The sequence below is a fragment of the Dethiosulfovibrio russensis genome (genome assembly GCF_021568855.1).
Lineage (GTDB): Bacteria > Synergistota > Synergistia > Synergistales > Dethiosulfovibrionaceae > Dethiosulfovibrio > Dethiosulfovibrio russensis.
This window is the reverse complement of record NZ_JAKGUG010000001.1, coordinates 229,402-344,744: the sequence shown is the minus strand read 5'-3', so window position 1 is coordinate 344,744 and position 115,343 is coordinate 229,402. Positions and strand designations below refer to the sequence as shown.

At 53.7% G+C, this 115,343-nt stretch carries 119 protein-coding genes and 1 tRNA gene (2 of these 120 only partly in view); 7 read left to right on the top strand and 113 right to left on the bottom strand.

Annotation, left to right across the window (positions count from 1 at the left end; genetic code table 11):
• Window positions 1–2,408, bottom strand: partial view of a leucine--tRNA ligase gene (gene leuS / locus L2W48_RS01750; RefSeq protein WP_236098002.1) — the 5' portion only. 100 nt of this gene lie to the left of the window's left edge; 2,408 of the gene's 2,508 nt are visible here — the first part of the coding sequence; it begins with the start codon at window positions 2,406–2,408; its stop codon lies beyond the left edge, outside the window.
• Between the two features lie 66 nt (window positions 2,409–2,474).
• Window positions 2,475–3,821 carry a DNA repair protein RadA gene (gene radA / locus L2W48_RS01745; protein ID WP_005661819.1) on the bottom strand — a complete coding sequence of 449 codons (1,347 nt, stop codon included), beginning with the start codon at window positions 3,819–3,821 and terminating at the stop codon, window positions 2,475–2,477.
• A 142-nt stretch (window positions 3,822–3,963) separates the two neighbouring features.
• Here radA and L2W48_RS01740 point away from each other — a divergent pair, with 142 nt between their 5' ends.
• Genes L2W48_RS01740 through hisIE form a run of 7 tightly spaced genes read left to right on the top strand, consistent with a single transcriptional unit; the run spans window position 3,964 to window position 9,086 of the window.
• Window positions 3,964–5,190, top strand: a complete 1,227-nt coding sequence (locus L2W48_RS01740) for an ATP phosphoribosyltransferase regulatory subunit (protein ID WP_236098001.1) — start codon at window positions 3,964–3,966, stop codon at window positions 5,188–5,190.
• Window positions 5,184–5,828, top strand: coding sequence for an ATP phosphoribosyltransferase (gene hisG / locus L2W48_RS01735; RefSeq protein ID WP_236098000.1), 645 nt, complete (start codon window positions 5,184–5,186; stop codon window positions 5,826–5,828). Before L2W48_RS01740 ends, hisG begins: the two co-directional genes overlap by 7 nt.
• Window positions 5,825–6,394, top strand: coding sequence for an imidazoleglycerol-phosphate dehydratase (locus L2W48_RS01730; protein ID WP_236097998.1), 570 nt, complete (start codon window positions 5,825–5,827; stop codon window positions 6,392–6,394). Before hisG ends, L2W48_RS01730 begins: the two co-directional genes overlap by 4 nt.
• Complete coding sequence (hisH, locus tag L2W48_RS01725) at window positions 6,391–6,993, top strand: imidazole glycerol phosphate synthase subunit HisH (protein ID WP_236097995.1); 603 nt, start codon at window positions 6,391–6,393, stop codon at window positions 6,991–6,993. The genes L2W48_RS01730 and hisH overlap by 4 nt, the downstream gene beginning before the upstream one ends.
• Window positions 6,990–7,709 carry a 1-(5-phosphoribosyl)-5-[(5-phosphoribosylamino)methylideneamino]imidazole-4-carboxamide isomerase gene (locus L2W48_RS01720; protein WP_236097993.1) on the top strand — a complete coding sequence of 240 codons (720 nt, stop codon included), beginning with the start codon at window positions 6,990–6,992 and terminating at the stop codon, window positions 7,707–7,709. Before hisH ends, L2W48_RS01720 begins: the two co-directional genes overlap by 4 nt.
• On the top strand, window positions 7,703–8,455 hold the full coding sequence (hisF, locus tag L2W48_RS01715) for an imidazole glycerol phosphate synthase subunit HisF (protein ID WP_236097991.1): 753 nt from the start codon (window positions 7,703–7,705) through the stop codon (window positions 8,453–8,455). The genes L2W48_RS01720 and hisF overlap by 7 nt, the downstream gene beginning before the upstream one ends.
• Before the next feature lie 13 nt (window positions 8,456–8,468).
• A complete protein-coding gene (hisIE, locus tag L2W48_RS01710; protein ID WP_236097989.1) occupies window positions 8,469–9,086 on the top strand; it encodes a bifunctional phosphoribosyl-AMP cyclohydrolase/phosphoribosyl-ATP diphosphatase HisIE in 618 nt (205 codons plus the stop codon).
• 45 nt (window positions 9,087–9,131) lie between these two features.
• Here the strand turns inward: hisIE and L2W48_RS01705 are convergent, their stop codons facing one another.
• The 111 genes from L2W48_RS01705 to murJ form a co-directional block, all read right to left on the bottom strand.
• Window positions 9,132–10,247, bottom strand: coding sequence for a type 1 periplasmic-binding domain-containing protein (locus L2W48_RS01705; RefSeq protein ID WP_236116492.1), 1,116 nt, complete (start codon window positions 10,245–10,247; stop codon window positions 9,132–9,134).
• 80 nt (window positions 10,248–10,327) lie between these two features.
• Entirely contained in the window at window positions 10,328–10,825 is a 498-nt protein-coding gene (locus L2W48_RS01700) for an adenosine-specific kinase (RefSeq protein ID WP_005661804.1), read from the bottom strand.
• On the bottom strand, window positions 10,818–11,624 hold the full coding sequence (locus L2W48_RS01695) for an HAD-IIB family hydrolase (protein ID WP_236116491.1): 807 nt from the start codon (window positions 11,622–11,624) through the stop codon (window positions 10,818–10,820). The genes L2W48_RS01700 and L2W48_RS01695 overlap by 8 nt, the downstream gene beginning before the upstream one ends.
• Before the next feature lie 56 nt (window positions 11,625–11,680).
• Window positions 11,681–12,121, bottom strand: coding sequence for an OmpH/Skp family outer membrane protein (locus tag L2W48_RS01690; protein WP_236097984.1), 441 nt, complete (start codon window positions 12,119–12,121; stop codon window positions 11,681–11,683).
• Between the two features lie 91 nt (window positions 12,122–12,212).
• Window positions 12,213–12,809 (bottom strand): DUF8042 domain-containing protein, encoded by a 597-nt coding sequence (locus tag L2W48_RS01685; RefSeq protein ID WP_236097982.1) that lies wholly within the window; start codon window positions 12,807–12,809, stop codon window positions 12,213–12,215.
• An 81-nt stretch (window positions 12,810–12,890) separates the two neighbouring features.
• Window positions 12,891–14,015 carry a UDP-4-amino-4,6-dideoxy-N-acetyl-beta-L-altrosamine transaminase gene (gene pseC / locus L2W48_RS01680; protein ID WP_236097980.1) on the bottom strand — a complete coding sequence of 375 codons (1,125 nt, stop codon included), beginning with the start codon at window positions 14,013–14,015 and terminating at the stop codon, window positions 12,891–12,893.
• Between the two features lie 29 nt (window positions 14,016–14,044).
• A complete protein-coding gene (locus tag L2W48_RS01675) occupies window positions 14,045–15,001 on the bottom strand; it encodes a hypothetical protein (RefSeq protein ID WP_236097979.1) in 957 nt (318 codons plus the stop codon).
• On the bottom strand, window positions 14,998–15,759 hold the full coding sequence (locus L2W48_RS01670) for a formyltransferase family protein (protein ID WP_236114832.1): 762 nt from the start codon (window positions 15,757–15,759) through the stop codon (window positions 14,998–15,000). Before L2W48_RS01670 ends, L2W48_RS01675 begins: the two co-directional genes overlap by 4 nt.
• Entirely contained in the window at window positions 15,759–17,516 is a 1,758-nt protein-coding gene (pseF, locus tag L2W48_RS01665) for a pseudaminic acid cytidylyltransferase (protein WP_236097977.1), read from the bottom strand. Before pseF ends, L2W48_RS01670 begins: the two co-directional genes overlap by 1 nt.
• An 8-nt stretch (window positions 17,517–17,524) precedes the next feature.
• Window positions 17,525–18,526, bottom strand: coding sequence for a UDP-N-acetylglucosamine 4,6-dehydratase (inverting) (gene pseB / locus L2W48_RS01660; protein ID WP_236097971.1), 1,002 nt, complete (start codon window positions 18,524–18,526; stop codon window positions 17,525–17,527).
• A gap of 98 nt (window positions 18,527–18,624) precedes the next feature.
• Window positions 18,625–18,942 carry a flagellar protein FlaG gene (locus L2W48_RS01655; protein WP_329606898.1) on the bottom strand — a complete coding sequence of 106 codons (318 nt, stop codon included), beginning with the start codon at window positions 18,940–18,942 and terminating at the stop codon, window positions 18,625–18,627.
• A 132-nt stretch (window positions 18,943–19,074) separates the two neighbouring features.
• Entirely contained in the window at window positions 19,075–21,414 is a 2,340-nt protein-coding gene (locus L2W48_RS01650) for a flagellin N-terminal helical domain-containing protein (RefSeq protein WP_236097967.1), read from the bottom strand.
• Window positions 21,415–21,502: 88 nt separating this feature from the next.
• Window positions 21,503–24,172 carry a motility associated factor glycosyltransferase family protein gene (locus L2W48_RS01645; protein WP_236097966.1) on the bottom strand — a complete coding sequence of 890 codons (2,670 nt, stop codon included), beginning with the start codon at window positions 24,170–24,172 and terminating at the stop codon, window positions 21,503–21,505.
• Between the two features lie 62 nt (window positions 24,173–24,234).
• Entirely contained in the window at window positions 24,235–24,489 is a 255-nt protein-coding gene (gene csrA, locus L2W48_RS01640) for a carbon storage regulator CsrA (protein WP_236097965.1), read from the bottom strand.
• Between the two features lie 10 nt (window positions 24,490–24,499).
• Window positions 24,500–24,937, bottom strand: a complete 438-nt coding sequence (gene fliW / locus L2W48_RS01635) for a flagellar assembly protein FliW (RefSeq protein WP_236097964.1) — start codon at window positions 24,935–24,937, stop codon at window positions 24,500–24,502.
• Between the two features lie 17 nt (window positions 24,938–24,954).
• Window positions 24,955–28,047, bottom strand: a complete 3,093-nt coding sequence (flgL, locus tag L2W48_RS01630) for a flagellar hook-associated protein FlgL (protein WP_236097963.1) — start codon at window positions 28,045–28,047, stop codon at window positions 24,955–24,957.
• A 12-nt stretch (window positions 28,048–28,059) separates the two neighbouring features.
• Complete coding sequence (flgK, locus tag L2W48_RS01625) at window positions 28,060–30,630, bottom strand: flagellar hook-associated protein FlgK (protein ID WP_236097962.1); 2,571 nt, start codon at window positions 30,628–30,630, stop codon at window positions 28,060–28,062.
• 11 nt (window positions 30,631–30,641) lie between these two features.
• A complete protein-coding gene (flgN, locus tag L2W48_RS01620; RefSeq protein WP_236097960.1) occupies window positions 30,642–31,085 on the bottom strand; it encodes a flagellar export chaperone FlgN in 444 nt (147 codons plus the stop codon).
• Window position 31,086: 1 nt separating this feature from the next.
• The gene (locus L2W48_RS01615; protein WP_236097959.1) at window positions 31,087–31,377 is read right to left on the bottom strand and encodes a flagellar biosynthesis anti-sigma factor FlgM; all 291 of its coding nucleotides are present in this window, start codon (window positions 31,375–31,377) and stop codon (window positions 31,087–31,089) included.
• An 85-nt stretch (window positions 31,378–31,462) separates the two neighbouring features.
• Window positions 31,463–31,849 (bottom strand): hypothetical protein, encoded by a 387-nt coding sequence (locus L2W48_RS01610; RefSeq protein ID WP_236097955.1) that lies wholly within the window; start codon window positions 31,847–31,849, stop codon window positions 31,463–31,465.
• Complete coding sequence (locus tag L2W48_RS13075) at window positions 31,840–32,535, bottom strand: ComF family protein (protein ID WP_236114826.1); 696 nt, start codon at window positions 32,533–32,535, stop codon at window positions 31,840–31,842. Before L2W48_RS13075 ends, L2W48_RS01610 begins: the two co-directional genes overlap by 10 nt.
• Entirely contained in the window at window positions 32,514–32,933 is a 420-nt protein-coding gene (locus L2W48_RS01600) for a GNAT family N-acetyltransferase (RefSeq protein ID WP_005661771.1), read from the bottom strand. The genes L2W48_RS13075 and L2W48_RS01600 overlap by 22 nt, the downstream gene beginning before the upstream one ends.
• A gap of 5 nt (window positions 32,934–32,938) precedes the next feature.
• Window positions 32,939–34,093, bottom strand: coding sequence for a DUF3084 domain-containing protein (locus L2W48_RS01595; protein ID WP_236097952.1), 1,155 nt, complete (start codon window positions 34,091–34,093; stop codon window positions 32,939–32,941).
• Complete coding sequence (locus L2W48_RS01590; protein WP_236097951.1) at window positions 34,090–34,530, bottom strand: YkgJ family cysteine cluster protein; 441 nt, start codon at window positions 34,528–34,530, stop codon at window positions 34,090–34,092. Before L2W48_RS01590 ends, L2W48_RS01595 begins: the two co-directional genes overlap by 4 nt.
• Window positions 34,527–34,838, bottom strand: coding sequence for a hypothetical protein (locus L2W48_RS01585; protein WP_005661767.1), 312 nt, complete (start codon window positions 34,836–34,838; stop codon window positions 34,527–34,529). Before L2W48_RS01585 ends, L2W48_RS01590 begins: the two co-directional genes overlap by 4 nt.
• 13 nt (window positions 34,839–34,851) lie before the next feature.
• Window positions 34,852–35,961 carry a flagellar basal body P-ring protein FlgI gene (locus L2W48_RS01580; RefSeq protein ID WP_236097950.1) on the bottom strand — a complete coding sequence of 370 codons (1,110 nt, stop codon included), beginning with the start codon at window positions 35,959–35,961 and terminating at the stop codon, window positions 34,852–34,854.
• Between the two features lie 15 nt (window positions 35,962–35,976).
• Window positions 35,977–36,552 carry a flagellar basal body L-ring protein FlgH gene (locus L2W48_RS01575; RefSeq protein ID WP_236097946.1) on the bottom strand — a complete coding sequence of 192 codons (576 nt, stop codon included), beginning with the start codon at window positions 36,550–36,552 and terminating at the stop codon, window positions 35,977–35,979.
• Window positions 36,549–37,463 carry a flagellar basal body P-ring formation chaperone FlgA gene (gene flgA, locus L2W48_RS01570; protein ID WP_236097943.1) on the bottom strand — a complete coding sequence of 305 codons (915 nt, stop codon included), beginning with the start codon at window positions 37,461–37,463 and terminating at the stop codon, window positions 36,549–36,551. The genes L2W48_RS01575 and flgA overlap by 4 nt, the downstream gene beginning before the upstream one ends.
• Before the next feature lie 17 nt (window positions 37,464–37,480).
• Window positions 37,481–38,269, bottom strand: coding sequence for a flagellar basal-body rod protein FlgG (flgG, locus tag L2W48_RS01565; protein WP_236097942.1), 789 nt, complete (start codon window positions 38,267–38,269; stop codon window positions 37,481–37,483).
• Between the two features lie 12 nt (window positions 38,270–38,281).
• On the bottom strand, window positions 38,282–39,070 hold the full coding sequence (locus tag L2W48_RS13070) for a flagellar hook-basal body protein (RefSeq protein ID WP_236097939.1): 789 nt from the start codon (window positions 39,068–39,070) through the stop codon (window positions 38,282–38,284).
• Between the two features lie 15 nt (window positions 39,071–39,085).
• Window positions 39,086–40,138 carry a rod shape-determining protein gene (locus L2W48_RS01555; protein ID WP_005661760.1) on the bottom strand — a complete coding sequence of 351 codons (1,053 nt, stop codon included), beginning with the start codon at window positions 40,136–40,138 and terminating at the stop codon, window positions 39,086–39,088.
• Between the two features lie 64 nt (window positions 40,139–40,202).
• A complete protein-coding gene (gene truA / locus L2W48_RS01550) occupies window positions 40,203–40,946 on the bottom strand; it encodes a tRNA pseudouridine(38-40) synthase TruA (RefSeq protein ID WP_236097938.1) in 744 nt (247 codons plus the stop codon).
• Window positions 40,943–41,755, bottom strand: coding sequence for an energy-coupling factor transporter transmembrane component T family protein (locus tag L2W48_RS01545; protein ID WP_236097934.1), 813 nt, complete (start codon window positions 41,753–41,755; stop codon window positions 40,943–40,945). Before L2W48_RS01545 ends, truA begins: the two co-directional genes overlap by 4 nt.
• Window positions 41,756–41,760: 5 nt before the next feature.
• Window positions 41,761–42,591, bottom strand: a complete 831-nt coding sequence (locus L2W48_RS01540) for an ATP-binding cassette domain-containing protein (RefSeq protein ID WP_236097933.1) — start codon at window positions 42,589–42,591, stop codon at window positions 41,761–41,763.
• Window positions 42,582–43,406, bottom strand: coding sequence for an energy-coupling factor transporter ATPase (locus L2W48_RS01535; RefSeq protein ID WP_236097931.1), 825 nt, complete (start codon window positions 43,404–43,406; stop codon window positions 42,582–42,584). Before L2W48_RS01535 ends, L2W48_RS01540 begins: the two co-directional genes overlap by 10 nt.
• A gap of 3 nt (window positions 43,407–43,409) precedes the next feature.
• Window positions 43,410–43,760, bottom strand: coding sequence for a 50S ribosomal protein L17 (gene rplQ / locus L2W48_RS01530; RefSeq protein ID WP_005661750.1), 351 nt, complete (start codon window positions 43,758–43,760; stop codon window positions 43,410–43,412).
• Window positions 43,757–44,821 carry a DNA-directed RNA polymerase subunit alpha gene (locus L2W48_RS01525; RefSeq protein WP_005661748.1) on the bottom strand — a complete coding sequence of 355 codons (1,065 nt, stop codon included), beginning with the start codon at window positions 44,819–44,821 and terminating at the stop codon, window positions 43,757–43,759. The genes rplQ and L2W48_RS01525 overlap by 4 nt, the downstream gene beginning before the upstream one ends.
• Before the next feature lie 48 nt (window positions 44,822–44,869).
• Window positions 44,870–45,262, bottom strand: coding sequence for a 30S ribosomal protein S11 (gene rpsK, locus L2W48_RS01520; RefSeq protein ID WP_005661746.1), 393 nt, complete (start codon window positions 45,260–45,262; stop codon window positions 44,870–44,872).
• Between the two features lie 26 nt (window positions 45,263–45,288).
• Complete coding sequence (gene rpsM, locus L2W48_RS01515) at window positions 45,289–45,657, bottom strand: 30S ribosomal protein S13 (RefSeq protein WP_005661744.1); 369 nt, start codon at window positions 45,655–45,657, stop codon at window positions 45,289–45,291.
• A 4-nt stretch (window positions 45,658–45,661) separates the two neighbouring features.
• Window positions 45,662–45,787 carry a 50S ribosomal protein L36 gene (gene rpmJ / locus L2W48_RS01510; protein ID WP_005661742.1) on the bottom strand — a complete coding sequence of 42 codons (126 nt, stop codon included), beginning with the start codon at window positions 45,785–45,787 and terminating at the stop codon, window positions 45,662–45,664.
• 61 nt (window positions 45,788–45,848) lie between these two features.
• Window positions 45,849–46,070, bottom strand: a complete 222-nt coding sequence (infA, locus tag L2W48_RS01505; protein ID WP_005661740.1) for a translation initiation factor IF-1 — start codon at window positions 46,068–46,070, stop codon at window positions 45,849–45,851.
• Between the two features lie 12 nt (window positions 46,071–46,082).
• The gene (gene map / locus L2W48_RS01500; RefSeq protein WP_236097927.1) at window positions 46,083–46,856 is read right to left on the bottom strand and encodes a type I methionyl aminopeptidase; all 774 of its coding nucleotides are present in this window, start codon (window positions 46,854–46,856) and stop codon (window positions 46,083–46,085) included.
• Entirely contained in the window at window positions 46,856–47,500 is a 645-nt protein-coding gene (locus tag L2W48_RS01495) for an adenylate kinase (RefSeq protein WP_236097924.1), read from the bottom strand. Before L2W48_RS01495 ends, map begins: the two co-directional genes overlap by 1 nt.
• Window positions 47,501–47,511: 11 nt before the next feature.
• Window positions 47,512–48,807, bottom strand: a complete 1,296-nt coding sequence (gene secY, locus L2W48_RS01490) for a preprotein translocase subunit SecY (protein WP_236097922.1) — start codon at window positions 48,805–48,807, stop codon at window positions 47,512–47,514.
• Between the two features lies 1 nt (window position 48,808).
• Complete coding sequence (gene rplO, locus L2W48_RS01485) at window positions 48,809–49,255, bottom strand: 50S ribosomal protein L15 (protein WP_236097921.1); 447 nt, start codon at window positions 49,253–49,255, stop codon at window positions 48,809–48,811.
• A 13-nt stretch (window positions 49,256–49,268) separates the two neighbouring features.
• A complete protein-coding gene (gene rpmD / locus L2W48_RS01480) occupies window positions 49,269–49,454 on the bottom strand; it encodes a 50S ribosomal protein L30 (protein WP_005661731.1) in 186 nt (61 codons plus the stop codon).
• A gap of 14 nt (window positions 49,455–49,468) precedes the next feature.
• Complete coding sequence (rpsE, locus tag L2W48_RS01475; RefSeq protein WP_005661729.1) at window positions 49,469–49,969, bottom strand: 30S ribosomal protein S5; 501 nt, start codon at window positions 49,967–49,969, stop codon at window positions 49,469–49,471.
• A gap of 12 nt (window positions 49,970–49,981) precedes the next feature.
• Entirely contained in the window at window positions 49,982–50,350 is a 369-nt protein-coding gene (gene rplR / locus L2W48_RS01470; RefSeq protein ID WP_005661727.1) for a 50S ribosomal protein L18, read from the bottom strand.
• 13 nt (window positions 50,351–50,363) lie between these two features.
• The gene (gene rplF, locus L2W48_RS01465; protein WP_005661725.1) at window positions 50,364–50,903 is read right to left on the bottom strand and encodes a 50S ribosomal protein L6; all 540 of its coding nucleotides are present in this window, start codon (window positions 50,901–50,903) and stop codon (window positions 50,364–50,366) included.
• A 15-nt stretch (window positions 50,904–50,918) separates the two neighbouring features.
• Complete coding sequence (rpsH, locus tag L2W48_RS01460) at window positions 50,919–51,323, bottom strand: 30S ribosomal protein S8 (RefSeq protein WP_005661723.1); 405 nt, start codon at window positions 51,321–51,323, stop codon at window positions 50,919–50,921.
• Between the two features lie 24 nt (window positions 51,324–51,347).
• On the bottom strand, window positions 51,348–51,533 hold the full coding sequence (locus L2W48_RS01455; RefSeq protein ID WP_005661721.1) for a type Z 30S ribosomal protein S14: 186 nt from the start codon (window positions 51,531–51,533) through the stop codon (window positions 51,348–51,350).
• 18 nt (window positions 51,534–51,551) lie between these two features.
• On the bottom strand, window positions 51,552–52,094 hold the full coding sequence (gene rplE, locus L2W48_RS01450; RefSeq protein WP_005661718.1) for a 50S ribosomal protein L5: 543 nt from the start codon (window positions 52,092–52,094) through the stop codon (window positions 51,552–51,554).
• A 16-nt stretch (window positions 52,095–52,110) separates the two neighbouring features.
• Window positions 52,111–52,437, bottom strand: a complete 327-nt coding sequence (gene rplX, locus L2W48_RS01445) for a 50S ribosomal protein L24 (RefSeq protein WP_005661716.1) — start codon at window positions 52,435–52,437, stop codon at window positions 52,111–52,113.
• 13 nt (window positions 52,438–52,450) lie between these two features.
• Window positions 52,451–52,819: a 50S ribosomal protein L14 gene (gene rplN, locus L2W48_RS01440; RefSeq protein WP_005661714.1), complete on the bottom strand. Its 369-nt coding sequence runs from the start codon at window positions 52,817–52,819 to the stop codon at window positions 52,451–52,453.
• A 3-nt stretch (window positions 52,820–52,822) separates the two neighbouring features.
• Window positions 52,823–53,122 carry a 30S ribosomal protein S17 gene (gene rpsQ / locus L2W48_RS01435; RefSeq protein WP_005661711.1) on the bottom strand — a complete coding sequence of 100 codons (300 nt, stop codon included), beginning with the start codon at window positions 53,120–53,122 and terminating at the stop codon, window positions 52,823–52,825.
• A 6-nt stretch (window positions 53,123–53,128) separates the two neighbouring features.
• A complete protein-coding gene (rpmC, locus tag L2W48_RS01430) occupies window positions 53,129–53,341 on the bottom strand; it encodes a 50S ribosomal protein L29 (RefSeq protein ID WP_005661709.1) in 213 nt (70 codons plus the stop codon).
• Window positions 53,342–53,344: 3 nt separating this feature from the next.
• The gene (gene rplP / locus L2W48_RS01425) at window positions 53,345–53,767 is read right to left on the bottom strand and encodes a 50S ribosomal protein L16 (protein WP_005661707.1); all 423 of its coding nucleotides are present in this window, start codon (window positions 53,765–53,767) and stop codon (window positions 53,345–53,347) included.
• Window positions 53,767–54,450 carry a 30S ribosomal protein S3 gene (gene rpsC, locus L2W48_RS01420; RefSeq protein WP_005661706.1) on the bottom strand — a complete coding sequence of 228 codons (684 nt, stop codon included), beginning with the start codon at window positions 54,448–54,450 and terminating at the stop codon, window positions 53,767–53,769. Before rpsC ends, rplP begins: the two co-directional genes overlap by 1 nt.
• Window positions 54,451–54,462: 12 nt before the next feature.
• On the bottom strand, window positions 54,463–54,795 hold the full coding sequence (gene rplV / locus L2W48_RS01415; RefSeq protein WP_005661705.1) for a 50S ribosomal protein L22: 333 nt from the start codon (window positions 54,793–54,795) through the stop codon (window positions 54,463–54,465).
• A 14-nt stretch (window positions 54,796–54,809) separates the two neighbouring features.
• Entirely contained in the window at window positions 54,810–55,091 is a 282-nt protein-coding gene (rpsS, locus tag L2W48_RS01410) for a 30S ribosomal protein S19 (protein WP_005661704.1), read from the bottom strand.
• An 18-nt stretch (window positions 55,092–55,109) separates the two neighbouring features.
• Window positions 55,110–55,937, bottom strand: coding sequence for a 50S ribosomal protein L2 (gene rplB, locus L2W48_RS01405; protein ID WP_005661703.1), 828 nt, complete (start codon window positions 55,935–55,937; stop codon window positions 55,110–55,112).
• A gap of 21 nt (window positions 55,938–55,958) precedes the next feature.
• A complete protein-coding gene (rplW, locus tag L2W48_RS01400) occupies window positions 55,959–56,255 on the bottom strand; it encodes a 50S ribosomal protein L23 (protein ID WP_005661701.1) in 297 nt (98 codons plus the stop codon).
• Window positions 56,255–56,875, bottom strand: coding sequence for a 50S ribosomal protein L4 (rplD, locus tag L2W48_RS01395; RefSeq protein ID WP_005661699.1), 621 nt, complete (start codon window positions 56,873–56,875; stop codon window positions 56,255–56,257). Before rplD ends, rplW begins: the two co-directional genes overlap by 1 nt.
• 27 nt (window positions 56,876–56,902) lie before the next feature.
• Window positions 56,903–57,529 carry a 50S ribosomal protein L3 gene (rplC, locus tag L2W48_RS01390; RefSeq protein WP_236097919.1) on the bottom strand — a complete coding sequence of 209 codons (627 nt, stop codon included), beginning with the start codon at window positions 57,527–57,529 and terminating at the stop codon, window positions 56,903–56,905.
• 31 nt (window positions 57,530–57,560) lie between these two features.
• Entirely contained in the window at window positions 57,561–57,866 is a 306-nt protein-coding gene (gene rpsJ, locus L2W48_RS01385; RefSeq protein ID WP_236097918.1) for a 30S ribosomal protein S10, read from the bottom strand.
• A 15-nt stretch (window positions 57,867–57,881) separates the two neighbouring features.
• On the bottom strand, window positions 57,882–59,081 hold the full coding sequence (gene tuf, locus L2W48_RS01380) for an elongation factor Tu (protein ID WP_236097916.1): 1,200 nt from the start codon (window positions 59,079–59,081) through the stop codon (window positions 57,882–57,884).
• 24 nt (window positions 59,082–59,105) lie between these two features.
• Window positions 59,106–61,172, bottom strand: coding sequence for an elongation factor G (gene fusA / locus L2W48_RS01375; RefSeq protein WP_236097914.1), 2,067 nt, complete (start codon window positions 61,170–61,172; stop codon window positions 59,106–59,108).
• Between the two features lie 50 nt (window positions 61,173–61,222).
• Window positions 61,223–61,693 (bottom strand): 30S ribosomal protein S7, encoded by a 471-nt coding sequence (rpsG, locus tag L2W48_RS01370; RefSeq protein ID WP_236097912.1) that lies wholly within the window; start codon window positions 61,691–61,693, stop codon window positions 61,223–61,225.
• Window positions 61,694–61,714: 21 nt separating this feature from the next.
• The gene (gene rpsL, locus L2W48_RS01365; RefSeq protein WP_005661688.1) at window positions 61,715–62,089 is read right to left on the bottom strand and encodes a 30S ribosomal protein S12; all 375 of its coding nucleotides are present in this window, start codon (window positions 62,087–62,089) and stop codon (window positions 61,715–61,717) included.
• 36 nt (window positions 62,090–62,125) lie between these two features.
• Window positions 62,126–62,383: a ribosomal L7Ae/L30e/S12e/Gadd45 family protein gene (locus L2W48_RS01360; RefSeq protein WP_236097910.1), complete on the bottom strand. Its 258-nt coding sequence runs from the start codon at window positions 62,381–62,383 to the stop codon at window positions 62,126–62,128.
• 106 nt (window positions 62,384–62,489) lie between these two features.
• Complete coding sequence (gene rpoC, locus L2W48_RS01355) at window positions 62,490–67,472, bottom strand: DNA-directed RNA polymerase subunit beta' (RefSeq protein WP_236097909.1); 4,983 nt, start codon at window positions 67,470–67,472, stop codon at window positions 62,490–62,492.
• A gap of 2 nt (window positions 67,473–67,474) precedes the next feature.
• Window positions 67,475–71,230: a DNA-directed RNA polymerase subunit beta gene (gene rpoB / locus L2W48_RS01350; protein ID WP_236097908.1), complete on the bottom strand. Its 3,756-nt coding sequence runs from the start codon at window positions 71,228–71,230 to the stop codon at window positions 67,475–67,477.
• Window positions 71,231–71,382: 152 nt separating this feature from the next.
• A tRNA-Leu gene (locus L2W48_RS01345) sits at window positions 71,383–71,469 on the bottom strand.
• An 80-nt stretch (window positions 71,470–71,549) separates the two neighbouring features.
• On the bottom strand, window positions 71,550–72,518 hold the full coding sequence (locus L2W48_RS01340) for an L-threonylcarbamoyladenylate synthase (RefSeq protein ID WP_236097907.1): 969 nt from the start codon (window positions 72,516–72,518) through the stop codon (window positions 71,550–71,552).
• Window positions 72,515–73,633: a tRNA guanosine(34) transglycosylase Tgt gene (gene tgt, locus L2W48_RS01335; protein WP_236097906.1), complete on the bottom strand. Its 1,119-nt coding sequence runs from the start codon at window positions 73,631–73,633 to the stop codon at window positions 72,515–72,517. Before tgt ends, L2W48_RS01340 begins: the two co-directional genes overlap by 4 nt.
• A complete protein-coding gene (locus tag L2W48_RS01330; protein WP_236097903.1) occupies window positions 73,633–74,418 on the bottom strand; it encodes a TatD family hydrolase in 786 nt (261 codons plus the stop codon). The genes tgt and L2W48_RS01330 overlap by 1 nt, the downstream gene beginning before the upstream one ends.
• Before the next feature lie 14 nt (window positions 74,419–74,432).
• The gene (gene metG, locus L2W48_RS01325) at window positions 74,433–76,373 is read right to left on the bottom strand and encodes a methionine--tRNA ligase (protein ID WP_236097901.1); all 1,941 of its coding nucleotides are present in this window, start codon (window positions 76,371–76,373) and stop codon (window positions 74,433–74,435) included.
• A 32-nt stretch (window positions 76,374–76,405) separates the two neighbouring features.
• The gene (gene rsmI / locus L2W48_RS01320; protein WP_236097900.1) at window positions 76,406–77,230 is read right to left on the bottom strand and encodes a 16S rRNA (cytidine(1402)-2'-O)-methyltransferase; all 825 of its coding nucleotides are present in this window, start codon (window positions 77,228–77,230) and stop codon (window positions 76,406–76,408) included.
• Window positions 77,221–77,967, bottom strand: coding sequence for a tRNA1(Val) (adenine(37)-N6)-methyltransferase (locus tag L2W48_RS01315; protein WP_236097898.1), 747 nt, complete (start codon window positions 77,965–77,967; stop codon window positions 77,221–77,223). The genes rsmI and L2W48_RS01315 overlap by 10 nt, the downstream gene beginning before the upstream one ends.
• Window positions 77,964–81,371 carry a chromosome segregation protein SMC gene (gene smc / locus L2W48_RS01310; RefSeq protein WP_236097896.1) on the bottom strand — a complete coding sequence of 1,136 codons (3,408 nt, stop codon included), beginning with the start codon at window positions 81,369–81,371 and terminating at the stop codon, window positions 77,964–77,966. Before smc ends, L2W48_RS01315 begins: the two co-directional genes overlap by 4 nt.
• A complete protein-coding gene (locus tag L2W48_RS01305) occupies window positions 81,346–82,848 on the bottom strand; it encodes an Rne/Rng family ribonuclease (protein WP_236097894.1) in 1,503 nt (500 codons plus the stop codon). Before L2W48_RS01305 ends, smc begins: the two co-directional genes overlap by 26 nt.
• Window positions 82,849–82,852: 4 nt before the next feature.
• Window positions 82,853–83,494 (bottom strand): TIGR03936 family radical SAM-associated protein, encoded by a 642-nt coding sequence (locus L2W48_RS01300; protein WP_236097892.1) that lies wholly within the window; start codon window positions 83,492–83,494, stop codon window positions 82,853–82,855.
• The gene (locus tag L2W48_RS01295; RefSeq protein ID WP_236097891.1) at window positions 83,481–85,313 is read right to left on the bottom strand and encodes a TIGR03960 family B12-binding radical SAM protein; all 1,833 of its coding nucleotides are present in this window, start codon (window positions 85,311–85,313) and stop codon (window positions 83,481–83,483) included. The genes L2W48_RS01300 and L2W48_RS01295 overlap by 14 nt, the downstream gene beginning before the upstream one ends.
• 35 nt (window positions 85,314–85,348) lie before the next feature.
• On the bottom strand, window positions 85,349–86,473 hold the full coding sequence (gene rodA, locus L2W48_RS01290) for a rod shape-determining protein RodA (protein WP_236097889.1): 1,125 nt from the start codon (window positions 86,471–86,473) through the stop codon (window positions 85,349–85,351).
• Window positions 86,466–86,741 carry a cell division topological specificity factor MinE gene (gene minE, locus L2W48_RS01285; RefSeq protein ID WP_236097887.1) on the bottom strand — a complete coding sequence of 92 codons (276 nt, stop codon included), beginning with the start codon at window positions 86,739–86,741 and terminating at the stop codon, window positions 86,466–86,468. The genes rodA and minE overlap by 8 nt, the downstream gene beginning before the upstream one ends.
• Before the next feature lie 12 nt (window positions 86,742–86,753).
• Entirely contained in the window at window positions 86,754–87,557 is an 804-nt protein-coding gene (gene minD / locus L2W48_RS01280) for a septum site-determining protein MinD (RefSeq protein ID WP_236097883.1), read from the bottom strand.
• A gap of 43 nt (window positions 87,558–87,600) precedes the next feature.
• On the bottom strand, window positions 87,601–88,275 hold the full coding sequence (gene minC, locus L2W48_RS01275; RefSeq protein ID WP_236097882.1) for a septum site-determining protein MinC: 675 nt from the start codon (window positions 88,273–88,275) through the stop codon (window positions 87,601–87,603).
• Complete coding sequence (mrdA, locus tag L2W48_RS01270; RefSeq protein WP_236097880.1) at window positions 88,253–90,025, bottom strand: penicillin-binding protein 2; 1,773 nt, start codon at window positions 90,023–90,025, stop codon at window positions 88,253–88,255. Before mrdA ends, minC begins: the two co-directional genes overlap by 23 nt.
• Window positions 90,018–90,482, bottom strand: coding sequence for a hypothetical protein (locus L2W48_RS01265; protein WP_236097879.1), 465 nt, complete (start codon window positions 90,480–90,482; stop codon window positions 90,018–90,020). Before L2W48_RS01265 ends, mrdA begins: the two co-directional genes overlap by 8 nt.
• Window positions 90,479–91,261 carry a rod shape-determining protein MreC gene (locus L2W48_RS01260; RefSeq protein ID WP_236097877.1) on the bottom strand — a complete coding sequence of 261 codons (783 nt, stop codon included), beginning with the start codon at window positions 91,259–91,261 and terminating at the stop codon, window positions 90,479–90,481. Before L2W48_RS01260 ends, L2W48_RS01265 begins: the two co-directional genes overlap by 4 nt.
• Before the next feature lie 20 nt (window positions 91,262–91,281).
• On the bottom strand, window positions 91,282–92,331 hold the full coding sequence (locus tag L2W48_RS01255; RefSeq protein ID WP_236097875.1) for a rod shape-determining protein: 1,050 nt from the start codon (window positions 92,329–92,331) through the stop codon (window positions 91,282–91,284).
• A gap of 32 nt (window positions 92,332–92,363) precedes the next feature.
• Window positions 92,364–93,008 carry a JAB domain-containing protein gene (locus L2W48_RS01250; RefSeq protein ID WP_236097867.1) on the bottom strand — a complete coding sequence of 215 codons (645 nt, stop codon included), beginning with the start codon at window positions 93,006–93,008 and terminating at the stop codon, window positions 92,364–92,366.
• Window positions 93,005–93,631: an MBL fold metallo-hydrolase gene (locus L2W48_RS01245; protein ID WP_236097863.1), complete on the bottom strand. Its 627-nt coding sequence runs from the start codon at window positions 93,629–93,631 to the stop codon at window positions 93,005–93,007. Before L2W48_RS01245 ends, L2W48_RS01250 begins: the two co-directional genes overlap by 4 nt.
• A gap of 1 nt (window position 93,632) precedes the next feature.
• Complete coding sequence (gene dtd, locus L2W48_RS01240; RefSeq protein WP_236097862.1) at window positions 93,633–94,082, bottom strand: D-aminoacyl-tRNA deacylase; 450 nt, start codon at window positions 94,080–94,082, stop codon at window positions 93,633–93,635.
• A 6-nt stretch (window positions 94,083–94,088) separates the two neighbouring features.
• Entirely contained in the window at window positions 94,089–96,350 is a 2,262-nt protein-coding gene (locus tag L2W48_RS01235; protein ID WP_407928676.1) for a RelA/SpoT family protein, read from the bottom strand.
• A gap of 29 nt (window positions 96,351–96,379) precedes the next feature.
• Window positions 96,380–98,029 (bottom strand): single-stranded-DNA-specific exonuclease RecJ, encoded by a 1,650-nt coding sequence (locus L2W48_RS01230; RefSeq protein WP_236097860.1) that lies wholly within the window; start codon window positions 98,027–98,029, stop codon window positions 96,380–96,382.
• 114 nt (window positions 98,030–98,143) lie between these two features.
• Complete coding sequence (gene secF, locus L2W48_RS01225; RefSeq protein WP_236097859.1) at window positions 98,144–99,022, bottom strand: protein translocase subunit SecF; 879 nt, start codon at window positions 99,020–99,022, stop codon at window positions 98,144–98,146.
• 16 nt (window positions 99,023–99,038) lie between these two features.
• The gene (secD, locus tag L2W48_RS01220) at window positions 99,039–100,433 is read right to left on the bottom strand and encodes a protein translocase subunit SecD (protein WP_236097858.1); all 1,395 of its coding nucleotides are present in this window, start codon (window positions 100,431–100,433) and stop codon (window positions 99,039–99,041) included.
• Window positions 100,434–100,526: 93 nt separating this feature from the next.
• A complete protein-coding gene (gene yajC, locus L2W48_RS01215) occupies window positions 100,527–100,904 on the bottom strand; it encodes a preprotein translocase subunit YajC (RefSeq protein ID WP_236097857.1) in 378 nt (125 codons plus the stop codon).
• A 72-nt stretch (window positions 100,905–100,976) separates the two neighbouring features.
• Window positions 100,977–101,612, bottom strand: a complete 636-nt coding sequence (locus L2W48_RS01210; RefSeq protein ID WP_236097855.1) for a redox-sensing transcriptional repressor Rex — start codon at window positions 101,610–101,612, stop codon at window positions 100,977–100,979.
• A 34-nt stretch (window positions 101,613–101,646) separates the two neighbouring features.
• Window positions 101,647–102,936, bottom strand: coding sequence for a phosphopyruvate hydratase (gene eno, locus L2W48_RS01205; RefSeq protein WP_236097853.1), 1,290 nt, complete (start codon window positions 102,934–102,936; stop codon window positions 101,647–101,649).
• A 31-nt stretch (window positions 102,937–102,967) separates the two neighbouring features.
• Window positions 102,968–103,255: an RNA-binding S4 domain-containing protein gene (locus tag L2W48_RS01200; RefSeq protein ID WP_236097852.1), complete on the bottom strand. Its 288-nt coding sequence runs from the start codon at window positions 103,253–103,255 to the stop codon at window positions 102,968–102,970.
• A gap of 15 nt (window positions 103,256–103,270) precedes the next feature.
• Window positions 103,271–104,416 carry an RNA polymerase sigma factor RpoD gene (gene rpoD / locus L2W48_RS01195; RefSeq protein WP_236097850.1) on the bottom strand — a complete coding sequence of 382 codons (1,146 nt, stop codon included), beginning with the start codon at window positions 104,414–104,416 and terminating at the stop codon, window positions 103,271–103,273.
• 26 nt (window positions 104,417–104,442) lie between these two features.
• Complete coding sequence (gene dnaG, locus L2W48_RS01190) at window positions 104,443–106,188, bottom strand: DNA primase (RefSeq protein WP_236097847.1); 1,746 nt, start codon at window positions 106,186–106,188, stop codon at window positions 104,443–104,445.
• Between the two features lie 109 nt (window positions 106,189–106,297).
• On the bottom strand, window positions 106,298–108,256 hold the full coding sequence (locus L2W48_RS01185; protein WP_005661623.1) for a sodium-translocating pyrophosphatase: 1,959 nt from the start codon (window positions 108,254–108,256) through the stop codon (window positions 106,298–106,300).
• 129 nt (window positions 108,257–108,385) lie between these two features.
• On the bottom strand, window positions 108,386–109,918 hold the full coding sequence (gene guaA, locus L2W48_RS01180) for a glutamine-hydrolyzing GMP synthase (protein ID WP_236097845.1): 1,533 nt from the start codon (window positions 109,916–109,918) through the stop codon (window positions 108,386–108,388).
• 158 nt (window positions 109,919–110,076) lie between these two features.
• Window positions 110,077–111,714: a chaperonin GroEL gene (gene groL, locus L2W48_RS01175; protein ID WP_236097843.1), complete on the bottom strand. Its 1,638-nt coding sequence runs from the start codon at window positions 111,712–111,714 to the stop codon at window positions 110,077–110,079.
• A gap of 59 nt (window positions 111,715–111,773) precedes the next feature.
• Window positions 111,774–112,064 carry a co-chaperone GroES gene (groES, locus tag L2W48_RS01170; protein ID WP_236097841.1) on the bottom strand — a complete coding sequence of 97 codons (291 nt, stop codon included), beginning with the start codon at window positions 112,062–112,064 and terminating at the stop codon, window positions 111,774–111,776.
• A gap of 181 nt (window positions 112,065–112,245) precedes the next feature.
• Entirely contained in the window at window positions 112,246–113,256 is a 1,011-nt protein-coding gene (gene tsaD / locus L2W48_RS01165) for a tRNA (adenosine(37)-N6)-threonylcarbamoyltransferase complex transferase subunit TsaD (protein ID WP_236097839.1), read from the bottom strand.
• Between the two features lie 177 nt (window positions 113,257–113,433).
• The gene (locus L2W48_RS01160) at window positions 113,434–113,958 is read right to left on the bottom strand and encodes a hypothetical protein (protein WP_236116490.1); all 525 of its coding nucleotides are present in this window, start codon (window positions 113,956–113,958) and stop codon (window positions 113,434–113,436) included.
• Between the two features lies 1 nt (window position 113,959).
• A protein-coding gene (murJ, locus tag L2W48_RS01155) for a murein biosynthesis integral membrane protein MurJ (protein ID WP_236097837.1) crosses the window boundary here: on the bottom strand, window positions 113,960–115,343 show its 3' portion. Its footprint extends 203 nt past the window's final position; 1,384 of the gene's 1,587 nt are visible here — the last part of the coding sequence; its start codon lies off the right edge, out of view — the gene reads right to left on this strand; the stop codon is at window positions 113,960–113,962.

The following is a 115,343-nucleotide window of genomic DNA, read 5'->3' as shown; positions in this document are numbered from 1 at the left end:
GCCTTTCTCAACTCGTCCTCGGACACATCGGAGGACACCTGTATCTTCTCCCGGACCTTTCCGTTTACCTGAATCGCCACGGTTATCTCCGGCTCCTTGACCAGCTCGGGATCGTAGGACGGCCACGGCTGAAGGGAGGCACAGGGCTTATGGCCGAGACGCTCCCATAGCTCCTCCGCCATATGGGGAGCGTAGGGACATAGACACAGAACGAAGGGCTCCATTAGGGATCTATAGGCCGCTTCTGCCTTGAAACACTCGTTCACGAACACCATCATCTGAGCTATGGCGGTGTTGAAATTCAGAGAGTCGGTATCGGAGGACACCTTGGCTATGGTCTGATGGAGAACCCTGGTAAGCTCCACAGGAGGCTCGTCGTCCACCAAAGGCCTGTCCATCAGCCTCCACAATCTGTCGAGGAAACGGTGAACCCCTATGAGTCCCTGGGTGGACCAGGGTTTGGACATCTGAAGGGGCCCCATGAACATCTCGTACATCCTCATGGAATCGGCTCCGTAGTTCTCTATTATGTCGTCCGGATTGATGACGTTCTTCAGGGACTTGGACATCTTGGCCACGACCCTCTCGAGTGGCTCGCCGGTATCCTTCTCCACGAAAGTGTCCGGACCGGTCTCCTCGACCTCGTCGGTCGGCACCAGAGACTTGTCCTTTCTCTGATAGGCGAAGGAGGTTATCATCCCCTGGTTGACCAGCCTCTGGAAAGGCTCATCGGTGTTAACCACCCCGAGATCGAAGAGAACCTTGTGCCAGAAGCGAGCGTAGAGCAGATGGAGAACAGCGTGCTCCGCTCCTCCGACATAGAGGTCCACCGGCATCCAGTAATCCACCTTGTCCCGCCCCACGAACTCGGACTCGTTGTCCGGGTCGAGATAGCGAAGGTAATACCAGCAGGAGCCGGCCCACTGGGGCATGGTGTTGGTCTCCCTCTTGGCAGGCCCTCCGCAGCAGGGACAGGTCGTGTTCACCCAGGAGTCTATAGCGGCCAGAGGAGACTCGCCAGTCCCGGTAGGAGCGTAGCTCTCCACCTCGGGAAGCACCAGAGGCAGCTGATCCTCCGGCACCGGCACAACCCCGCACTTCTCGCAGTGAACCAGGGGAATGGGCTCTCCCCAGTAACGCTGTCTGGAGAAGACCCAGTCTCTCAGCTTATAGTTCGTCGTCTTCTCGCCGCGCCCCTTATCCTCAAGCCAGGATCTCATGGACGAGATGGCCTCTTCCTTGCCCATGCCGTCCAGGAAATCGGAGTTTACGTGCAGTCCGTCCCCGGTGTAGGCCTCGACGGAGACATCCCCTCCCTGAAGCACCTCGACTATAGGCAGGTCGAACTTGACGGCGAACTCCCAGTCCCTCTGATCGTGGGCGGGAACGGCCATTATGGCCCCGGTGCCGTAGGAGATGAGGATATAGTCCGATATCCACACGGGGATCTTCTTGCCGTTCACCGGGTTTACGGCGTACCCTCCGGTGAAGACGCCGGTTTTGTCCTTGCTGAGCTCGGTACGCTCAAGATCGGACTTCAGGGAGGCCTGACGGATGTAGTCCTCCACCGCACCTCTATGTTCTTCGGTGGTTATCTCTGCCACCAAAGGATGCTCCGGAGCCAACACCATATAGGTAGCACCGAAAAGCGTGTCGGGCCTGGTCGTGTAGACTACCAGCTCGCCCTTTCCGTCCTCCAGAGGGAAGGATACATTGGCGCCGGTACTCTTTCCGATCCAGTTTCTCTGCATGGCCTTGATGGCCTCGGGCCACTCCACCTTGTCGATATCCTGGAGAAGCCTCTCGGCATAGGCTGTTATCCTGAGGATCCACTGCCTCAGGTTTCGCCTCTCAACCTGGGCTCCGCATCTCTCGCATCGCCCCTCCTTTACCTCCTCGTTGGCAAGACCGGTCTGACAGGAGGGACACCAGTTGATCGGGGTCTCAGCCTCGTAGGCCAGCCCCTTTTCGAAAAGCTTCAGGAATATCCACTGAGTCCAGCGGTAGTAATCCGACTTGTGGGTGGAGACCTCCCTGTCCCAGTCGTAGGAGAATCCCAACGACTTTATCTGCTCTCTGAAGCGCTCTATGTTCCTCTCGGTCGTCACGACCGGGTGGGTTCCGGTCTTTATGGCGTAGTTCTCCGCCGGAAGGCCGAAAGAATCGAATCCCATGGGATGCAAAACGGCGTAGCCCTTCATCCTCAGGAAACGACAGTATATATCCGTGGCTGTGTAGCCCTCGGGATGGCCGACGTGTAGCCCCGCCCCGGAGGGATAGGGAAACATATCCAGTACATAACGACGCTTATCCCGGGGAATCGCGGGGTCCTCCTCGGCCTTGAAGGTCTTGTTCTCCTCCCAATAGGCCTGCCATTTGCTCTCGATGGATCGAAAATCGTAATCCATAGCCAGTTCGTCCTCCTCCAGGTTCTATCTGAACTCGCCGATTATACCTACAAAATCGACTTATCGCTAGTTCAGCCCTAATCGGGCCATGGCCTCAGCCAGAGACCTGACCGCCATCACATCCATCCCCCTAGGGGCTTCCTCCTTCTCCCTGGCGCTGACCACGGCGCTTCTGAATCCCAGCCGGGCAGCCTCCCTTAGCCTCTGTCCGGTCCGGCCGACCGGCCTTATCTCGCCTACCAGACCGACCTCTCCCAAGAGACAGCAGTCCGACGGAAGAGCCCTGTCCATGGCGGAAGACGCCAAAGAGAGAGCCAGGGCCAGATCGGCCCCGGGATCCCTAAGGTCCATCCCTCCCGCCACGTTTACGTAGACGTCCAATCCGGAGGAAGTTAAACCGCATCTTTTCTGAAGCACCGCCAGCAGCAAATGGAGCTTGTTAACCGAAGTACCCCTGGCGGTCCGTCTGGGATAGGCGAAACTGGTCGATGCGGCAAGAGCCTGAACCTCTGCGACCAAGGCTCGGCTTCCCTCCATCACCACGGTGAGAGCCACTCCCGGAACCGACTGATCACCTCTATCCCAATAAAGGCCGCTGGGATCGTCAACCGGATTCAACCCCCTCTCGCCCATCTGGAAAAGTCCGACCTCGTCTGTCCCTCCGTATCTGTTCTTGGTGGCCCTCAAGGTCCTGTAGGGAGACCCGTCGTCTCCCGAGAATAAAAGGACCGTATCCACCATATGCTCCAGCAACATGGGCCCGGCTATGCGGCCCTCCTTGGTTATATGGCCGACCAGCACCATCGGAATCCCCTTGGACTTGGCCGTGTCTATACACCTCTGAGCCGTGGCCCTGACCTGGCTCGGAGTGCCGGGCCAGCCTCCCTCTCCGGGATCCTTCATGGCCTGAACGCTGTCTATCACCACTAGACCGTGATCGTTCAGGGACCCCAGAGCCATCTCTACGTCGGCTATGCAAAGCAGCTCCAGTCCCTCCGAGTCGGCCCCCAGCCTGGATGCCCTCAAAGCCACCTGGGAAGCGGACTCCTCCCCCGAGACGTACAGCACCTTGGAGCCCGATCTGGCCAGGTTCCCGCAGACCTGCAACAACAAAGTGGACTTCCCGATACCGGGCTGTCCACCGAGGAGGACGACTCCGCCCTCGACCCAGCCTCCTCCCATAACCCGGTCCAGCTCCCCTATCCCCGAGGGCAGCCGCTTCGGGGGCTTCAGCCCCAGTATAGACCGGGGAGAAAGGGGGGACGATCCGCTCTTTCTGCCCTCAGTCGAGACCGACAGAACCTCGGCCTCGACGGTCCCCCACTCTCCGCAGCCGGGACAGCGTCCCATGGGAGACAGGCTGACGTAGCCGCACTCGGAACAGACGTATCTTACCTCGTTCTTCTTCGCCATAAGAAACAGCCTCCGTTTCGACCTTCACCGGATCATTGTACCGTCACAGGCCTGTCCTGACCACTTTACAGGACGACCTCACGATGGTATGATCCCGCACGACACCATACTATCGCTTTAGCATGATAAAGGAGAGATCCCAATGACATCTTCGAGATCGATGAGACGGTTACCGGCAGGGTGCAGAAGCACCGGAGGACGCATGGCCATAGCCATGGAGAGATGCCGACATCGATTCATAAGCCTCTTCAACCGACACGGATACCGCCTCTTCTGGTCTTCCGGGCTCCAGTTGCTGGAGACCTCCTGGGATCTTCTTCCTCGAACCATAAGGGAGAGCCTTCTGGTACTGACCTCTCCCATGGGAGAGCCCTGCTGTCTTCGTTCCGACATCACCCTGGCGGCGGTGAACTATCTGGCGAACCATTACTCCCCTCAGGAACGGCCTCTCAGGATGTGCTACGCCGATCGTCTCTACAGAAACCCCGCTCCAGGCGGGGACCTGGAGAAATTTCAGATCGGAGCCGAGCTGCTCGGATGGGAGGGAGAGGGTGCCGACGTGGAGATCCTCTCCCTTCTTTTGGAGGGACTGGACTCTCTGGGGCTGATCGACGGAAAGCTCGTTCTGAGCGACGTCACCCTAGTGGACAACGCCATGGAGAAACTGGACGAGGAGCTTAAATCCGACCTGCTGAAGGCCCTTCAGGAAGGATCATACAGAACCTACTTTAAACTTCTGTCCGGATGCCGATCCAAGGAAAACAGGCTTCTGGAGGCCCTTCCGGAGCTGAAGGGAGGCCCGGAGGTGCTGGACGAGGCCAGAAAACTGACAGGAGCAGAGTCCCTTCGATCCCTGGACAACATCAGTGAGATCCTCGGAAGGATGGGAAAATCGGACAGAATAGCCTTCGACCTGGGATCGATCAGAGAGCTGGACTACTACAGCGGACCGGTCTTCGACGTCTACTCCCCCGAATCGGGAAAATCTCTGGGAGGCGGAGGACGATACGACAGCCTGTTAGGCTCCTACGGCCTCAGCGGCCAGGCCATAGGCTTCGGACTCGATCTGGAGGAACTGGCCAGACACTCGATCTACAGGAACCCGGAACCGATAGTGGCCATCAAAGGAGGAGGAACACCGCCGGACCTGGTCCTGTCCAGATGCTCCGCCTTCCACGACGCAGGGCTCACCACCGAGATAACCTGGAGCCACGACGGAAACTCGGGAATGGCCCGAGCCAAAGCCAAGGGATACTCCTGGTGGTACGATCCGGAAAACGACACAGTGACCGATATATCCAGGGAAGGCGGAAATACGGCGAGCCTGGAGGTCTGGTTTCGAAACAGAGAGGAGAAAGGCTCATGCTGACCATAGCCCTGCCGACGGGACGAGTTATGAAAGAAGCGATAGAACTTTTGAGGGAAGCCGGGCTCCCGTCGAAAAAACTGAGCAACCCCGGCAGAGAACTGGTGATAGAGGAAGATAGAATACGCTATATCCTGGCAAAGCCCATGGACGTTCCCCTCTACGTCGACAGAGGCGTGGCGGACCTCGCCCTGGTGGGAAGCGACGTGATGTGGGAATCGGGGGCCAGACTGGTGGAGCTTCTGGACACGGGAATGGGTCGATGCTCCCTCCAGGTGGCGGGACCTCCCGAGCTCGGCGAGAGGTTTCGCTGCCACCGATCGGAGCTCATGTGGCTCAGAGTCGCCAGCAAGTACCCAAAGATAGCCGACGACCACTTCTCAAGAAGAGGCGTCCAGGTGGAGATAGTCCATCTGAACGGATCTATAGAGTTGGCACCTATGCTCGGAATGACCGACTGCATACTGGATATCGTCCAGACCGGCACTACATTAAAGGCAAACGGCCTGGTCACCTTGGAAAAGGTAGCTCCCGTATCCCTCCGGCTGGTGGCCAGCAGGAAAAGCGCCTCCCTCGGATGGAACGGTATAAAGCCGGTGCTGGAGAACATGAAGGGACTGGTAGGGGAGGTGGTGGCGTGATAACCCTTAACAGGAAAACCAAGGAGACTTCGATATGTCTGTCGCTGGACATCTCTCCCGAGGATAAGTCCAGCGAGATAGATACGGGATGCGGCTTCATGGACCACATGCTGACACTTATGGCCTTCCACGGCGATATGAGCCTTAAAATATCCGCCAAGGGAGACGACGTCGACGACCACCATCTGACGGAGGACCTCGCTATAGTCCTGGGTTCAGCCATGCTTCAATCTCTAGAGGGACGCAAATACGAAAGATACGGCTGGTGCGCCCTGCCGATGGACGGATCTCTGGCGCTGGTGGCGGTGGACCTGAGCGGCAGAGGGAGCCTCACCATGGAAGCCCCTTTTCCCACGGAAAAATGCGGCACCTTCGACCTGGAACTGATACCGGAGTTCTGGAGAGCCTTCTCTAGAGAGGCCAGAGCCACTGTGCACGTAAAGGCCCTGGCGGTGGACAACTCGCATCACCTCGCGGAGGCCATCTTCAAAGGTGCGGGACGTGCCCTTGGCCAAGCTCTTGCCGAATCTAGGGGGCTCAACTCCACCAAGGGAATGCTCCTATGAGACAGATAGGCATAGTGGAATACGGCGCCGGGAACCTGGGCAACGTGATGAGGGCCCTTAAAAGGCTCGGCAGATCCGGCGTACTGCTCCATTCCCCCGACGAGATCCCCGAATCCGTATCCACCATCGTTCTGCCCGGAGTCGGGGCTTTCGGACCGGCGATGGATTCTCTGAGAAAAAAAGGCTGGGACCGGGCCCTTATCGAATGGGCCGATAGAGAAAAGCCCCTTCTCGGAATATGTCTCGGAATGCAGCTCTTCGCCGAAGGAAGCGACGAAAACGGGAGCCACCGAGGGCTTGGACTCATAGAGGGAAAATCGGAAAAACTGGACATGACCCCTCTACCCCACATGGGATGGAACGACATATCCACGGAAGACCCCATACTAAAGCCCTTCGACGGCAGCTACCTTTACTTCGTCCACAGCTACGGCCTTAAAAACTCGAAGGACCGGGCAGCCACGACCGAGGCGGGAAAAGTCGCCTTCGTCTCCGCCGTAAGGAAAGGCTCCGTCATGGGGCTTCAGTTTCACCCGGAACGAAGCGGCGACGTAGGACACGCCATGCTGGACCGAATACTGGAGGAACTAGGCCGATGAATAAAATAGAGATATTCCCAGCCATAGACCTATACAGCCGAAAGGTCGTCAGATTGACCGGAGGAGACTTCGAAAAGATAAAGGAATACGGAGACGACCCGGTGGAAACAGCCCTATCCTTCGCAGAGGCGGGAGCCCGCTGGATACACCTTATAGATCTGGAGGGAGCGGAAAAAGGCTCTCCGGTCCACCTGAAAGAGCTGGAAAAGGTGGCAGCCTCCACCGGCCTGCCGGTTCAATACGGAGGGGGACTGAGAACGGAGGAGGACGTAGCCCTGGCCCTCTCCTCCGGAGCGAAAAGGGTATACCTGGGAAGCCTGCTGTTCAAGGGATCGCCGAGGACCCTGTGGAAAAGGTTCGGCAACTCCATCGTGCCATCGGTAGACGTCAAAAACGGAACCGTGGCGCTATCCGGATGGACCGAGGTAACCCAACTCCCTCCGGAGGAGGCTATAACGGAACTCCTCCGGATCGGCTACTCCACTTTTCTGGTCACGTCGGTATCCAGAGACGGCACCGCCTCCGGACCGGACCTGAAGCTATACGAAAATCTGACTAAAACGAACGGACACATCCTGGCGGCGGGTGGAATAAGGGACAAAAAAGACCTGTCCGACCTGTCGAAAATCGGAGTATCCGGAGCCGTACTCGGCAAAAGCATCTACGAAGGCACGATAGATCTCCGAGAGGCCGTCGAGGAGTTCGGGATATGCTGACAAAGAGGATAATACCCTGCCTGGACGTCAAGAACGGACGGGTGGTAAAGGGAATAAACTTCGTAAACCTGAAGGACGCCGGAGATCCGGCGGAGCTGGCGGAGCTCTACTCCTCCGAGGGAGCGGACGAGCTTGTCCTGCTGGACATAAGCGCCTCGGAAGAAAGAAGGGCCACCATGGCCGAATGGGTAAAAGCCGTGGCGGATCGCCTGACCATACCCTTCACCGTCGGGGGAGGAATCTCCTCGGCGGAACAGGCCAGAGAGATAATAGCCCTCGGAGCGGATAAGATCTCCCTGAACACCGCCGCGGTAAAAGACCCCTCTCTGATAGAGAGATGTTCGAGACTGCTGGGAAGCCAGGCCGTGGTGGTGGCGGTGGACGTCAAGAGGGAAAACGACCGCTGGACCGTCTACATACAGGGAGGCGCGAAAAAAACCGACCTGGACGGACTGGAATGGATAGAAAAAGTCCAGAAACTGGGCTGCGGCGAGATACTCCTGACATCGATGGACGGAGATGGAACGGAGGCGGGCTACGACCTCGAGCTTCTGAGACGGGTATCCCTGGAAACCACCGTCCCGGTGATAGCCTCGGGAGGAGCGGGAAAGGAAGAACACATACTTCAGGCATTTCGAGCCGGAGCGGACGCAGCACTGGCAGCGTCCATCTTCCACTACGGCAAGCTGAGAATAGGACAGGTAAAAGACTACCTCGCCGGGGCGAAAATCCCGGTCAGGATATGAGAGGACGGTGCAGATGAAACCGGAAGACATAAAATATGGCTCCGACGGCCTGGTGCCGGTGGTGATACAGGACGCCGACAGCGGAGAGGTCCTCATGCTGGCCTACGGAAACGAGGAGTCAATGAGGCTGACCCTGGAGAGAGGCGAGATGGTATTCTACAGTCGATCCAGAAAAGAGATATGGCACAAGGGGATGACAAGCGGCAACAGGCTGCCTCTGGCGTCGTTGCAGATAGACTGCGACTGCGACGCAGTCCTTGCCAGAGTGCGTCCCACGGGACCGGCGTGCCACACAGGAGAGACCAGCTGCTTCTATCGCTTCATCCATGGGAACGACGACGACTCTCCCGTATTTCTGGGCCGTCTGTGGGCTTACCTGAAGAAGAGATCCCAGGACTCGACGGAGGAAAGCTACACGGCCAGACTGATCGCCGGGCCCAAGAGCCGGGTCGCCCAGAAGATAGGCGAGGAAGGGGTGGAGACCGCTCTGGCGATAGCCACCGAGGACAGGGGACAGACCATCTACGAGGCGGCGGACCTGGTCTACCACCTGCTGGTTGGGCTATTGGCCTCGGACCTGTCTCCGGGAGAGATATGGAGAGAACTGAAAAAAAGACACAGAGCGAGATAGATAAAAGGGGCGGCCATTCTGCCGCCCCTTTTATCTATCTCGCTCTCAACGTTCGTCTTTAGGAGTTCCGAAGTAATAACCGGCTCCGGACTCGGAAAGGGACAATATCTCGTCCTGAATCCATTTTCCTTTTTTTGCCCTTATGACCGCCACCTTCTTCACAGAAGGACGATGGGTAACGGGGTTTATCTCCAAGTTCTCCGATCCTAGAGGAATTCCCTTAGTAGACGCCATTACCTTGGACAGGTGCTCGGGATCGGCCTTCTGTGCGTCTTTCAGCCCCTGAAATACCCACTGACAGCAGGCGTAGGCCTTGGCAGCCAGAGGGCTGTCCGGAACCCGAACCCTGGTGGCATCCCAGACGTCGGTCTTGAGGGTCTTGATAGCTTTGTCGAGCCTAAGGGGCAGATCCTGATCGGCGATCATTATCCCCTCCAAACCGACGATACCGTCCAAAGAGGCACCACCGGACCAGACCGGAACGGATCCGTCCAGCACCCTCAACTGCCGGTAGAACTCCCTGGCGGCCATGTCTGTCATCCAGACCACTACCATGTCGGATCCGAAGCCCAGCATCTCCTGAGCCATCATGGAAAACGAATCGGTGCCTCCTCCGGCAACCCAGAAAACCTGAGAATTGAGCCCTCCCTCTCTCAGGCCTCTCGAAACGGCTCTGGCTCCTCTGGAAAGAGACTGGGCCAGACGATCGGATAAAAGCCCCACCTCGCTCGCGGGAGGAAGGATGGAGACGGCTGTCTCGACAGCGGCCCTTGTAACGTAGGAATCGTGAAGGTCAAGTGAAAAAAGTCCTGCCTTTACGACCTCCTTTTCGTCCCTCAAAACTGTGGAGGAATCGTCCGCCAAAAGCAACACCGGATCTCCCTGTCGCCACGAATCGGCCAGCACACGGTTGACCCTCTCGTCGGCGAAGGAGATCACCGCCAGAAAACCCTCTTTTCTCCAACGGACCATGTCGGAGGAATCGAACACGTCGCCCGACTCCAGGCGGAAGAATACATCGTGTTCCTTTATCCCCTCGATACTGTCGTTGACAAGCCCTTGAGCGTACTCCACCACGGGAGCCACAGACCGGCCGGAAGGGCTGTCCCAACCGTCGGAAGGCGGTATCACCGCGATCGGCCAGGCCCACCCCTCCTCCACCGAGCGGGGAACCTCGGCCTCCGCCTAGGACAGGGCCGTCAGCAAAAGGAGAAAAAGAGCCACTCCAAAGCTTCGGAAGCTCACCTTTTGTATCCTATGATATCTTTGAGGAGGCTTTTTCTGGCCGCTACATCCTCCTCGGACTCGACTCCCTTGGGAACGAAGCCGTCCACCACGCCTACAACCCCTCTGCCCTGCTCCGTCTCCGCGACCAAAACCTGAATCGGATTCGCCGTGGCGGCGAAAATCCGGCAAACCTCCTGACACCCTTTTATACGGTCCAACACGTTTATGGGATAGCCGTTTCTCAAAAGCACGACGAAACTATGACCAGCAGCGATCTTTCCGGCGTTCTCAACCGCCGTCTCGACCAGGTCGGGAGCATTGCCATCCTTTCGAATGAGACAATCTCCCGAGGCCTCGCAGAAGGCTACGCCGAATTCCAGCGAAGGCGACGAGGTCACAAGAGCCTCGTAAAGGTCCTCTACGGTCTTTATGAAATGGCTCTGCCCCAACACTATGTTGCAGTTCTCCGGAATGACCATATCCTCGACGCACCATCTCGAAATCTCAGCCATTTACGTACTCCTCCTTCTCGATCTTTAAAAGCCGATCCACAAGGACATCTGCGCCGCCCATCTCTGGACATGGAACTGTCCAGGAAGCGAGAGCCAGAAGATCCCCGGGAGCGGAGGAAATCGCCACAGGGACATCTGCCCTGCGCAACAACTCCATGTCGTTTTCGTTATCCCCTACGGCGACGACTATATCGTACTCCACATCCACCATGTCCAGCAACCTTTTCAGAGCGCTTCCCTTGTTCACCCCGAAAGGCAAAACGTCGACGAATCCGTTTCCGGCCAATACGACCTCGGCCCTTCCGCCGAGAGCCGATTTGAGCATCTCGGAGATGCCCCTGCCTTCCGACCGGGAGCGATCGTGAAACATGACCCTGAAAACCCTTCCGAGATCGGCCTCGGGACCGGCAAGAGACGGAGAGTAAGGAACGCCGACGGACTCGAAAAACTCTATGGTTCCGAGGTCCTGAGGCCTACAGAAGACCAGCTCGTCCCCCATAGCCTGAACCTCGACCCCCTGCTCCCAGCCGAGACGAAGGACCTCCGTCACAAGATCACGATCCATCTGGGCCTCCCAGTACACCTGGCCTCGTCTATCCATTATCCTGGCCCCATCGTATAGAATCGACGGGAGCTCCGCCCCGACCGCCAGGATATGTGGCAAGGCGGAACCGAGAATCCTTCCGCTGGCCACGGAGATATCCCAACCGTCGGACCTCAGCCTTTCCAAGGCCAAAACGGTGGTGGAAGACATACTGCCCTTGCCGTCCAGTAGCGTTCCGTCCAGATCCGTTACCAACAGACGACGAAAAGGCCCCGCCGAACGGGGGGGCCCCGAAAAATCCATCCCCTCTATCACTGGGAAAGGTTCATCTTCTTGAGCTGCTGGATGACGTCCTCGGTGAGGTCCACACCGCCGTAGAAAACCTGCGCCTTGTCCAAAACGACGGTTATGCCCTTGGCCTTGGCCACAGTCCTTATGGCGAGGTTGATCTCCTTGAAGAGAGGAGCCATGAGCTTCTGCTCCTCGATGGCGGCCTCCTGCTTCTTGGTAGCGTAGATCTCGGCCTTTTTCTTGTTGTCCGAGGCCTTCTCTATAGCGGACTTGGCCTCGTTCTGCTTGGAATCCAGAACGGCCTGTACTCTCTTAGTTACCTGCTCGAACTTGGGATGCTGAAAAAGAATTTTCTGAGGCTCGATCACCCCGATCTTCTCTGCCGCTATAGCGACGGAAGAAAAGACCAAAGCGAAAAGAACTCCAAGAGCTACCAACCTGACAGACTTAACCATACCCATAAAAAAACCTCCTCAAAGCTATTACATCTCTCTCGTTGCGTAAGAATTCTACCCCGTCCTTCAGGACAAGTCCACGGTAAAAACGCCTATATCACTGTCTGCGTCCCGTAACCTGTCCCTCCAACGCGGCGATAGTGTTTTGTACTACGTCGATTAGAGGAGGTATTTCCTCTCTGAACACAAAGGCAGGAGCAAACAACTTACCGGCCTCGAAGGAATCGACCACCGACTCCATCTTTTCAGCCACCTTCTGACGGGCATCCTGAAAATCTCCGAAGATACCCTCGTCGGGGGTGCAGCCGAGAAGAGACGTACACCTGCCGACGGCGGTAAGCAGCCAATCCATCCCCTCCATGACCTGAACCGACAGATTCATGGCCTGTTCGACCTTCTCAGATTCCAACAAATCCGCCACGGAAAGGGCACCTTTTCGAACGTTGACGACGTATTCTCCGGCGGTTCCCAACGTCTGGACGACCAGCTCTCTCACGTCCATGGAGACGAACTCCACCGAGGTTCCCCCCTCGAGAGAGACGAAGGCCTCGGGAGACATCTCCACGCCATCCACGGCCACGGAGGCTATCACCCGGTTTTGATCGGTTAAAATAGACGATATTCTCTCGTAAACCTGAACGTTGCCATCTTCATCTAGGGTCAAGGGGACCCCGTCGAGCACGATCTTCTCCATGAGACACCTCTTTCGATCTTTGAAAAGGCCCGCAAGCCTTAAGAAAACCACTTTATCATTATACCAGCAGTCGAACCGTTGCTACGGATTTTTCAACATATCCTCGATTTTCCTCATAACCAACCCCTGGTCCGACTCGGAGAGCCCCACATATACGGGGAGGGAAATCTCCATGGAATAAAACCTCTCGGCAACGGGAAAATCTCCGATTTTATAGCCGAAACTCTTTCTATAATAAGGGTGAAGGTGAACCGGAGGATAGTGTACCTGGACCCATATGCCCTCATCCCTTAGATCCAAAAAGAGCTTTTTCCTGATATCCGCTGGAACCCTGAAGGCGTAGAGATGGTATCCATGACCGGGATGCCCGGCCGGTATCACCGCCCCTGGAAGCTCGGCGAGTACCTCGTCGTATCGTCCGGCCACCGCCCTGCGATAGGAGACGAAGTCGTCCAGTTTCTCAAGCTGGCTCAACCCCAGAGCGCACTGAAGATCGGTAAGCCTGTAGTTGTAGCCCAGATCGATCATCTCGTTGGACCAAGGTCCATCGGCGTTCTCCATCTCGTCGGGATCCTTGGTTATTCCGTGGGAGCGGAAAAGCCTGAGCTTTCGGGCCAGCTCTTCGTCGTTAGTGACGACCGCTCCTCCCTCCCCGGTGGTTATATGCTTTACGGGATGAAAGCTGAAAACCGTCATATCCGCTTCCTGCCCCACCATAAAGCCATCTCTACTAGCGCCCAAGGCATGGCAGCCATCCTCCACGACGAGAGCCCCTACGGAACGGGCCATCTCCATAAAGGGACTCAACTTCACCGGATAGCCGCTGTAGCTTATCGGGGCTATAACCTTCGTCCTGTGAGACAGCTTTTCCATGGCCTTTTCGGGATCGAGACATCCGGTTCTCTCGTCTATATCGGCGAAAACCGGAACCCCTCCCTGATAAAGAGCCGAGTTGGAGGTGGCGGCAAAGGTCATGGGAGACGTAATAACCTCGTCTCCCTTCTCCACTCCGGCGGCGAACATTGCTCCGTGCAATGCGGAGGTGCCGTTGCTGAAGGTAACGGCGTATCTACACCCGACCTTGGCCGCCAGGGCCTTTTCGAAGGACTCCACAGTGGGGCCCTGGGTCAGCCAGTCTCCTCTGAGAACCGAGCAGACAGCCTCTATATCCTTTTCGTCTATATATTGATGCCCATAGGGGATCATGAAAACACCGCCGCTTTCTTCTCAAGTTTTTATCGAACCATGGAGAGTATGGCACTGGCCACCCTCTTTGCTCCGTCGGTGGGCACGCAACCGGCAGGAGGGGGGAAGGCCTTTTCTATGGCACTGTGCAGGATTTCGGGGGATATGTCTTTCCACCACCCCAGATCGATACCCCAGCCAAGTTCGGACAGGGCCCGTCCTATCCCTCTCTGGTTTTCCGCCACCTGAAACACCACCACAGGCTTGCCGAGTGCCATCGCCTCGTAACAGGTCACGCTGGAGGTACAGACCACCGAGGAGGCCCTGGCCATCAGCCCGTCGAAATCGGAGGGAGCCCTCATCAGGGTCAATCCGTCCTTCTTATCAGCTATCCGAGACACCTTATCAAAATAGTCGTCCGGCACCATAGGACCCAACACAGCTACCATAGGAGGCCACGAGATATCGTACCATGTCACGACATCCGCCGTAACACCGGCCATATCCGAGGCACCGGCCAGAAAAAGTACGAATCCTTCATCGCTGGGAGTCAGTTTCGCAAAAGAAGGACGAAGAGGACAGTATGAAGGGCCAAGAAGCTTGACGGCCTCTCTACCATAGGGAATATCCGTCACCCCAAGGTTATAGTTGATCACGATAGAAGCCCATCGATCCACAGGAATGTTACGATAGTCATCCAAAACGACCAGGATGCAGTTATCGCCCAGGAACCTTAAAAGTTCCTCCGAAAAGCGATAGCCATCAACCAGAAGAATATCGCTCTTTTGAATGGGATTGTCGGCGTTCAACACCGTGGAGATTGCATCCACGGTAAAATCCACGATGCCTGAAAAATCCTCTTCTTTCCTCATGAAGGGAGACGCCTCAACCGGAACTATCCAACGAACCGGCTGACCCATTCTGTCTATCTCATAAGCGATGGACCGACAACGGCTTATGTGTCCTCCTCCGACGGAAGGACCGCCGTCGGCCAGGATATAGATCATTCGAGGTCATCCTCCGGGGACAAGACGATATCCACAAAAACCTTTCGTCCGTTTTCATCCAAAAAATAAGCGTTTTTGTAAGGAGGGAAAGTCAAGGCCCTCACACGATCTATAAACCCTTTAAAAGAATCGACGCTATCCAAGTTGATTAGCTTGACCTCTTCGAAATCTCTAAGGCAATGAAAGGAGCCCGGGGAATCAGGCAAAAAAGACTTCAGACTCTCTCTTTCGTGAAGTAGGTCTGCAATGTACTGGATCATTTCTTCAGATTTACTGACCAACCTAAAATAAAGCGTATATCCCGTATCCCAAGAAAAAACATCGACTCTCTCCGCTTTCAGGATCTCTCCTCCGTCGAGTTTCTCCGAAATCCTGTGTAAAGTCACCCCTGCAGGAGTTCCTTCTATGATCGACCACACGTTGGGGTTACTCCCTCTATTCCATGGAAGATAACCGATATGGAGATTCCAGGCATCCCTAAACAAAGCTAGATCTCGGTTATTAAACAAATAGCCAAAATTGATCGAAAGAAGGATCAAAGAAGAAAGATCTACACCGTAATCATCTTCAAGCGTTTTAAGGTCACTTCCCCAATAAACACAAGGCACATCGGGAAAAACGGACCTTATCTCATCCTGCATTTTACCTTTTCCTAGGGGATGCAACAATAATAGCTCGGGAACGCAGTTATAATCCCTTAAATTCAATGCACAACGGTAACCGTTTTCGTTATTGGAAGCATATATAAAAGGGATCATTAAATCATTTCCCAGGTGATCCACTGGTCTCTTTCTATGTCGATCTCGGCGGTTCTTCCCACCAATATATCAGAGTGTTTGGGAGCGATACCAAGTCCAGGTCTTTTACAGGTCAACATACCCTCCGTTATGGTCTCTCCCGCTTTTATATCCCTAGATGCATGGAGGCTTCTCCTGGCCTTTTGATAGAACTCCATCTCCTCCTGGGAAGGTCCCAGTTTGCGACCGTCCCCCATGGCCGATTCGACTTCCCTTATCTGCCTGACCAATTCCCTTAGTTCGTCGGGCTCTATGGCGAAGGGATGGTCCGGCCCCTCCATTGATCTGTCCAAGGTGAAGTGTTTCTCCACAACAGACGCTCCCATTGCTACGGCAGCAACGGATATATGTACACCCGGCGTGTGGTCCGATAACCCCACCAGGGTTCCGAAAGCCCTACGTATGGTCTCCATGCTTTTCAGATTCATTATATGAGGAGGAGCAGGATAGACGGAGGCACACTGAAGAAAGACTATATTCTCGTTACCGGCCTCCACACAGGCTCTATAGGCGTCCTCTATCTCCTCCATGTCGGCCAGACCGGTAGAGATTATCATCGGCTTGCCCTTGGAGGCGCAATATCTTACTAGATCCAGATCTACCAGTTCAAAGGATGCTATTTTGAAGAATTCGCTGACTTTGTTCAGTTCGTCCACCGCCTCGTGGTCGAAGGGGGTGGCGAAAAAAAGTATGTTTTTTTTATTGCAGTAGTCGGCAAGCTTGGGAAGCCATTCCCTGGGAGTCTCTATCTCCGATATGAGGGTATGGAGGTCCTTGTCGTATCCGGAGTGACGAGGTGTCTTTTTGGAATAAAGACTGTCCGCCGAGTAGATCTGAAATTTTACGGCGTCCGCACCGGCCTCGACTGCTGCGTCTATATGCCGCAACGCCAGATCGTAGGAACGATTGTGGTTAGCACCTACCTCGGCAATTATAAAGCAGGGGTGCTTTTCGCCTACAGGTCTTCCTGCCATGAGAATAGAGTCCGTCATGGAAGAACCTCCTTTTTTTATAAACTTACTCTTCGTTTTTTTCTCTATCATACGGAATATCTGCTCGGCCCTTTTCCAGTCGTCCAACGTGTCTATGTCTTGAACTCTCCAGGACGGCAATATGACAGGCCTGGCGTTTCGGCTGAAGAAGAGGGGGCCCTCTTCGGACATCTCCGATACGTTCAGCCAGTAGAACTGCCCCGCATCGTGGTAGGCCTCCGGCAGATCCTGCGATCTCGAGGACTGGTATTCCGGCCAGATCATCTCCACATGGCCGTCCTCGGAGAGCTTCAATCCGCGGTATATGGGATATTCGAAAGGGGTTACGGAAAAAGAGGATGCCGTTCCCTCTTCACAGACTTTTTCATACCCCTTTATTATATCCTCTACCTGTACGAACGGGGCCGTGGCGTATATACAGCATATATGGGTGACGATGTCCCCTCGTTTTTCATGCCATTCCAGGCAGTGACGGACAACCGCATCGGTTCCTGTATGGTCGTCCGACAGTCTTTCCGGACGGATAAAGGGAACTTCGGCACCGTAGGAACGAGCTACGTCGGCTATTTTTTCGTCGTCCGTCGAGACTATCACCTTGTCGAAAAGACCTGTTTTCACAGCAGCCTCTATGGAGTAAGCCATTATCGGTTTGCCCAAAAATGGTCGTATATTTTTACCCGGTATTCTCTTGCTTCCCCCTCTGGCGGGGATCAGGGCTATTATCATTTTACACTCTATCTTGCACAGTTACGCTCTATCATTTGCGCTATTTCTTTGACCGTAAGGAACCATTCGTTTTCTCCAGAGCTATACACGAAATTCTCAGCTACTGGTTTGCCGGTCTCTCCCAGTTCGTTTCTTTGGAAATCCCTGTGAGACTGAAAGGTAAGCGACGGCGTTATGACGAAGTGGTCTTTGAACTCGAGGACATTTCTGGCGTCGTCCAGAGGACACATAATTTCGTGGAGTTTTTCACCCGGCCTAATTCCGACTTTTTTCTGAGGCGTTTTCGGAGCTATGGCTGTGGCGATGTCCACCACCTTGGCCGATGGGATTTTAGGTACGAAGAGCTCCCCTCCCTGCATACGCAGAAAGGCTTTCACCACGAAGTCCACTCCCTGAGGGAGAGTTATCCAAAAACGGGTCATGCCGTCGTGGGTTATCGGTATTTCGGGAGCGTTTTTCTCGACTAGCTTTCTGAAAAAAGGTATTACCGATCCTCTGGATCCCATTACGTTGCCGTAACGAACGACGGAAAATCGGGTTCTTCCTTCTCCTACGAGATTGTTGGCAGCGGTGAAGAGTTTATCCGAGCAGAGTTTCGTCGCTCCGTAGAGGTTTATGGGGTTGGCCGCTTTGTCCGTCGATAGGGCTACCACTCTGTCCACGTCGTTGGCTATGGCCGCCTGTATGACGTTGTATGCTCCGTCCACGTTCGTCTTTATGCATTCCATGGGGTTGTATTCGGCGGCAGGGACCTGCTTCAAGGCGGCGGCATGAACGACGAAGTCGATCCCTTTCATAGCCATGGAGAGACGGTCACCGTCGCGGACATCTCCGATGAAATATCTCATGCACGGGGCATCGTAAACCTGCTGCATTTCGTACTGTTTGAATTCGTCTCTGGAATATACGACTATTCGCTTGGGGTTCCATCCCTTCAACAGTCTGCCGATAAAGGCCTTTCCGAAAGAACCGGTTCCTCCGGTTATAAGTATCGATCTATCGTTAAACATAAAGACACACCCTTCATCGGACATTGGTCCGGATAAAAGTCAAAAGAGGCCGCCGCACCTCTGGCGGAAGCCTCTCAATACCGTCGATTCTCCGATCGTCACGCTTCCACGTCGATCAAAGCTCCGAACATCTCCTGTACGTGCTCTATGAAGTTGATAACGCTGTCAGGTGGTATTTTCCTTATGACTTTTTCCTCCGATCCGTCCTTTTCAAGTACCTCGACCTGAAATTCATTGGCCTCTTCCCTGAAACGGAAACGGATCTGTCTGTCGAAAGCCTGAGCCACCTCTTCGGCTTTCGCCAAAGAATGCTTTATCTCTTCTTTTCCAGGACGGGGAAACTCATCCGACCTCTGTACGGAGGCGACCCTATCTTTTACATCTACCTGACGCCCTACTAAACTTCCATCGGACACGACGTACCTCGATGAGGGAGAAGATGACGGAACAAGGTTTTCTACCGTCACTTGTCATGCCCCCTTTCGGGTTTTAAAAAAGAGGCGGGAGGGAGCTCCCTCCCGCCTCTTTAGCCGAGTCGTCTAGTTCAATTAACGGAGCAGCGACAGGACGTTCTGTGGCAGCTGGTTGGCCTGAGCCAACATGTTGGTTCCAGCCTGGGAAAGGATGTTGAGCTTGGTGAAGTTCATCATTTCCTTGGCCATGTCGAGATCGCGGATACGGCTCTCGGCGGAGGTCAGGTTCTGGCTGGCAACGGTCAGGTTGTTGATGGTGTGATCCAACCTGTTCTGGTAGGCACCCAAAGCGCTTCTCTGGGTAGACACGCTGTCGATAGCATTGTCGATAACGGTGATGGAACGAGCGGCGGACTCTCTGTCAGTGACGACTATGGAGTCGACGCCGAGAGCTCTGGCTCCCATGTCGCCCATACTTATGCCCATGTCCTCCTTCTCGTTGGCTCCGATCTGGAAGACGGTGCTGTTATCGGCAAGGTGGACGGTGGTCTCATATACGTCGGAATCTCTTGTGAGCAGGAATCCGCGAGCAGCATCGGACCAGGCCACATCGATATTGGCCATAGCGTCGAACTCTACATCGACGTTCTCGTGAACCACGCCGCGAAGCATGTTACCGGTGATCTTGACGGCGGAAGCGACGGTGTTTCCGTTATGGGCATCCTGGACGCTCACGCGGAACTCGTTTTCCGACGAATCCTGGATGACGTTGAGGCTGAGAGCGTTTATTACGTCCTCGTCACCGGCGAAAGCCAGCTCTCCGCCTTTGCCGGAAACGGCGCTACGGATAACCATCGTGCCCTGGACGGACTCGGGAGTGGATGCTACGACATCGTCCTCTCCCACGAAGGAGACGAACATATCGGCGTCGGCTCCGACATACTTGGACTGTCCGAGATCGAAGGCTATAGCGTCGTTGAGTTTCTTGGCCACGTCGTTCAACGTGTCTGTGGAGTTGAGAGTAACGCTGGCCTTCGAACCGTCTCCCTGGGTTATGGTTATATCCTGGGGATCGTCGAGAAGGAACCGACCGTTAGCGTCCCAGAATTTGTCCAAATCCCTCAGGGACACATCACCCTCTGCTACCTGCCCTACGTAGGCGGCGGTGAAACTGGCCAGAGCAGCGGTGTCTCCGAAGGAAGTATAGGCCGTCGTATTCTCGTTGAAACCTATACGGATATCGGACTGGAAGACCTGACCGTTCTGGGTGTTCAGGTAGAAAGTCCTGAAGTGGACATCGTTGTTCTGAAGAGCGGTAAGCTGCACGCCAAAACCACGATCTTGAGCCAGAGCGGCAGCGGCGGTGGACCAGTTTCCTGCAGCGGCCCAGGTGGAGTTGATAGAGGCACTGACGTTTATGGATGCATCAACGTTAGCAGCACCGGATCCGGCCAGATGCATCACATAACGTCCACCCACCTGGAATGCAGTAATATCCGCTATAGCAAGAGCAGCGGTACCCATATCGAAACCCAGCCCTGTATAGGCAGTCTTGGAGGCCGTAGTAAGGGTAAGGTTTTCGTCCCTGTGGTTGGTGACTGTTCCACCGGCAGACATGACGTAGGATTCTGCCCTGACCACGACAGTGTTGGATGCGGTGTTCACAGACAACACTTCGTACATTATGCTTGCACCAGCAGCGGCAGTAGCATAACCGGTACCGGCGCTTATGGCACCGAAGTTATACTTCTGGCTGGCAGTACCTATTATATCTGTTGGGGTAGTAACGGTCACATTGTAATCCCCGGCGGGAAGGCTATCTATGGACACGCTGCGTGCACCGGCCTCGGTGTTGAGCCCGACGTTCATTGCCACGTTCTCGTGCTTGATTGTGAACACGTCGCTCTTCTGAATCTCCGACTCTCCGGGATTGGCGCTGATGGAGATCTTGTAGTTGCCTTCTGCAGCCGACTTCTGACCGAACTGGTCGACAGTGCGAAGGCTTCCCCTTATAAAGGCCTTCGTCTCCAGCTTATCGGAGGACCAAAGGGCTGAGGCGCTTCCGTCGAGAAGCTTTTTCTTGTTGAACTGGGTGGTGGTGGAGATGCGATCGATCTCCTCGGACAGCTGGTCCACCTCGTCCTGAATGTACTTACGATCCTGGTTGGTAAGGGTATCGTTTGCCGACTGGACGGAGAGCTCTCTCATTCTCTGAAGGATGGAGTGGGTCTCGTTGAGGGCTCCCTCGGCGGTCTGGATCATGGAAATGCCGTCCTGAGAGTTGCTTACGGCCTGGTCCAGACCGTTGATCTGGGCACGCATCTTCTCGCTGATGGCGAGACCTGCGGCGTCGTCGGCGGCAGAGTTGATCCTAAGACCGGTAGACAGCTTGTTGATCGACTTCTGAAGGTTGCTATTGGTCGCGTTAAGCGAGTTATAAGCGAAAAGTGCAGGTACGTTATGATAGACTCTCATCTTGTAACCTCCTTGTTTGATAGGTAGGCTTCCTTGCCTACGGGATAAGAAACGCCTATTACTGAACTTGAGAAGTCCGGTTTACCCCTCAACTATCACCTCCTGTCTCGTCTTTTTTTTCGGACATATACTCCCAAACCTTGAGGTCCTGAGAAAAAAACTCCATCAAATTTATAGGAACCGATACTCCCAGTTCTCTGAAGATACCGGGGTTTTTCCCAAGCGATTCGCATATATGCCGTGAGGTATCCGCTATCAAGGGATCCTGAGCTTCCAGGCAATCCAAAGACGTCTTCACCAGCCATTCCAGGAGAGGGGCGCAACCACCTGGACGTTCGCTATGATAATCCTCAATTATCTCGAGAACCATATTCATCGTCCCCACCAGATCCCCTTCGTTCAAGAGTCTGTCAGCGTCCAACCGTTTGGTTTCGAAACCGATAGGATCGGATATCAGTCGGAAAGAGGCGATGTCCTCCAGGTAAGTCCTCAAGCCGACCATGACATCGTCGATCAGTCTCTCTATATCTCTATCGTCGGGGTCGTATCTCCTGGCGTTGTCAAGCAGCATCTTGGCAAGCCTGTATTTAGGCACGAAACACAGATCGTGAGTAGAGACTATCTTGGCGTAATCCTTTAGAAACTGTACCATGACACTGTTTTCCAGTCTAAGTCCCTGAAGTTCCAGAGCCACCGACTCCATCAGATAAGAGGCCTCCTCGGCCCGTCCTTGACCGTGAAGGACAAGGGCACATTTCCACCGATCGTCAAGAGACCAACCCTGTGTTACCGGATCGCTCCGAGACAGCGTCAAATTGAAGGAGATCATCTCCGAACCTGAAACATCGATAAGATCATGATCCTCACCTAACAGGCTCTCTAAGGTCGTGTTTCTCGACTCTTCTAATACATCCTCATCGGAGGGGAAGCCCTTCAAAAAGGCGGAGACGTATTCCAGCCATTGTTTTATATATCTGGCACAGATCCTATGTGCCTTGAACATCTCCCGATGTATAGTCTCCCATTCCCTTATCTGAGGGACGGACTCGAGCCATCTAGTTCTGGCTATATCCATACCGGAGAGGTTGGCGTAACTCTGACCGATAAAGGCCAACACCGGGTTTATCCCGTTTAGTTTATCCAGTCTCTCGGACATTTCCGACGCTATCTCACGCCGTTTTTTAGGGGCTAGTCCCGCAGATATGGCTCTGTCGACCATCTTTTCCAATTCGTCGACCTCCGAAAGAGTCCATGTTATACCAGAAAGCCCGAAATCTATTTTATCCTGGATTTTAGAGATAGACTCTTTGTCGATAGACCTTGGATGTTCCGATACGACAGAACCAGGAGTTTCTTCCATGGGAGAAGAGGAAGCGACAAAAAGATCCATGAACTCCTGAAGAGGACGAACATCCGTACCTCTTATAAGGGCTCCCCCTTCGGTACAATCGTGAACTCTTAACTTCATATCCGGTATCAGGTTTTCGAAAACCTGAAGGAACAGGAACCATATGTGATGGGTCTTTACAGTTCCCCCTAGAGCACCGGGGATCTCCAGATAGTCCTTCTGTCCCCTCTCTTTTTCCAGAGACTGAGCGGAAGAAGCCGCAGTGGAGCCAGCATGGGAACTTCCGTCATCTCCGAAGGCAAGATCCTGACCTATCAGAGCGACGTCCTCGGCTCCCAAGATCTGAGCGAGGACGAGAGCCATGTGAGCGACGGACATACCGGACCTCATTATGCTGCCCCCCAGCAGCTCGCCTAAAAACCAACGGTCGACAGGCACCTCCACCTTTCCGACCACGATTTTAGGGCCGGGCCAACGACCCTGAATTTGAGGCGGAGAAACGCCTTGACTGACTAGGAGTATTTCACTGCATTCTTTCTCCCAATTCTCCATCAAGTAACGGAAATAATTCGTATAGGTATGAACGGGACGCTCTAACGTCACTACAGCATGAGGGTGAATGCCCTCTTCCAATAGACGTCGCAGGGCGGTGTCCGCAGAGATAATAACGCAGCGATCCTCCATGCTTTTTAGAAGGTGAATATTTTTTTCCAAAGAAGGTCCTGAAGCGACGCAGATACATGGCCTTTTCTCGAAACGATCGGCCAGAAGACTTATGGGAGGACTTTTCAGTATCCAAGGTGCGTTCAGAGCTATCTGTCTAACCCCGATAAGAGTGTCCTCCGGAGAATTGCCTAAAATGTCTATGTGGGTTCTGACCTCCTTGGCGAAGGAACGCCAAAGCTCCGAAAAGGTATCGTAAAAAACCTCTAGCTCCCCTTTGTTTTCAATCGTCTTGCCTTCTATGACGACGAAAGCTCCGAGAGGACGTATATTCACACCGATGGTCTCTCTGACCAAAGGCGTCTCTGGAGTGGCCAGAAATGAAAGGTGGCACCCTGCGGGTATCGCTCTATATACCGAAGTAATGCCCAGGGTCATTATCAAAAGATCCAGGTTAGGCTCGAAGACAACGACGCTCAATGTACCAACAGGCAAACCCCAGAGAACATGAAATAGACTGGGAGGATATCCCACTCCCATAACGAAAAAAAGAGCGTGTTTTTCCTTGTCTCTTTCGGTAGGACGGGCAGTTGAAACGTCAAAAAAAGGCTCGATCTCCCCTTCCGTAGGAAGACGCACCCACTTTCCCTTCGGACTGTGAGATACGTCAAAAGAGGGGATACCTCTATCGGAGAGACGTTCTTCGAGAAGAGAGGCCAAAAGAGGCTGTCTCGCTCTGAGTTCCACAAGGTTTTTCTCCCAAACTGCGTGATCAAAGGATACCATCACAAACTCCCCTCACAAGACGTCTATTCTTTTTCCCGTTTTTTATTCAAAAGCAACTCGCCTATTCTCAAAACATCTCTGTTACCCTCTTTTTCCACCTCTGCAGCTAATCGGTTTTGAGCCTTTATATCCTCTAAAACCTCGGAGCGCCATATGGAGATATCGGTAGGAGCGTCTATGCCGAGTTTAAGGGTGTCGCCTTTTATTTCTAATACCGTTACTACGATCCTGTCGTCTATGACTATCGAATCTCCAGGTCGTCTCGATAAAACCAACATCGATTCTATCCTACTCTTTCGTGGAAGGAGAAAAAAGAGGATGCCTCACATCATAATCCTCGTTCAGAGCTATGACCTGCATGCCCAATCTCTTCTCTCCGTTTATCAGTATCGGAGCTTTCAGATTTACAGTGGAATCATGAACATCTCCCCTGGAAAGGGATAAGACCACCACCACCGTTAATTTCTCCAGCTTTTCCGTCCCAAGATCCGCTAAGACCGATTTGGAAATATTGGCGTCATAATCGATGAAGAAGGACCTAGGATGTGCTATAGGAAGAGCCACGTCTTCCTCTACGGAATGAAGCCACTTAACAGGAGAGTCTTCATCGCCTACAATCAGCCATTCATGGAGGTGTTCGAATCCCGGTATCCCTTTCGGAAAAAAGAAAAGGTCTTTCTCCTCGTAAGAAACATCTTTAACTCTTGAAGAGGCAAGTTTTTTCATAAATATCTCCCTTAAGCCTAACTCAGAAAGTCCACCAGCGTAGGCTGGATTATCCTGGCTATGGTGGCAAGTCCGGCCTGATAGACCGACTGGGCCGACATGTATTCCATGGCCATCTTGGCCAGATCGGTGTCGCTTATGGAGCTGTACAGCTCGGTGTAGTTGCCGTTGTTCTGGGTCAGCCTACTGGAGCTGCCCTCATATCGTTTGACCAGGGCACCCTCCTCTGTACGGCACTTGAGAAGGGAGTCTATCTCGTTATCTATGTCGCCTAGGAGCGTAGTTATTGCCTCGCTGTCCTGCCCCTTGACCGCGTCTATGAGATCCTCCATCATTCCGAAAAAATCGGTCTGGCGATAGTCGGCCCCGGTTCGTCTCGTTACAACCTGACCGTAGGGGCCCGTTCCTCCGTGATCAGGGCTGGTGATGGTAGCGGCCCCGAAAAAGTCGTTAGCCAGATCTCCCGATACGGTTATCTCGTACCCCTTGGGAGATGTCAGAATGACGTGATCGTCTCCGGCCTGGTCGGTGTATAGCTGGGCCTCTACGTCCTGTCCCTGAAAACGGGCGTTTATGAGGTCCACCACCGAGGTCATCTCGTCGTGGCTCAGATCTCCGCTTCCGTCGGCATCGAGCTCTCTGAGGTCCATCGTGTGCTCGTATCCGTCCACCGATATCGTGAGGGTGTTCGTGGTGTCGTCGACGACAACCGGACCGGCAGGCAGAGCGGCCCCCCTGATCGCCGTATCTATGCCAAAGGCTGCCGCCGCACCGGGACCACCTGCCGTCATGGCGGCCGGTTCCAGGTCGTAGACGTTGACGGCGGAGCCGTCTTTTGCCGATATAGAGAGCCTAACGTCGTTGGTGCCGTCGTCCAGATCGGTATCGACGTAGGATACGTTAAGCCAGTTTCCGGCATATTTGCGAAGTTTTTCGGAAAAATCCTTCATGGTGTCTCCCGGAGCCACAGATATATCCACGGATCGCCCCAGGGCCTCTATGCGCATAACTCCTCCGGAGCCGGTATCTACGGCCAGATTTTCCGCAACGGATTCTCCCTGTATTCCCGAAGCAATGCCGCTTTGGAGGGCAAGGCCAGCGCTGTATTCGTCCACTGAAGGATCTCCGAAGGAACGGTCCACGAACTGTAGAGGTTCCCCTGACGTTGCGAACAGGGCCACTCCGCCGGAGGAAAGCTCCTTGAAACCGATGAGGTCCTCGCCGTCGGGGCCTTTACCTACCTGACGCTGGATTTCCCGAGCCATCTTGACGTTGTCCACAACTCCGCCTGTCGCTATGTCATCGGAGTAGAGTTTCAGATCATAGTCCCTCTCTCCTACCGACACGGTCATACGGGCAGGCATGTTGGGATCCAGATCTCCTCCGGTGGGAAAATTTGCCGTTCCCTGAGCGTATACGGCGGTGGACAGTCCCATAGACTGAATTAGCGAGGTGTTCGCATTCGTCCCATCGGTGGCTAGGTCCATCATGCTTACAGGAGCTCCGGCCTCTTTGGCCCTGATGACCAGGCGCTGAGTTCCGTTTTCGAGGTTACTTCCGGATACATCCGGACCAGCCACTCCGTCTCCCGGATCGGTCTGTACGACCACTTCGAGCCAATCTCCCGCTACGGCCCTTATCTCCTGGGCCAGGTCCTCCAATGTCATGTCCGGTCCGGAGTTGACCAAAATTTCCGCTCTGTTATTTCCCGACTGTATGTAGAAGTTCACCTTGTTCGTGTCCGAAAGTCCGGAAGCGATGGTAGCCCCTTCAGAATACTCGGTTCCCTGAAGGGATGTCTCCATTCCCAGCAATCCCATAAGGCCTATATGACTGTGATCGTGAGGCTTGGAAACTGCTTCGGAGGCGACCGGGTCGGTACCGAAAAGGTTTGTCGCTCCACCCTCGGGAGTTACGTTGAGTTTTACGTTCTCATCGCTGGAGACTACGATGAGCTTGGCGGAAGATGTTCCGGAATCTATCACCTTACCGACCAACCCCTCCTGTCCGGAGATCTGGTCGGCCATCTGATCCAAGGTCATTCCGGCTGTGAAGTTAAGTGTGGTGATATTCTGGCTATCGTCTATAGCTATTTCGATCGAGCCGTCCGATGGAAGAACGTAGCCGCCAGGCACGGAGTCATCCACTGCAAGTGATTCTACTGCCTGGTTCATCGGTATATCGTCCGTTTCGGGCCAGGATATCATGGAGATAGGTTCTCCTGTATGGCTGCGAATCTCCAGCTTTTGAGTGCCTGCGTCCTCGTCTTTTATTACCTGAACCGACACGAGCTTCCCGGCGTCTCCCATATTGACCGAGCTCTCTATGGTCTCGGCTATATCGTCCAAGGACATAGGGTGAAGCTCTCCGGGATCTCTGAATCTGTTGTAGTCGGTAAGGGTAGAGCTGTCGTAGTTATCGTCCTCCCAGTCTTCCTCGGGTATCCTGATCTTAACTGAACGATCTCCGACCTGGATCTGTATTATCTCATTTCTGCCGGTCCACTCGAAATCGGTGGGAACGTCGGCACTCCTCAGGGTATATTGGGTGTAGTCATCGGGGAAGACCTCTTTGCCCGTCACGGATACGTCGCTGACTATGCCACGCTCCATCTCGAACTGAACTCTGTAGTCGTTTCCTGCGTATATCACGTGTCCTTCCTCGTCCCTCTGGAAGGCGGGGACGGACGTTGCCGCGCCGGAAAGGAGATATCGACCCTCAACGCTGTAGTTGGCGGCCTCCCTTATGCCCTCTTGGAGTTCTATCATCTCCTGAGCGATTGCATCCATCTCCTCGTCGTTCAAGGCACCGCTTCCGGCACGAACGGAGAGGGATCTAACCCGATCTATCATCTCACCTATCTGATTGAGAGCCGAATCGGTGTTCTTCAACCAGGTAAGACCGTCGTTCATATTTCTTATATATTGCTCGTTTTCGTATATGGTGGTGCTGAGGGAGAGCTCCCTGGTCACGTCTATAGGCGAGTCCGAGGGTTTATGGTGGAGCTTTCCCGTCGAGCCCTGTTTGTTCATCTTAAGAAGACGGGCCAAGTTATTGTGCATGTCCGTCATCATGCCACCGTACATCATGGAGTTACTGACCCTTCTCATGGGTTACCCTCCCTACAGGCCGACGCGGCCCATGCCGTTTATAACCTTGTTGAGCATTTCGTCCAGGGTAGTGATATAGCGGGAGATGGCGTTGAAGGACTGCTGAAATTGCATTATCTGCATCATCTCCTCGTCTATGTTGACCCCCATAACCGACTGTCTCTGAGAGCTTATCTGGTCCACTAACGTGGTCTGGTTGGACAGCATGGACAGAGATCTCTGGCTTTCCACCCCGAGCCTTGCGATGAAATCCTCGTAGTATTCGTTGAAGGTGGCGCTGTCGCCAGCCATTACCTTGGCCTGTTTAAGCTGAGCCATCGCTATGGCGTTGTCTCCGTTGCCCTCTCCTTTGGACTGGCCGTTCCCGTCGTCGGCGGAAGCGGCGAAGAGCCCGGAGGCCTGCACCAGCTTATCGTTCACGGAGAGATTTCTGGAAGCCCCCGACACAACGGAGGTCGAAGAGAAGAAGGCCGTTCCTGTTACGTTCGAATAGTCTCCGCTTCCGTGACCGGCATAGTGTACCGCGTTCATCTCGTTTATCAGGTTGTAGGCTATGGCGTCGAAGGATTCCAGGTGTTGCAATATGACGTCGTCTCGGACCTCCATGAGAGCTTTTATCTCTCCTCCGGAGACGTGATGTTCCACCCTTATGGCGGAGCTGCCTGTGTTTTTCAGGCTGAGAACTATTCCCGAAGCGACATCCTCCATGGAAGAAGCCTTATATCCGTCGGAAGCGGATATCTTTCGAGCTTGCCTAAACTCGTTGAAAGAGGACAGATAGCGATCGTCGTCCACCATTACCAGTGCATCAGTAGAGGTGGAGAGGGTTTCGGTGGAGTATTCCGCGGCGGTTCCCCCCATAAGCCCGAGACGTCTGGCGGCATAGGAATCTCCAGCATCGGATCCCATAACGTTTATCCTGCTGGACTCGCCTACCACGTCGCTTTCCAAGACTAGGTAGTAGTCTCCGCCTCCGTCGCTTTTCACCGATGCGTGGAGCCATTCCGACGGATCGTCTGGCATGTCGTCGCCGTTGTTATAAGCACCGTTTATCTTGTTCGCTATTGATCTAAGGGTGTCGTCGTTGTCTATCTCGACCGTTACCACCGGGGCATCGTTCTCGAGTCCCAGCGTTCCGGAAAGTAGGTCTCCCTTCATGTCGTTGAATGAGAGAAGATGGTTGTCGCCGGATTTTATCACCAGACGGTCTACCGATCCGGAGCTCTCTACGTATACCTCCAACCGACCTCCCACACCGGTGTCGTTCTGAAGAAAGGACTGAAGCTCATCGAGGGAAAGCTCTCCACCTGCGGACACCGTGCCGGAAGAGCTGTTGCCGCAGCGGCTGGACATCTCCCATTCCGACGTCGCAGAGTTCCAGGAAACCGTTACGTACATTTCCTCGGGATTGCCCGGCATGGAGTTCAGGTCTTGAGAGGCTATTCTGAAGGTATACTCGGTACGATCGGTTCCTCCGGGAAACTTGAGAAGCGCAGGGCTTCCCATTTCGTTGTTCATCTGGTTGCCGGTGGCTCTGACTCCGGAGGATCCAACCTGCAGTCTGATGGTTCCCTCTATGTTCATGGCCTCGTCCGGATCGCTCACCGGCAGTCGACCGACGGCTCCGTTTATGGTTCCCCCTCCGACTTTCCAGGTCGTCTCGCTGGCAAGCCTTTCTACCGCCACGGAATGGATCGCCTCGGAGGCCTTTTGGCCTATCGAAGCGGTCAAAACGTCGGTATCTGAGACGTGATCGAAGGTATTGTCCTCGACCTGAACGTCGTAGAAACCGGAGTTACCTGGAACGGACTTCAATTCGAGATGTCTGGCCTTATCTCCCTGAACCAATATCCTTCCGCCGAGATATATCTTGTACTCGCCGTCCTCCATATCGGAAGGGGCGCTTACTTCACAGTCTATAAGAGAGCAGAGCTTTTCGGCCAACAGATCTCTCCGATCGTAAAGGTCGTTAGGGTTGCCGCCGGTTCCCTCGACCTCCCTTATCGTAAGGTTCAGGGCGGAGATCTGGTCTATATAGGTGTTAGCCTCGTTCACAGCCAGGGAAACCTGTTCGTTCAATCCGGTCCTGTACTCTTCGTAATTTCTAGAGAGACTGTCCAGATAGGTTCCCAAGGTTCCTGCTTTGGATATCAGGTTTTCCCTAGCGGAGGAACTGTCCGCATGTTTGGAGGCTTCCTGAAGAGCGGCCCAGAAATCGTCTAAGCCAACCCTGACGCTTTGGCCGTTGGGCTCGTTGACGAAGGTCTCTAGGGTGTCCAGCCCCTGGGTCATTATGTCCCAATAGCCTTTTACCGTGCTCTCCTCCCTGTATTGGAGATCAAGAAATTGATCTCTGAGACGGGCGATGGCATCTACCTTTACTCCAGTACCGACCTGCCCTGGAAGAGCGGGACGATTCAGGCCCGGTTCGGTAAAAGGATCGGTGGAGGAAGCTTCAACTCTCTGGCGGGAATACCCCTCTACGTCCGCGTTGGAGATGTTATGACCGGATGTCTCGAATCCCTGACGGAAATAGCTGAGGGCCCTTCTTCCCATCTCGAACCCGAAAAAACTGTTGATCATGAGGCATTCACCTAACCTTTCAAGTCAAGAGACGATAGGGATTGATTTCCGCCTAAACGCCGCCATTCGTCTATAAGCATATCGTTAAGGGCCTTGTTTTCCTCGACAAGGGAGTTCAGCAAAGCCATCTCGGACCGAGCAGATTCGACCGCGACTCTCAGGCCTTTTCCCGCCTTCAGCATCGCCTCGGACTCCTCGGGCGTACCTGAGGCGGCCAGTTCATTCAAGGTCGGGGAGCATTTTCTGCTCTCGGCTATCTTATTGACGACCTGGGTCCTCATGGACTCAGCGGTAATAGCCTCCTGATGGGCCTGATCCATGTCCTTGAGGAGGTCCTTCAAAAGTTCGAGGCGCCCCTCTTTGAGCGCCTCTCGCTGTTTCACGACCACAGACAGGACGCGATGGATCGCCTCCGTCTGCCGTTCGATAACGCCTACGATCTGAGACGACCACATATCAATCGGAAGACCTGGTCAGCCCGGCCGCTATCAGCTTGGCCGCCAATATTCCCATGTCGGGATCGTAGGAACCGGAGTCTATGCTCTCGGACATAGCCTGGACCTTGTCCTGCCTGACGTCCGATACTTTCCTGGATTCCATCATGGCCTTGCCCAGAGTCTGGGCGAAATCGCTTACCTCTACTCCGTCGATTTTTTTATCCGTGCCGACGTTGGAGTCGATTTTTTTACGGTTCTTTACGGGAGAACCGCCGTTGTATAAATAAGATCCGACTATTTTATCTATCATCGTGATATCCCCCCCAGGAGCATCTGGTTATGTATCGGATTTCGGGGCCGACTCCTTAACAGGTAGAAGATCGCGAACTTTAACCTCATCTACCCCTGCGTTCCTGTCTAAACATGGTCTTTTTCTTGTGTTCCCCGTCGGAGGAAAAACCTTTTATCAACTTTTCTCTACAGGCATCGCAGTACTCCTGCCCGGAGTGGACCTCTGCGCCGCAGGACTTGCAACGAGGCCTGCCGTCGTCTTCTCCGGAGAGGCTTAAACGCCCTTGGTCCACCAGCACCTCTATATATATTTCGTCTACATTCAGCATCTCGGACAAAGAATATACGTCCAACCGGGAGCCGTGATGATCCCTTATGGCTTTTCTGGCGTTCATGTAGACTTCCTCCAGATCTTCCCAACAGGAAGGACATATATCCGCCGTGACGGTTGCGAAGACTTTGTCGCAGATCTTACAGTGTTTCAGCTCCATGATAGATCTCCTCTCTCGTTAGCGTTTATCGACCGACTCCACGTGATGGACAGAACGTTCTCGGCACCGGCTTCGTAAAGAGCCTCCGCTCCTCTTAGAAGGGTGGTTCCGGTCGTCCTTACGTCGTCGACGAGGGTACAGCTCTGCCCCTTAAGATCGGGACCTCTCCAAAGGATGGAGTTTTTTGGCATACTCCTCCTGGCCTCGGCCCCAAGTTCCGACTGTCTTTCCGATGTCCTCCATTTCAGATGATCCGACAGAACTACACCCCAAACGTCCGATATCCCCATAGCCAACCATCGGGACTGGTTGTATCTTCTGGTACTTCCACGATGGAGAGGAATGGGCACTATGCGATTTTGGGGAAAGGGCATGACTATGGCGGATCCCAGAGACCGTCCCATTATTCTTCCCATTCCCGACACACCGTGATATTTCATGGATAACACTAACTCTCTGGCCATGCCGGAGTGGACTGCTCCCGATACGGAAGGATAACTATTACCGTGAAGACGACAGGGTATCTGCTCTCCGCATATCAGACATCGCAAGGGGGCATCCCGAACCAGTTCGTCCGAACAGGAACGACAGAGGACGCTGGCCAATTTACCGCAAACGGGACAGCTTACCGGCCACAGAAAATGCAAAAAAAGGTCTATCGAGGTCATGAGTATTCTATAGGACACCGAAGCAACATCATCATGCCTTCCTTGGGCTCGAACCCCATGTTGGCCAGAAAAGGGCCCAGCTCGCTGCTGTAGGTGGTTATCATCGGGATATTCCTTATGGCAGGGTGTTCCAGGGCATACCCCATCAGGCTGGAACCGAGCCCTTGCCCCTGATGGTCCGGATGTACCACCACGTCCCATAAAGAGGCCCTGAAGACGAAATCGGTGATTATTCGACAAAAGGCGACCAACTCACATTCATAACGGACGGAAAAACAGAGGTCCGTGCCCTTGAGCATTCTCTCTATCTGCGATACGGAACGGCTTCTTCCCCATCGGGTAAATCGATACAACCCTTGAAGTTCCTCGGAAGAGAGTCCTATCTTGCTGTCGTAATACAGGTATTCCCGATCCATCTGGTCTACCCCTCGTCTAGACCGATCGACAAGGTCACTCTGACCGGTCCCTCGGTGTATATGTCCTCGGCAGCCAGCACCGACACGATTATCTGGGAGCTTTCGGTGTCCTTAAGCCTGTCTACCGCCTCGTAAAAATCGGTTGCGTCTATCTGCCCCACCGTCCTGGTGAAGGGATCCCTAAGGATACCGTCCCTGACCGCTATGGGGTTTACTTCCTTGAGAATTTCGTGGAGTACCCCTTCAGCCTCTGCCACGTCGTTTACAGAGGGAACCGCTTTTCTGAATACGAGCTCGCCTTTTCTATACACTCTAACGCTCTCGTATACCCTGTAGCTGAGGGTGACTGGCTCTCCGGCGACCACGTTGGACAAAGCTCTCGCCCGGATTACCTTTCTGCTGTTTATGACGAGACATCGCGAAATCACCCGCTCCTCTTCCTGTTCGTCCTTCCCGATAGAGATGTCCTCCGGGGATATAGAGGCTCTTCTGGCCACTATAAATCTCACTTTATTCCTCAGATTGGACATTATCGAGAGCAGGTCTTCCCTGGACGCTCCCTCCTGAACGGTCTCCTGAGACAAAAGTTCGTCCGCAAAGGCCACTACACGTCCTTCTCTGACCGCCTCCAGACCTCTACGAAGGTTTACCGCCTCGGAACGAAGGGCCTCTATCTGTTCCTGAAGCTTCGCCCTCTGAGAGCGCAGCTCGGATATCTCCTTTCTGGTGGCCTCTAGCTCCGGGGTGAGAGAGTTCAGCTTCTCGTTCACATGAGCCAGTTCCTTTTCACTGTTTTCCAGCTTCTGGAGGCTTTCGACGTAGCGAATGCCCATTAGATCCGATTCGTCTCTGGCTTCCTGAAGCTGGGATGTTAGGTCCAGGACCTGTCTCTGAACGTATTTCAAGCTGAAGAGGGCGGTCCTGACGGTGTCGGAAGTCACAGCCAGAGCGGTCATTATCCCCATGGCTATAACCATGCCGGTTATGGCTGTTATAAGGGTGCTGGTATGTCTGGGCCTTAAGCCAAAAAGGGTGATCCTTTTTTTTGCGATTCTCATGCCTAACAGGTCGCCTAAGAAGGCCACCAGCGCACTGAGAAGGACGGTGAAAAATATCAGCTGCCAATTCATCTCCGGCAAGGCATCGGCTAAGGATGTCAATTTACCATCTCCCCGAGGTATTTGACGTAGGAATCCAGTATCCCCTTTATTTCAGGACCGTCGTGCATGACTCCCTGGTCCATTCCGGGACACATTTTAGAGGCCTTCCGCCAGGATTCCGGGGTATCCAGTATCTCCGGCCAGAAGGGCCATGTCCTGCATTGCAGTGGACGTGTCGGATATATGCGACATCTGGCGGTCGCAGGATCGTAGAAGAGACATTCGCCGTTCCATCTCTCGTCGATGCTGGGCAATCCCCATCTACCGGTTACATATCCTCTACGAAACTCCCCTAAGGATAGCCCCAGGCAGTAAGCTATTCTCATCTCCTCGTATCTGGAAAAGAAGATGGCGCCAGGTTCTCCTCTACAGCATCTTCCGCATCCTACACAGGAGAATCTAAGCCCTTCGAACCACCAGGGAGAGGATGGCTTCATGACTTCTCGATATCTTCGTCGGGCAGGGAGGACGCCAGAGAGTCGTAAAGGACCTTCCAAAGACCGTTGTCGTTCTGCCCCGCCAGGGCCTCCGAGGCCATCTCCACGGAGAGATCTTCCAATATCCCGAAGGGGCGATCGTCCTCGTCCTTGCCGCCGATCTCCCGGGCCTGTTTCATCATCTCTTTCCAGGTCTGGGCCATAAAGACGCTCTCGAAATCCTGACAGGCTTTCTTTAAGGTTTCGTGAGGGTCTTTTCGTCCTCCGCTTAAGCTGAGGGCCGATAGTTCGGAGTTATCAATCTTCACCTCTAATACCTCCTTACATTACGTCCAGTTCGCCGTGAAGCGCACCGGCTCTATCTATCGCCTGCAATATTCCTATTACGTCTCTGGGAGAGGCTCCAACCGCGTTGATCGCGTCTACCAGCTGATCTACCGTGGTGGTGGCGTCCATCTTTATGAAGGAACCTCTCTTCTCCTCCGCCTGGACCGTATCGTTGGCGTAGGGCGTGGTGACTCCACCCGAGAAAGGCTCAGGCTGGGATACCTGGTTTTCCTGGTCTATCCTGACCGTCAGGTCTCCGTGAGCCACTGCAACCGAGCTGATCTGGACGTTACCACCCATAACGACCGTTCCGGTTCTCTCGTTGACAACTACCTTGGCCTGCATATCCGGCGTAACCCTCATGCTTTCCATGTCGGCTATGAAGGCGGAAGGCGAGGCCATATAGGCTCCGGGAAGCTGTATCTGAACCCGTCCGGCGTCCAAGGCAGAGGCTATCGATCCGAATTTCCTGTTTATGGCGTCGGCTATCCTTCTGGAGGTGGTGAAGTCGGGGTTCCTGAGCAGAAGAGAGAGCCTGCCTCCGTAGGAAAATTCGGTTGAAACATCTCTCTCCACTATGGCCCCTCCGTTGACGCGTCCTACTGTGACGACATTTTTGGTCACGCTGGAGCCTCCTCTACCGGCGGAGAATCCGCCGACCAAAACCGGACCCTGGGCAGCGGCATAGACGTTGCCGTTCGCTGCCTTAAGGGGCGTCTGTAGAAGGACACCTCCCTGGAGGCTCTTGGCGTCTCCGAGGGTGCTTACGGTAACGTCGACAGTCTGTCCGGGACGGACGAAAGGAGGCAATTCCGCCGTTACCGCCACCATGGCTACGTTTTTACTCTTGACGTCTTTATCCGACAAGGTAACTCCGAAGCGACGCATGAGGTTACGAAGAACCTGTATGGACATGTCCGACTTGTCCCCCGTCCCCTGAAGCCCCATAACCACACCGACCCCAGAAAGCTGGTTGCTTCTGACCCCTTCGATATCGGCCAGGTCTTTTATTCGTACCTCCGGACTTATGGGGGCACCGAGACTCAGTCCGGCCACGGAAAGAGAAACGGCAAAGGACAAAAGGATCGCTTTTATTATCTTCATCTATACCGGGACCTCCTAGAAGATTGCCTGTAGGATCTGGGTCAATATGCCGGGCTTTTGCAGCCTGGTAAGGGTGCCCTTGCCGTCGACTATGAGATCCACGTTAGCGACTCTCTCGCTGGAGATAGTGTTATCTCCGTCGACGTCCTGAGGCCTGATGGCCCCTCTGAACCTCATTTTCAGGGTTTCGCCGTGGGTCTGGAGGTCTCTGGTGCCTTCTATGACTAGGTTGCCGTTCGGGAGCACTTCCGTCACGACACAGGTTACCTTGGCCCTGGTCCTGTAGCTTCTCTCGGAAGTTCCATCCCCAGTGCTGGTCGTGCTGGACGTAAGGCTCAGCCCCTTGATGAAGTCCAATATACCGGTGCCCTCGCTTACGTTAGCTCCACCCTCTTTGGTGGTCTCGGTCTTGGCCTCGTCCTCGGTGTCCGTCCTCTCGTCGACCTCGACCATGACGATATCCCCTACTCTGGATGGTCTGTCGTCTCCTATGTAGTTCGTGCCGTCCTGCCATAGGGATTGCCCAGACGCGCAGGAGATCGGAGTAGATGCCAGACAGACGGCCAGCATGACGATAGTTAAGGATTTCATTCACTCACCTCCACGGTTCCAGGCCCGGTCACTATTCCGAACACTATTTTTCTCGTTCTGTCGTTACGGACCTTTATCCTGTCCCCCAAAGCACCTCTGTCCATGGCTCTTCCCGACGTAGAGACCAACAGGGAGCCGCTACGGTATAACAGCCGAATCAGATCGCCGGTTCGAATCAGCTCGGGCTCCTCAGTGATCCTTACGGTGAAGGGATCGCCTTTGGCCATGTCCCTCTCGACAGTCATTCCCACCAGGTCTCTGGGATCGTCGTAATACTTTCTGTTTCTTCTAACCTCTATGGCTGCGATCGCCAGGTCGGTGTTTTTTATATATACGCCTTTTCTAAGATAGCTGTCGGCGACTACCGCAGGAAGAATCCATCGCAACCTGGCGGGATATATCTGTTCTACCCCGGCCACGTCGAATCTGAGGTTTATCGCCTGAGCCCCGGGATAGAGGGAATCGGGAGGTATCAGCCTGCCCCCTTGGGGAAATCCATCGGACTCCACCTCAAGGGCTCCTGTCCACCCGGAGTAGTTTCTAAGCCATCGCTCTATGTCGTTTTCACGTCGAAAGGGCACATTGTCCGCCATGACAAGCCTGAGAGATACGCCGCCTATGCCAGCCTGGGTAAGGGCGGTTACGACGTCCTCCGGGGTTATTGTATTTCCGGAGGGTCTCAATATGGCGGAGGAACTTCCTGTCAATATCTCTGGAGAGTCGCAGGCGACATAGGCGACGTCCTTCAGCCTGATCGGTCCGGACGGGACGACCGCCCCCGATTTGATCTCCACGGAAAGATCCAATGCCTCGGCGGAAAAGGACAATACCGAAACCGCTATCATCGACACTATTATACGACAGAGGCGGGCCCTCAGGAGGACCCGCCGCCCGGCGTTTGAGGATACCATCCAGAATCCTCCTATTGTTAGCGTTTGAGGCCGTTTGCAACTTCCAGAAGTCTGTCGGCGGTCTGAATGGTCTTGGAGTTTGCCTCGTAAGCCCTCTGAGCGACTATGAGGTTGACCATTTCCTCCACTACCTGTACGTTCGACCTCTCGAGTATGCCCTGCTGAAGGGTGGGAAATCCGTCGTCTCCCGGATTGCCTATCTGAGGATCTCCGCTGGCTGCGGTCTCCCTGAAAAGGTTGCGCCCTATGGCCCTAAGGCCCGCAGGGTTCACGAAACGAACCAGCTCTATCTGGCCTATTTCCTGAGCCTCATCGTCGCCGGGCTGACTTACGTAGACCTGTCCGGTAGAGCTTATGGTTATGTCCGTTCCGTCCTCGGGTATGACTATGGCGGGTTCCAGAAGATAGCCGTCGGAGGTTACTATCTGTCCGTCGCCGTCTCTCTGCCATTCTCCATTGGCCGAATAGGCTATATCCCCGTTGGGGAGAACGACCTGAAAGTAGGCGTTGCCCTCTATGGCGACGTCCAGAGGTGCATCGGTAACCTCGTAGCTGCCGGGGGTGGTTATCCTGGAGGTTCCGTTGACCCTGGCTCCCAGTCCGACCTGTATTCCAGTGGGTACCGTAGTCCCCCCCTCTACGGGAGAACCCGGTTCGCGGTTTATCTGGTATAGAAGGTCGGCGAAGTTGGTCCTTACCTTCTTATAGCCCACGGTGTTGACGTTGGCTAAATTGTTGGAGGTAACGTCTAGATTGGTCTGTTGGGCTACCATTCCTGTAGCGCCGGTCCAAAGAGATCTTATCATTGTTTATCCTCCTTAAGGCTTAGCCAAGGACGTTATGAGCTGTCCGGTCATATCGTCGGAAGTCTGGATTCCCTTAGACGCGGCTTCGTAGGCTCTCTGTGCCTCTATCAGGCGGACCATCTCCTCGACGACGTTGACGTTTGAACGCTCCAGTACCCCCACCGCCACCTGAGGAACTTCGACGGGAGCAGGAGCCCCGGAGTCCTCCGTCTCTGCCAAAAGGTTTTTGCCCATCTGCCTGAGGGCGGTAGGCGACTCGAATCCCACTATGTCTATCTGAGCCACAGCGATCCCATCTGCGATCACCTGTCCGTCGTCGGTAAAAGATACGGCAGCGGCTTCCCCTACGTCGATAGGTCCTCCGTCTCCCACGAGAAGATATCCGTCTGGATTGACCAGCTGCCCCCCCTCGTTGACTAGGAAATGACCGGATCGGGAGTAGAATTGGTTGCCCTCTCCGTCCTGAAGTACGAAAAAACCTTCTTCGTCCGTCAAAGCAACGTCCATAGGGGAATCGGTAACCTGCAGGTTCCCCTCGTCGGTGGACATATACGTCTCGGAAAGCACCTGGTTCATGGAGGCGCTTCCGATAGGGTGACTCCTCCAAGGCCAAGGAGGGATCTCCCCCTGCCCTTTGGCGGGATCGACCCTTTCCATTAGGACCTCTGGAAATGATTTGGCTATAGGTTTTCTAGCCCTGAACCCAGCCGTGTCTACGTTCGCTAGGTTGTTGGCGGCACAGTCGGTGACTCCCTGCTGCACCATCATGGCCGATACTCCGGCGTAAATGCCTTTATGCACTTTTAGCGTCCCTCCTCACCAGCGACGGCGACGTCCTCTTCTGGCCGAGAAAAGGATACCTCCTTTTCCAGAATCCAGCAGCCTGTTTATGTTCGCCAGGGCTATTCCGGTTCCCAGAGCGACGCACTCGGTAGGCTGATCCGCCGCAAAACATCTGATTCCGGTCTGTCTGGATATGAGCTCCGGCAGACCTCTTAAGAGGGACCCTCCTCCGGTAAGGACGATCCCTCCGTCTATAATATCGGCGGAAAGCTCCGGCGGCGTGAGCTCCAAAACGTTTCTAACACCGTCGACGATGGATTGGACCCTCTCTCCTATGGCGGAACAGACGCTTCTACTGCTGACCTCTATCTGTCTGGGCAGTCCCTGGACCAGGTCCCTGCCCTTCAAGGTCATCTCCGTTTCCTCTCCGTCGGCCAAGCATGTCCCTATCATTATCTTAAGATTTTCGGCCATCTGCTCGCCTATGGCTAGGTTGTACTGCCTACGAAGGTAGCGCATTATGCACTCGTCGAACTTGTCTCCTCCGATTCGCAGCGATTTGGATATCACGATACCGCCCAAGGATATCACCGCTATGTCGGTGGTGCCACCGCCTATGTCGACCACCATTTTTCCTCTGGGCTCCTCGACGTTCAGCTGAGCTCCTATGGCCGCGGCCATGGGTTCCTCTATGAGATAGGCCTCTCTGGCTCCCACCTCTACGGCTGCCTCCAGGACGGCTCGCCTCTCTACGTCTGTGGCCCCGGATGGAACGCATATCATGACCCTGTTCCTGAAAAACCTGCGAATGCCGGTGTTGACCCGTCTCATGAAATATCTGAGCATGGTCTCGGTCATCGTGTAGTCCGCTATAACTCCGTCTCTAAGGGGGCGGACCGATATGACATTTCCCGGTGTCCGTCCCACCATGTTTTTAGCCTCGTACCCTACGGCCAGGATTTTTCCCGATTCCTGATCCACCGCCACGACCGAGGGCTCCCGAAGGACGACACCTTTACCCTTGACGTAGATCAGGACCGTCGCCGTCCCCAGATCTATGCCTATATCGTTTCCCAAACCAAACACGTGGCAGTCTCCTCCTCAATTACGACTTAGATCCTCAAACTCGATAACGTCTACGATTCTACCGTTAAAAATCGTCGTAGCCAACCCGCCAAAAGAATAATCCCGAAGCGGGAGCCGTCGTAGCCGAGTCTACTCTCGTTCCTCCGAGAAGCAGCCTTTCGAACCATTCGAGTCTTTTCTTTCCGGTCGCTACGGCATCGATGTTCCCGAGGATTATTCTCACCATGTTAGTGAGAAACCCTCTACCCCTTATCCTGAAGATGGACAGCCTTCCTCTCCTTATATGCCTTACACTGAACAGTGTTCTCACGGCGTTTTCAGGACATTCGGAGAGTCTACAGAAGGCGCCGAAATCGTGTTCCCCGACCAAAGCCCTGCAACACCCGTCGACCGCATCTATGTTCCAGTCGTCTCTCTTTCTCCACCAGACCATGTCACGGACATGGGGGAAACAGGAAGGCCCGTGCCATACAAAGTAGGCGTATTCCCTCCATAGAGCGCTCCGTCTAGCGTCAAAATCGTCCGGTACCGCCGAGGCCCTCATAACCGAGACGTGTTCGGGAAGATTGGCGTTTACCGCAAGAGTGAGCCTGTAGGGATCCCATGTTTTCGACAATTCGAAGGATGCCACCTGACCTCTGGCGTGGACTCCGCTGTCGGTCCTTCCAGCACCGGAAACTTTGACGGGAGCCCCTTCGAGAACGGTAAGAGCTTCTTCGAGAACTTCCTGCACCGTTATCGAATCCGGTTGCAGCTGCCAGCCGGAAAAATAGCTGCCTTCGTAGGATATCTCCAATGCGTACTTCATAGGCCGATGTGCCTTTCGAGAACGGTCAGAGCTACCACCACGGTCAGGACAAAGCTCAAGGACAAGGTCTCTCCGGTCCCCCAGGCAAAAGGACGCATTCTGGTTCGTCCTCCTCCACCTCTGTAGCATCTGGCTTCCATGGCTACGGCAAGATCGTCGGCCCTCTGAAATACTATCACGAACAGAGGAATAAGTACGGGTATAAAGGCCTTTAGTCTCTTGATCAATCCTCCCCTATCGAGATCAGCCCCCCTTGCGAGCTGAGCTTTCATTATCCTGTCGGTTTCGTTCATCAAGGTCGGAATGAATCTTAAGGCGATGGTCATCATCATTGCCATTTCATGCGCGGGAAGCCCCAGTCTTTTAAAGGGAGACAACAAAGATTCTATACCATCAGCCAATGCCATAGGGCTAGTGGTCAAGGTCAAGAGGTTGGCGAAGAGGATCAGAAACAGGAGCCGAAGGGCCATATAGGCGCCCAATCGAACTCCTTCTTTCGTAATCGATATGGGACCTATTTCAAACAGAGGAGTCCCCGATGTAAAGAAGAGATTTATTATAGCAGTGAATATTATAAGAAACATTATCGGCCTTACCGTCCTGAGAAGGACGGGGATGCCTATTTTCGAGATAAGGCTCAACAGCCACAACAGACCTCCCCAAAAGATAAAGCCTACAGGGGAATCCACCAGAAATACACCGGTCAGAAGGATCAGGACCGACATAATTTTACATCTGGGATCACATCTGTGAACGGGGGAATCCGCCGGTATGTACTGTCCGAAACTCAGGTTATCCAGGAATTTCAAACCGATCAGCTCCTATCAGCGATGAAGTCCGCAAGGTAGATGGGATCGCAGCTGAAGGGGATCTCCATTCCTCTGTTTTTAACGCCCAGCCAAATTTTACATATATCGGGCAGAACCAATCCGGAGACCGGTCGACTTTCCAAGGAGAGAACTATTTCCTCCGGGGTTCCCTGACAGGCTATCGTCCCTTTTTCGAGAGCGATGATCCTATCGCTCAGGTCCAGGGCTATCTCCAGATCGTGGGTCACCATTATGACCGACGTTCCGTCTTCGTGTATTCTGGAGAGCAGTTCTACCAGACGATGACGGCCCGAGGCGTCCAACCCTGCGGTGGGTTCGTCCAAGACCAGGTAGGAGGGTTTTACCGCCAAGACCGAGGCAATGGCTACCCTTCTTTTCTCGCCACCGGACAACTTGAAGGGGGATCTTTCAAGATAAGATTCGTCCAGTCCGACCTGCTCCATTACCTCCGTCAGAGTTCGATCGAGATCGTCTATTTCACCCCAGTTTTTAGGTCCGAAGGAGAGCTCTTCCCTGACGGTTTCGGCGAAAAGCTGTTGCTCCGGATATTGGAAGACCAATCCGACCTTGCGTCTGATCTTTCTGAGGTCTTTCTTTACGTCCGTGGATAGGCCATCCACCAGGACACTGCCTTCGTCGGGAAGCAGGAGAGCGTCCAGATGCTGCGCCAATGTGGATTTGCCGCTTCCGGTATGGCCGACGATGGAGACCCATCCGCCTTCGGGAATTTCCACGGATATGTCTCTCAATGCCACAGTCTCCAGCGGGGTCCCTCTATGGTAGATATGGGTCAGGTTGCTCACTTTTATCGACATAGCCGGTTCACCAACCCTTCCACTGTGGGTAGGATCTCGTCTTCGCATAGTCCCCGCTGTCTAAGACGACGCCAGAAAGAGACTATCGGAGGAAGCTCCAGCCCCCACGAAGTCAGTTCAGGCTCTTTGAACAGGTCCTCGGGAAGTCCGTCCCAGATCAACCGACCTGCCTGTAAAACGACCGCTCTGGTCGCCTTTCGTATTTCCTCAAGCCTGTGGGTTATGTGGATTATCGTTATTCCGTGACCGTGAAGTTCCTCCAATAGGGCCATCACCTCACCTCGTCCCTGAGGGTCGAGCATAGCGGTAGGTTCATCTAGAACTATACAGGGAGGTTCCATGGCTATGGCCCCTGCGATAGCCAGACGTTGCTTCTGACCTCCCGACAGGGTGTAGGATGCCGATTTAGCTTTGTCGCTCAATCCCGCAATATCGAGAGCTTTTTTGACTCTGTTCTCAATTTCGTCGGGAGGAAGACCCAGGTTTTCCGGTCCGAAGGCGGTGTCGTCCTCCACCACCGTGGAGACGATCTGGTTTTCCGGGTTTTGAAATACCATCGAGATGGTCTTTCTTATCTCCCAGAGATTCCTCTCGTCTCTGCTGTCCATCCCGGATATAAAACAAGCGCCCTGCATCGGAGCGAGCAGGGCGTTAAGGTGTTTTGCCAGCGTGGACTTGCCGGAGCCATTGCCGCCCAAAAGAGCGAGCCATTCGCCCCGCCGCACCTCCAGGGATATGTCCCTGAGGGCGGGATTGCCTTCCTCAACGTAGGAATAACCTATTCTATCGAGGGAGGCAATGGAAAGTTCGTCCATCCTCTAGACCAGGGAGATGACCGCCATGGGAGCGGCGTCGCCGTTACGATACCCCGTACGGACGATACGGGTGTAACCGCCGGGACGCTCGGAATAGCGTTTGGCCACGTCGTCGAAAAGCTTGTTGACTGCGATTTTGTGGTTCATCTTGGAGATGACGATCCTTCTATCGTGAAGGGACCCTCCCCTGGCTCTCGTGATGATCTTTTCCGCCACTCGGCGCACCTCTTTGGCCTTCGCCACCGTGGTCTCGATGCTTTCCTCGATGATAAGGCTGGCTACCATGTTGGCCAACATGGCCTTACGATGGCTGCCGTGGCGACCGAGCTTTCTTCTATCGACTCGATGTCTCATTCAGACTCGTCCTCCTTGTCCGTTGTGTCTCCAGTTTTTTCGTCCTGGAGCGAGAAACCAAGGTTCTCCAACTTTTCCTCGATTTCCCTGAGGGAGATCTTTCCGAGATTCCGGATTTTAAGGAGATCGTCCCTCCCGCGACTCACCAGGTCGCCGATGGTGTGGATACCCCCTCGCAGGAGGCAGTTTTCGCTTCTGATGGAGAGTTCGAGATCTCGAACGCCTCTGGAAAGGAGGGTGTTCTCCTCGCTTTCCTGCTCGGTTTCAGTCTCTTCTTCTGCCACAGAGATCTCCTGAGACTCCACGATCTCGGGATCAGTATGCTCCGATGGGTGTAACTTCTGGATTTCCTCTACGACTATGGTGAAATATTTCCTCAGGAGCCTAGCCGCCTCGGCTACCGCCAGATCGGGCTTTACCACTCCGTTGGTGTCGACGTCCATGACGATCCTCTCGTAGTCAGTCCTCTGGCCGACTCTCTCCGCCTGGACCTCGTACTTGACCCTCTGTATCGGGGTGAATATGGCGTCTATCAACAACGAATCCATAGGCAGATAGGCCGGTTTAGGTCTATCTGCTGGCGCATAACCGACTCCCTGTTCGATATAGACTTCCAGTGAGAGACGAGCTCCCTCAGCCAAGGTACAGATGTAGGCTTCGGGATCGACAAACTCTATCTCGCTGTCGGGTTGAAAATCGGCGGCTGTTACCCTCCGCTCTCCCTCGGCCTCGAGTCTCAGCACCCTGACTTCAGGACTGTAAGACCGTATCGGTACGTGTTTAAGGTTCAACAGCAACTCGATGACGTCCTCCCCGACCCCAGGGATGGTGCTGAACTCATGGACGACGCCGTCGATACGCACCGAGGTGATGGCAGCCCCCTTGATGGAGGACAACAATACCCTGCGGAGGGCGTTACCTATGGTTACGCCGAACCCCCGCTCCAGGGGACCGACGACGATCCTGGCACTGGTCGCCGAACATTCCTCAACTCGGATTTCAGGCCTCATAAACTCCAATGATCCCAACACCTTTCGCTGATAAATCGTCTTTTCTCCCATTCCTTATGACCGCCGGCCACCTATGGATTCCGTGACCGCAAGACACGGCTATACGCGACGTCTCTTGGGAGGACGGCATCCGTTGTGGGGGATCGGTGTGTCGTCTCTGATGCTGTTGACCTGAAGTCCCGCCCCCTGGAGGGCTCTTATGGCGGACTCTCGGCCAGGGCCAGGGCCCTTGACGATGACGTCTACCTCTTTAAGCCCATGATCCTGTGCGGCTTTGGCCGCCTGCTGCGAGGCGATCTGAGCCGCAAAGGGGGTGGACTTTCTGGTTCCCTTGAATCCTACGTTACCACCGGAAGCCCATGAAATAACGGCTCCGCCCTTATCGGTTATGCTCACGATAGTGTTGTTGAAAGTGGAAAATACGTGAGCAACTCCGTAGGATATATTCTTTTTCTCTTTTCTCTTGCCTCTACGCTGAGTACGCTTGGCCACGAAGGTCTACCTCCTTTGACTCCCGGCTATTTCTTCTTGCCGGCAACGGTTCGTTTCGGACCTTTTCTGGTTCTGGCATTGGTCTTGGTCCGCTGGCCTCGAAGGGGAAGACCCTGTCTGTGACGGATACCCCGGTAGCAACCGATGTCCATGAGCCTCTTTATGTTCATGGTCACCTCTCGACGAAGATCTCCCTCAACGGTGTAGCCGTTCTGGATCTCTGACCGAAGCTTCTGGGTCTCCTCCTCGGTCAGATCCTTGACCCTGGTATCGGGGTTCACACCGGTGGTGGCCAAGATCTTCTTAGACGTGGTCAGACCTATTCCGAATATATAGGTGAGACCTATTTCAACCCTCTTCTCGCGGGGCAGATCGACTCCTGAAATGCGGGCCATCGCCTTACCTCCTCGCTCCCTGACGCTGCTTATGACGGGGGTTGCGGCTGCAGATGACTCTGACCACACCTCTCCGCTTTATCACACGACAATATTCACATATCGGTTTTACCGAAGATCTGACTTTCATGATATACGCTCCTCCTGCTCGTCTTCCTCTAGGAAACGGAGTCTTAGAACGGACGAAAAAACTATTTATATCTATAGGTGATTCGTCCCCTTGTCAAGTCGTAGGGCGAAAGCTCCACCAAGACCTTGTCTCCTGGCAATATTCTTATAAAATGCATTCTCATCTTACCGGACACGTGGGCCAGTATCTTGTGGTCGTTCTCGAGCTTAACCTTGAACATAGCGTTGGGCAGAGGCTCTACGACTACTCCGCGTACTTGGATAACATCGTCTTTGTTGGCCATGGATTTCCCTCCTTAGTCTTCCCAGGGAGTTAGGATCTCGGGGGTTCCCTCGGTTATGAGGACTGTTCTCTCAAAATGGGCCGCATCGGATCCGTCGGCGGTGGAGACAAGCCAACCATCCGAGCCTTGGACAAGTTCCTCCCGTCCAGCCATGACCATGGGCTCTATAGCCAAGGTCATGCCGGCCTTCAGGGTTATTCCCCGTCCCGGTCGTCCGTAGTTGGGGACCATAGGCGCCTCGTGAGGTCTCTTTCCTATGCCGTGTCCCGAGTACTCCCTTACCAGGCCGTAGCCCGCAGGTATGACCAGAGATTCAACGGCGTTCCCGATATCGCCCAGGGTGTTTCCGGCCCTGGCTGCCTCTAAGGCAAGATCCAGACTCCGTTTGGTTATATTCAGGAGGTCTTGGCGGCTATCGGAGATCTCTCCCACCGGATAGGTGTAACAGGCATCTCCGTGATAACCGTCGTAGCAGGCCATTATATCGACGCTGACGATGTCACCGTTTTCAAGGTATCGATCCTCGCTCGGGATCCCGTGCACCACCTCGTCGTTTACCGAGGTACACACTGATGCAGGGTAGGGATCCGGTATTCCCGGGACCTTATATCCCTTTTCAGAGGGATAGGCCCCGGCCTTCCGGATATAATCCTCCGCCGCTCTGTCTATATCGGCGGTCGTTATGCCGGGCCGGATCATGTCCTTGAGGAGCATGATCACGTCGGCCACTATACGGCCGGCCCGGCGCATCTTTTCTATCTCACGGTTTTTTTTGATCGAGATCATTAGACCCGTCCGACGATTGAATCGATCTTATCTGGGACATCGTCGCCGTCCGCCGCGTCTATTCTGTGAAGCTGCCCTCTCTCCTCGTAATAGGAGATAAGGGGAGCCGTCTGATCATGATAGACAGCTAACCTGTTTCGGATGACTTCCTCGCGGTCGTCGTCCCTCTGGTAGAGCTCTCCTCCACACTGATCACAGAGGTCTCCTTTTGCGGAAGGCTTGAAGGTCACGTTGAAGATCTTTCCGCACCCCCTGCACATTCTGCGTCCGGAGAGACGTTTGACGACGGTTTCGTCGTCGACGTCCAGAAGCACCACGCCATCCAGGACAAGTCCGAGCTTTTTTAACATAGCGTCCAGGGCCTCTGCCTGAGCCACCGTTCTGGGAAATCCGTCAAGAAGGAAGCCCTCGGAACAGTCACTTTTCTGAAGACGGTCCTCCATCATCTCGACTATGACCTCGTCGGGAACGAGTTTCCCAGCGTCCATATAGCCTTTGGCTTTACGTCCCAGCTCTGTCTCGGTTTTGACGTTGGCCCTGAGTATGTCTCCGGTCGATATATGAGCTACCGCATGGCGCTCCATTATTTTTTCCGCCTGGGTTCCTTTCCCTGCTCCGGGAGGCCCGAGGAGAATGATTCTCATATCGACACCGCCTAGAACCTCAGGATACCGGCACCGGCGCCATTACGGCGTTTCAGGATACCCTCGTAGTGCCTCATCAACAGCTGTCCCTCGACCTGATGTACAAGATCCAAGGCAACACCGACCACGATGAGGACAGCGGTTCCACCGAAGTAGAAGCTGGTTATCCCCATAAGGTTGGTCATCACCGTAGGAATCAGGGCTATGATGGCGAGGAAAAGAGCACCGCCCAAGGTGATCCTGGACATTACCTTTTCGATGTAATCCGAGGTAGGCTTTCCGGGGCGTATGCCGAGGATGAAGCCGCCGTATTTCTTCATGTTGTTCGCCACGTCGCTGGGGTTGAAAACCATAGCTGTGTAAAAATAGGCGAAAAACAATATCAAGGTGACGTAGAGCACCGAATAGAGCCAGCTACCTGGAGCCAGCATATTCTGTAATTTGATCGCCATATCTCCGGAGAAGAACTTAAGCACCGTGTAGGGGAAAATCAATATGGAGGAGGCGAATATTATCGGCATGACCCCTCCCTGGTTGACCTTCAAAGGAATAAAGGTGCTCTGACCTCCGTAGACTTTGTTGCCGACGACCTTTTTGGCGTACTGAACCGGAAGACGTCTCTGACCTTCCTGTAAGACTATGCAACCGGCCACCACGACTATCATGACCATCAGAGCCAATAGGACGATCAGTGCGTGGAGCTCTCCGAGATGGAGCATGTTCCAGGTCCTTATGGTGGCTTCGGGAATTCTGGCTACGATTCCGGCGAATATCAGCAGGGAGATTCCGTTTCCTATTCCATGATCGGATATTTCCTCGCCCAACCACATAACCGCTACGGCTCCTGCGATTATGGTCAAAATGGCGGTCACCATGCCTAGTGCACCACCGGAGAAGACACCTACCCTCTGAAGCCAGAAGACCATTCCTACGGACTGGATGGCGGCGAAACCAAGTGTGCTCAACCTGGTGATCTGAATGATTTTCTTCTGTCCTTCCGGTCCTTCCTTCTGCATTTTTTCAAGAGCCGGGAACACGACCACCAAGAGCTGCATGACGATGCTGGCGTTGATGTAAGGCGCGACACCGAGAGCGAATATACTGAATCGTCTCAACGCGCCTCCGGCGAACATATCCAGAAACCCGAGCACGCCGCCTCCCTCGAAGAGGTGCGCCATGGCGGCGGAGTCAATTCCCGGAGTGGGAATATGAGCCCCGAGGCGGAAAACAAAAAGCATCCCCATAGTAAAGAGAATCCGCCTTTTAAGATCCGGAAGCCTGAATGCATCTCGGAAGGAATCCAGCACCTCAGATCACCTCGGCTTTCCCGCCGGCCGCCTCTATTTTCTTGATGGCCTCGGCGCTGAAAGCGTTGACCTTGACGGTCAAGGCCTTGGAAATGTCCCCCTTCGCCAAGACTTTCACCAGGCCCTTTTCGTCGCTTATAAGCCGCTTGGCGGCCAGTTCGGTGGCGGTGATGACCGAACCTGATTCGAAACGGGACTCGAGAAGATCCAGGTTGACAATCTGGAAGGAGGTCCCGAAACGAGCGTTGTTGAATCCCCTCTTAGGGGTTCTGCGAACCAAAGGCATCTGTCCGCCTTCGAAACCGGGGCGAACTCCGCCTCCGCTTCTGGACTTCTGTCCCTTATGTCCCCGACCGGAGGTCTTTCCGCTGCCGCATCCTGCGCCGCATCCGACCCTTTTGGGTTTTCTCTTCGTTCCCGGTGCGGGATGGAGATCGTTAAGTTTCACTGGACTTCCCTCCCTATTCCTCTACGGTCGAACATTCGACAAGGTGAGCTACCTTGGCCACCATGCCCCTGATCTGAGGAGTATCCTCATGGATCACCGTAGAGTTTAGCTTCTTGAGGCCCAAAGCCTTGACGGTCCTCTCCTGCTTGGGAGGACGACCTATGGTGCTTCTCTTCCAGGTGATGATAAGTTTAGCCATATCGATCACCTGTCCTAAGCGGTTTCCTGAGTGCGCTTCTTGCCGCGAAGCGCCAGGATCTCGTCCGGAGTTCTTAGGGCACCTACCGCGGACAAGGTAGCACGAGCCACGTTGATGGGGTTGTTGGTACGTCCGACGATCTTGGTGAGAACGTCTTTGACCCCACCGAGCTCCATGATGGCTCGGACCACACCGCCAGCGATGACTCCCGTACCGGGGGCTGCCGGCTTGAGAAGAACTTCGGCGGATCCGAACTTCCCGATGATGGGATGGGGAAGGGTTTTTCCGACCTTCTTGACCACCCTGAGATCCTTCTTGGCGGCCTCTATGCCCTTGCGGACGGCCTCGGAGATCTCACGAGCCTTGCCCATGCCTACGCCTACTTTGCTCTCGCCGTCTCCAACGACAACCAGGACGCTGAAACGGAAGCGTTTTCCGCCTTTAACGACCTTGCTGACCCGGTTGATCGCGACGACGCGCTCCAGCATATCGGAGTTTGCCTGTCTACCGTTCATGCTCCATCCTCCTTACAGCTTCAGGCCCGCCTCGCGAGCGGCCTCGGCCAGCGCCTTGACGCGACCGTGATACATATGACCGCCCCTATCGAAGACGACCTCGGAGATCCCTTTGTCCAGAGCTCTGCGGGCCACTAGCTCGCCGACCGCCTTAGCGGCGTCCACGGTGCCGTGGACCTGGAGCTCTGCCTTGAGGGCCTTGTCGAGGGTGGAAGCCGATGCCAGGGTACGTCCCACAGTATCGTCTATAATCTGGACGTAGATCTCGTTCAGGCTCCGGAACACCGACATTCTGGGACGCTCGGAGGTTCCTTTGAGCTTGCGACGAAGCCGAAGATGACGGACGACCCTCATCCTGTTTCTGCCTTTTATCTTGATCATGATGCGATCACCCCTACTTGGCTCCGGCTTTGCCGGCCTTACGAATTATGTGCTCGCCCTCGTAACGGATGCCCTTGCCCTTATAGGGCTCGGGCGGACGGTATCCCCTGATGATAGCGGCGGTCTGACCGACTAGCTGCTTGTCGATTCCCTTTACGCTTAACTTCGTAGGACCGTCTGTGGCGAACTCTATGCCCTCTGGCGCCTCGTGGATCACCGGATGGGAGAATCCAAGGCTCAACTGAAGGTTGCTTCCCTGCATCTGAGCCCTGTACCCTACTCCGACGATCTCGAGCTTTATCTCGTAGCCATCGGTTACTCCGGTCACCATGTTCTGAATCATGGCACGGACCATCCCGTGGGCCGACTTGGTCTTCTTTAGTTCGTTAGCCCTCGCTACCTTGACGATACCATCGGAGACCTCGACGGAGATATCCTGGATCGTGGGCATGGAAAGCTCTCCCTTAGCCCCTTTGACGACGATCTTGTCGTTCGCTACGGAGACCGTGGTTCCGCTTGGAAGGGTTACGGGTTTAAGTCCGATTCTAGACATGTATGCCTCTCCCCCCTACCAGATGTAGCAGACGACCTCTCCACCACTGCCAGAAGTTCTGGCTTCAGCGTCAGTCTTTAGACCGCTGGAGGTGGAGATGATGGCGATGCCGAGGCCGCCCATTACCTTGGGCAGCTTGTCCTTGCCTACATACATTCTGCGTCCGGGCTTGCTTATGCGACGCAGTCCCTGTATGACCCTCTCCCTGTTGGGACCGTAACTGAGGAATACCCTCAGGATCCCGTAGGGTTTCTTAGGATCGTTGATAACCTTGTAGTTCTTTATATAGCCCTCGCCCTTAAGTATCTTGGCTATGGAGAGCTTCGTCTTACTGATGGGAATGTCCAGCGAATCATGATACACCATGTTGGCATTTCTGATCCGAGTGAGCATATCCGCTATAGGATCGTTAACGTACATCCCGTGTGTGCCCCCTTTCAGTGACTACCAGCTGGACTTGACGATGCCGGGAATCTTGCCTTCCCTCGCCAGCTTGCGGAAGCAGCAGCGGCACATGTTGAACTTCCGCATATATCCGTGAACACGGCCGCAGATAGGGCACCTGTTATGCTGACGTACCTTGAACTTGGGCGTCAAAGTCGCCTTGTGCTCCATGGCTTTTCTGGCCATACTCCGTTACCCCTTCCTCTACCTTGCGAAGGGCATGCCCAGCTTGGAAAGCAGGGCCAGTCCCTCTTCATCGGTATTCGCGGTCGAGACGAACGTTATGTTCATCCCCTTGGACACCATGATCTTGTCGTAGTCGATCTCGGGAAAGATTATCTGTTCCTTGAGACCGAGGTTATAGTTACCCCTTCCGTCAAAGGCCTTGCCGGATATGCCCCGGAAGTCCTTAATACGAGGGAGAACGACGCTGACCAGCCTATCCAGGAACTCCCACATACGACTGCCCCTAAGGGTCACGGAACAACCGACGGGAACGCCCTCTCTGAGCTTGAAACCGGCTATGGACTTCTTAGCCCTCTTCATCATGGGGCGCTGTCCCGCTATGGTAGCCAGCTCGGACATGGCGGCGTTGACGTACTTGGCGTCCTGTTTGCCTTCACCGACTCCGATGTTGATCACTATCTTGACGAGACGAGGGATCTCCATTGGGTTGCTGTAGCCGAACTCCTTATGAAGGGCCGGAGCAGCCTCGCCTTGATATTTCTCGAGCATACGAGGTTTCATTTCCGTGCCTCCTCCGCTAGATCTGGTCCACGATCTCGCCGCTAACCTTGGCGACTCTGACCTTGCGACCGTCCTCAAGGAAGGCATGTCCGACCCTGGTGGGTTTCCCGGTGGTCGGACAGACCAGCATCACCTTACAGGCATATATGGGGTTCTCCTGCTTGACGATGCCGCCTTGAGGGCTCTTCTGGGAGGGCTTGGCGTGCTTGGAGGCCATGTTGACCCCCTCGACCACGACCATGTCCCTGTCCTTGCTTTTGAGGACCTTGAGGACCTTGCCCTCTTTTCCCTTGTCTTTACCGGAGATCACACGGACGCGATCGCCTTTTTTTAATCTGTTCATACCATGTGCCCCCTTACACTACCTCGGGAGCCAGAGAGAGAATTCTCATGTATTTCCTGGCCCGAAGTTCCCTGGCCACAGGGCCAAAGATACGGGTTCCCCTGGGGTCCCCGTTGTTGTCGATGATCACTGCGGCGTTGTCGTCGAAGCGAACGTAGGATCCGTCGACACGGCGATGTTCCTTCTTGGTTCTGACTATGACCGCCTTGACCACTTTCCCCTTGGGGATGTTGCTGTTGGGAATGGCTTCCTTTACGGAGGCCACTATGACGTCGCCGACATTGCCCCAACGGCGACGGCTTCCGCCCACGACCTGGATGCACATGATCTTCTTGGCTCCAGAGTTGTCCGCCACGTTAAGGACGGTACGAAGCTGGATCATGACCTACGCCTCCTCTTTAGACTCGGTAGTACTATCTCCGAGTACGGGAGCTCTCTCGATTATCCTGACGACGGACCAGCGCTTCGTCTTGCTCAAGGGGCGCTCCTCGCCGATCAGGACTCTGTCACCTATGCGACAGGAGTTCTCCTCGTCATGGACGATAAACTTCTTTGACTTTATGATCCTCTTTCCATAGAGAGGATGCATGGCATGACGGATAACCTGGACCGAGATGGACTTTTCCATCTTGTCGCTGACTACGGTTCCGACACGGGTTTTACGATGGGGTGTACGGGTCTCCATCTGTCCTTACCTCCTTCCACCGATTCCCAGACCTTGTTCTTTCTCGTGAACGACGGTAAGGACTCTGGCGATGGTTTTCTTGACGTCTTTGATCCTGCTCGTGTTCTTGAGCTGACCGATGGCGTTCTGGAAGCGCAGGTTAAAGAGCTCTTCTTTGTACTGACGATGCTTTTCCTGCAGCTCTTCTATTGTCAAATCACGCAGACTCTTGGCATCCATGGCTTACTCACCACCCAAACCTTCCCGAGCCACAAGCCTCACCTTGATCGGAAGCTTGTAGGAGGCCGTTCTGAAGGCCCTCTCGACGATCTCGCGGGACACCCCCGCAACCTCGAACATGATACGTCCCCTCTTGACCGGAGCCACCCAGAATTCCGGCGACCCCTTACCTTTACCCATTCGGGTCTCCAGGGGCTTCTTCGTGTAGGCCACGTCGGGGAATATCCTTATCCAAACCTTACCGCCCTTACGAAGCTTCCTGGTGATCGCGATACGGGTGGCCTCTATCTGACGAGCGGTTATATAGCCGCACTCAAGGGCCTGAAGACCGTATTCTCCGAAGGCTACGTAGGCACCGCCCTTGGTGTCTCCCTTAAGCTTCTCTCGATGAGGTCTGCGCCATTTGGTGCGCTTGGGCATCAACATCAGCTACGCCCCCCATCTCTACGACCCCTCCTGGGCTGTCTCGGCGCAGGAGTGTTGATGGCCTTCTCGTCCCTGTAGATCCAGACCTTGACGCCTATGACGCCATACATGGTCTTGGCCTCGGCCAGACCATAGTCGATGTCGGCCCTGAGCGTGGAGAGAGGAAGCTGTCCTTCGTTGTACCACTCGGTTCTGGCTATCTCGGCTCCACCGAGACGTCCGGCACACTGGATCTTGATGCCCTTGCCGCCAGCCTTCATGGTCCTGAAGATGGACTGTTTCATGGCGCGACGGAAGCTTACCCTGTGCTCCAACGCAGCGGCCACGTTTTCAGCCACAAGCTGGGCCTCGACCTCGGGGTTCTTGATCTCCTGAACGTTGATCATTACCTTAGAGCCAGTCATGGCCTGAAGCTCTTCCTTGACCTTCTGGATCTCCGAGCCGCCTTTTCCTATAACTACACCAGGCCGGGCGGTCCAAATCGAAAAGCGTATTACCTTACCCACTCTCTCGATCTCGACCTTGGAGATGCTTGCGCCATCCCAGCGAGCCTTGATCCAATCACGAAGCTTGAGATCCTCGTGAAGGTTCTTGGCGTAGTTCTTGCCGTCGGCGAACCAACGGGACTCCCAGTCCCGGATGACACCGACTCTATATCCTACGGGGTGTACTTTCTGACCCATCTTTAGCCCTCCTTAACGTTCGGCTACCGACACGGTGATGTGGCTCGTGCGATGGCGGTAGGGATGGGCCCGACCCATCGACACCGGACGGAAACGCTTCATGCTGGGCCCCTGATCGGCAAAGGCCTCGACTACCACGAGCTTATCGATGTCAAGTCCGTAGTTGTGCTCGGCGTTGGCCACGGCACTCTTGAGCACCTTTTCGATGACCTTGGCAGCCTTCTTCGGGGTGTATCTGAGGACGACCAAAGCGTCGCCTACCTTCTTGCCCCTGATCAGAGGCAGCACCTGGCGCACCTTAAAAGGAGAGACGCGGACCTGTTTGGCACGTGCTCTTGCCTCCATAATCCTATTCCTCCCTATCTTACGCCGGAGCGGCGCTCCTGTCCGGCGTGACCGCCGAACTTCCTGGTGGGAGCGAACTCCCCGAGCTTGTGACCGACCATGTTTTCACTGATGTAAATAGGTATGTGAATACGGCCGTTGTGTATGGCGATGGTGTGTCCGATCATCGCCGGAACTATCATGCTGGCACGGGACCAGGTCTTGACGACCTTCTTCTCCCCGCTCTCGTTGAGAGTTTCTACGCGGCTGAGAAGTTTCTGTTCGACGAAGGGTCCCTTCTTGGCAGAACGAGCCATTGATTTACCCCCTTATCTCTACTTGGCAAACCGGCGACGGACGATGAACTTATCCGAAGGCTTCTTCCGGCGGGTTCTATATCCCTTTGCGGGCGTTCCCCAAGGAGATACAGGGTGTTTATGGGACTTGCTTCGTCCCTCACCGCCGCCCATGGGATGGTCAACTGGGTTCATGACCATGGCGCGAACGTGGGGTTTCCGGCCAAGCCAACGGGTTTTACCGGCCTTACCTATGCTGGCGTTTTCATGCTCCGTATTGCCGACCTGTCCCACTGTAGCCATACACTCCAACAGCACGAGACGAAGCTCTCCGCTGGGCATACGGACGAAGGCGTATTTGCCTTCCTTTGCCATCAACTGAGCGGTGGTTCCGGCGGAACGGACCATTACTCCGCCTCTACCGGGCTCCAGCTCGATGTTGTGGATCATGGTACCTACAGGGATGTCGGACAACTTAAGAGCGTTGCCTGGAGTTATGTCCGCCTCGGGCCCTGCCATGATGGTCATCCCAACCTGAAGTCCTACAGGGCAAAGGATGTAACGTTTCTCTCCGTCGGCATAGTGGATCAGAGCGATCCTAGCCGAACGGTTGGGGTCATATTCCACGGTGGCAACCTTGCCGGGAACCCCGATCTTGTTTCTCTTAAAATCTATGATACGGTACCTTTTGGCGTTTCCGCCCCCACGATGGCGCATCGTGATCCTACCGTTGTTATTTCTACCGCCTTTTTTAGCGATAGGGGCCAAAAGCGAACGCTCCGGCTCGCTCTTGGTAACCTCTTCGTAGGTCTGGATGCTCATGAAACGCCGACCCGGCGTCGTGGGATTATATTTCTTGATTCCCATTGTTCCGTCCTCCCGTCAGAGCTAAACGCTGGCGCCTTCGAAGAACTCTATGCGTTCCCCTTCAGCCAGAGTAACGATGGCCTTTTTCCAGGCCCGGCTCTTCCCCAGGAACACTCCCATCCTCTTGGGCTTGGAACGGACCTTCAGGGTATGGACCTTCTCGACCTTGACCTTGAAAACCGTCTCAACGGCCTTACGGACCTCGGTCTTGTTTGCCTGGGGATGAACCTCGAAGGTGTACTTGTTATCCTCCATCATACGGCTGCTTTTCTCGGTGATGATAGGCCGAACGATGATATCGTGAGCCATAAGTTTCATTAGGCGTACACCTCCTCCAGCTTCTTAACGGCACCGGCGCTGATAAAAACGTGTCCGTGCTTCAACAGGTCGTAGACGTTGATGCTGTCCACGTGAAGGACGTCTGCTCCGGGTATGTTTCTCGTGGACATAGAGATGTTTTCGTCCCTGTGATCCACTATCACGAGGGGTTTTTCCACCCCGAGGGACTGAAACAGGCCCTTCATGATCTTGGTCGAGGGCTTCTCCATGGAGAAAGCCTCGAATCCCATCAACTGGGCGTCCCGGATCTTCTGAGACAGCGCACTGCAGATGGCGAGTCTCCTAACCTTCTTGTTGACCTTCTGACGGTAGTTTCTCGGCTTGGGACCGTGAGTAACTCCGCCTCCGACCCAGATGGGCGAACGGCTGCTGCCGTGACGGGCACGACCGGTGTGCTTTTGCCTCCAAGGCTTCTTTCCGCCTCCGCGGACGTCGCCTCTGCCCTTGGTACAGTGGGTACCTTGACGCCTGTTGGCGAGCTGAGCGACCACCACCTGGTGCATGGCAGGAACGTGAAGCGGAACGTCAAAGACGTTACCGGACAGAGACAGTTCCCCGGTCGACTCGCCGGTTATAGTGACAAGCTTGATGCTCGGCATTTTTCTTGACCTCCTTAACCGTGCCGACTAGCCCTTTTTATGGAGCAGGACCAGGCCGTTTTTGGCACCGGGGATGGCCCCCTTGACGAGGACGAGGTTATTCTCCACATCCACGGCCACCACGGTTAGGTTCTTCACGGTGACCTGCTCGTTGCCGAGCTGTCCGGGCATCGTTTTGCCCTTGAATACGTGGCTGGGATAGCTGCTAGCGCCGCTGGAGTTCGGCTTTCTATGGGTTTTCGACACACCGTGGCTCGCAGGAGCTCCGCCGAAATTGTATCTCTTTATTACTCCGGCGAAACCCTTACCTTTGCTGACCCCGGTGGCGTCGACCTTCTCGCCAGCCTCAAAGATAGCTACGTCCACGGAATTTCCGACTTCGTAATCCGAAGCGTTGGAGATCCGGAACTCCTTGAGCCAGCGCTTGGCCTCACTCTGCGCTTTGTCGAAGAAACCCTTGAGGGGTTTCGTGACCTTTCGGGGCTTGACCTTACCGAACCCGAGAAGAATGGCATCGTAGCCGTTCTTCTCCTCGGTCCTAACCGCCAAAACCGGACAAGGTCCGGCCTCGACTACCGTTACGGGAACGGCCTGGCCCTCTTCGTTGTAGATCTGGGTCATGCCCAGTTTCTGCCCCAGGATACCAAGACTCATATTATTTCACTCCTTTGCTCAGAGCTTCCCACTAAAGCTTGATCTGAATGTCTACTCCAGAGGGAAGATTCAGCTGCATAAGGGCGTCCATCGTCTTCTGATTGGGATCGATGATGTCGATCAGCCTCTTATGGGTTCTCATCTCAAACTGCTCTCTCGCGTCCTTGTCCACGTGGGGGGACTTGAGGATACAGAACTTGTTGATCTCCGTGGGAAGGGGGATCGGGCCGGAGACCCTTGCCCCGCTTCTATCCGCCGTCTCGGCTATCTGAGCGGCGGACGTGTCGAGGACCTTGTGATCGAAGGCCTTCAGACGGATGCGGATCTTCTTGGACACGGCGAAACCTCCAGGTTACTCGAGAATCTCGGTAACGACGCCGGCACCTACGGTGTGGCCGCCCTCACGGATAGCGAAGCGAAGACCGGTGTCCATAGCGATCGGGTGGATAAGCTCCACCCTGAAGGTGGCGTTGTCTCCGGGCATTACCATCTCCACTCCCTCGGGAAGCTCGATGGCTCCGGTTATGTCGGTGGTACGGAAGTAGAACTGAGGCTTGTAGCCCTTGAAGAACGGCGTATGACGTCCGCCCTCTTCCTTCTTTAAAACGTAGACCTCGGCCTTGAACTTGGTGTGAGGCTTGATCGATCCCGGCTTGGACAGTACCTGGCCGCGCTCGACGTCGTCCTTGCCAGTTCCGCGAAGGAGAACTCCTACGTTGTCTCCAGCAAGAGCCTCGTCCAGGATCTTGCGGAACATCTCGAGAGAGGTCGCAACGGTCTTCTGGGTGTCCCTGATTCCGACTATCTCCACCTCGTCACCGGAGTGGATAACTCCCTGCTCCACCCTTCCGGTTACGACGGTTCCGCGACCGGTGATGGTGAAGACGTCCTCGATGGGCATGAGGAAGGGCTTGTCGGTCTCGCGAACGGGATCGGGGAAGTAGTCGTCACAGGCCTGCATGAGCGCCCAGATGTCCTTGCTCCACTCGCTCTCCCTGCCGCCGTCGCTCTCCTCGAGAACCTTCAGTGCGGAACCCCTGACTATCGGCACGTCGTCTCCGGGGAACTCGTATTTATCCAGAAGCTCTCTGATCTCCATCTCGACGAGGTCCAGAAGCTCGTCGTCGTCGACCATGTCGACCTTGTTCATGAAGACCACCAGGGCGGGAACGTTCACCTGACGGGCGAGAAGCACGTGCTCCCTCGTCTGAGGCATCGGGCCGTCCGCGGCGGAAACCACCAAAATGGCTCCGTCCATCTGTGCTGCTCCGGTGATCATGTTCTTGATGTAGTCAGCGTGTCCGGGGCAGTCGATGTGAGCGTAGTGACGCTTGTCCGTCTGATACTCGATGTGAGCGATGTTGATCGTTATTCCGCGCTCTCTCTCTTCAGGCGCCTTGTCGATGTCCTCGAACTTGGTGAAGTCGGCGAAACCCTCCGTGGACAGCGATTTCGAGATAGCCGCCGTCAAGGTCGTCTTGCCGTGGTCGATGTGACCGATGGTCCCTATGTTCAGATGCGGTTTTGTCCTTTCAAATTTCTCTTTTGCCATGGTACTCCCTCCTAATCAGAAGTCCTATTTCTTGAGGATCTCCTCGGCAACGCTTGCCGGGACGGCCTCATAGTGATCAAACTGCATGGTGTAGGTGGCTCGACCAGAGGTCTTGCTCCTCACGTCGGTGGCGTATCCGAACATCTCGCCCAGGGGAACGTATGCTTTTATCGCCCTGGCATTGCCACGGATTTCCATGCCCTCGACTCTTCCGCGACGAGAGGAAAGGTCTCCCATGACGTCTCCGACGTATTCCTCGGGAGTAACTACCTCCACGAACATCACCGGCTCCATAAGGGTCGGTCCGGCTTTTTTCATAGCTTCCTTGAACGCCATGGACGCAGCGATCTTGAACGCCATCTCGGAACTGTCGACATCGTGATAGCTTCCGTAAACCAGCGAGACCTTAACGCCTATTACAGGGAAGCCTCCAAGTATACCGTTGGTGATGGATTCCTCCATACCCTTCTGTACAGCAGGTATGTATTCTCTCGGAATGACCCCACCGACGATCTTGTCCTCGAAGATAAAGCCTTTGCCTTCCTCGAGAGGCTCCATATTGATGACCACATCTCCGTACTGACCGCGACCGCCGCTCTGGCGAACGAACTTGCCCTGAACCTGGGAGACCGCTTTAGTAATGGCCTCTCTGTAAGCGACCTGAGGACGACCGACGTTGACTCCGACCTTGAACTCTCTCTTGAGACGATCGACTATGATGTCGAGGTGAAGCTCGCCCATTCCGGAGATAACGGTCTGACCGGTCTCCTCGTCGTTGCGGACCACGAAGGTGGGATCCTCTTCGGCCAGAGCGATAAGCCCCTTGGAGAGCTTGTCTTTGTCGCTCTGGGTTATGGGTTCGACCGCCAGAGAGATGACCGGCTCGGGGAACTCGAGGGTTTCAAGAACGATCGGCTTCTTCTCATCGCAGAGGGTATCGCCAGTCCTGGTGTTCTTGAGGCTCGGAAGGGCGATTATCATGCCGGCACCGGCCTCGTCTATGTCGGTTCTCTTGTTGGCGTGCATCTGCAGTATCCTGCCGATACGCTCCTTCTTGCGACTGCTCGGGTTGTAAAGGGACATCCCCGACTTAAGAACTCCCGAGTAGATCCTACAGAAGGTCAGTTTACCAACGAAGGGGTCCACAGCTATCTTGAAAGCCAGGGCAGATACTGGCTCGTCCTCGTTGGCGTGCCTCTCCAACTCCGATCCGTCGTCGGGATCCACTCCCACTATAGCGGGAAGGTCCATGGGACTGGGAAGATACGCCACGACGGCATCCAGAAGGGGCTGAACCCCTTTGTTCTTAAAGGCCGTCCCACACATCGCCGGGACGATGTCGAGAGAGATGGTGCTCTTCCTGATGGCCGATTTGATCATATCGCTGGAGACTTCCTCTCCTTCAAGGAAAAGGGCCATTATCTCCTCGTCAAAATCGGACAGGGCCTCTATCATGGAGTCCCTGTAGAGCTTTGCCTCTTCCATCATGTCCGCCGGAATCTCCTCTATGGTGGGCTCGGCGCCCATCACGTCGGAAAAGAGTATCGCTTTCATCTCTATGAGATCGACGACTCCTTGAAAATCCTCCTCGGATCCTATCGGAAGCTGAAGGGGGACTGCGGTGGCTCCCAGCCTTTCCTTGAGCTGATCGACCACGGTGAGGAAATTGGCCCCTACCCGGTCCATCTTGTTGACGAAGGCTATGCGAGGGACATGGTACTTATCGGCCTGACGCCACACGGTTTCGGACTGAGGCTCAACCCCGCCCACGGCACAGAAGACCGATACGGCTCCGTCGAGAACCCTCATGGAACGTTCGACCTCGACAGTAAAGTCCACGTGCCCGGGTGTATCAATTATATTGATATTATGGCCCTTCCACTGACATGTGGTAGCAGCGGAAGTGATGGTTATTCCTCTTTCACGTTCCTGCTCCATCCAGTCCATGGTGGCCGCGCCCTCGTGAACCTCACCGATCTTGTAGTTCCGCCCGGTGTAGAACAGGATACGCTCGGTGGTGGTCGTCTTGCCTGCGTCTATATGCGCAGCTATTCCTATATTTCTTATCTTATGTAGATCCATTCCAGCCATAATTATCACCTAGGACACGTAACGTCGACTGACGAACATATCGTCAAGTTCTACCAACGGTAGTGAGCGAAGGCCCTATTGGCCTCTGCCATCTTGTGAGTATCTTCCCTCTTCTTGATGGAGCTACCCTCGCCCTTATAGGCATCGACAAACTCCCTGGAAAGCCTCTCGTTCATGGGCATGCCTTTCTTGCCCCTAGAGTAGGAGATTATCCAACGGATAGCGAGAGCCTGAGCCCTTGCGGGCGCAACCTCCACTGGGACCTGATAGGTCGCACCACCGACCCTGCGGGAACGGACCTCGACGAGAGGCTTGACGTTCTCCATGGCCTTATTGAAGACCTCGATAGGCTCCACGCCCAATTTTTCGGCGGCTTTATCGAGAGCTTCGTAGACTATCTTCTCGGCGGTACTTTTCTTACCGTCGAGCATGACCTTATTGATGAACTTAGTGACAGCGAGATTTCCGAACCTGGTATCCAGCAACGAATCTCTCTTTCTCACATGCCCTTTACGCGGCATGGCACTACCTCCTTATACCCTTTAGGACTTAGGACGACGGGCACCGTATTTGGAACGGCTCCGACGACGACCTTCGACACCGCCGCAATCAAGGGTACCGCGTACGATGTGATAGCGCACACCGGGAAGGTCCTTGACTCGACCACCCCTGACCAGGACGACAGAGTGCTCCTGCAGATTATGACCGACTCCCGGTATATATGAGGTCACCTCGATACCGTTGGTCAGACGCACACGGGCGACCTTTCTCAAAGCCGAGTTGGGCTTTTTGGGAGTGATCGTATATACTCGCGTGCAAACCCCTCTTCGCGCCGGACAATTCTGCAACGCCGGGGAGTCGGACTTCTTGACCTTCTCACTCCGACCTTTCCGGACTAACTGGTTGATTGTTGGCACTACGTTACCTCCTTCCAGATATTCTTATATGCTTTCTTAACAGCGGTCGTCCCGCTGCAAAGCCGCTGTAGCTGCGCCTCTATCTATGACGCAAGCCCTGCCCAGAGACGCCATAGAATCGACCGTTTCCATCGGAACACCCCGCTCGGAACATATATGGGTTATCTCCTGAATCATCGAAAGGTCGGCATCGGCAGCGACGAAGACTTTACGGACGTTGCCCCTCAAAACTTCGCGACGGACCTGCTTGAAACCTACGAATCGCCTGCCCTCGGTCAACTCCGCTACGTTCATCATAAAACCTCCTGAGCATAGGCACCGAGTAATGATAACAACGACCTGGTGCTATGTCAAGAAACATAGCACCAGGTCGAGCTTTATTTGGAAAGATTACTCGTTTTTAGGATTCTTTTTCCTTGACCGCGATCTTACGAAAATCCTCCACTCCCGTTCCGGCCGGGATGAGATGACCGATTATCACGTTCTCCTTCAAGCCTACGAGGTTATCGACCTGACAACGGACCGCAGCCCCCGCAAGTACCTGAGCGGTCTGCTGGAAGGACGCGGCACTAAGGAAGCTGTCAGTGGCCAGAGCGGCCTTTGTTATTCCGTGGATAAACTTCCGACATTCGGGATTCTGTCTGAGCTTACGAACAAAGGTAACTCTGGAGACTATGTTCCTGGTTTCATTATTACAGTGAATAGGCCTTATGACCAATTCCTCCGGATTAGCTGCGACCAGCTCGTCCAAAAGCGATTTATTTATTTCCTGACCGGAGTCGGCCGCAACCCTGCCGTCAACCTCTACCCTGTCCAGCAGAACCTTTCCATAACAGGTATCGGCTATGACCTCCTTGAGGATGTTCTCCCTCGTTATTATATCCTCACCTATAGAGATAGCCGCAAGATCTCCGTCTATTATCCCTCGAACTACGCTGCCGTCCACAAGCTGAGGTTTTGAGGAGAGTGCATTACCCTGGGAATCTATGGCCTGTTTCAGAGGTTTACCCCATATCCTGGCCAGGAGCCTTTCCTGCATTGCATCGGAGACGCTGATTCTCTCGATTCCCTTCCATGCCTTTACGAAGGGGACGTCGTTTATCCTTAGCAACGCAGCTACTTCCTCCGTGACCATGTGGTCCTTGAAGGCGACGGCCTGACCGTCCACCACGACGTCCTCCGCAAGATAGGCCGAATCAATCAGCTTCTCTATTACCTCCACGTCCCTGACTCTCAAGGGCCGGGGCTCTTGAGAGGTTATCACCGACAACTGACCAAGGGTAAGAGGCTGCCCCGATTCGACGACTTTCCCGTCTCTGGCCTCGAAGGGATCTATAAGCTCGAATCCTTTGAGTTCTTTTCTGAAAGAGGCCTCTCCCGCGATGATTTTAAGAGGTCCAATCTCATCGGTCACGTCTATCTCCGTCACAGGTGCTCCAGGGGTCAGGATGGACCTTATGAGCTCTTCGTCCATGGGCTGGGTTTTTTTCTTGCTCAAATCCGTTTTGACGGCCCCGGCTATTCCCTGAAAAATCTTACCGGAGAATATTTTTACAGCCTCATGTATGTTGTTCTCGTTTTCCTCCAGTATGACCTTTTCCTCGGCCTCCACGTCACCGGCCCATACCAGATCACCTGCCACGAAGGCTGTGTCTCCTTCATCGACGACCCTCAATCTGTTCACAGGAGCGACTTTCCTGAGGATCACCTCTATGTGTTTGTTGTTGATGGAGACGCCCTGAGAACGGTAGACCTCCTGAATACTGTCAACCAGGTATTTCTGGACCTCTTCCTGCCCAAGAACCTCAAGAAGCTGCTGAGGATCGATATATCCCTCGGTCAGCTTGGTTGAACGATAGACAGGTTCGCCCTCTTCGACCAGAAGGTTTTGCGACGAAGGGATGGTGTGAGTGATCTTCTGTTCGTTCCCAGGCTCCTCGGAGGTTATTATTACCTTACGCTTGCCCTCCATCTCCCGAATTTCGATCACCTTGCCGTCAACACCGGCAAGGACGGAGACTTTTTTGGGACGACGGGCCTCGAAAAGCTGCTCTATCCTTGGAAGACCCTGAGTGATGTCCTCACCGGTAATCCTGACTCCTCCGGTATGGAAGGTCCTCATGGTAAGCTGGGTTCCTGGCTCACCGATGGATTGGGCGGCCACGACACCTACAGCCTCTCCGATGTCGACGACGGAACGGGTCGCTAGGTCGACACCGTAGCACTTCTGACATATACCGTGTCTGGTTGTGCAGGTCATGGGGCTTCTTACCCAGATCTCCTTGAATCCGCAGGAGTCTATACGGGAAGCAAGATCCGGAGTTATGATCTCGCCAGCCCCTACTATCAGGTCACCGGTCTCCGGATCGGCAACATCGTTCAGGGACGTTCTACCGGCTATCCTCTCGCTGATAGGGATGACCGTTTTGCCGTCGCTCTCCAAAGGCTCTATTTTGACACCTTTGTCCGTTCCGCAGTCGTCTTCGGTTATTATGACGTCCTGAGAGACATCGACGAGACGACGGGTCAGATACCCCGACTTGGCCGTACGAAGGGCTGTATCGGCTAACCCCTTTCTGGCTCCATGAGTGGAGATGAAGTACTCCAACATGTTCATCCCCTCACGGAAGTTGGTGGTGATGGGGTAGTCTATTATTCGTCCGGTCGGATCGGCCATAAGGCCTCGAATTCCGGCCATCTGAGCGAGCTGGCCTCTACTTCCCCTGGCTCCGGAGTCGACCATCATCCTGACCGGGTTATCGTGTCCCATGTGGTTCAGTATGGCGTTTCCTACGTCAGCGGCCGCCTTGGACCACAGGGTCTCCTTTTGAAGAAGGTATTCGTCCTCCGAGAGGACTCCCATATCGTACTGGTTTCTTATCTCGTCGTCCTCTACCAGAGAACTGGAGACCACGTCCTCTTTCTCCTTGGGTATTACTACGTCGGTAACGCAGAAACTTATACCGCTCAAGGTAGCCCAGTGATAGCCGAGACCCTTTATGGCATCCAACATCTCGACCATTTCCTGACGGGAGACCTGGTTGTACCCGAGATCCAACAGTTTGCTAAGGTCCTTCTTTCCCAGCTGACCGTCGAGGAATCGAAGTTTTTTAGGGAGATAGCTGTTGAAAAGGACCCTTCCCGGCGAGGTCTCGAACCATTTTCCGCTTTCATCCAGGAAGGAGACTCCCCATTGATCGACCTTCTCTTTCCAGTTTCCCCATTCGTGGTTCCATCTCATGCGAATTCTGGCGTTCACGTGCACAATTCCGTGATCCAGAGCGGTTAAGACGTCGTCAAAGCTGTCGAAGTATTTGCCCTCTCCGGTCATACCCTCTCTGAGATTGGTCAGATAGTATATCCCCAATATTATGTCCTGCGAGGGAGCCACTATGGGCTTCCCGCTAGCGGGGGAAAGTATGTTGTTTGCGGAGAGCATGAGCATCCTGGCCTCCGCCTGAGCTTCCACGGAGAGAGGTACGTGTACTGCCATCTGGTCTCCGTCGAAGTCGGCGTTGAAAGCGGTACAGACCAGGGGGTGAAGCCGTATGGCCTTACCCTCCATCAAAACAGGCTCGAAAGCCTGGATGCCCAGTCTGTGAAGCGTGGGAGCTCTGTTCAACATCACAGGGTGATCTTTTATGATCTCCTCCAGAATGGCCCAGATTTCCTCCTTGCCTCTTTCGATCATTCTCTTGCCGCTCTTGACGTTCGGAGCTATGCCTAGGTCCACCAGTTTCTGTATTACGAAGGGCTTGAACAGCTCTAGAGCCATCTGCTTGGGAAGACCACACTGGTATATCTTTAAATTGGGGCCTATCGTTATGACCGAACGACCGGAATAGTCCACTCGCTTACCGAGCAGGTTCTGACGGAAGCGCCCCTTTTTGCCTCTCAACAGGTCGGAGAGACTCTTCAGGGGACGATTGCCGGCCCCCAGCACCGCCTTGCCCATTCGACCGTTGTCGATCAGTGCGTCGACCGACTCCTGGAGCATCCTCTTTTCGTTCCTGACTATTATCTCCGGAGCCCTGAGCTCCTGAAGCTTTCTCAGTCGGTTGTTTCTGTTTATAACCCTTCGGTACAGGTCGTTAAGGTCTGAGGTAGCGAAACGACCTCCATCGAGCTGCACCATAGGACGAAGGTCCGGAGGAATGACCGGCAGGACCTCGAGCACCATGGACTGAGGGTTGCAATCGCCCTTGCGAAAATCCTCTACGACCTGGAGTCTCTTGACCAACTTCCGACGTTTCTGGCCGGAAGTCTCGGACAGTTCTTCCCTGAGTTGCTGGGCCAAGTGGTCCATGTCCAGGGTGTCGAGCATCTCCCTAACGCCTTCCGCACCTATGCCGGCACGAAACTTTTTATCGTAGTGGCTACAGAGATACTGTTCTCTGTCCAGTATCACGTCACCGTCGTCAAAGGGAGACTCGCTGCCGTTTATCACCAGGAAACAGGGATCCTCAACTACAACAGTCTCGAGCTGAGCGGTAAAGCGTTCCGGATAACGTTCCTGAAAGAGATTGAACTCGCTGGTAGATATAACGTCTCCCTTGGCGAATGGAAGCTTGGCAACCGACGTGACGACAAATCCCTCCTGGTTCCCCGACATGGCCCTCTCTACCGTTACATCCAGCCCTTCTTCTTTCAATGACCGATATTCATCTCCGGATAGGATAGAGTCAAGCTCGATCTCGACTCCCTCTCCGCGGTCTTTCACGACAAAGGCAGGTTCGGCAGAAAAGGATTCGTCACCGTAGTCCGCCTTGTAGCGACTTATCTGAGAGGACGACACGATGTCACCCTCCGAGATGGGAACATCGTCGACAGATACGACCCTATAGGCCTCCTCGGCCTTGAACTTCGAGTCGTAATGGCAGTGAAGCCTGACCTCGCTTTCAGAGACGATGTCTCCTCTTTTAGCGAGATCGGACCTCTTGCCCTCTATGACTACCTTGAAGGCCGGTTCCCTCTTTCTTATGGGAGCGAAGTAGACCACCTTTTCCAGCATCTTCGTGGCGGTCCCAAGCAACAGACTGAGTCTGCTGGGGATACCCCGGAGATACCATATGTGAACGACAGGGGCGGCCAGCTCGATGTGACCCATTCTCTCTCTACGAACGCGGTTATCCGTTACCTCCACGCCGCATCGATCGCATATCACGCCCTTGAATTTCGGACCGCTTTTCTTGTACTTGCCGCAGGCGCATTCAAAGCTTTTAGTGGGCCCGAAGATACGCTCGCAGAAAAGGCCGTCTTTCTCGGGCCTCAAGGTCCGGTAGTTGATGGTCTCGGGTTTCTTGACCTCTCCGGTGGAAAGTCCCCTTATCTCTCCAGGACTGGCAAGACGTACCCTGACTCCGACGATCTCGCGGCGGGTCATCGTTAGCGGTCAGCTCCTTTCACATCATCGTTCTCGACTGTGGAACTATCCGAGAGAGCTTCGTTAGACTCTTCGTTAGAGGTCTTTCTCTCCTCCTCGGGTTTGGGACTATCCGAGAGAGCTTCGTTAGACTCCGCATAAGAGATTTTACTCTCTTTAGCGCTGGCGTCCTCGTTGCCGAAGATCATCTCCTCCATCTCCTTCGGCGTGGGAGCAGATGCCTCCTCCGGAGCTACGGCCGGAACGGCCTCCGCCTTTGGAGGGACGGGAGCGGCGTTGCTCTGTTCATCGTCCTCGTCGGGAAGAAGAGGACCGATGGTGCCGTCGTTGTATTCTATATCGACCCCCAAGCCCAGTCCCTCGAGCTCTTTTACAAGAACCTTGAAGCTCTCGGGGACTCCCGGCCTGGTCAGATTCTGACCTTTTACGATTTTCTCGTAGGTCTTGAGTCGACCGTGAATATCGTCGGATTTTACCGTCAACATCTCCTGAAGAACATGAGCAGCTCCGTAACCCTGAAGAGCCCAGACCTCCATCTCTCCGAAGCGCTGCCCGCCAAACTGAGCCTTACCGCCCAGAGGCTGCTGGGTTATGAGACTGTAAGGTCCTATGGATCGGGCGTGCAGTTTATCGTCCACCAAGTGGTTGAGTTTGAGCATGTACATATACCCGACGGTGGTCTTGTATTCCATTGGTTCTCCGGTTCTGCCGTCTATGAGCTGCATGGTGCCGCCCCTGGTCAAGGTGGAATAGTCGGGATTCTCCTGACTGAGTTTATCGAGCAGATCGTAGATCTCGTCTTCCTGTGCTCCTTCGAAAACCGGCGTAGCGACGTGCCAGTCGTTGGCTACTGCCACGGTGGCCAGTATGGTCTCGAGAACCTGTCCGAGGTTCATTCGACTTGGAACCCCGAGGGGGTTGAGACAGACATCGACAGGGGTGCCGTCCGGAAGATAGGGCATATCCTCTACGGGGAGGACCCTGGAGACGACTCCCTTGTTGCCGTGACGACCGGACATCTTGTCTCCGACTGTGATCTTTCTGAGCTGAGCCACGTAGACCTTGACGACCTCGTTGACCCCGGGACTGAGGGAATCACTGTTCTCGTCCTTGTTCAGCTTCTTGACCGCGACGACCTTTCCTCTGGCTCCATGGGGAACGTGGAGAGACGTGTCCCTGACCTCTCTGGCTTTTTCGCCGAAGATGGCCCTGAGCAACTTCTCCTCCGGAGACTGATCAGACTCTCCCTTGGGGGTTACCTTTCCTACCAGGATATCCCCTGCATTGACCTCGGCTCCGACACGTACCACCCCGAACTCATCGAGATCTTTAAGAGCGTCCTCTCCGACGTTCGGAATATCCCTCGTTATCTCCTCCGGCCCGAGCTTGGTGTCCCTGGCGTCCATCTCGTATTCCTCTATATGTATGGAGGTGAAGAAATCCTCCTTTACCAATCTCTCGCTGAGGAGGATAGCGTCCTCGTAGTTGTATCCCTCCCAGGGGATAAAGGCTATGAGGACGTTACGCCCAAGGGCCAGCTCTGCCTGATCCACCGACTGCCCATCGGCCATTATCTCTCCTTTGGAGACGACATCGCCTTTCGAAACTATAGGCCTCTGATGGATGATGGTGCCCTGGTTGGATCTCTTGAACTTCTGGAGGGACATGGAACGATATACCCCCAGGTCGCTTCTTATCTCTATTCTGTCGGCGTCTACGTAGGTGACCACACCGTCCTCCGGAGCCACCACGCAGGAACCGGAATCCTTTGCTATCCTGCCCTCCATGCCGGTGCCTACCCTAGGGGCCTCCGGAAGCAGAAGCGGGACGGCCTGACGCTGCATGTTCGATCCCATCAAGGCTCTATTGGCATCGTCATGCTCCAGGAAAGGGATCAGGGCCGTCGAAGCCGAGACTATCTGTTTAGGAGATATGTCCAGAAAGTCGATCTTCTCCTGGGGAACCTCCACTATACGTCCTCTGTAACGGGCGTAGCAGTATTCCTCGGAAAGACGGCCGGTACTCTCGTCGTAGGGGGTATTAGCCCTTCCTACGAAGGCGTTGTCCTCCTCGTCCGCCGCAAGGTATACTACATCCTCGGGATTCAAAGACACGACACCCTCTACCACGGGACGACGGGGGGTTACTAAGAAACCGTATTGGTTGACCTTGGAGTAGGTCGAAAGAGACGTCACCAACCCGATATTGGGGCCCTCGGGGGTCTCGATGGGGCAGATACGGCCATAGTGAGTGTAATGGACGTCTCTCGCCTCGAAGCCGGCTCTCTCTCTGCTAAGACCACCCGGCCCCAGTGCGGAAAGTCTCCGCCTGTGGGTCAGTTCGGACAAAGGATTGTTCTGGTCCATGTACTGAGACAGCTGTCCCGAACCGAAAAACTCCCTGAGTGCGGCCGATATGGGCCTGACGTTTATGAGGTCTCTGGCCATTGCCTTGGTGAGATCCGCCACGGTAGTCATACGCTCCTTGGCTATTCTCTCCATTCGCAGAAGGCCTATTCTGACCTGATTCTGGAGAAGCTCTCCCACGGAACGGACTCTTCTATTGCCGAGGTGGTCGATATCGTCGGGGAACTCCTCGGTGACATCGGGGAAAGAAACCACATCCCTCTGCTCTTCCGTGTCTCTGAGGACGATTATTCCCTTGACGATCCTTACCAGGTCGTCTATCGTGAGCAGATACTCCCTGTCGGGCAGATCCAGCTTCAGCCGTCTATTGAGTTTGTAGCGACCGACACGGCCCAGAGTGTAACGACGGGAATCGAAGAACAGGCTGTCTATATACTCTCTGGCGTTCTCGATTCTGGCCGGATCATTAGGACGAAGTCTGCGGAATATCTCCAACATAGCCTCGTCTCTGTTGTTGGTAAAATCCTTCTCCAACGTAGCGGCGAAAACGGGGTTGACGTTCCAGACCTTCACCCTCGTTCGTCCGAGGTCCCAAAGTCGTTCGAGCTCTTCCTTCCCTATGCGTTCCTCTTTGCGGACCACGACGTTTCCGCCCTCGTCCAGGACAGTCTCACCGAGAAGCCTGCCTATCAGAAGCTCCTCCGATATATCGACCTCCTCTATCTCCCCTCCGAAAAGACGAAGCATCTCCTCGTTGGACGAGACTCCAAAGGCCTTGAGAAGAAGGGTTCCAGGAAGTTTCTTGCGGTTGTCTATGTTGACGTGGAGGGCATCTCCGCTTCCCATGGCGAACTCCAGCCAGGCTCCTCTGTCGGGGATTATCTTGGCGGTGAAGGTCTCCGCCACCGGGGCGGAATAGTCTACTTTGAAGTAGATTCCCGCGGAGCGGGCAAGCTGGTTGACGACGACTCTTTCGGTTCCGTTGATGATGAAGGTTCCCCTCTCTGTCATCATCGGAAAGTCGCCCAGAAAGATCTCCTCTTCCTTGATCTCCAGGTTCTTTCTGTTTACGAGTCTTATGGTGGCTCGGACGGGACGATGCCAGGTGCAATCCTTCTGCTGGGACTCTTCCTGTGTAGTGGCTGGCCTGTCCAGATAGTATCGGACGAACTCCAGGGCAAAGGAGCCGTCGTAACTTTCAATCGGGAAAATCTCGTCGAGAAGTTCCTGAAGTCCTACGCTGTCCCTTTTGTCGGGATCGACATCCTCCTGAAAGAAGCTTCGGTAGGAATCTCGCTGCACCTCGACCATGTCCGGGATCTCTACTAGATCTCGAACACGCCCAAAGGTGAGGCGGCTGCGCTTTTTGCCCACGGGTACGAATTCGGCCATTAGGCTGACGACCTCCCTGTGTCTCTAAAAGTGAGGGTAAACTCTCCATGCTGACGAACAATAAAAATAACAAAAAGGTCGCATTATGTCAACGACACAATACGACCTGATACACACTTGGCGATCCAATCGTGCATAGCACCTCTATTGGATGGTGCCCGGGAGGAGACTCGAACTCCTACAGGCAAATGCCCACTAGAACCTGAATCTAGCGCGTCTACCAATTCCGCCACCCGGGCGTATCTTCGGAACGAGATGTATTCTATCAGTCGATCCTCCGATTTGCAAGTACTTTATTGTTTTTTCGAGGTCAGGAACCTCAACGATCGCCGGAAGCTCTGGAAAGTCTGTCCCTTAGAGCCAGTCCTATTCCGTCAGAATCGGGCCACTGGGCCACTATAGTTCCATCCCAATTTCGTTCCAACTCTCTCAGGGCGGAAAAAAGACCTCTTCCGTAGCTATCGACGGAATCGAAGATTATCGATTTATCCACCGGGAAAACCGGCTCGACCATACCTATATAACGGCATATTCCGCCAAAATCAGGGCGGTCGTTTTCCTCAGGTTTCCATAATAGAAGCGGAACCGACGGAGCGTAATGACGATATCTAGTACCGGGAGATCTCTTAAGTTCCAGCTCCCCGACGGGCAGAGCTATCTCGCCCAAAAGATCCGCCAGGACCTCCACCGGAAGCCCCCCGGGCCTGAGTAAAACGGGAACTTTTCCAGTTACGTCCAATACGGTTGACTCCAATCCAACCTCGGTGGATCCCCCGTCTATGATCAGATCAACCCTGTCTTCAAGGTCTCGAGCCACCGTCGCCGCGTCCGTAGGACTGGGTCTCCCGCTGGTGTTGGCACTGGGAGCGGCGACGGGAAATGGGCAGGCCTGGAGAAGGGCCAGCGCCACGGGATGAGAGGGCATCCGGACTCCCACCGTGTCCAAACCGGCGGTAACCTCTGGAGGCACGATGGGCAAGGCGGGCAATACCAGTGTAAGAGGACCGGGCCAGAGGTTTTTCATGATCATATCAGCTCGATCGTCCACCCTTGCTATTTTTCTCACCGACTCCGGATCTCCGACGTGCAATATCAAAGGGTTGTCCGACGGACGGCCCTTTGCCTCGAAGATGCCAGAGACAGCCTTTCCGTCAAGTCCGTCGGCCCCCAGTCCGTAGACCGTCTCGGTGGGAAACCCAACCAACCCTCCCGACTTGAGGATGGAGACTGCCCTATCGATGACCTCCTTATCGGGGTTCCAGCGATCGACCTTTATCGGCGAGCTCATAGAGCCTTACCTGTGGAGAAAAGCTCGTGAAAACGGTCCCGAAAGTGAGGAAAACGGCCTTCCAGTATGGCCTCTCTGGCTCCCTTCATGAGAGATATCAGATACCTGAGGTTATGCCAGCTGCACAGCCTGGCTCCGAGCATCTCACCGGACCTGTAGAGATGTCTGATGTAGGCCCTGGAGAACTCTCGACAGGCGTAACAGTCGCAATCCGGATCGATCGGTCCCCAGTCCTCCTTGAAGCGACTGTGTTTGATGTTGAACTTGCCTCTGGATGTCAGGAGCGTGCCGTTACGACCGTTTCTGGTGGGCAAGACGCAGTCGAACATATCCACCCCTCTCGCAACTCCCTCCACCAGGTTGGTGGGGAAACCGACTCCCATCAGATATCTCGGCTTTTCCTGCGGCAAAATCGGATTCAATAAGTCCAGAATACGGTACATCTCATCGTGGCTTTCACCAACGGAAAGTCCTCCGATAGAGTACCCTGGGAAATCCATCGCTATGAGCTCTCTGGCACAGTCTTTCCTCAGATCGTCGAAGAGGGCCCCCTGGACTATTCCGAAAAGCGCCTGATCGTCTCTACGGTGTACTTCCTTGCATCGTCTCGCCCACCTCAGGGTCCTCTCTACGCTTTTTCTCGCCGTTTCTTCGTCGCAGGGCAACTCTACACATTGATCGAAACACATGGCTATGTCGCTGCCCAACCCCTCTTGGACCCTAGTCGCCAACTCGGGGGTCATGAAGTGTCTGCTTCCGTCCAGATGGGAGGAGAACTCGACTCCGTCCTCTTTGATGCGGTTTATTCCGGAGAGAGAGAAGACCTGAAAGCCCCCGCTGTCGGTAAGTATAGGACGATGCCAGTTCATGAAACGATGGAGCCCGCCGGCTTTCTCTATCAGCTCCACTCCCGGCCTGAGATAGAGATGGTAGGTGTTGGAGAGAACTATCTGGGCCTCTATCTCCTCCATCTCCCTGGGAGACATTGCCTTCACCGTCGCCCTGGTTCCGACCGGCATGAACACCGGCGTCTCTATTATTCCGTGAGGGGTTACGAGCTCTCCCGCTCTGGCTCCGGTCTCGGGACAGACCGCCTGGACTCTGAACTCGAACATCATTCGTTCTCCCATCGATAGAAATTCATACCGTTGGTCCACACCGCGTCGGCCATAACGGAATCTCTAACCTTCAAGACCTCCGCCGCAGCCTTGTATATCAAGGGCATGTTGAGAGGACTGTTGATCTTTCCCCTGAAGGGAACCGGCGCAAGCCAGGGAGAATCTGTCTCGAGGATAACTCTGTCGATAGGACAGGATGCCAGGCATTCCCTTATGCCGTCGGCTTTCTTGAAGGTTATCATTCCTCCGAATCCCAGATAGAACCCCAGATCCAGACAGGACTTCGCCTCCTCCAAAGAACCGGAGAAACAGTGAACTATCGCTCGTCCGGGATCCACGGGATAGTCCCTCAATATGGAGAAGAAGTCGTCGAACGCCTCCCTCACGTGGAAGACGATCGGAAGATCCGCCTCCTCGGCCCATAGGATCTGGGATATCATGACGTCGCGCTGGACCTTGCCTGGCGAGTAGTCGTAGTGATAGTCCAGACCTATCTCCCCTATGGCGACTACGACAGGATCTTTCACCAGATCCGTAAGTTCCTCCGGCAAGGAGGAGCTTACGGACGAGGCATCGTGGGGATGTATCCCCACCGATGCCCTGATTCCCGAGTCGAAATAACCCCTCGATATGGATATGGCTTCCTCGCTGGTCCGAAGGTCGGTACCCACCACCAACATCCTCTGTACTCCGGCGGAACGGGCTTCGTCTATATGGCGATCGAGATCCCCCCTGAGCTCCGGCGAGTTGAGATGACAGTGTCCGTCTATATAAGGCGTCATATGGGAGATTCGACCTAGTGAACCCTGCTGCCCAGAGGTATGTCCTCAAAGGGGGCCAGTAGGGACAGCCCGTCGTGCCCCGGCAGAGATGCGGCCAAAAGCATTCCATCACTCTGAACACCGCACATCTTGGCCGGCTTCAGGTTGGCTACTACGACTATCTTATGTCCCTCAAGCTCTTCGGCGGTGAAGTCTTCCTTGAGACTGGAGACTATGGTTCTCCTCTCGTATCCCAGGTCGATCTCAAGCTTGTACAACCTTCTGGCCCTTGGAACCTCCTCCACCTTCACTATCTGGGCTACCCTGAGCTCTATCTTGGCAAAGTCGTCTATGGTTATCTGAGGCTCGTGCTCCCCCGGATCGACCACCTTGCCTTTTGCGATATCCCTCTTCTTTTTGGATTCCTCCCATTCCTTCATGTCTATCCTGGGAAACAGCACATCCTTGCTCCTGCGGACCGAGAGCATGCCGGCGGTGGGCTCTCCCCAGCGATAGTGTTCCCACTGGAGATTGGCTGGGTCGCCGCAGAAGCCCAGCTGAGACCAGACCCTATGGCCGGTCTCTGGCATAAAGGGAGATATCATCATGGACACCAATTTGAGGCTTTCCACAAGCCCCCACAGCACGGCGTCCAGAGGTTCCTTAGATCCTTCGTTGCCTAATTTCCAAGGCATTGTCTCGTCTATGTATTTATTGGCCCTTCCGATAAGCCCCCAGGCGGCCTTGAGGGCTTCGTCGAAGGCGAAATCGTCCATCTTCTCCCCGTAGGTATCGAGGGCTTTTCTCGCCACCTCGGAAAGCTCTATATCGAGAGGAGAGAGATCGGAGGGACTCGGCACTATCCCGTCCCTGTACTTCAAAACCATAGACACGGTCCGGCTGAGTAGATTGCCCAGGTCGTTGGCCAGATCGGAGTTGATCCTCTGTGCCATGGCCGCCTCGGAGAAGTCTCCGTCCATCCCGAAAGGCACCTGTCGCAACAGGAAGTATCGAAAAGCGTCGGCACCGTAGAGATCGGCCATCTCGAAGGGATCCACCACGTTACCTTTGGACTTTGACATTTTTTCCCCCTCCATGGTCCACCAGCCATGGGAGAACACCCTGACAGGAGGGTTCAGTCCCAGAGCCATCACCATGATGGGCCAGATGACGCAGTGGAAACGTATTATGTCCTTCGCCATGAGATGATGAGCGTTGGGCCAGAATGCCGCCAGTTTCTCCGGGTCGTCCTCGTAACCGCAGGCCGTGAGGTAGTTTATCAGGGCGTCGAACCACACGTATATAACGTGTTTCTCGTCCCCCGGAACGGGAATGCCCCAGGATATGGAGGTCCGAGACACCGACTGATCCCTTAAACCGCTCTTGATGAAGCTGACTATCTCGTTGTAGCGGGTCCTGGGCATTATGGCCTTCAGGTTGTCCTCGTAATACTTCAAAAGTCTGTCGGCATAGCGGGAGGTCTTGAAGAAGTAGCTTTCCTCCTCCATCTCGACCAGGGGACGGCCGCAGTCAGGACAGGTGTTGTTATCTCCCATGCTGCTTTCGGGAACGTAGGTCTCGCAGGGAACGCAGTATAATCCCTTATATGTACCCTTGTAGATATCCCCCTGGTCCATGAGCTTGGAAAATATGGATTGGACCACCTTCTCGTGTCTCTTTTCGGTGGTTCTGATAAAGTCGTCGTTGGATATATTCAACACGGGCAGAAGCTTCTTGAAGTTCTCCGCCATCTCGTCCGTAAGTTCCTGAGCGGTCATGCCCTTGGCCTTGGCGCTCTCGTAGATCTTTTGTCCGTGTTCGTCCGTCCCTGTAAGAAAGAACACCTTGTAGCCGTCCATCCTCTTGTAACGGGACATAACGTCCGCCCCTATGGTGGTATAGGCGTGACCGATATGAGGTACGTCGTTGACGTAATAGATCGGCGTGGTTATGTAAAAGTTCTTGGAATCTGACATGATCTCGACCTCCTGCTAAAGTAAAACTCCCTCTATTTTATTCCCTTTTGCCCTAGAAGCCATTTTTTTATCGGGTTTTTCGGGATTCCCAGTTCCTCCGAAAGCGCCAAGGTAACGTCCTTCAGGGACATTCCCTTCTGGACCATATCTAGGGCCCTCTCTTTCCACCGGGCCTCTTCGTCTTCGGAATCGACGGAGCCCCCCTCCACGATCAGGACCATCTCCCCTTTTAACCCCGACTCGGCCTTTCGGAGAACTGCCGTCAAGGATCCCCGCAAGGCTTCCTGATGGATCTTGCTGATCTCCCTTACCAGAGCCGATTTTCTGTCCCCGAAGACGGATATCATCGATTCGAGATGTCTTACGACCTTGTGCGGCGACACGTAGAAGACCAGTGTCCAGGGAATGTCCTTGAGCCCTGCCAGCTCTCTGGTTCTGTCCCCTTCTCTGTCGGACAGGAACCCGAAAAACAGACAGGGATGGGGAGGGAGGCCCGACAAAATCAGGGCCGGAACGAAGGCGGTCGCCCCGGGAAGGACGTCGATCTCGAAGCCTTCGTCCACGGCTTTTCTTACGATCTCGTATCCCGGATCGGATATGCCGGGAGTTCCCGCATCGGATATTAGAGCCACTCTTTTATCTCGAGCCAGAAGATCCAACAGCTCCTCCGACCTGCCGGCTTCGTTGTGTTTATGATACGAGAGCAGTCTGGCGTCTATTCCGTGGCGTTTGAGGAGCAACCCCGAGTGTCTGGTGTCCTCACAGGCCACGACGTCGGCCTTTCCAAGTTCCTCCAGGGCTCGCAAGGTTATGTCGTCCATGTTGCCCACCGGGGTCGGTATAACTATCAGGGGCATGGCGATCCCTCCGGAGAGTAGAATTCCAGCAGATCCTCGGTGTAGTTACCGCTGTCGTCGTTTATCCTCAGAGGAGGAAGAAGCCTGATACCTGGAGAGGCCGACCGGAGGGCCTTTACCAAAAAGACGGAGGCGTCCTTGCCTCTTCTGGGATGGACGGCTCTCAAAGCTTTAGGCTCCACCCCGCGAGACCTGAGGGCACAGAGGAAATCCACCAGTCTCTCGGCGGCAAAGACGAAGTAGGCTCTTCCCTTGTCTCCCAAAAGATACCGGCAAGCCTCCGCCACGTCCTCCACGGAACAGACCACTCCATGTCTCGCCAGGACGTTTTCCGATCTGTTGCCGGTCCTATGTCTGATCGGATCGCCATATGGAGGGTTGGCCACTATGACGTCGAACCCCTGAGGGGGTAGGATTTTATGTATTTCCCGTAGATCTCCGTGTATAAAAGAGGCCCTGTCTGATAGTTCGTTGAGCTCCCTGTTTTTCTCCGCCATATGGACCAGGTTTTCCTGTATATCCAGGCCGACCACGGAAATTTCCTTTCTTTTAGCCAGAATTAGGGAGACGGCACCGTGAGCGCAACCTAGCTCACAGACCCTCTCGCCTCTACGAACCTTCGAAAACCCCGCGAGAAGGACCGTATCGACGTTCACCCTCGGACCCCTTAAAGGTTGCAACAATTTTATGTCCACGCCGTTTATAGAATCTTCGCTTATGGACTTAAGGTCTATCATAGCCAGTCCTCCAGTCTGACCCCTACTATTTGGGATAGGCCGGGCTCGGACATGGTGACACCGTACATGACGTCGGCCCTCTCCATGGTCTGACGACGATGGGTCATCGCCAATATCTGAAGGGAGGCCGCATAGTCCGAGACTATACCGGCAAATCTCCCCAGGTTGACCTCATCCAATGCGGCGTCCACCTCGTCCAGTACTACCATTGGCACATGGGCTACCTCCATAGAGGCGAAAAGGAGCGAGAGGGCCGTGAGGGTCTGCTCTCCTCCTGAGAGCTGAGCCAGATAAGCAGATCCCTTTCCAGGGGGACGGGCCACTATATCGACTCCGGAGTCCCAAAGTCCTCCATCTTCCTGAAGCCTAAGATGGGCCTCGCCTCCGCCGAACAGCCGCTGAAAAAGACCGTTGAATCGAAGGTCTATTTTCTCCAGAGCGTTTCCGAACAGCTCTCCCGCCTGAAGGTCAGTTGTCTCCACGAGGGAGCGAAGTTCCGATATGCCGGAGGAGACGTCCTCGGTCTGTTCGCGATAGTATTCTATACGGTCTTCCAGGGATTGATCCTCCGACAGAGCCCCTCTATCGAAGTCCCCCAAAGCTGCCATAGCGTTCTCCAGCCTCTTTACCTTTCGTTCCGTCTCGTCCAGATCTCCCTCGATCGTATCCCCCTCGGGAAGATAGGGATATCGGGATTCCCAGGATTCCACAAGGTCTTCCAGACGACTGGCAACCCTGTCTTTTTTCTGCTCCAGCCACGATACGGTTTTCTCCCCGTCGTCCGCCCTTTCCAAAGCGAGCTGATATCTCAGATAACAACGGTCCAGAGCCTCACCCAGACGACCTCCACCGGATTCGGTATCGTCCAAAGCAGCTTTTTCCTCGGCTCTTTCTCTCTTTTTCGCATCCACCATCGATGTCAATTGAGACAGCCTTCGGCCCTTTCTGTCAATCTCCTCCTTGAGGGTCAAGGATTCCGACAGAGCTTTGGAGAGGGTTGCTTTGATCTCATCCAGATCGGACTTCAGTTTTCCGACCCGTAAGGATGCAGCTGTCTTACGTTCCTCCCAAAGTTTCAGTTCCGGACGGAGTTGGTTCAGTCGATCCCTTACGGTCTCGTCCTCCGGGGCGGTCAGACCGGAGATCTCCTCCGAGACGGAGAGCAACTCCGATTCGGCCTCTGAGATCTCTTTATCGAGGGATTCCAGCCTATTGGCAGTCTGGGCCGCCTCGCTCTCCAGCATATCCCTGTCCCTGATTCGATCGGCCAGGACCTTCTCGCCTCGGAGGACCTCTGTCTGCGCCTCTGAGACGAGATCGGAGGCTTTCTTTTCCTCCTCTGCCCACTTGGCTTCTTCTACTTCCGCCATCTCCAGGGATCTCTCCAGAGATCTAAGTTTTTTTCTGCTTTCGTCAAGACTTATTTCGACCGAGTGAAGCCGTCCTCTTATCTTTAAGGCCCCTCCGGAATTGCGCTTTTGACCTCCGCTTATCGTTCCTCCCGGAGAGAACACCTCTCCGGCGACCGTTACGATCGGGAAACGGTATCCTCCGGAGACGAGAGACGCCCCGACTTCATAGCCCTCCACGATCAGAAGATCTCCGAATATATGCTCCAGAGCGGGCCTCCAGACCTCCATGACGGACATGAGGTCGATAGCCCAACCTACGATGCCTTTTTCGGGAAGATGGACGTTCCCGACCGTCCTCGGCCTCGCCCTGTCCAGAGGAAGATAGGTGGCTCTTCCAGCCTTGCTCCTTTTGAGTTCCTCTATACCCTCTTTGGCATCCTCCATGGATTCGACCAACAACCAGAACTGACGGCCTCCCAGAGCAGCGTCCATGGCTACTGTAAGGTCTTCGGGACACTGAAACGACTCTATCACAGGGGTCGGCCTCACGGTCAGACGACCGAGGTCGGCCGCGGAGATTACGTGATTTACCGGCCTCGGATAGAGTCCATCGTTTGCCGCAGATGAAAGGGAATCCTGCTCTCTCTCCAACCGTAGAATTTCCTTACGAATAGGCTGAATCGTGGCGCCTAATTCGCTGCACTTTCTGTTTGCCCTCAATCTCGAGGAGGAACGTTCTTTAAAGTCGTTTCGACGATCCCGCTCGATGAGTTTGGCTTTTTCGATAGACTTCTCCAGTTCGCCGATCTCGCAGGAAAGCTTTTTCAACGCGGTCCGACGTTCTCTGTCCGATCCCGAAAGAGCTCCGCTTCTAGCCTTAGCCGCCTCTATGGACGCGCGTAACTCCTCTTTCCGGAGGATCAACTGCTCTCTCCTTGAACGATGGGCCTCCATCTTTCGAAGGATATCCTCCTGCCTGGCCTCGAGATCTGCCAGCTCAGCTCGTCTATCGTCGAATCCATTACCGACCGACAACAGGTCCTCCTTTGCAGAGTCGAGTTCTCCGGAGACCTTTTTTTCCTTCTCCCTGAGCTCGCTGGAGGATATGTCCAGCCGTGAAAACCTGTCTTCCTCTACCCTGAGCGCCGTCTCGAGCTCGAAGACCTCTCTTCCCAAGGTCTCGAGTACACCGTCTATGTTGGACAGTCTCTGTCTGGATTCTATTCTACGTCTCTCCACCTGGACGGATTTTTCCTTAAGCCGGTTCAAAGCGGTATCCCAGATGAGCTTCCATCCAAGCCTCTCCTCGGAACGGCGTCTCTCCTCGACCAGTTTTCTGGAAAGATCCTCTATCTCGCTTTCCATGTCTCGACGTCTGAGCCGATACCAGTCAGCCCTGGATTCATCCAGGGCCGTCTCTATATCCCTAGCCTTTTTCGCCTTGACCACCGCCGGGGCTATCTCACGCCTCCTGGATTCCAGTTCGGCCATCAAAGCTTCTAGACGTCCCAGTTCATCCTCGGCGGATAGGATTTTGTTCAAGGCGTCGTCCCGTCTCTTTCGATAGGTATCTATCCCGAACAATTCCTCCAGGTGATTTCTCCTCTGCATGGGACGATGGGTAATGGCATCGGTCACGTCGCCCTGTCCGATAAAGGCAAATCTATCACCGTCCAGCCGCCATCGACGTTTGACCTCCGAGAGATCCTGAAGTCGATGCTTTACGCCGTCGACCAGGGTAACCGCCCCGGAATCGTCGGAGAATCTTCTGCGTATGACGGTGGAAACGTCCGCGTCCTTCAGCTCCAAGGCGATCTCGGTCGACTTGGCCGGTTGACGGGTGGCAGTTCCCTGAAAGAGTAGATCGGACTGTCTGGTGATCCTCAGTCGCCCGCCGTTGCTGTCTCCCAGACCCCACCTGAGTCCGTCCAGTATGTTACTCTTGCCGCTGCCGTTCGGACCGACTATGGCGGTAAACCCTTCGGAGAGCGGCAGATCGTGGGATCCACCGAAACTTTTGAAGTTTTTAAGCTGAAGTCGTGCTATATACAACTAGGGCCTCCTCCTGACGCTGGGCGACTCTCTTTTCAAGCCCTTCACTGCTCCCCTGATAGTCCAGTCTGAATTTCTCCCAATCCATCGAAGGAACGGCACATAGAGCTATGGCACGTTCGAAAGCCTCCTCCCATACGGAGAGATAGGTCTCCGCTATATAGCCGGCGATATGGGAGTTACACTCCAACAGCATAGCCTCAGATTTGTTGGACCTGACGATTTTTCGGATGAATCGTTTCAAGGTCACGGCGACGCTGTCTTCCTTCAAGACCCTGGCAGTGGTGCCACAAAAAGGACAACTTCTCGTTAGTATGGACCTCACGTCAGTTCTGGCTCTCTTTCTGGTGATCTCAACCAACCCAAGATGGGTAACTCCGAAGACCTTGGAGCGACATCGATCGTCGGCCAAAAGTTGTTCCATCCTATGGACCAGGGCTGTTTTATCTTCCTCGCATTCCATGTCTATGAAATCCACTATGACTATCCCACCGATGGCTCTGAGGCGAAGCTGCCAGGCTATCTCGTCTGCTGCCTCGAGGTTGGTCTGTAAAACAGTGTGTCTCAGGTCCGTATCGCCTACGAATTTACCGGTATTTACGTCTATTACCGTCATAGCCTCGGTCTGTTCGATCACTATATAGGCACCGGAACGAAGCCATACCTTCTGGTCCAACGCAGCCGCTACCTCTTTCTCTATATCGTAGAACTCGAAGACAGGGGTGTTGCCTCGATGAAGGGATACCGACGGCATAACCTGTCCCCCGTATGTCCTCAGCCATTCCTCCACCTTGGGTTTCTCTTCCTCGTTGTCGGTAACGATCTCGAAGACGTCTCCGGAGAACTCGTCTCGAAGGACACGGCCGGTAAGTCCCGGATCCCGATAGAGAAGACATGGGGCTGTCTGAACATCGGCCTCGTGTGCGACCTCGCGCCAAAGTTGCATCAAGCTATCGAAATCGTTTTCGAGAATTTCCGGATCCTGACCTTCGGCGGCGGTTCTGACGATAATGCCAATATCCTCTCTTTTCGAGAGCTGTCTGGCTACATCTCTAAGTCTGAGACGTTCCTTATCTTCCACGATCCTCTTTGAGACCCCGACGTCCTGACCTCCGGGCACTATCACGAGAAAACGTCCCGGCAGAGACAGTCTGGTCGTAACCCTGGCTCCTTTGTTTTTTCTGGCAGTCTTGACGACCTGAACAACCACGTCCATCCCAGGCTTTAAATGGTACCCCTTGGCATCGTTGAGGTAGAGAAAGGCGTTTCTGCCGTCCCCTAGGTTGACGAAGGAGGCGTTCATACCCGGTAAGACGCTTTCCACCCTGGCTTTGTAGATCTCACCTGTTTTCTGGCGCTCCCACATCCGCTCTATGAAGAGCTCTCTGAGCCTGTCGCCCTCTATTATCGCTACTCTCATCTCTTCGGGATCGACTGTGTTGGCTATTATCCTGATCTCGCTGTCCCGATCGGCCACGGTCTCACCCCTCTCTGACGGAAAGAGTCCCAGAGGCGCTCTCGACCAGAGGAACCACCTTTTTAGATTCGCTGTTCCATGTACCTACGGAAAGACGAGCCAATCTGATATCGGCCCAGCCCTGGATTATCTCCATCTCGACCAGTTTTTTGACTATGTTCCCCGGACCTTTCTGCGAGGGAGACGACATAACCATACGGATGGAGCGATCGACTATCTCCCAATCGAGAAGGTTTTCCTCCCAGGGGTGTTTTTCCTCTCTCAAGAGAGACAGAACGGTCTCTCTCGTTTCGCTGCAGGGGAAATGCACGATATACTCTCCAGCATCGCAGAGTTTATTGAGCGACTTTCCCTCGATAAACTCTGCTGCGAACGCCGATAGGCCATCGGGAAGAGCGTCGTCGAACCTTTCGAGATATGAATCCCGCCACTCGTCGAACCAGATCTCCGCCGGCTCGGCACAGGCGACCACACCGACAGGCAGAGCAGGACCTAGGGAGATCTTGGGATGGGGGGAGAATCCCTCCGTCAACTCTATGGACAACCCCGCCCTGGCGGCAGCCCGGGAGAATATCTGGGGCAACTCGACGTGACGTATGAAACAAAAAGGACCCCTTTTAGAGAAAAGGATTCTAATTCTGGGCAAGATCGGCACCTCCCCCGGACCAGCTGCATCCTCGCCCCTGCCATCCACAGACAGAGCAGGTCCCTCCACGACAGTCGGGGGTTAAAAGACCCTCTCTGGAGCGGCATCTCTCCCTCCAGAGAAATTCTCTGGTCACTCCGACATCAATATGATCCCAGGGGAAGCCCTCGTCCCTAGATCTCTCCCTTTGGTTGTACCATTCCGGGTCGACGGAACATTCTTCGAAAGCCCTTAGCCATATGGACAGATCGAAGGTCTCCGTCCAACCGTCGAAACGGGCCCCTAGACGCCAGGCCCGCTCTATGACATCGCCCAATCTCCTGTCGCCTCTTGCGAAAACGCCTTCCAGAAAAGTCTGTTCAGGCTCATGGTACCTGAGGGATATCTTCTTATCCCTGACACGTCCCTTGAGCCACCGTCCCTTCTCCCTGAGAGTTTCGATACCGTCCTGTGCCTCCCATTGGAAAGGAGTGTGAGGTTTCGGCACAAAACCTGCCACCGAAACGGAGATCTGCCCCCTCTTCTTCATGGAACGACCGATCTTGGCAGCTCTCTCAGCTATCCTGAGAATCCCGGCAAGATCCTCCTCCGTCTCTGTCGGGAGTCCCATCATGAAATAAAGTTTCATCCTGTTCCATCCGTGCTCGAAGGCAGCTTTCAGAGTAGTCTCCACGTCTTCCTCGGAGACCCCTTTGTTTATCACGTCCCTAAGCCTCTGAGATCCCGCCTCTGGTGCCAAGGTCAACCCGCTTTTCTTCATGACGTCGAGTCCTGCGGCCAAAGAAAGAGCGAAGTTGTCCATCCTGAGACTGGGCAAGCTGAGCTTCATGTCCCTGGCATCCAGATAAGGCCTCAGCATTTCGATGGCATCGCCGATCCTGGAATAGTCGCAACTCGCCAGGGAGACGAGACTGACCTCCTCCCATCCGGTGGCCTCGGCAAGTTTCTTTACCGTCTCCAATACCTTTTCGGGCGACCGTTCCCTTATGGGGCGATATATCATCCCAGCCTGACAGAAGCGACATCCTCTGGAACATCCACGGAAGACCTCGACGGCGATCCGATCGTGCAGGATACTGGCGGACGGAACTATAGCCGAATCGGGACATATCGACTCCATGTCGGAAGAGATCACCCTCGAAAAAGGCCGTTCCGCCCTAAGAGGAACGGCGCCATACTCTCCATAGGTCCAATCGATAGAGGAAGGAGCGTAAACTCCCGGGATATCGGAGGCCATACGAATTCTCTCGTCCCGTGACATTCCGGAAGATTCGGCCAATGACTCGAGCAGAGAGGGAAGCATTTCCTCTCCATCCCCAAGACAGATAAGGTCGAAAAACTCGGAGATAGGTCCGGGAGCCAGTGCTCCCGGACCTCCCGCTATAACAAGTGGGACGTCATCATCTCTATCACATGCCTTAAGGGGGATTCCGCCCAGATCTAGCATGGTCAGTATATTCGTAAACGAGAGCTCGTATTGCAACGTGAATCCTAAAGCGTCGAAATCGGACAGAGGTCGATCGGATTCCAGAGATCCCAGGGGGATGTTCCTGGATCTCATCTCTTTTTCCATATCTATCCAAGGACAGTAAGCTCTCTCCACGTCTATTCGATCAAGTCCCTTTATCATGGAGTACAGAAGCTGATACCCAAGATAGCTCATACCCACCTCGTAGACATCGGGAAAGCACAGACATATCCTGTAGGAAGGGTCTACCTTGGGGGAGATGTCTCCCCACTCCCCTCCGGCGTATCTCGAAGGACGCTTGACCGAGGCCATAGCTTCCCATCGTCGATCGTTCCACTCGTCAAAAAACATAAATCGCTCCCCTGTCAGTTAAAAAACAAAAACGATTACCTCTCAAAAGTCTGACGCTCCATCTCGTCGGTCATACCGACGCTCGCTATCAGTCCCAAGGCAGCGGATGTGGCGACCAAGGCGCTACCTCCGTAACTCAAAAGAGGAAGAGGAAGCCCCGTCACGGGAAGAAGCCCCATGCTCATCCCGACACATTCGAAGACCTGAAACCATATCCATGCGGTCAAGGCGGCTATCATAACTTTAGCCTGCTTATCCTTGGTCTTGATCGCGATGGAGATCGTTCTCCAGAAAAGCAACGAAAAAATAGCTAGGACGATAACCCCTCCGATGAAGCCACATTCCTCGGAAAAAACGCTAAAGATAAAATCCGTGTGAGGCTCAGGCAAAAAACGAAGCTTGCTCTGGGTACCTTGAAGAAATCCCTTACCCCAGATCGATCCAGACCCGACGGCAATCCTGGACTGTATGACGTTATATCCCGCCCCTAGCGGGTCGAGGGATGGATCCACGAATACCATCAACCTCTGTTTCTGATATTCCTTAAGTAAATGCCACCCCACTGGAAGCATGGCCAATCCTAGACCTATCAGGGAAAAGAAATGGCGTTTACGGCACCCCGATGCCCATAAAGCGGCGAAGATCATGGTCGCATAGACCAAAGAACTTCCCAGATCCGGCTGGAGCAGGACCAATACCAGACTGCACCCGGACAGTGCCCACACCCTCATAAACCCTGAAAGGGTCTCCAATTTGCCGTATACCGAAAGCTTGGCCAACAATAAAGCCAGGGATATCTTACCCAGTTCGGATGGCTGCAGCCGAAGTCCACCGAAGGAAAACCAGGATTGAGCTCCCTTGGCCACGACTCCGGTCAGCAGGACTAGCAAGAGGCAACAGAGAATTCCACCGTATATCCAATACCCCCAACTTAAGAAACGCCTGTAGCCGATTTTCAGAACCACTCCGAAAGCCAGTGTCGAGACGGCTCCCCATATCATCTGGCGACGGGCGAAACCAATTCCACTGACGTTTATCCCCGACGCTGCACTGTATATGAAGATAACCCCTATAAAATAAAGAACTACGATGCAGAAAAGCAACGCAAGGTCGAGTCCCTTCAACGATTTACTGAAGGAGTATGCCCTTTCCTCAGACATCCTTCTTGCCTCGCTGGCCCCTCCTGATATTGGTCACAGGGATGTTCGCCACCAAGGCTACTTTCTTACCCTCTCGATCGAAGTCCATCTCTATGTGTTCCGTATCTATCTCCATATAGCTGGATATTACGGAGATCAAATCCTCGCGGAGCCTTTCCAATACCTCAGGGGATATGTCAGATCTATCGTTGATCAATACAAGCTGAAGCCTCTCCTTGGCGACGGACTGAGATTTTTTCTTGCTGAATATCTTATCCAGAAAACTCATATCTGTTCCTCTCTACTTGCGAAGAAAGAGCTTTTTAAAGCCATCCAAAAAACCTTCCTTTTGAGACGACTTCATGTCCAGCAGGTCTATTTCCTCTCCCACTATCCTTCCAGCTATGTTCGCGAAAGCCCTGGCAGCAGGAGATTCGTCCCCCATGGTGAGAGGTTCGCCTCTGTTAGAGGAGGTCACGACCGATTCGTCCTCGGGAACTATTCCAGCCAGGTCGACTGCAAGGATTTCCAGAACGTCGTCGACCGACAACATCTCTCCCCTATCTACCATTTGAGGCCTTATTCTGTTGACTATCAGCTTTATGGGCATCTTTCCCATCGACTCGAGCATTCCTATTATCCTGTCGGCGTCTCTTACAGCGGAAACATCGGGAGTGGTCACTACCAGCGCCTCTCTGGCTCCTATTGCTGCATTTTGGAAGCCCCCCTCGATACCAGCGGGACTGTCCAGAAGGACAAAATCGAATTCCTTTTTGAGCTCGTCGCAGAGATTTTTCATCTGGTCGGGAGAGACTGCATCCTTGGTCCTGGTCTGAGCCGCAGGGAGAAGGTAAAGTCCCTCCACCCTTTTGTCCTTCACCATCGCCTGCCTAAGTCCACAATTTCCCTCTATTACATCCACTAGATTGTATACTATTCTATTCTCTAGTCCGAGGATAACATCGAGATTTCTGAGTCCTATATCCGCATCGACGGCCACGACCTTATAGCCTCTCTTGGCAAGCGCCATTGAGACGTTGGCGGTGGTGGTCGTCTTTCCCACTCCGCCCTTGCCCGAGGTAACAACTATCACCCGTGCATCCACAGAAAAAACCCCCATCTATATCAAATCTACGTAAAAACACAAACTATTTTCGTTCGGTAACCAAAAAAGCTCCTCTTTCAATGGAAATTATAACAGGCCTTCCCCACCAGTGTTGTTCCGATTGGGCCATCTCGTTGCTGACCCTACAGCCTATTCTTACCTGACGTGCCATAAAAGAATCGACGGCTATAAACCTCCTATCGTCCCCTTGGGAACCGGCATGGGCAAGGCCCTGAAGCTTTCCAAAAACACAGATATTCCCTGAAGCCAAAACCTCGGAACCATCGTTAACGCTTCCCAGTATAAGAACGTCTCCGTCGTGAACCACCTTCTGACCCGATCTTAGAGAACGGTCCACCACCAAAGGCTCACCGGTACAGATATTTTCGGAGGAGGAAGTATCGTCCTCTAAGGAAAAACCCGATCTCCGAAGGAGAAGGAGCGATTCTTTATCCTCGCTCTTCCAATATTTCACGTTTAAAGACATCGGCCATATAAGGTCCTCCAGAATCCGAACGATCGATATCCCATCCAGACGTCTGGAACCGATCTCCAGGACGACACCTATATCGCCGATCATGGAAGAGGCCTTATCCAGGGCTTTTCTGGCCTGAGATAACACGATCTCCAAAGGACCATCTACGGACAGCAACAACCTCAATAGACTGCCCTGTCCTTTCAAAGTAACCATATCGTCATTCGCCTTTTCCTGAAGCACCGCCGGGACCTCCTTTGTCGTTTTTGACCAAATACGCCAGAAGCTGCCCAACTATGGGAGCGGCGGCGGTGCTGCCATGCAATCCTTCCTCTACAAAAGCTACGGCAGCATAGCGTGGATTTTCCGCCGGAGCGTATCCTCCGAACACCGCATGGTCCTCTCCGGAATTTTGGACTGTGCCGGTCTTTCCGGCTACAGAAACTCCGTAGATACCGGCACGCCATCCCGTTCCTTTAGGTTTGACCACAGCGGCCATTCCATTTTGGACCACTTTGAGAAATTTAGGAGAGAGGGCGAGGTCAACAGGGGCTGAAGCCGCATCGGAGAATAAATGAGGTCGCAGCAATTTCCCCGTTGCAAGAGCTCCAAACTGCCTCAATATCTGTATAGGGGTCATCAGAAGAAACCCTTGACCGATCGAATAGTTTACTGTATCGCCTTTATACCATCTATCTCCAAAACGTCTTTCCTTCCACTCTCGGCCAGCGATATTCCCCTCGGATTCACCGGGAAGATCGATTCCGGTCTTTAAGCCTATACCAAAGACCTTGCCCCAGCGAACCAACGAATCTATCCCTACTCTCTGTCCAACCTCGTAAAAATAGACGTCGCAGGAATCCCTTAGAGCTCCGACAAGATCCTCGTTTCCGTGGCCCCAACGTCTATGACAGCGAAACACCTGATTCCCGAGCTCAAATTTTCCGGAGCAAAAGAAAGTAGTCTTCTCCGTTACGACCCCGTCGGCTAATGCTGCATAGGCTACGACCGGTTTATACACCGAACCGGGAGAGTAGGTTCCGCTGATCGCCCTGTTCATCATGGGACGATGGGGATCGGAAACGAGATCTTTCCATTCCTTGGAGGAAACGCCCCAGGCGAGAGGGTTTAGGTCAAATGTAGGGCTAGAGTAAAGCACCTTTACCCCCCCAGTCTTCAAGTCCATGGCTATGACGGCACCTCGCCTCTCCCCCAGGAGATCGGCAGCGAACTTCTGCGCTCCCAGATCGAGGGTCAAAGACAGATCTTCTCCCGGAACGGGCTTTCTGCCGGACAGGACCCTCACAAACCGCCCTCTCGCATCGACCTCCAGGACCTTGTGTCCCGGGTAACCCTGTAGACGATCCTCGTAAAAGTGCTCTACTCCTCCCTTGCCTATTACGTCACCACCGACAAAACGAGAGGTCTCGCCGTCCTGTCCCAATTCCTTGAGCTCCCGCTCCGAAATCTCCCCAACGTAGCCCAATACATGACAGACGAGAGACCCTACCGGGTAGGTCCTTCTCCAGACGGGAAGGTGAAAAAGCTGCGGCGGGAACTCGGGATCCCCAACCAGATCCGTTACTTGCGGTAAAGTCAGGTTACGGAGTAAAACGACGGAACGATATGGTACAACGTACTGTTTCTTTATCCTCTTTTCCAGAGTTTTCTCGGAAAGGGGGATTCCATGTCGGGCCAACAGATCAGCGAAACCGGACAGTATCCCCTCTTTTCTAAGGTCTAACGGATAGCCCACTATATCGAACGTCAGAACGTTGTTAGCCAGGAGCACTCCGTTGGCATCAAGAATTCTGCCTCTCCTTGCGGGAAGCCTGACCACCCTTAATTTGTTGGACGTCGCTAATTTGACGTACTTGTCAGATCGAAAAACCTGATAATACAGCAACCCGCTGAACAGGATCAACATAGAGAGCATCAGTGCTATCCTTATCAGACGAAGTCTGGAATTAAGCAAAACCTTATCGTCAAACATTTTCTCTCCTGTAAAACCAGCAGTAATATAGCCATGATATCAGAATAAAAGGTACGGTAAGCAACACCCAGGCCCCAAAGGAGGCCGTCCCTATAGGCAAACCGGCCTTCGATAGCACCCATCTAAACAAGGCGACTAAACTTGAATTCACAGCAACAAAAGAGAGAAAGATATAGGGGACCCGACCTTCCTTAGGTATAAAGGACCAAAAAAGGCTTGAAATCATGTAGGCAGCGCAAAACAAGGCACCGTGCATTCCAGGCACCCCGGTCCATCGAAGGTCTATGAGTAATCCTCCTATGAAAGCTATCCATATGTAGCTGTGCTCAGCCGTTTCATCGATCAATCCCACGGTCAACAAGGTCATAAGAAAGATATCGGGAGAGTTGGTCCACCCCAAAAACAATGCCTGAAGAAAGTCCTGCAGACACCAGGCAAAGATCAAGGCTACCGTCATGGCAACATGTCCCCTCTACGAAAGACCTTCACGTCGTAAAGCCTGGATAGGTCGGCCCCGGAGGAAATCCGATATTCACGATATCCCTGTTCGTTTTCCCTTATATCGTCCGTCACAGTTCCGACGGGGATCCCCGGAGGGATTATCTCGCTGATCAATGCTGTGTCCAGGTTCATTCCCGCTTTGATCTCGGAATCCAACGGTATATAGCAAAGCCATATTCCTCCCATGCCGTCTCCGACTACCACGCCGACATCTCTAGTCTCCCTTATCACCACCGGTATCATCTCTTCCGTGGAGGCCAAAAGGGTAATCCACGATTTGCTTCCGTCCACACGGTTTACCCGGCCTATTAAAAAACCTTTTTGTAAAACCGGATCTCCAGGGGAGATACCATCCATGCCGCCTTGGTTTATCCTTATCTCCTCCCACCAGCTCAGAGGCAATCTTAGGTCCACCATTGCATTCTCGGTTGATTTCAAAAGAGAATCCCGCAAATCCAAAGCGTCTTTGAGATGAAGAGAGAGGAAAAGGGCGTCGTTTTCCTCCTCCATTTTCGACAGTTTGTCTATTAAAAAACGTCTCTCTAAGACCCATTTACGTCCTGTCCAGTAGAGACCCCTAAGATGGGACGCGGGCTGCTCCAACCAGACAAGACAATCGGTCCATAGTCCCATAGCCTTTTCAGTAAAGGGACTACCGGTCCCTAGAGTCAACACCAACCCTAGAGCCACGGCGCATAGTCCAGATATTACGTATCCCTGACGATTCTCCGTCATGCCATCCTCCGAGGTCTATATCAACGGCTCCCCTTTTCCACGGACATCAATACCTTCTTCATGGCGTTCAGATCCTCTAGGATCTTGCCGACTCCCTGAGCCACGGAGTGCAACGGATCATCACATAGGATAACCGGGGCGTTCAAAGCCCTTGAGAGACGCTGGTCCAAACCACGAAGCTGACAGACTCCACCGGTCAAGACGATCCCCTGATCGACTATGTCCTTCGATAGCTCCGGAGGAGTCTGCTCGAGGGCTACCTTGACCATGTCCTCCACTCTGGAAACCAGAGGATCCAGCGCCTCCCTTATCTCGGCAGATGAGACAGTCGCTACTTTAGGCAAGCCGTCCGCTAGATCCCTGCCCTTTACCTCTATCTCTATCTCTTCTCCCGTAGGCAGAGCTGATCCGATCTCCATCTTCACAGACTCCGCTGTGGTCTCTCCTATCAAAATGGCGTGCTTTTGCCTCAACATGGCTATTATGGCATCGTCCATGTCGTCACCGGCCACTCTCAGAGAGTTGTTAACCACTATACCTCCGAGGGACAATACAGCGACCTCGCTGGTCCCCCCTCCTACGTCTAGAATCATGCTTCCTATGGGTTCCTGTATGGGAAGCCCCGCTCCCAAAGCCGCCGCGATCGGCTCGTCGACAACGTAGGCCTCTCTGGCTCCTGCTCCCAAGGTCGCGTCTATGACAGCCTTTTTTTCCACCTCTGTTACCTTTGCCGGAACGGATATGACTACTCTGGGTCTGGATTTTATGCCTGCCCCTCCTGTAAGCTGGAGAAAATGACGTATTATTGCCTCGGTCATATCGAAGTTGGCTATTACCCCGTCCTTCAAGGGCCTTATCGTGGACACTCCCGCAGGGGTTTTTCCGGCCATGGCCTTGGCCTCGTGCCCAAAGGCTATTACCTCGGCTTGCCCGCCCCTTTTTCTTTTTCTAACCGCCACGGCGGAAGGCTCATCCAGAACGATCCCCTCACCACACTGATAGACTACGACATTGGACGTTCCAAGATCGATACCTACGTCGTTGCCCAAAAAACCAGAAAAGAAGCCCACCTTTAAGTTCCTCCTCTTTATCCTTGCCCCTATTACTCCACCGCAGCTATACCCAGCCTGGAGACTATATAGTGGCCATGAAATCGAATACCCAATGCGTCCAGTCTTTCGCGAACAATCCGGGTAAGCGTTCTGTCTTCGGCGCTGCTTTCCAAAGAGCCGTCGGGATGATTGTGCACCAGAACCACTCCGTAGGCATCCAGACGAACTGCGACCCTCATGAAATGCCTGATATCCAAACTAGCTCCGTCAGGACCTCCAAAGGAGATCATCTCCTTGGATAGAAAACGCTCTCTATCTCCTAGAAAGATAGCCACGATAAACTCTCTGGGCTCGTCGGAAAGACGTACCTGGATATTCCTCAGCTCGTCCCTCCAGGAGAGAGGTCTGGACGGATCACGGCCGTTATAGATAGCCAATCTCCTACCTATCTCGACGGCGGCTGCAAGACTGGCCGCCTTTGCATTCCCTATGCCCTTGAAGGAAAGATACTCTTTTACCGACGCTCTGGTAAGGCCTCCCAAACCTCCAAATCCATCCAATATGGACTCGGAAAGGCCGAGGACATCTTCCCCGCCTCCGCCAGTCCTCAACAATATGGCGAGCAACTCGACATCGTTCAGAGCCGTTGCTCCGTTGCTGAAAAGCCTTTCTCTCGGAAGCTGATCCTCGGTCATGACAGGAACGGGTTTTCCCGCCTCTCGGTCCCTATGGTAGTTTCCGGACCGTGGCCTGGAAGCACGATAAGATCGTCGTCCAATGAAGCTACCCTTTCCAGCGATCCGGACATCAGTCCCGGCACGCTTCCCGGAAGATCGGTCCTTCCTATGCTCCTGGCGAAAAGGGTGTCTCCCGCCAAAAGAAGCCTGTCGTTGCCATCTTGAACGATAACGCAGCAGCTCCCTCTTGTATGTCCGGGAGTGTGGATCACCTGAAGATCCATCCGTCCTACGGAAAGGGGAACCCCCTCCTCAAGATATCCCGTGGCAACGACCGCAGGGCACTCGGTTCCCAAATTGGAAGAGAGGTTTTTGTCCCTATCGCAGAGCATTTCTTCGTCCTCTCTGTGAATCCATACGTCAGAACCAAACCGTTCTGACATCGCGGCGGCACCGGCTATATGATCTCCATGTCCGTGGGTCAATACAATGGCCTTGACGTCTATACCGTGTTGATCAACCCATTCGAACACATCCGTCGGGTCTCCTCCGGGATCGACGAAGAAGCCAACTCCATCGTCATCCCAGAGAAGATAACCGTTCGTCCAAAGAGATCCCAAGGGAAAACGCTTCCATTTCATATCACATATCCTCCGGAGTATCCACTATTAGAGTAACGGGCCCATCGTTGACGATATCGACGACCATGTGGGCTTGAAAGACTCCGGTCCCCACTACCAGACCTTTCTCCTTCAAAGCCTCTATAAAGGCCTCGTAGAGTTCTTTCGCCTTATCGGGAGGCGCTGATTTAACGAAAGAAGGACGACGCCCTTTACGGCAGTCTCCATAAAGGGTGAACTGGGACACCAGCAGAACCTCTCCCACCACCTCGCTCAGGGAGAGGTTCATTTTTCCAGACTCGTCCTCGAAGACTCTCAATCCGGCTATTTTATCCGATAACCAACGGACCTGTCTCTGGCCATCTCCTTGACCTACGGCAAGAAAAACACAAAAGCCCCTGTCGATACTCCCGGTCTCAACTCCGTCGACCGATACGGCAGCTCGGGAGACTCTCTGGATAACTGCTCTCATTGAAGATTACCCCCTGGACACGTCTATGACGTTTTTAACGGTATTTATCCTGGCTATAACGGCGTAAAGATGCTCCAGATTCCTGACCGTTACCTCCAGTTTCATCCTGGCCTGCCCTCCACCTATCTGGTTGGCTTTCACGGATAACAAGCTGGACTCAGCCTTGGTGACCGCCTGAGCTACGTCTGAAAAAAGTCCGGGACGGTCGAGTCCTTCTACCAGAATCCTGGCATCGTATCTCTTTTTAAAGGTATTTCCCCATGCGACGCTGATCAACCTATCGGAAGAAACGGACGAAACGTTGGGACAGTTTTCCCTATGTACGGTTATCCCTCGAACTCGGGTCGCAAATCCAACTATTGAGTCTCCCGGCACCGGTTTACAACAATTAGCGAGAGACACCAGTACGCCATCGGCTCCCTCCACGACTATATCTGCGTTGCTGTCTTTTTTATCGAAACCGCCCTTGCCATCGCCTCTCAGATCGGACTTACCGTCGTGGCTGGATAATATCGAACAAATTCTAGCGGCGATCGGCCCTGCGGACTGGTTATTGGATCCCACCGCGAAAAAGACATCGTCGCCGTTATTGTAACCCATATCTCTGGCAACCCTGTTCAAAGCGGCGGTGATCTCCTCCGGCGAATGAGGGCTCTCCTCACTGCCGGACAGGCGTTTTTTCAACTCTCTATCAACCAGGTCTCTGCCACGCTGGAGGGACTCCGCCTTGGCTATCGAATCCAGATGTTTAAAATAGGTCCGGATCTTGGATTTAGCCTTACTGCTCTTCGCTACCTTGAGCCAGTCCCGAGAGGGTTTTCCCTGGGAGGAAGTAAGAACCTTTACGATATCTCCGTTTTGAAGTTCATAATCGGTGGGAACTATCCGGTTGTTTACCATCGCTCCTACGTATTGATTTCCAACCTGGGTATGTACGGCGTAGGCAAAATCTACCGGAGTAGCCCCTCTAGGAAGCGATTTCACGTCTCCCTGAGGGGTGAAGACGAAGACATCGGAGGTAAGGACATCGTCCTTCAGCCTCTCCATAAACTCATCGGGACGAGTTTCCTGGCCGCCCTCTATGGCCTTCCTGATCCATTCCAGCTTGGCATCCAGGTCGTCCATCTTGTCGGCACCTTCTTTGTAGCGCCAGTGAGCCGCTACACCGTATTCCGCCAGCCAGTGCATCTCCCAGGTCCTTATCTGAACCTCCAAAGGCTCGCCGGAAGGACCTACCACCGTAGTGTGAAGCGATTGATACATGTTGTTCTTAGGGTTGGCTATATAGTCGTCGAACTGCCCCGGTATGGGCTTCCATATAGTGTGGACTATTCCGAGAACCGTGTAACAGGTCGTGATATCGTCGACTATGATCCTCATCGCCAAAAGATCGTAAAGCTGGTCGACAGAAAGTCCCTTGCGGTTCATCTTCTCGAGAATGCTGTAGAAATGCTTTGCTCGTCCCTTTATCAGGGCATCTATTCCCTGAGAGTTGAGCTTTTCCTCCAGCACATCTATAGCCCTCTTTATTGTGGCTTCCCTCTCGGGCAGCCTTTTCTGGACCTTCTTCTTTATCTCGTAGTACATATTGGGATCGTAATACTTGAAAGCCAGGTCCTCCAGAGTCCTTTTGACCTGATATATTCCCAACCTATGGGCCAAAGGTGCGTATATCTCAAGGGTCTCCTTGGCTATCCTCTGTTGTTTGTCCCTCCGAAGGGCCCCTAGGGTCCTCATGTTATGGGTTCTGTCCGCCAGTTTTATCAGAACTACCCTGATATCCTTGGCCATAACCAGAAACATCTTTCGGAGGTTCTCTGCCTGGTAGTCCTCGAAAGACTTAAAGGGAAGTTTGCCCAGTTTAGTGACCCCGTCGACCAAAACCCCTACCTCTTCGCCAAACCGTTCCGCCAGCGCTTCTTTGGTGACGACGGTATCCTCTATACAGTCGTGCAATAAGGCGGCCTCCATGGTCTTGACGTCCATCTTCATATCGGCAAGTATCGATGCTACATAGACACAGTGAATTATATAGGGTTCGCCGGTTCCTCTCTTTTGTTCACCGTGAGCCTCGGCAGCGAATATCAAGGCCTCGCCGAGCTCCATAAGCTCTTCCTTGGAAAGATAACGGGAGACCTTCGACCACAACTCCTGCCAGGCAAACTTTACAGTTACAGACCTTTGGGACGTGGGAATTCGTCCCATAAAACTATCTCTAAGGGATAGAAGCTCTCTCTTGCTGGGCGATTTATCGGTTTCGTTCGTCAAGGTTCTCACCTCCGGAGTAACCGTCAAGTTTAGCAGGATAGGACTATCTTCTCCACCAAGAATTGCAAATTTATTCTACCTTTCCATTGATTGAGTCGGGGTCTATATAGCCATCCAGCTATATTATCCATATCTCGATGTTGTTCGGCTCCGTTGAAAGCTATCAGAAAACCTGACCCCACGTCGATTTTACAGTGGATTTCCCCTTTTCCGAGAGGCAAAAGTCTTTCCCCTCCCCGCCTAGGGATAAAAAAACATGGGAACGGGTTTAATTGCCCGAAAGGTCCTATGGTACGTAGATCCCTCCACAATGCCATATCGAAACGGGAAAGATCGTAGTCTATGACGGTCTCTACGGTCCGTTCAGGAACTATGGATCTGAGTTTCTCCGAAAGTCTGGAGGACAGTTTTCCCCATCTAGAGGGATCGACGGAAAACCCCGCTGCATATGGGTGCCCACCCCATGCGGTGAGCATATCGTCCAGTTCGGACAATATCCCGACGGCGTTGGCTCCCTCAGGGACTCTCAAGGTCCCCTTTATTCCGTTTCCTGAAGGTGCCGCCAGTGCAAATCCCTTTTCATAGGAATGGCATAGACGACTGGCTATGGCGCTCAACACCCCCACTGGCCATCTATCATCGTAGAGAACGTGCTCCATATCTCTCTCTATCTTTTCGGCTATAGACGAAGAGATATCTGCGGACAGATCTTTTCTCCTGCGATTCAAGGCATCCAGCCTATCGACGTCACCTGCCACGTTTCCCGTTCCGAGAACGATAGAAAGGGCCAGATCGGCCACGTCCATTCGCCCCGCGGCGTTGAGACAGGGAATAACCTTCATCGCCAAGGTCTCTTCGTCCAATACGGCGGTAGAGACCCCTAGACGAGCATAAAGCTCCTTAATTCCCGATCGTCTCGTGTTTCGGAGCATCTCAAGCCCCTTGTCGACCAAGACTCTGTTGAGCTTGCCCATAGGCACGCAGTCGGCCACGGTAGCCAAGGCCACAAGGTCCAATCTCTCCTCCAACCATCTTCTGGAAACGATGGACGAGACAGCGGCCCAACACCAGAGAACGGATGTAGCGCAGAGATTTCTGGCCTCCTGAGAACCGCCTCTTTGTGGATTTACGAAGGCGGGTAAATCGATCGTATCTCCGTCCACCGAGTGATGATCGAAAACGATGACGGCCATACCGCCATCGACCGCCTCCCTCAAGGGCTCTACGTCTTTGGAACCGCAATCGGTGACTATCAAGGTCTGGACCCCTTGAGCCAAAGCCCTTCTGATCAGGGGAAGATGTACTCCATATCCTTCTTTCTGTCTGTGAGGAAGATAGTAATGAACCGAAGAGGCACCGGAGACTCCTGCCAATTCCACCGCTAAGGCAGTGGAAGCTATCCCGTCTACATCGTAATCGCCGTAGACCAGAACGGAACGACTTGAGACAGCTCTTTTCCATGTATCCGCAGCCTCTGATACTCCGGGACCGAGGTCCAGAGAGGACAAAGATTCATCGATACCTCCGATGCGAAAGTCCTCTATATTTATCGGGCCATCTTCTCCTCTGGAACTCAAGACAGCTGCTACGACATCCGAGCAGTTCATCTTCCCTGCTATTTTCAGGATGTCGTCATCTATGGATATAAGTCTAATGTCGTCGAATGTACAGGTAGGCAACACTTATCTAAGCAACTCCTTCGGGGAAAAGTCATCGAAAACTCTCCGACGGACATTGTAATAAAAAGAGAGGAGGAGCACCAGGCTTCCTCCTCTCTGAAAAAACTGTCCGAACTAATGTTTGACCGGAGATTTGGTGAACCACTCGTCCAGTATCGAGCTGGCCACGTAGATGGAACTGTAGGTCCCCACTACTATCCCTACCATGAGGGCAAATGAAAAGTTCGACAGGACCGGGCCTCCCCATATGTAGAAGGCCAAAACGGGAAGGAACGTGGTAAGCGAGGTATTTATCGTCCTGGACAAAGTCTGGTTTACCGATACATTGAAAAGGCCGTCGATTCCCCAGCCTCTTAGGTGTTTCCAGTTCTCCCTCACCCTGTCGAGAACCACTATGGTATCGTTCAGGGAATATCCCACGATGGTCAGAATCGCCGCTATAAAGGTGACCGATATCTCTCTTCCCATGAGACTAAATATTCCCAGGGTTATTATAGAATCGTGGAGAAGGGCCAAAACACTGACCACGGCAAAACGAAATTGGAACCGAACAGTGATGTAGATCAATATCCCCACCAGAGCGAGCCCGAGAGCGATGAAAGCCTCTTTGCGGAGCTGACTACCTACCACAGGTCCCACCTTTTCGAATCGAAGGACCTGGACAGAGTCGTATTTAGCCTTGAGAGCATTAAGTACATCTCGTCGAGCGTCCTCTTCGTCGGCCTTCATCCTTATGATGACCCCTTTGTCGCTATAGGCTTGTATAACGGCCTTGTCCTGACCGACCCCGGCCAACACATCTCGAACCTCTCCAACCTCTACGGAAGAGCCGAACTCCAACTGGACCAAATTGCCTCCGGTGAAGTCTATCCCTAGGTTAAGACCTCTGGAAAACAAAGAGCCTAAGCTCACCAACAGTAAAACCATGCTCAAAACCATGGCTTTTTTACGAAAAGCCATAAAATTAAAACGATATTCCGCTGCTTTATTCATATCGACCGGCCTCCCGTTACTTCCTACGAGCCAGAGAAGGTATGCTGTTATGGCTGACCATGACCTGGAGAAGGACACGGGTCACCAAAACCGCGCTGAAGACACTGGCCACTATTCCGAAAGCCAGAGTAAGGGCGAATCCCCTAATAGGTCCACTTCCGAAATAGTAGAGGACCGCTGCCGCTATCAACGTAGTCACGTTGGCATCGAGAATCGTCTTGAAAGCCTTCTTGAACCCCGAATCCAGCGAAGCGAAAGGAGTCTTGCCGTCTCTGTATTCCTCTTTGATACGTTCGAATATCAATATATTGCCATCGACGGCCATTCCTATAGTAAGGATGATACCGGCGATTCCGGGAAGGGTGAGAGTGGCCTTAAAGCTTATCAGCAAAGCGAAGAGGATCAAGATCGTTACCGATAGGGCTATATCGGCGGCGATCCCCAAGATCCTGTAATAGAGCAACATAAACAGGATCACCAGGGCACACCCTATAAGCCCTGCCTTAAGCCCCGAATTGATCGAGTCCGCTCCCAGAGTAGGCCCGACCGAACGGTTCTCAAGTACATCGACAGGAACTGGCAAGGCTCCGGCACGAAGCATAATAGCTAGGTTGCGAGCTTCTTCCGGGGTAAAACGACCGGAGATCTGGGCTGCACCTCCGCTGATCCGCTCCTGAACGACCGGGGCGGAAACCACAGTTCCGTCGAGCACTATGGCTATCTGATTGCCGACGTTCTCGGCTGTCGCCGAGTCAAAGAGCTTTGAGCCATCGTCGTTGAACTCCAGGCTTACGACAGGCCTTCCCAGGTTATCGTAGGTCGCCTTGGCGTCCTTGAGATCTTTCCCTCCGACATACACCGGTCCAAGAAGGTATATACGTCCGGCCTCATCGCTTCCCACTACCGCACCAGACTTGGAGGAAGCCTCCGATCGCAAACGGCTTTCAAGTTCGTCCCTGTCGACCTTTACCTCGTTCCATCTTGAAACGGCGGTCTGGTATTCCTCATCGGAATCGTAGTTCTCCCTCTGAGCTTTAGGAGGCAGAGCGGAGGTAGCCTGAACTACCTGTCTGAACTCCAAAAGGGCGGTTTTACCTATCAGTTCAAGAGCCTGTTCAGGGTTTTCCACACCTGGAAGGTCCACTATCACCCTGTCCTGCCCCTCCCTTTGTATGAGAGGCTCGGATACGCCATATTGGTCGACCCTGTTTCTAAGGACTGCAAGGAGTCTTTCGACGCTGTCGCCGGTCAAGGGGTTCTCGTCGGTACCCTTTGCCTGGAGAACTATATGCGCTCCTCCCTTGAGGTCGAGTCCGAGATGAATCCGCCCTTTTATTGGGAAAACCGACGCCAAGGCGGCGATAACGACGACGGCTACCAACGTGAGCCGCCAACGATCTTTTCTCAGCATAGAACGTCACTACCTCCTCAAAAAAAAAAAATAAAAAAACGAAAAAGGAGTGGATGCGTCAAGGACACCCACTCCGGTCGAAACCGAAGGTTTCTACTTCGCCTCGTCTGAGTCCTCGCCCTTATCCTCCGTGTTATCGTTCTTGGGCTCGGACGTGGTCTCGTCCTTTACCGACTTCTTGGCATCAGGGGTTTCAGTAACCATTTTGCTGGAAACGGACCCCTTAAGGACTCTGACCTTGACGCCGTCGGCTATCTCGAGGATCAGGCTATCGTCCTTTACTTCTCTCACGATGCCGATGAATCCACCGGCTGTCACTACTCGGTCCCCTCTGGTTAGAGATCCTAAAAGTTCATCGTGCTTCTTCTGACGCTTCTTCTGTGGTCTTATGATGAAGAAGTAGAAGATGACGACGAATATCACCAGAGGAAAAAACATCTGCATCGCGCCCGCCTGTCCAGTTTGATTCAACGATACCGCCTCCTATATCTTATATCCCTTGTCCACGACCAGGAATAACTATTCTACCATGGACCGGGAAGTTTATATACTTTCGGTTCCCTCGTGCTTCAGATAAAAGAGCAGTTTCTCCAGCTCTACCGAAATATCGACGGAGTACACTATGAGACCTGGAGGAGCGACTACGGAAGAAGGGGAGAAGTTCAGAACTCCTTTTATCTGTCCTTTCTCCGTACCGGCATCCACGCATCTTTGTGCGGCGTCTTTAGGAACCGTCAGTATGAGTATCTCTATATCCATCTCTTCCAGTTTTTCAGGCATATCGTCGACGTGAAAACATGGCCGTCCGAAAAAAGTCTCTCCTACCTTTTCATCCGAGACGTCGAAAAGCGCTACGATCTCATATTTATCCGACAAAAAGGCCTTATGGTCCAACAGGGCCTCTCCAAGCCTTCCTACTCCGACCAGGCCTACATTCCATTTCCTAGGAGGAGATAGTATATCGGATACGTGTTTCAAAAGTCGATCGACGTTATACCCAACGCCTCGTTTTCCTATTTCTCCGAAGTAAGATAGGTCCTTTCTCACCTGGCTGGCCTTGAAACCCAGCATATCCCCTATTTCCTTGGAGGAGATTACCTGTACCTTGTCTCTGTCCATACGATCCAGAAGTCTACGATACTGGACCAATCGCTCTACCGTAGGTTCCGCGACCTTCATCCGCATCCCTCATCCGCCATCGATGGTGCAACCTTCACCTACGAACCTTAAGCCCTCTTATAGAGGAGGACCCGGCATAAGGGGTGCAACAGCCTATAGCTTCCTCTATACGAAGAAGCTGATTGTACTTGGCGACTCGGTCGGTTCTGGCAGGAGCTCCTGTTTTTATCTGTCCCGCCGACACAGCAACGGATAAGTCGGAGATAAAAGTGTCCGAGGTTTCACCTGAACGATGAGATATAACGGTGGAGAAACCGGCGTTTTTAGCCGTCCTTATGACCTCAAGAGTCTCGGTCAGAGTACCTATCTGGTTGAGTTTTATCAATATGGAGTTTGCGGAGTTCATCTCTATTCCTTTGCTCAGGCGATCTCGATTGGTGACGAAAAGATCGTCTCCCACGATCTGGATCTTATCGCCCAAGGTCTCGGTCATCAGGGCAAAGCCCTCCCAGTCTTCCTCTGCCATTCCGTCCTCTATGGAGACTATGGGGTAATCCCTGCACAGACCTTCATAGTAACCGTTGAGATCCTCGGCGGAAAAGGACTTGCCCTCTCCCTTAAACGAGTATACTCCGTCGGAGAACAGCTCGGAGGCGGCTACGTCTACCGCTATACCTACCTGGTCGCCGGGAGTATATCCGGCCTTCCCTATCGCATCGACCAGTATATCGAACCCTTCTCTGTTGCTTCCCAGGTTAGGTGCGAAGCCTCCCTCGTCTCCCAGTGACGTGGAGTAGCCCTTTTCCTTGAGCATCTTCTTCAAGGTATGGTATATCTCTACGTTCATCCTGAGAGCCTCGGAAAAACTAGATGCGCCGTAAGGCATCACCATGAATTCCTGAATATCCAGGTTATTGTCGGCGTGTGCACCTCCATTGATGACGTTCATCATGGGGGTCGGGAGGGTGAAAGGACCTAACCCACCGATATACCCCCAAAGAGGCATGTCGTAGTAATCGGAAGCGGCTCTAGCTACCGCCAGAGACACTCCCAGGATGGCATTGGCACCGAGATCTCCCTTGTTGGGAGTTCCATCCAGATCGATCATGGAACCGTCTATATAGGACTGTTCCGAGACGTCCATTCCGACGATCTCCGAAGCGATCCTCTCGTTGACGTTCTCGACCGCCTTAAGGACCCCCTTTCCCATATAGCGGCTGCCTCCGTCCCTCAATTCCACCGCCTCGAAGGTTCCAGTAGAAGCTCCCGAGGGAACGGCAGCCCTGCCTATCACGCCACATTCCAGCGCAACCTCCACCTCTATCGTCGGGTTTCCCCTCGAATCGAGAATTTCTCTGCCGTGTATTCCAACTATGGTGCTCATGCGACTACCTCCCAATCCTGCAAGTAAATAACTATCGATCCCAAAGCTTAGTCTCTGGATCCACCCTTTTATCCTCTATCAAGCTGTAAGGCTCGCAGCCCCGTCTCTTCAAGACAGTCTCCTCGTCCACTAAGACCTCCACTACCAGAAGCCTGCGGGGAAAGGCCACCTCAAGGGTGGAACCGACCTTCACGTCCGACGATGGTTTAACTTTCCTACCATCTATCCTCACTGCGCCAGCTTCCACCATCTCCTGGGCTACAGTCCTTCTCTTAACCAATCTGGCAAGTTTTAAAAATTTATCCAATCTGATAGCCATGGGCCCCCCAAAGAATCAAGACATGTAATCTCTCAAAGTAACGCTCCGACTTGGATGACGAAGTTTTCTCAATGCTTTCGCCTCTATCTGACGAATCCTCTCTCTGGTGACTCCGAATCGACGACCGACATCCTCCAGAGTGTAGCATTGACCGTCGTCAAAACCGAATCGAAGTCGGAGAACCTGCTTCTCCCTGTCGGTAAGTCCCTCAAGGACATCGTCCAACTGATCCCTCAGGAACTCCATTGAGGTGGAGTCGTCTGGACTTATCATGTCCTTATCCTCTATAAAGTCTCCCAGCTCGCTGTCGTCTTCCTCCCCTACCGGGGATTCCAAGGATATGGGTTCCTGAGCGACCTTTCTTATCTGGACTACCTTGGCCGGTTCTATACCCATCTCCGCTGCGATTTCCTCGTCGGTGGGCTCTCTTCCCAAGCTCTGAACTAGATTACGAGAGGCTCTCATCACTTTGTTGATGGTCTCCACCATATGGACCGGTATTCTTATGGTCCTAGCCTGGTCCGCTATTGCCCTGGTGATGGCCTGTCGAATCCACCAGGTAGCGTATGTACTAAACTTATATCCTCTAGAATAATCAAACTTCTCTACGGCCCTTATGAGCCCAAGATTACCTTCCTGTATTAGATCCAGAAAGAGCATACCACGGCCCATATATTTCTTAGCGATACTGACTACCAGACGAAGGTTGGCCTCTATCAGCTGAGATTTGGCCTCGTCGTCCCCCATCTCTATCCTCTTAGCCAGTTCCACCTCTTGAGGTTGATTCAACAGAGGGATGGTGCCGATTTCCCGAAGGTACATCCTGACAGGATCTCCCCCGCCCCCTGAGTCGGAGGAGACCGATTCTCCGGAAACACGAGAAGAGGAATCGTCTCCTTTTTTTTCGTCCTCGTCGTCGATCCCTTGGATATCTATCCCCAAGGCTCGGAGATTATCGTATATCTTCTCCAGTAACACCTCGTTCAGGGTCTGAGGGGTCATATGACGTTTGATGTCCTCTTTGGTAACGAATCCTTTGCTCTGCCCCTCGAGAAGGATTTCCTTTATCTTATCGAGGTACTGGTCCAGAACGATCTCGGTATGATCCGCTCCTATATCTAGATCGTCGTTTACTTCCTGCTGGTCAACGATGTGCTTCATACCACAACCACCGTCCTTTTCCACAATCAGGAACCTTTCTGGGATACCAGTTTCTGTCGAAGGTCCTCCATTTCCCTTATTTCCCGGGTCGTAGCCTCCCCTTTGAGCATTTTTACACGAAGTTCATTATACCTCATCTGCCCCTTTTGGCGATAGAGAAGATGACAAAAATGTCGCCATTTCCAGTCGGAATTTTGAGTGAATTCGTCCAGATAGGCTCCTCCTCGGGCTAAAACACGAAGCTGAAAGGTCTCCCCCATCTCGAGCCATCGCTTCTCCAGAGAGGAGGGGGATTCTCCCATCATTATGGAACCGGCCATGAGTTTAAGTCTCGGATCGGAGAGAAGTTCCACGACCTCTCGGGTATCGCATTTTCTACGAAGATCACACTCGCTCCAGAGCAAGGAGATCAGAGCTATCTCAGGCAAAGGAGGCATTTCCTGGCTATCCCTGTCCTCATCCGAAAGGGATGGAGGGATCACTGTATCGACAAAACGGCCGCTCTTCCTGCGTCCGGAACGAACCTTCTCCAATGCATCCAACACCTCGAAATCCCTGATGCCCAACAAAGCGGCTAAAGAGGGAAGATAGGGAGAGACATCGGTCACGTCTATGTGTGAAAGGCCCTCTAGAAGATCGTGAATCGCCGACTTTCTGGTCCTATCATCCTTGATGGCAGGAGATAGCAATTTTATATGATGTTCTATCAGGGGCAAGGCCTTTTCCAGACAACCGTCGAAAGAGGCCTTCCCACCGTCGGACCTCAAAAGATCGTCCGGATCCTGTCCCTCGGGAAGAGCGACGACCTTTACAGATAATCCTGCTTTCTGAAGGACGTACATACCCCTTATTGCCGCAGCCTGTCCCGCCTGATCTGCATCGTAACAGATGAAGACCTCATCGGCCAATCGTTTTAATATGGTCGCCTGATCTTCCGTCAAAGCAGTACCTAAGGTCGCTACCGTCTGAGAATAGCCCTCCATGTGAAGTCGCAAGGCATCCATATATCCCTCGACTATTATCGAGTGCCCGCCGTTTCTTATAGCCCCCTTAGCCTTGTCTATCAGATAAAGGGTTCTCCTTTTGCTGTAGATCTCGGTCTCAGGGCTATTGAGATACTTTGCTCCGTCGCCATCGACGATACGTCCACCAAAAGCAACTAAGCGACCGGTGATATCCCTGATCGGAAAGATGACCCTACCTCGGAATCTATCGTAAGGACCTCGATCTCCTCTGAGGACGAGTCCACACCTCTCCGCGTCCTTCAAGGATATCCCTTTTTCCTTGATATATTGGACCATAAAAGACCAAGAGGGGGGGGACCATCCCAACTCGAATGACGACCGGACCTGGGGAGGGATCATCCTACGATCCAGATACCCTCGAGGGACACTCCCCTGATCCCCATCCATACATTTTCTGAAAAGGGAACAAGCCTCCTCCATTATGTCGAAAAGAGTTTTTTTACCGGATCCGTCGCTTCGTCGATATGACTCGATCTCTATACCTGCTCTGCGAGCCAGAAGGGAGAGAGCTTCAGAAAAAGAAAGCCCCTCTTTTTCCATGACAAAACTGAAAATGTCTCCCCCCTTCCCGCATCCGAAACAATGCCAAGACTGTCTCTCCTGGGATACGTAGAAAGAAGGAGTTTTTTCTTCATGAAAAGGGCAGAGACCTTTGTAGTTTCTCCCGCTCCTGGTCAGTTTTACGTAATCTCCGACGATATCCACTACATCTAGTCTGGATTTTATTCTATCCACGTCATCGCCCACTGCCTCACCCCCTCGAAAGATAAGTCTATCAAAAAGCGGGGAGAGCATATGCTCTCCCCGCTTTAGATGGTAAAACGGATATCCGATTCGTAGGCTTAAATATCTCCTGCTACAGGAAGAGAGGGGCCATAACAACGGCCACGACGGACATCAACTTGATGAGAATGTTGAGACTCGGACCGGAGGTATCCTTAAAGGGATCTCCGACGGTGTCTCCGACCACGGCGGCGGCGTGTTGCTCGGTGCCCTTGCCTCCGTGATGTCCCTCCTCGATATACTTTTTGGCGTTATCCCAGGCTCCTCCGGAATTCGACATGAATATAGCCAACATTACACCTGTAACTATGGCTCCTCCTAAAAGTCCACCGAGCGCCTCGGGACCGAGGAAGATACCGACCAAAACGGGGCATACTATGGCCAAAAGACCGGGCAAGACCATTTCCTTGAGAGCCGCACCGGTAGAAATCTCGACGCACTTTTCGTATTCCGGACGGGCCGTTCCCTCCATGATGCCGGGAATCTCCCTGAACTGACGTCTGACCTCGTCTATCATTTTCTCTGCAGCTCTTCCTACAGCCTGTATGGTTAGGGCACTGAAGAGGAAGGGAAGCATTCCACCGAGAAAGAGTCCGGCCATGACGGTCGGGTTGCTGAGGTCGATAGCTTGGAGGTTCACCGCTGCAGCATAGGCGGCGAACAGGGACAGAGCAGTAAGAGCGGCTGAACCTATAGCCAATCCCTTGCCCATAGCGGCAGTGGTATTGCCGACGGCGTCAAGTTTATCGGTTATCTTCCTGACCTCAGGAGGAAGCTTACTCATCTCGGCGATACCGCCGGCGTTGTCGGCGATGGGACCATAGGCATCTACGCTTAGGGTCATACCGGTGATGGAGAGCATCCCAACGGCGGAACAGGCTATGCCGAAAAGGCCGCCGAACTTATAGCTGACCAGAGTGGCCACACATATCATTATAACGGGGACTACAGTGGATATCATTCCCACCGCGATCCCGGAAAGGATCGTCGTGGCAGCACCCGTCTCGGTAGCCTGGGCTATCTGTTTCACCGGCTTATAGTCTGCCGAGGTGTATATCTCGGTAACCCAGCCTATAAGGACACCGACCAGGATCCCGGAGAGGACGCTCCAGAAAAGGGCGATATCGTCCATCATGAACTTGGTGGCCAGGAAAGCTCCCACCATCATCAAAGCCCCGGTAAGAAAGGTTCCCTTTCTGAGAGCGGCCTGTGCGTTGCCTCCCTCTTTGACCTTAACGACTACGGTACCGAGGATCGACGAAATTATCCCTATACCGGCCAGCACCAGAGGGTATGCGACACCGACGCCTCCGGCAACTATGACCCCTATAGCCATGGCGGCTATTATGGAGTTCACGTAAGACTCGAAAAGGTCGGCTCCCATGCCGGCGATATCTCCGACGTTGTCTCCGACGTTATCGGCGATGGTGGCAGGATTTCGGGGATCGTCTTCGGGGATCCCCGCCTCGACCTTGCCGACCAAGTCTGCTCCGACGTCGGCAGCCTTGGTGTAGATTCCTCCACCGACACGGGCAAACAAGGCGATGGAACTGGCACCGAATCCGAAACCGGTTATGACGCTGGGATCACGATACAGGAAATAGCAAACCAGTATTCCCAATACACCGAGCCCGACAACCGCCATGCCCATTACACTGCCGCCTTTGAAAGCCACGTTGAGAGCGGGGTTCATCCCTCTTGTGGCAGCATAGGCGGTCTTCCCGTTGGACTTGGTCGCGACGTTCATGCCGATGTATCCGGCAACGGCGCTGCACATGGCTCCGAGCACGAAAGCCAGAGCTGTGGGCAATCCGAGCTTCCAGGTTAAAAGCACGGCAACCAAGATCACGAAGGGGAAAAGCCAACGATATTCTCTGTTCAAAAAAGCCATGGCACCGCGATGGATGATGCTGGAAAGCTCCTCCACCCTCTCGTTATCGACCCTGAAACCACTGACCTTGCGATAAGCCATCATCGCATAGATCAGGGCCAGAATCCCGGAAAAACCGACAAGCAAAAACACTTGACCCATAAAACAGACCTCCTCTGTGTTCGATACAACACACCGTTAACGAGGTCCCCCATAGGAGGATCACCTCGTCAAAGCTCCAACATTATAGTAAAGGGACAGGATAAAAACAAGCAAAGGTCCGGCCCGAAACTACTCCCATTCTATGGTTGCAGGCGGTTTGCTCGTTACGTCGTAAACTACCCTGTTTACTCCGGAGACCTCGTTACATATCCTGGTGGAGACCCTGTCGAGAACCTCCATTGGAAAACGAAACCATTCCGCGGTCATTCCATCCGAGGAGGTTATAGCTCGAAGGGCCAAAACCCTGGCATAAGTCCTGTCGTCGCCCATAACCCCTACGGTATAGACCGGAAGTAACACCGCGAAAGCCTGCCATATACTATCGTACAGACCGGCCCTTTTTATCTCGTCGATATATATTCGATCGGCCTTCCTAAGGACGTCCAGCTTTTCCTTGGTAATATCTCCAAGACAACGAACGGCCAGGCCTGGACCGGGGAAGGGATGACGGTTGACTATATCCTGAGGTACCTTGAGTATCCTTCCGATAGCCCTTACCTCGTCCTTGAAGAGATCTCTGAGTGGCTCGAGGACCTTCAGATCCATGTCCTCGGGAAGACCTCCAACGTTATGATGACTCTTTATGACCGCTGCGTTCTTCCCCTGATGGCCACTTTCTATGACGTCCGGATAGAGGGTTCCCTGCAAAAGCCACTTGGCGTCGGATATCTTCGCCGACTCGGCCTCAAAAACTCTCACGAAGAGTTCACCGATGATTTTACGTTTTCTCTCCGGGTCGGTAACACCTTCCAATGCGGTCAGGAAGCGTTCCGACGCATCCACGTGAACTACGTTTAAGTCCATTGCCTCGTAGCTCTCCAACACCTCCACCGCTTCTTTGTCCCTGAGCATCCCGGTGTCCACGAAGATACACTTAAGCCTGTCCCCAATAGCCTTGGACACTAAAGCGGCGGCCACAGAGGAATCCACGCCTCCGGAGAGACCGCAGATAACCCGGTCTTCGCCGACTTTAGATCTGATGGAGGCCACGGAACTCTCCACCCAGTCTCCCAGGTCCCAGTCTCCACTACAGCCACATACCTTAAACAAAAAGTTAGAAAGCATGATCGTTCCATGTTCCGTATGGGCAACCTCGGGATGGTACTGAAACGCCACCAATCGCTCGTCGGAACTGCGAAAACCGGCGACAACGCCGTCGTCAGTCTTGGCAGTCAAGACCATGTTATCGGGGATGGCCTCAACGTCGTCGCCGTGACTCATCCAGACCTGGGTCCTGGAGGGAACTCCATCGTAGACTGTTGCCTTCTCATCCACTATGGTGACGTGAGCTCGACCGTATTCCCTGCTTGTGGACGACCGCACCCTTCCTCCCATTGCCTTACAGATGTACTGCATCCCATAACAGAGTCCCATCACAGGGACCGACATATTCAGTATGGCAGAATCTATCCAGGGAGCGCCTTCCTCCAACACGCTTCTAGGACCTCCGGATATAACTACACCCATGGGAGATCTGGCCTCTATCTCCTCCAAAGTGGAGTCCCACGGCATTATCTCGCTGTGTACTTTCAATTCCCTGATGCGCCTGGCTATCAGCTGGGTAAACTGAGAGCCGCAGTCCAAAATCACGATATTTTCCATGATCTCAAAGTTCCTCCCCCGTTTAAATGCGAACCTTCCCGTCGCTCCGTTCATGATACCAGAAAGGGAGGCCTTGGTGATCTTTCAAGCGATAAAATCGAAAAAAGGAACCCCCGGTGAAAAACCGGGGGTTCCGGAAAGGTCCTCTAGGACAGAATCTAGTACATACCGCCCATTCCGCCGGGCATACCGCCCATTCCGGCAGCAGGATCGCTCTTCTCCTCGGGCTTGTCGGCCACAAGAGCCTCGGTGGTCAGGACCATCTTAGACACGGAAGCCGCGTTCTCCAAGGCACTCCTGGTAACCTTGACGGGATCGATAATCCCCTCTTTGATCATATTGACGTAATCTCCAGTGGCAGCGTTAAGCCCAAAACCATCCTCCAGGCCTCTTACCTTCTCTACCACAACGTCGCCCTGAAGGCCGGCATTGGTGGCGATAAGGTGGAGAGGCGATGAGAGGGACTTGAGAACCAGGCTAGCGCCGGTCTTTACGTCTCCATTGAGCTTCTCTATCTCCTTGGCCAAGCCATCGATGCAGCTGACCAGGGCGACACCGCCTCCGGCAACGATACCTTCCTCAACGGCAGCTCTCGTAGCGGCCAGAGCGTCGTCGATCCTGAGCTTCAGCTCTTTCTGCTCAGTCTCGGTAGCGGAGCCGACCTGTATCACAGCGACTCCTCCAACTATCTTGGCAAGACGCTCCTGGAGCTTCTCCTTGTCGTAATCGGAGGTTGAGTCCTCAAGCTCCTTGCGAATCTGAGCGGCCCTCTTGCGAATATCCTCGGGGTTACCGGCACCCTCGACTATGGTGGTCTCCTCTTTGGTAACCCGGATCTTCTTGGCCTTACCGAGCTTGGAGAGTTCCACGTTCTCCAGCTTCTCTCCCAGATCGGAGGTGATGACCTCTCCGCCGGTCACTATGGCAATATCCTGAAGCATAGCTTTACGACGCTCGCCGAAGCCGGGTGCCTTGACCGCAGCAACCTGCATGGTACCACGCAACTTGTTGACGACCAGGGTCGCCAGAGCCTCTCCCTCGATATCCTCGGCGATTATGAGAAGAGGTTTTCCGGTCTGAACGACCTTCTCCAATATGGGAAGAACGTCCTTGATGTTGCTGATCTTGCCATCGTATATCAGGATATAGGCGTCCTCATGGGCAGCCTCCATACGCTCGGGATCGGTGACCATATAGGGACTGATATAGCCCTTGTCAAACTGGAGCCCCTCCACGGTCTCAAGGGTGGTTCCCATGGTCTGACTGTCCTCTACGGTAATGACCCCGTCCTCGCCGACTTTCTCCATCGCCTCGGCGATCAGCTTGCCGACCACCTCGTCATTGGCGGAGATGGAGGCTACCTGACTGATCTCCGACTTACCCTTAACCTGTATGGATTTCTTCTTCAGGTCTTCGGTTATGAAACTGACGGCTTTCTCGATACCGGTGCGGAGGAACATCCCGTTAGCACCGGCTGCGACGTTCTTCATCCCCTCGTGGATTATCTCCCTGGCGAGAACAGTAGCCGTGGTGGTGCCATCTCCGGCCACATCGTTGGTCTTGGAAGCGACCTCCTTGACCAGCTGAGCGCCCATGTTCTCGTAGGGATCGTCCAGCTCTATCTCCTTGGCTATGGTGACACCATCGTTGGTGATCGTCGGAGAGCCAAATTTCTTCTCCAACACCACGTTACGTCCCTTTGGTCCAAGGGTAACACCTACGGTATCAGCGACTTTATCGATCCCGCGCTCCATTGCGCGACGAGCTTCCTCACCAAAAGCGAGAATTTTTGCCATATTTGTCGAACCTCCCGTTCTTTCTATCGGTAAATTAAAAGGCTAACGATCTTAAACGTCTACTTCTCTATAACGGCGAGAACGTCTCTCTCGCTGAAGATCACGTATTCGTCTCCATCGATCTTTACCTCCGTACCGGCATACTTACTGAAGATGATCCTGTCGCCGACCTTAAGCTCAAGGGGGAGCTTCTGACCGTTCTCCAGAACTTTTCCGGAACCTACGGCCATTACCTCGCCTTCCTGAGGCTTCTCCTTGGCAGTGTCGGGCAAGAAGAGTCCACCTTTTGTCTTTTCTTCACTGGTAACTACCTTGACTACGATACGATCCGCAAGGGGTTTGAGATTCACGCTAAATACCTCCCTCAAAATTTCTTTGGTGATATTAGCACTCAAACCTTGTGAGTGCTAACCGACGCTGTTGATAATACAGGCAGCCCCTTTAAATCTCAAGAGAGACTAGAGGCATCGTGACACAAATAATCGGCATTATAACTTAAAATCGCCGTTTTTCTTCCATAATCACATTTGGTCAAACTCCATCCATAATGCTCCACGATGGAGAAGGCGACAAGTCCAAGCCGCTTCTACGTCCTCTCATCCAACCGTGGTATCCCGCCGCACCTATCATGACGGCATTGTCGGTACAATAGAACAAATCTGGGACATACCCCTTCCAGTCTCCGCGATCGAGAACCATTCCCCTGAGATAGCTGTTGGCGGCGACACCTCCGGATAACACCACCTTTTCAACCCCGGTCTTTTGGACAGCCAGATCCAGTTTACATATCAGCGCCTCTACGGCAGCTCTCTGAAAGGAGGCGCAGATGTCCTTCACTGGAAGAGAGGTACCTTCTCTCTTTATGCGTTCTATCTGCCAGAGTACGGCTGTCTTCAAGCCACTGAAACTGAAGGATATCTCATCCGATTTTTTCAAGGGAACGGGAAAGTCGAATGCCTGGGGATCTCCGTCCTTCGCCAGTTCGTCCACGATAGGTCCTCCCGGATACGCGAGGCCCAGAAGTTTAGCCACCTTATCGTACGCTTCTCCTGCGGCATCGTCTTTGGTTCCCCCCAGTATCCTGTAAGACCCCAGGTTCTCCACGAGGACAACTTCGGTGTGCCCGCCGGAGACTATCATCGCTATAAAAGGAGGATCGAGGTCGGGATGATTCACCACATTGGCGAACACGTGTCCCTCCAGATGGTTTACCCCTAGGATCGGTTTTTTCCAGGCCTGGGCCAATCCCTTGGCAGTCATGACACCTACCAGCAAGGATCCCATCAGTCCCGGTCCAGCGGTCACTGCTATGAGGCCCAGATCCGACGGTTTTGCATCGGCTTCAGCTAAAGCCCTGTCCACCAAGGGAAGAGTCGCCTCCAGGTGCATCCTGGAGGCGTATTCCGGGACAACTCCCCCAAAGGGAGCATGGCTCTCCACCTGAGAGGACATCGTGGAGGACAGTACGTTTCTCTGGCCTTCAAGTATGGCCACGGCGGTATCGTCGCAACTGCTTTCTATGGCCAATGTCAGGAACCCCATAAACTCAACTCCCACAGCCGCTGCAACAACTGCAGTTACCGCTGCAACTTTTCGAATTGAACCTTTCTCCGCTGACGTGAATCAAGACATTGCTGCCACAAAAAGGACATCTAAGCTCTCTTTTTTCGCTTTTGAATTCCTTTTCGCAGGCCGCGCATTTAAAGACGTGCACTAACCTCACCTCCTCGGGACGATCCAATCGGTCGTCCATTCAGCGTAAGCCATCTCCAGAGAACGCCCCGGCTTCATAAAAGATCTGGGGACGGAAAACGCCAACGTCGCTACCGTACCGGAAGACAGGGGACCTACGTTTATCATGTCCTTCCTGGACACGATATCGCCCATTTTTAATTTGTATCCTCCTATCTTTATATCGGTCGGGTCGAATTCCCAGTTTTTTATCGCCTCGTATCTTAACAGGAAGAACTCTCTTTTCCCTTTTCTTGCTACCGATTCATACTGGAGGTTCCATATCAGCCACTCAGGCAAACTCCCTCTATCCACTCTAGCAGCATCACAGATTTTTCTATCCATAAACAGGAAGGTCAACTTCCCTTTTGCTCCTAATACCATGTCGCCCATAATCTGACCTTCGACCCACACAACCGAGGAGCGGTCGGCCTCCAAATCCTCAAAAGATCCTCCCCAACAGGGGACACCGACGACAAAAAGCACCGACACGGCAAGCGAGAAGATAAACATTTTACCTATTCGATTCATCACGTCTTTTTATATCCTTTCTCTTTCTGGAGACAACGGCCTCCTTTATCCAACGAAGTTCACCGGACCCCATAACGGCGGCTCCTCCGATGTAGGAAGCCCCTCCTAAAATCGCAGCAAAGAGGATCCATAGGGACCTCCAGGCCATCAAACCATCTTGAGGATAGGGATACAAAGTGGAGAGACCGTACAGGGCTACGGCTAAAGCCGACAAAGCGACCAGGTTCTTCCCGATCCACGACATGTCGAAAAGACCTATTCTATGTGTCGTTTTCCTACCGAGAAGAGAAAGCCCAACAAACGAGGAAAGGGTAAAGGCGATCGAGGTAGCCAAAGCCAGCCCGCTGAATCCCATAGGGCGCAGGAGCAGGACACTGAGAACCAGGTTAGAGACGACGCTGGAAACGGTCACAGCAACGGCCGCCTTTGGAAGCCCCTTAGCGTAAAGAGCTCTCATAACTACGGTAGAACAGGCCATTCCCGGAAGTCCCAAAGCGTACATAGACATGGCCAAAGAAGTGGCGTTCCACGCCCATTCGTCGAAAGCCCCCCTATAGAAAAGAACATGTATCACCGGGCTAGAGACCATACAGGCCGCCACCGTTATCGGCAGTATGGCGAAAAGAGCGAACCTGACCGAATCTCGAACGGTCTCAGAGAATACCCTGTCTCCCTCCAACATACACCGCGAGAGTTCTGGGAGCACCGCCTGGGATATGGCTATCACGACAAGCCCGAGAGGAAGCTGTATCACTCTGTTGGCGTAGTTAAGGACCGATATTGCTCCATCTTGGAGAAAGGACCCTAACACCCTGCTGATAATCGGGTTTATCTGATTCAGAGAGAGGCCCGCCGCATAGGGGAGGAAGAGCAACATCATCCTTTTGAGCTCGGGATCTCCTTTTTTAGGTATCGCAGGAAGCAGGGACACTCCTTCCCTCGAAACCGCCAGAAGCTGTACCCCCATCTGCAATACCCCTCCTAGAAGGACCGCCCAGACCAGACAGGATACGCCGCTTCTTGACGCAAACAGGAGCACGATCGTAATATATGCTACGTTGGCCATGGCGGGAGCCACGGCAGGCACGAAAAACCTGCCCATGCTGTTTAAAACTCCCATGGCAAGTGCGGCCATGGACACCATCATAAGATAGGGGAACATCCACCTGGTCAGGGACACCGCCAAATTGGCCTTTTCGACGTCGAATCCCGGAGCCATCAAGGAAACCAACAGTGGAGACATCAGATAACCCAAGACGACTACCGCGGCACACAAAAAAAGCAACACCGATGAGGCCTGTCTGGCCAGGTTTTCGGCCCTTCCACGTCCGTCCTTCTCGAGGACCTGGGTGAAAACCGGAACGAAC

What these genes read in the sequence shown, in the direction of transcription:
- groL (WP_236097843.1), bottom strand. Translation starts at nt 111,714, where the DNA reads ATGGCAAAAATTCTCGCTTTTGGTGAGGAAGCTCGTCGCGCAATGGAG.
- rsmI (WP_236097900.1), bottom strand. Translation starts at nt 77,230, where the DNA reads ATGCCCCTGATAGTTATACCGACCCCGGTGGGCAACATGGACGACATA.
- L2W48_RS01210 (WP_236097855.1), bottom strand. Translation starts at nt 101,612, where the DNA reads ATGAAGGTCGCGGAACCTACGGTAGAGCGATTGGTCCAGTATCGTAGA.
- rplD (WP_005661699.1), bottom strand. Translation starts at nt 56,875, where the DNA reads ATGCCGAGCATCAAGCTTGTCACTATAACCGGCGAGTCGACCGGGGAA.
- rpmC (WP_005661709.1), bottom strand. Translation starts at nt 53,341, where the DNA reads ATGGATGCCAAGAGTCTGCGTGATTTGACAATAGAAGAGCTGCAGGAA.
- L2W48_RS01535 (WP_236097931.1), bottom strand. Translation starts at nt 43,406, where the DNA reads ATGGACGAACTTTCCATTGCCTCCCTCGATAGAATAGGTTATTCCTAC.
- L2W48_RS01245 (WP_236097863.1), bottom strand. Translation starts at nt 93,631, where the DNA reads ATGAAATGGAAGCGTTTTCCCTTGGGATCTCTTTGGACGAACGGTTAT.
- rplR (WP_005661727.1), bottom strand. Translation starts at nt 50,350, where the DNA reads ATGATCAAGATAAAAGGCAGAAACAGGATGAGGGTCGTCCGTCATCTT.
- L2W48_RS01690 (WP_236097984.1), bottom strand. Translation starts at nt 12,121, where the DNA reads ATGGGTATGGTTAAGTCTGTCAGGTTGGTAGCTCTTGGAGTTCTTTTC.
- truA (WP_236097938.1), bottom strand. Translation starts at nt 40,946, where the DNA reads ATGAAGTACGCATTGGAGATATCCTACGAAGGCAGCTATTTTTCCGGC.
- rpmJ (WP_005661742.1), bottom strand. Translation starts at nt 45,787, where the DNA reads ATGAAAGTCAGATCTTCGGTAAAACCGATATGTGAATATTGTCGTGTG.
- rodA (WP_236097889.1), bottom strand. Translation starts at nt 86,473, where the DNA reads ATGTCTGAGGAAAGGGCATACTCCTTCAGTAAATCGTTGAAGGGACTC.
- L2W48_RS01580 (WP_236097950.1), bottom strand. Translation starts at nt 35,961, where the DNA reads ATGAAGATAATAAAAGCGATCCTTTTGTCCTTTGCCGTTTCTCTTTCC.
- L2W48_RS01740 (WP_236098001.1), top strand. Translation starts at nt 3,964, where the DNA reads ATGACATCTTCGAGATCGATGAGACGGTTACCGGCAGGGTGCAGAAGC.
- L2W48_RS01600 (WP_005661771.1), bottom strand. Translation starts at nt 32,933, where the DNA reads ATGGATCGGGAATACCTGTATTACGACAGCAAGATAGGACTCTCTTCC.
- L2W48_RS01615 (WP_236097959.1), bottom strand. Translation starts at nt 31,377, where the DNA reads ATGATAGATAAAATAGTCGGATCTTATTTATACAACGGCGGTTCTCCC.
- L2W48_RS01315 (WP_236097898.1), bottom strand. Translation starts at nt 77,967, where the DNA reads ATGATAGACCTTAAGTCCATAAGCGAAGATTCTATAAACGGCGTGGAC.
- rplQ (WP_005661750.1), bottom strand. Translation starts at nt 43,760, where the DNA reads ATGAGACATCGAGTCGATAGAAGAAAGCTCGGTCGCCACGGCAGCCAT.
- hisG (WP_236098000.1), top strand. Translation starts at nt 5,184, where the DNA reads ATGCTGACCATAGCCCTGCCGACGGGACGAGTTATGAAAGAAGCGATA.
- flgK (WP_236097962.1), bottom strand. Translation starts at nt 30,630, where the DNA reads ATGATCAACAGTTTTTTCGGGTTCGAGATGGGAAGAAGGGCCCTCAGC.
- L2W48_RS01295 (WP_236097891.1), bottom strand. Translation starts at nt 85,313, where the DNA reads ATGTTTTTTGACGAGTGGAACGATCGACGATGGGAAGCTATGGCCTCG.
- L2W48_RS01590 (WP_236097951.1), bottom strand. Translation starts at nt 34,530, where the DNA reads ATGAAGCCATCCTCTCCCTGGTGGTTCGAAGGGCTTAGATTCTCCTGT.
- tsaD (WP_236097839.1), bottom strand. Translation starts at nt 113,256, where the DNA reads ATGGGGTTCCTGACATTGGCCATAGAAAGCAGTTGCGACGATACCGCC.
- minE (WP_236097887.1), bottom strand. Translation starts at nt 86,741, where the DNA reads ATGAGTTTTCTGGATAAGATATTCAGCAAGAAAAAATCTCAGTCCGTC.
- L2W48_RS01525 (WP_005661748.1), bottom strand. Translation starts at nt 44,821, where the DNA reads ATGGGAGAAAAGACGATTTATCAGCGAAAGGTGTTGGGATCATTGGAG.
- secD (WP_236097858.1), bottom strand. Translation starts at nt 100,433, where the DNA reads ATGCTGAGAAAAGATCGTTGGCGGCTCACGTTGGTAGCCGTCGTCGTT.
- rpsM (WP_005661744.1), bottom strand. Translation starts at nt 45,657, where the DNA reads ATGGCCCGCATTTCAGGAGTCGATCTGCCCCGCGAGAAGAGGGTTGAA.
- rplC (WP_236097919.1), bottom strand. Translation starts at nt 57,529, where the DNA reads ATGAGTCTTGGTATCCTGGGGCAGAAACTGGGCATGACCCAGATCTAC.
- L2W48_RS01265 (WP_236097879.1), bottom strand. Translation starts at nt 90,482, where the DNA reads ATGACGGTAGCCTTGATCTTTGCCTGGTGTCTGCAGGACTTTCTTCAG.
- radA (WP_005661819.1), bottom strand. Translation starts at nt 3,821, where the DNA reads ATGGCGAAGAAGAACGAGGTAAGATACGTCTGTTCCGAGTGCGGCTAC.
- rplE (WP_005661718.1), bottom strand. Translation starts at nt 52,094, where the DNA reads ATGAAACCTCGTATGCTCGAGAAATATCAAGGCGAGGCTGCTCCGGCC.
- L2W48_RS01610 (WP_236097955.1), bottom strand. Translation starts at nt 31,849, where the DNA reads ATGGAGCTGAAACACTGTAAGATCTGCGACAAAGTCTTCGCAACCGTC.
- L2W48_RS01675 (WP_236097979.1), bottom strand. Translation starts at nt 15,001, where the DNA reads ATGATCTATATCCTGGCCGACGGCGGTCCTTCCGTCGGAGGAGGACAC.
- pseB (WP_236097971.1), bottom strand. Translation starts at nt 18,526, where the DNA reads ATGTTTAACGATAGATCGATACTTATAACCGGAGGAACCGGTTCTTTC.
- rpsS (WP_005661704.1), bottom strand. Translation starts at nt 55,091, where the DNA reads ATGGCTCGTTCTGCCAAGAAGGGACCCTTCGTCGAACAGAAACTTCTC.
- L2W48_RS01575 (WP_236097946.1), bottom strand. Translation starts at nt 36,552, where the DNA reads ATGAAATCCTTAACTATCGTCATGCTGGCCGTCTGTCTGGCATCTACT.
- rpsG (WP_236097912.1), bottom strand. Translation starts at nt 61,693, where the DNA reads ATGCCGCGTAAAGGGCATGTGAGAAAGAGAGATTCGTTGCTGGATACC.
- L2W48_RS01650 (WP_236097967.1), bottom strand. Translation starts at nt 21,414, where the DNA reads ATGAGAGTCTATCATAACGTACCTGCACTTTTCGCTTATAACTCGCTT.
- csrA (WP_236097965.1), bottom strand. Translation starts at nt 24,489, where the DNA reads ATGTTGGTTTTATCGAGACGACCTGGAGATTCGATAGTCATAGACGAC.
- rplN (WP_005661714.1), bottom strand. Translation starts at nt 52,819, where the DNA reads ATGATCCAGCTTCGTACCGTCCTTAACGTGGCGGACAACTCTGGAGCC.
- infA (WP_005661740.1), bottom strand. Translation starts at nt 46,070, where the DNA reads ATGGCCAACAAAGACGATGTTATCCAAGTACGCGGAGTAGTCGTAGAG.
- eno (WP_236097853.1), bottom strand. Translation starts at nt 102,936, where the DNA reads ATGAGCACCATAGTTGGAATACACGGCAGAGAAATTCTCGATTCGAGG.
- rplP (WP_005661707.1), bottom strand. Translation starts at nt 53,767, where the DNA reads ATGTTGATGCCCAAGCGCACCAAATGGCGCAGACCTCATCGAGAGAAG.
- rpsQ (WP_005661711.1), bottom strand. Translation starts at nt 53,122, where the DNA reads ATGGAGACCCGTACACCCCATCGTAAAACCCGTGTCGGAACCGTAGTC.
- secF (WP_236097859.1), bottom strand. Translation starts at nt 99,022, where the DNA reads ATGAATAAAGCAGCGGAATATCGTTTTAATTTTATGGCTTTTCGTAAA.
- pseF (WP_236097977.1), bottom strand. Translation starts at nt 17,516, where the DNA reads ATGATAATAGCCCTGATCCCCGCCAGAGGGGGAAGCAAGAGAATACCG.
- pseC (WP_236097980.1), bottom strand. Translation starts at nt 14,015, where the DNA reads ATGATCCCCTATGGGCATCAATATATAGACGAAAAGGATATAGAGGCT.
- rplB (WP_005661703.1), bottom strand. Translation starts at nt 55,937, where the DNA reads ATGGGAATCAAGAAATATAATCCCACGACGCCGGGTCGGCGTTTCATG.
- metG (WP_236097901.1), bottom strand. Translation starts at nt 76,373, where the DNA reads ATGTCAGATTCCAAGAACTTTTACATAACCACGCCGATCTATTACGTC.
- rpsC (WP_005661706.1), bottom strand. Translation starts at nt 54,450, where the DNA reads ATGGGTCAGAAAGTACACCCCGTAGGATATAGAGTCGGTGTCATCCGG.
- flgN (WP_236097960.1), bottom strand. Translation starts at nt 31,085, where the DNA reads ATGTGGTCGTCTCAGATCGTAGGCGTTATCGAACGGCAGACGGAGGCG.
- L2W48_RS01720 (WP_236097993.1), top strand. Translation starts at nt 6,990, where the DNA reads ATGAATAAAATAGAGATATTCCCAGCCATAGACCTATACAGCCGAAAG.
- hisH (WP_236097995.1), top strand. Translation starts at nt 6,391, where the DNA reads ATGAGACAGATAGGCATAGTGGAATACGGCGCCGGGAACCTGGGCAAC.
- hisF (WP_236097991.1), top strand. Translation starts at nt 7,703, where the DNA reads ATGCTGACAAAGAGGATAATACCCTGCCTGGACGTCAAGAACGGACGG.
- rpoD (WP_236097850.1), bottom strand. Translation starts at nt 104,416, where the DNA reads ATGAAGCACATCGTTGACCAGCAGGAAGTAAACGACGATCTAGATATA.
- rplW (WP_005661701.1), bottom strand. Translation starts at nt 56,255, where the DNA reads ATGAAACTTATGGCTCACGATATCATCGTTCGGCCTATCATCACCGAG.
- L2W48_RS01360 (WP_236097910.1), bottom strand. Translation starts at nt 62,383, where the DNA reads ATGAACGTAGCGGAGTTGACCGAGGGCAGGCGATTCGTAGGTTTCAAG.
- map (WP_236097927.1), bottom strand. Translation starts at nt 46,856, where the DNA reads ATGATCTCGATCAAAAAAAACCGTGAGATAGAAAAGATGCGCCGGGCC.
- L2W48_RS01540 (WP_236097933.1), bottom strand. Translation starts at nt 42,591, where the DNA reads ATGTCGATAAAAGTGAGCAACCTGACCCATATCTACCATAGAGGGACC.
- L2W48_RS01200 (WP_236097852.1), bottom strand. Translation starts at nt 103,255, where the DNA reads ATGGCTATCAGATTGGATAAATTTTTAAAACTTGCCAGATTGGTTAAG.
- rplV (WP_005661705.1), bottom strand. Translation starts at nt 54,795, where the DNA reads ATGGAGGCAAGAGCACGTGCCAAACAGGTCCGCGTCTCTCCTTTTAAG.
- rpsE (WP_005661729.1), bottom strand. Translation starts at nt 49,969, where the DNA reads ATGAACGGTAGACAGGCAAACTCCGATATGCTGGAGCGCGTCGTCGCG.
- flgL (WP_236097963.1), bottom strand. Translation starts at nt 28,047, where the DNA reads ATGAGAAGGGTCAGTAACTCCATGATGTACGGTGGCATGATGACGGAC.
- rplX (WP_005661716.1), bottom strand. Translation starts at nt 52,437, where the DNA reads ATGAACAGATTAAAAAAAGGCGATCGCGTCCGTGTGATCTCCGGTAAA.
- L2W48_RS01685 (WP_236097982.1), bottom strand. Translation starts at nt 12,809, where the DNA reads ATGGAGAAGATCGTGCTCGACGGGGTCCCCTTGACCCTAGATGAAGAT.
- tgt (WP_236097906.1), bottom strand. Translation starts at nt 73,633, where the DNA reads ATGTTCGAGTTCAGAGTCCAGGCGGTCTGTCCCGAGACCGGAGCCAGA.
- rplF (WP_005661725.1), bottom strand. Translation starts at nt 50,903, where the DNA reads ATGTCTAGAATCGGACTTAAACCCGTAACCCTTCCAAGCGGAACCACG.
- L2W48_RS01185 (WP_005661623.1), bottom strand. Translation starts at nt 108,256, where the DNA reads ATGGGTCAAGTGTTTTTGCTTGTCGGTTTTTCCGGGATTCTGGCCCTG.
- guaA (WP_236097845.1), bottom strand. Translation starts at nt 109,918, where the DNA reads ATGGAAAATATCGTGATTTTGGACTGCGGCTCTCAGTTTACCCAGCTG.
- L2W48_RS01160 (WP_236116490.1), bottom strand. Translation starts at nt 113,958, where the DNA reads ATGTTTATCTTCTCGCTTGCCGTGTCGGTGCTTTTTGTCGTCGGTGTC.
- L2W48_RS01670 (WP_236114832.1), bottom strand. Translation starts at nt 15,759, where the DNA reads ATGATCCCTTTTATATATGCTTCCAATAACGAAAACGGTTACCGTTGT.
- flgG (WP_236097942.1), bottom strand. Translation starts at nt 38,269, where the DNA reads ATGATAAGATCTCTTTGGACCGGCGCTACAGGAATGGTAGCCCAACAG.
- L2W48_RS01250 (WP_236097867.1), bottom strand. Translation starts at nt 93,008, where the DNA reads ATGACCGAGGATCAGCTTCCGAGAGAAAGGCTTTTCAGCAACGGAGCA.
- rpoC (WP_236097909.1), bottom strand. Translation starts at nt 67,472, where the DNA reads ATGACCCGCCGCGAGATCGTCGGAGTCAGGGTACGTCTTGCCAGTCCT.
- rpoB (WP_236097908.1), bottom strand. Translation starts at nt 71,230, where the DNA reads ATGGCCGAATTCGTACCCGTGGGCAAAAAGCGCAGCCGCCTCACCTTT.
- mrdA (WP_236097880.1), bottom strand. Translation starts at nt 90,025, where the DNA reads ATGTTTGACGATAAGGTTTTGCTTAATTCCAGACTTCGTCTGATAAGG.
- flgA (WP_236097943.1), bottom strand. Translation starts at nt 37,463, where the DNA reads ATGGTATCCTCAAACGCCGGGCGGCGGGTCCTCCTGAGGGCCCGCCTC.
- hisIE (WP_236097989.1), top strand. Translation starts at nt 8,469, where the DNA reads ATGAAACCGGAAGACATAAAATATGGCTCCGACGGCCTGGTGCCGGTG.
- fliW (WP_236097964.1), bottom strand. Translation starts at nt 24,937, where the DNA reads ATGAAAAAACTTGCCTCTTCAAGAGTTAAAGATGTTTCTTACGAGGAG.
- fusA (WP_236097914.1), bottom strand. Translation starts at nt 61,172, where the DNA reads ATGGCTGGAATGGATCTACATAAGATAAGAAATATAGGAATAGCTGCG.
- rpmD (WP_005661731.1), bottom strand. Translation starts at nt 49,454, where the DNA reads ATGGCTAAACTTATCATCACCTGGAAGAGAAGCACCATAGGTCGTCCT.
- L2W48_RS01495 (WP_236097924.1), bottom strand. Translation starts at nt 47,500, where the DNA reads ATGAGAATCATTCTCCTCGGGCCTCCCGGAGCAGGGAAAGGAACCCAG.
- tuf (WP_236097916.1), bottom strand. Translation starts at nt 59,081, where the DNA reads ATGGCAAAAGAGAAATTTGAAAGGACAAAACCGCATCTGAACATAGGG.
- L2W48_RS01330 (WP_236097903.1), bottom strand. Translation starts at nt 74,418, where the DNA reads ATGACGCCTTATATAGACGGACACTGTCATCTCAACTCGCCGGAGCTC.
- rpsH (WP_005661723.1), bottom strand. Translation starts at nt 51,323, where the DNA reads ATGTACGTTAACGATCCTATAGCGGATATGCTCACTCGGATCAGAAAT.
- dtd (WP_236097862.1), bottom strand. Translation starts at nt 94,082, where the DNA reads ATGAGAGCAGTTATCCAGAGAGTCTCCCGAGCTGCCGTATCGGTCGAC.
- L2W48_RS01455 (WP_005661721.1), bottom strand. Translation starts at nt 51,533, where the DNA reads ATGGCCAGAAAAGCCATGGAGCACAAGGCGACTTTGACGCCCAAGTTC.
- L2W48_RS01260 (WP_236097877.1), bottom strand. Translation starts at nt 91,261, where the DNA reads ATGACGGAGAATCGTCAGGGATACGTAATATCTGGACTATGCGCCGTG.
- L2W48_RS01340 (WP_236097907.1), bottom strand. Translation starts at nt 72,518, where the DNA reads ATGAGCTCGCCGATAAAGGTCGATCGCTGGAACCCCGATAAGGAGGTC.
- L2W48_RS01700 (WP_005661804.1), bottom strand. Translation starts at nt 10,825, where the DNA reads ATGGCTGAGATTTCGAGATGGTGCGTCGAGGATATGGTCATTCCGGAG.